At 36.9% G+C, this 115,343-nt stretch carries 105 protein-coding genes (2 of these 105 only partly in view); 85 read left to right on the top strand and 20 right to left on the bottom strand.

Annotated elements, in window-relative coordinates; genetic code table 11:
- A protein-coding gene (locus LEP1GSC199_RS12315; RefSeq protein ID WP_002982493.1) for a methyl-accepting chemotaxis protein crosses the window boundary here: on the bottom strand, window positions 1-1,642 show its 5' portion. It extends 854 nt beyond the left edge of the window; the window shows 1,642 of its 2,496 coding nt (coding positions 1-1,642); it begins with the start codon at window positions 1,640-1,642; its stop codon lies beyond the left edge, outside the window.
- A 74-nt stretch (window positions 1,643-1,716) separates the two neighbouring features.
- Between LEP1GSC199_RS12315 and uvrC the strand changes: the two genes are divergently transcribed.
- Genes uvrC through LEP1GSC199_RS12295 form a run of 4 tightly spaced genes read left to right on the top strand, consistent with a single transcriptional unit; the run spans window position 1,717 to window position 9,469 of the window.
- Window positions 1,717-3,558 (top strand): excinuclease ABC subunit UvrC, encoded by a 1,842-nt coding sequence (gene uvrC / locus LEP1GSC199_RS12310; protein ID WP_002983297.1) that lies wholly within the window; start codon window positions 1,717-1,719, stop codon window positions 3,556-3,558.
- A gap of 36 nt (window positions 3,559-3,594) precedes the next feature.
- Window positions 3,595-6,426: an LIC11755 family lipoprotein gene (locus tag LEP1GSC199_RS12305; RefSeq protein WP_002982480.1), complete on the top strand. Its 2,832-nt coding sequence runs from the start codon at window positions 3,595-3,597 to the stop codon at window positions 6,424-6,426.
- 20 nt (window positions 6,427-6,446) lie between these two features.
- Entirely contained in the window at window positions 6,447-7,850 is a 1,404-nt protein-coding gene (locus tag LEP1GSC199_RS12300) for an LA_2168 family protein (protein WP_415857908.1), read from the top strand.
- A complete protein-coding gene (locus LEP1GSC199_RS12295; protein WP_002982813.1) occupies window positions 7,847-9,469 on the top strand; it encodes a phospholipase D-like domain-containing protein in 1,623 nt (540 codons plus the stop codon). Before LEP1GSC199_RS12300 ends, LEP1GSC199_RS12295 begins: the two co-directional genes overlap by 4 nt.
- A 4-nt stretch (window positions 9,470-9,473) precedes the next feature.
- Here the strand turns inward: LEP1GSC199_RS12295 and LEP1GSC199_RS12290 are convergent, their stop codons facing one another.
- The 5 genes from LEP1GSC199_RS12290 to LEP1GSC199_RS12270 all read right to left on the bottom strand — a co-directional run bounded on the left by LEP1GSC199_RS12290 (window position 9,474) and on the right by LEP1GSC199_RS12270 (window position 13,483).
- Window positions 9,474-9,659 carry a hypothetical protein gene (locus tag LEP1GSC199_RS12290; protein ID WP_002983123.1) on the bottom strand — a complete coding sequence of 62 codons (186 nt, stop codon included), beginning with the start codon at window positions 9,657-9,659 and terminating at the stop codon, window positions 9,474-9,476.
- Between the two features lie 43 nt (window positions 9,660-9,702).
- Complete coding sequence (locus tag LEP1GSC199_RS12285; RefSeq protein ID WP_002982537.1) at window positions 9,703-10,944, bottom strand: MFS transporter; 1,242 nt, start codon at window positions 10,942-10,944, stop codon at window positions 9,703-9,705.
- Window positions 10,945-11,003: 59 nt separating this feature from the next.
- Window positions 11,004-11,987, bottom strand: coding sequence for an LBF_2017 N-terminal domain-containing protein (locus LEP1GSC199_RS12280; RefSeq protein WP_002982860.1), 984 nt, complete (start codon window positions 11,985-11,987; stop codon window positions 11,004-11,006).
- Window positions 11,988-11,994: 7 nt separating this feature from the next.
- Complete coding sequence (locus tag LEP1GSC199_RS12275; RefSeq protein ID WP_002983157.1) at window positions 11,995-12,783, bottom strand: FecR family protein; 789 nt, start codon at window positions 12,781-12,783, stop codon at window positions 11,995-11,997.
- Between the two features lie 157 nt (window positions 12,784-12,940).
- Window positions 12,941-13,483, bottom strand: a complete 543-nt coding sequence (locus LEP1GSC199_RS12270) for an NUDIX hydrolase (RefSeq protein WP_002982685.1) — start codon at window positions 13,481-13,483, stop codon at window positions 12,941-12,943.
- Window positions 13,484-13,603: 120 nt separating this feature from the next.
- Between LEP1GSC199_RS12270 and LEP1GSC199_RS12265 the strand changes: the two genes are divergently transcribed.
- The 5 genes from LEP1GSC199_RS12265 to LEP1GSC199_RS12245 all read left to right on the top strand — a co-directional run bounded on the left by LEP1GSC199_RS12265 (window position 13,604) and on the right by LEP1GSC199_RS12245 (window position 19,519).
- Entirely contained in the window at window positions 13,604-14,203 is a 600-nt protein-coding gene (locus tag LEP1GSC199_RS12265; protein ID WP_002983210.1) for a glutathione S-transferase family protein, read from the top strand.
- Between the two features lie 65 nt (window positions 14,204-14,268).
- A complete protein-coding gene (locus tag LEP1GSC199_RS12260) occupies window positions 14,269-16,284 on the top strand; it encodes an ATP-dependent helicase (RefSeq protein ID WP_039926766.1) in 2,016 nt (671 codons plus the stop codon).
- Complete coding sequence (locus tag LEP1GSC199_RS12255) at window positions 16,284-16,976, top strand: LIC12587 family lipoprotein (RefSeq protein ID WP_002982636.1); 693 nt, start codon at window positions 16,284-16,286, stop codon at window positions 16,974-16,976. Before LEP1GSC199_RS12260 ends, LEP1GSC199_RS12255 begins: the two co-directional genes overlap by 1 nt.
- A 63-nt stretch (window positions 16,977-17,039) precedes the next feature.
- Window positions 17,040-19,166: an LIC_12586 family protein gene (locus tag LEP1GSC199_RS12250; RefSeq protein WP_002982796.1), complete on the top strand. Its 2,127-nt coding sequence runs from the start codon at window positions 17,040-17,042 to the stop codon at window positions 19,164-19,166.
- Window positions 19,151-19,519 carry a hypothetical protein gene (locus tag LEP1GSC199_RS12245; protein ID WP_002983306.1) on the top strand — a complete coding sequence of 123 codons (369 nt, stop codon included), beginning with the start codon at window positions 19,151-19,153 and terminating at the stop codon, window positions 19,517-19,519. The genes LEP1GSC199_RS12250 and LEP1GSC199_RS12245 overlap by 16 nt, the downstream gene beginning before the upstream one ends.
- Here the strand turns inward: LEP1GSC199_RS12245 and lpxB are convergent.
- From lpxB to LEP1GSC199_RS12190, 11 genes are all read right to left on the bottom strand, one after another.
- Window positions 19,493-20,704, bottom strand: a complete 1,212-nt coding sequence (gene lpxB / locus LEP1GSC199_RS12240) for a lipid-A-disaccharide synthase (protein WP_002982842.1) — start codon at window positions 20,702-20,704, stop codon at window positions 19,493-19,495. The two genes, LEP1GSC199_RS12245 and lpxB, sit on opposite strands and share 27 nt — an antisense overlap.
- Window positions 20,673-21,539, bottom strand: coding sequence for an LpxI family protein (locus LEP1GSC199_RS12235; RefSeq protein ID WP_002982975.1), 867 nt, complete (start codon window positions 21,537-21,539; stop codon window positions 20,673-20,675). Before LEP1GSC199_RS12235 ends, lpxB begins: the two co-directional genes overlap by 32 nt.
- A gap of 9 nt (window positions 21,540-21,548) precedes the next feature.
- Window positions 21,549-21,788, bottom strand: coding sequence for an FmdB family zinc ribbon protein (locus LEP1GSC199_RS12230; RefSeq protein WP_039926764.1), 240 nt, complete (start codon window positions 21,786-21,788; stop codon window positions 21,549-21,551).
- Window positions 21,789-21,798: 10 nt separating this feature from the next.
- Window positions 21,799-23,253, bottom strand: a complete 1,455-nt coding sequence (locus tag LEP1GSC199_RS12225) for an SH3 domain-containing protein (RefSeq protein ID WP_039926701.1) — start codon at window positions 23,251-23,253, stop codon at window positions 21,799-21,801.
- Window positions 23,254-23,274: 21 nt separating this feature from the next.
- A complete protein-coding gene (locus tag LEP1GSC199_RS12220) occupies window positions 23,275-24,816 on the bottom strand; it encodes a TolC family protein (protein WP_039926698.1) in 1,542 nt (513 codons plus the stop codon).
- Between the two features lie 57 nt (window positions 24,817-24,873).
- The gene (gene sucD / locus LEP1GSC199_RS12215; protein ID WP_002983098.1) at window positions 24,874-25,764 is read right to left on the bottom strand and encodes a succinate--CoA ligase subunit alpha; all 891 of its coding nucleotides are present in this window, start codon (window positions 25,762-25,764) and stop codon (window positions 24,874-24,876) included.
- A 12-nt stretch (window positions 25,765-25,776) separates the two neighbouring features.
- A complete protein-coding gene (gene sucC, locus LEP1GSC199_RS12210) occupies window positions 25,777-26,946 on the bottom strand; it encodes an ADP-forming succinate--CoA ligase subunit beta (RefSeq protein ID WP_002983312.1) in 1,170 nt (389 codons plus the stop codon).
- 164 nt (window positions 26,947-27,110) lie between these two features.
- Window positions 27,111-29,024: a PAS domain-containing sensor histidine kinase gene (locus LEP1GSC199_RS12205; RefSeq protein ID WP_002982391.1), complete on the bottom strand. Its 1,914-nt coding sequence runs from the start codon at window positions 29,022-29,024 to the stop codon at window positions 27,111-27,113.
- 79 nt (window positions 29,025-29,103) lie between these two features.
- The gene (locus LEP1GSC199_RS12200) at window positions 29,104-30,372 is read right to left on the bottom strand and encodes an NHL repeat-containing protein (RefSeq protein ID WP_039926696.1); all 1,269 of its coding nucleotides are present in this window, start codon (window positions 30,370-30,372) and stop codon (window positions 29,104-29,106) included.
- A gap of 146 nt (window positions 30,373-30,518) precedes the next feature.
- Window positions 30,519-31,214, bottom strand: coding sequence for a hypothetical protein (locus tag LEP1GSC199_RS12195; protein WP_002983057.1), 696 nt, complete (start codon window positions 31,212-31,214; stop codon window positions 30,519-30,521).
- A 49-nt stretch (window positions 31,215-31,263) separates the two neighbouring features.
- The gene (locus LEP1GSC199_RS12190) at window positions 31,264-32,697 is read right to left on the bottom strand and encodes an Lcl C-terminal domain-containing protein (RefSeq protein ID WP_002982345.1); all 1,434 of its coding nucleotides are present in this window, start codon (window positions 32,695-32,697) and stop codon (window positions 31,264-31,266) included.
- A 527-nt stretch (window positions 32,698-33,224) separates the two neighbouring features.
- Between LEP1GSC199_RS12190 and LEP1GSC199_RS12180 the strand changes: the two genes are divergently transcribed.
- Together LEP1GSC199_RS12180 and LEP1GSC199_RS12175 are read left to right on the top strand one after the other, a co-directional pair.
- A complete protein-coding gene (locus tag LEP1GSC199_RS12180) occupies window positions 33,225-33,983 on the top strand; it encodes an SDR family NAD(P)-dependent oxidoreductase (RefSeq protein WP_002982889.1) in 759 nt (252 codons plus the stop codon).
- A gap of 117 nt (window positions 33,984-34,100) precedes the next feature.
- The gene (locus LEP1GSC199_RS12175) at window positions 34,101-36,680 is read left to right on the top strand and encodes a PAS domain S-box protein (protein ID WP_002982377.1); all 2,580 of its coding nucleotides are present in this window, start codon (window positions 34,101-34,103) and stop codon (window positions 36,678-36,680) included.
- Here the strand turns inward: LEP1GSC199_RS12175 and LEP1GSC199_RS12170 are convergent.
- A complete protein-coding gene (locus LEP1GSC199_RS12170; protein ID WP_002982712.1) occupies window positions 36,677-37,093 on the bottom strand; it encodes a response regulator in 417 nt (138 codons plus the stop codon). The two genes, LEP1GSC199_RS12175 and LEP1GSC199_RS12170, sit on opposite strands and share 4 nt — an antisense overlap.
- A gap of 79 nt (window positions 37,094-37,172) precedes the next feature.
- Between LEP1GSC199_RS12170 and LEP1GSC199_RS12165 the strand changes: the two genes are divergently transcribed.
- Entirely contained in the window at window positions 37,173-39,188 is a 2,016-nt protein-coding gene (locus LEP1GSC199_RS12165) for an oxidoreductase (RefSeq protein ID WP_039926691.1), read from the top strand.
- 8 nt (window positions 39,189-39,196) lie between these two features.
- Entirely contained in the window at window positions 39,197-40,036 is an 840-nt protein-coding gene (locus tag LEP1GSC199_RS12160) for a TrmH family RNA methyltransferase (protein ID WP_002982863.1), read from the top strand.
- 15 nt (window positions 40,037-40,051) lie between these two features.
- On the opposite strand, the gene LEP1GSC199_RS12155 is transcribed toward LEP1GSC199_RS12160, so the two are convergent.
- Window positions 40,052-40,246: a hypothetical protein gene (locus LEP1GSC199_RS12155; RefSeq protein WP_002982545.1), complete on the bottom strand. Its 195-nt coding sequence runs from the start codon at window positions 40,244-40,246 to the stop codon at window positions 40,052-40,054.
- Window positions 40,233-41,357 carry a 1-acyl-sn-glycerol-3-phosphate acyltransferase gene (locus LEP1GSC199_RS12150; RefSeq protein WP_002983116.1) on the bottom strand — a complete coding sequence of 375 codons (1,125 nt, stop codon included), beginning with the start codon at window positions 41,355-41,357 and terminating at the stop codon, window positions 40,233-40,235. Before LEP1GSC199_RS12150 ends, LEP1GSC199_RS12155 begins: the two co-directional genes overlap by 14 nt.
- A gap of 207 nt (window positions 41,358-41,564) precedes the next feature.
- Between LEP1GSC199_RS12150 and LEP1GSC199_RS12145 the strand changes: the two genes are divergently transcribed.
- The 72 genes from LEP1GSC199_RS12145 to LEP1GSC199_RS11790 all read left to right on the top strand — a co-directional run.
- Window positions 41,565-41,906: a MarR family EPS-associated transcriptional regulator gene (locus LEP1GSC199_RS12145; RefSeq protein ID WP_002983174.1), complete on the top strand. Its 342-nt coding sequence runs from the start codon at window positions 41,565-41,567 to the stop codon at window positions 41,904-41,906.
- A gap of 39 nt (window positions 41,907-41,945) precedes the next feature.
- Entirely contained in the window at window positions 41,946-42,896 is a 951-nt protein-coding gene (gene fcl / locus LEP1GSC199_RS12140; protein WP_002982922.1) for a GDP-L-fucose synthase, read from the top strand.
- A gap of 2 nt (window positions 42,897-42,898) precedes the next feature.
- On the top strand, window positions 42,899-43,906 hold the full coding sequence (locus LEP1GSC199_RS12135) for a phosphoglycerate dehydrogenase (protein ID WP_002983100.1): 1,008 nt from the start codon (window positions 42,899-42,901) through the stop codon (window positions 43,904-43,906).
- 35 nt (window positions 43,907-43,941) lie between these two features.
- A complete protein-coding gene (locus LEP1GSC199_RS12130; RefSeq protein ID WP_002982565.1) occupies window positions 43,942-45,687 on the top strand; it encodes an ABC transporter ATP-binding protein in 1,746 nt (581 codons plus the stop codon).
- Window positions 45,680-46,504, top strand: a complete 825-nt coding sequence (locus LEP1GSC199_RS12125) for a hypothetical protein (protein ID WP_002982873.1) — start codon at window positions 45,680-45,682, stop codon at window positions 46,502-46,504. The genes LEP1GSC199_RS12130 and LEP1GSC199_RS12125 overlap by 8 nt, the downstream gene beginning before the upstream one ends.
- Before the next feature lie 13 nt (window positions 46,505-46,517).
- A complete protein-coding gene (pseC, locus tag LEP1GSC199_RS12120; protein ID WP_002983212.1) occupies window positions 46,518-47,690 on the top strand; it encodes a UDP-4-amino-4,6-dideoxy-N-acetyl-beta-L-altrosamine transaminase in 1,173 nt (390 codons plus the stop codon).
- A 268-nt stretch (window positions 47,691-47,958) separates the two neighbouring features.
- Window positions 47,959-48,669 (top strand): pseudaminic acid cytidylyltransferase, encoded by a 711-nt coding sequence (pseF, locus tag LEP1GSC199_RS12115; RefSeq protein ID WP_002982502.1) that lies wholly within the window; start codon window positions 47,959-47,961, stop codon window positions 48,667-48,669.
- Window positions 48,670-49,293, top strand: a complete 624-nt coding sequence (locus tag LEP1GSC199_RS12110; RefSeq protein WP_002982793.1) for a pseudaminic acid biosynthesis-associated methylase — start codon at window positions 48,670-48,672, stop codon at window positions 49,291-49,293. It abuts the gene before it with no gap.
- Window positions 49,293-50,441, top strand: a complete 1,149-nt coding sequence (locus LEP1GSC199_RS12105) for an N-acetyl sugar amidotransferase (RefSeq protein ID WP_083901950.1) — start codon at window positions 49,293-49,295, stop codon at window positions 50,439-50,441. The genes LEP1GSC199_RS12110 and LEP1GSC199_RS12105 overlap by 1 nt, the downstream gene beginning before the upstream one ends.
- Window positions 50,438-51,067, top strand: a complete 630-nt coding sequence (hisH, locus tag LEP1GSC199_RS12100; protein WP_002982330.1) for an imidazole glycerol phosphate synthase subunit HisH — start codon at window positions 50,438-50,440, stop codon at window positions 51,065-51,067. Before LEP1GSC199_RS12105 ends, hisH begins: the two co-directional genes overlap by 4 nt.
- Window positions 51,055-51,831, top strand: a complete 777-nt coding sequence (gene hisF, locus LEP1GSC199_RS12095; RefSeq protein ID WP_002982693.1) for an imidazole glycerol phosphate synthase subunit HisF — start codon at window positions 51,055-51,057, stop codon at window positions 51,829-51,831. The genes hisH and hisF overlap by 13 nt, the downstream gene beginning before the upstream one ends.
- 5 nt (window positions 51,832-51,836) lie before the next feature.
- Entirely contained in the window at window positions 51,837-52,721 is an 885-nt protein-coding gene (locus LEP1GSC199_RS12090) for a hypothetical protein (RefSeq protein WP_002982851.1), read from the top strand.
- On the top strand, window positions 52,706-53,173 hold the full coding sequence (locus tag LEP1GSC199_RS12085) for a GNAT family N-acetyltransferase (RefSeq protein ID WP_232420767.1): 468 nt from the start codon (window positions 52,706-52,708) through the stop codon (window positions 53,171-53,173). Before LEP1GSC199_RS12090 ends, LEP1GSC199_RS12085 begins: the two co-directional genes overlap by 16 nt.
- A 37-nt stretch (window positions 53,174-53,210) precedes the next feature.
- The gene (gene pseI, locus LEP1GSC199_RS12080; protein WP_002982737.1) at window positions 53,211-54,278 is read left to right on the top strand and encodes a pseudaminic acid synthase; all 1,068 of its coding nucleotides are present in this window, start codon (window positions 53,211-53,213) and stop codon (window positions 54,276-54,278) included.
- A gap of 133 nt (window positions 54,279-54,411) precedes the next feature.
- Window positions 54,412-54,951 carry a D-glycero-alpha-D-manno-heptose-1,7-bisphosphate 7-phosphatase gene (locus LEP1GSC199_RS12075; RefSeq protein ID WP_002982868.1) on the top strand — a complete coding sequence of 180 codons (540 nt, stop codon included), beginning with the start codon at window positions 54,412-54,414 and terminating at the stop codon, window positions 54,949-54,951.
- A 22-nt stretch (window positions 54,952-54,973) separates the two neighbouring features.
- Window positions 54,974-55,684, top strand: a complete 711-nt coding sequence (locus LEP1GSC199_RS12070; RefSeq protein WP_157356625.1) for a sugar phosphate nucleotidyltransferase — start codon at window positions 54,974-54,976, stop codon at window positions 55,682-55,684.
- The gene (locus tag LEP1GSC199_RS12065) at window positions 55,681-57,057 is read left to right on the top strand and encodes a GHMP family kinase ATP-binding protein (protein WP_002982217.1); all 1,377 of its coding nucleotides are present in this window, start codon (window positions 55,681-55,683) and stop codon (window positions 57,055-57,057) included. Before LEP1GSC199_RS12070 ends, LEP1GSC199_RS12065 begins: the two co-directional genes overlap by 4 nt.
- A gap of 11 nt (window positions 57,058-57,068) precedes the next feature.
- A complete protein-coding gene (locus LEP1GSC199_RS12060) occupies window positions 57,069-58,958 on the top strand; it encodes an N-acetylneuraminate synthase family protein (RefSeq protein WP_002982292.1) in 1,890 nt (629 codons plus the stop codon).
- Window positions 58,958-59,536, top strand: coding sequence for a D-sedoheptulose-7-phosphate isomerase (locus LEP1GSC199_RS12055; protein ID WP_002982621.1), 579 nt, complete (start codon window positions 58,958-58,960; stop codon window positions 59,534-59,536). The genes LEP1GSC199_RS12060 and LEP1GSC199_RS12055 overlap by 1 nt, the downstream gene beginning before the upstream one ends.
- Window positions 59,533-60,411 (top strand): class I SAM-dependent methyltransferase, encoded by an 879-nt coding sequence (locus LEP1GSC199_RS12050; RefSeq protein WP_039926688.1) that lies wholly within the window; start codon window positions 59,533-59,535, stop codon window positions 60,409-60,411. Before LEP1GSC199_RS12055 ends, LEP1GSC199_RS12050 begins: the two co-directional genes overlap by 4 nt.
- A gap of 1 nt (window position 60,412) precedes the next feature.
- The gene (locus tag LEP1GSC199_RS12045; protein WP_002983033.1) at window positions 60,413-61,249 is read left to right on the top strand and encodes a sugar phosphate isomerase/epimerase family protein; all 837 of its coding nucleotides are present in this window, start codon (window positions 60,413-60,415) and stop codon (window positions 61,247-61,249) included.
- On the top strand, window positions 61,246-61,989 hold the full coding sequence (locus tag LEP1GSC199_RS12040) for an acylneuraminate cytidylyltransferase family protein (protein ID WP_002983084.1): 744 nt from the start codon (window positions 61,246-61,248) through the stop codon (window positions 61,987-61,989). Before LEP1GSC199_RS12045 ends, LEP1GSC199_RS12040 begins: the two co-directional genes overlap by 4 nt.
- Window positions 61,990-63,375 carry an aspartate aminotransferase family protein gene (locus tag LEP1GSC199_RS12035; RefSeq protein WP_002982223.1) on the top strand — a complete coding sequence of 462 codons (1,386 nt, stop codon included), beginning with the start codon at window positions 61,990-61,992 and terminating at the stop codon, window positions 63,373-63,375.
- Entirely contained in the window at window positions 63,372-63,809 is a 438-nt protein-coding gene (locus tag LEP1GSC199_RS12030; protein ID WP_002983137.1) for a VOC family protein, read from the top strand. Before LEP1GSC199_RS12035 ends, LEP1GSC199_RS12030 begins: the two co-directional genes overlap by 4 nt.
- Complete coding sequence (locus LEP1GSC199_RS12025) at window positions 63,806-64,477, top strand: class I SAM-dependent methyltransferase (RefSeq protein ID WP_002982517.1); 672 nt, start codon at window positions 63,806-63,808, stop codon at window positions 64,475-64,477. Before LEP1GSC199_RS12030 ends, LEP1GSC199_RS12025 begins: the two co-directional genes overlap by 4 nt.
- Window positions 64,478-64,498: 21 nt before the next feature.
- On the top strand, window positions 64,499-65,272 hold the full coding sequence (locus tag LEP1GSC199_RS12020) for an SDR family NAD(P)-dependent oxidoreductase (protein ID WP_002982604.1): 774 nt from the start codon (window positions 64,499-64,501) through the stop codon (window positions 65,270-65,272).
- A gap of 9 nt (window positions 65,273-65,281) precedes the next feature.
- Window positions 65,282-66,106, top strand: a complete 825-nt coding sequence (locus tag LEP1GSC199_RS12015) for an SDR family oxidoreductase (RefSeq protein ID WP_002982848.1) — start codon at window positions 65,282-65,284, stop codon at window positions 66,104-66,106.
- Window positions 66,103-67,860, top strand: a complete 1,758-nt coding sequence (locus LEP1GSC199_RS12010) for an LIC12162 family transferase (protein ID WP_002982401.1) — start codon at window positions 66,103-66,105, stop codon at window positions 67,858-67,860. Before LEP1GSC199_RS12015 ends, LEP1GSC199_RS12010 begins: the two co-directional genes overlap by 4 nt.
- Before the next feature lie 51 nt (window positions 67,861-67,911).
- The gene (gene pgl, locus LEP1GSC199_RS12005; protein WP_332307937.1) at window positions 67,912-68,604 is read left to right on the top strand and encodes a 6-phosphogluconolactonase; all 693 of its coding nucleotides are present in this window, start codon (window positions 67,912-67,914) and stop codon (window positions 68,602-68,604) included.
- A complete protein-coding gene (locus LEP1GSC199_RS12000; RefSeq protein WP_002982626.1) occupies window positions 68,601-69,485 on the top strand; it encodes an NAD-dependent epimerase/dehydratase family protein in 885 nt (294 codons plus the stop codon). Before pgl ends, LEP1GSC199_RS12000 begins: the two co-directional genes overlap by 4 nt.
- Window positions 69,469-70,170, top strand: a complete 702-nt coding sequence (locus tag LEP1GSC199_RS11995; RefSeq protein WP_232420766.1) for an HAD family hydrolase — start codon at window positions 69,469-69,471, stop codon at window positions 70,168-70,170. The genes LEP1GSC199_RS12000 and LEP1GSC199_RS11995 overlap by 17 nt, the downstream gene beginning before the upstream one ends.
- Entirely contained in the window at window positions 70,167-70,901 is a 735-nt protein-coding gene (locus LEP1GSC199_RS11990; protein ID WP_002982403.1) for an acylneuraminate cytidylyltransferase family protein, read from the top strand. Before LEP1GSC199_RS11995 ends, LEP1GSC199_RS11990 begins: the two co-directional genes overlap by 4 nt.
- 5 nt (window positions 70,902-70,906) lie before the next feature.
- Window positions 70,907-72,082 (top strand): radical SAM/SPASM domain-containing protein, encoded by a 1,176-nt coding sequence (locus LEP1GSC199_RS11985; protein WP_002982798.1) that lies wholly within the window; start codon window positions 70,907-70,909, stop codon window positions 72,080-72,082.
- Between the two features lie 12 nt (window positions 72,083-72,094).
- Window positions 72,095-72,904: a sugar phosphate isomerase/epimerase family protein gene (locus LEP1GSC199_RS11980; RefSeq protein WP_002983194.1), complete on the top strand. Its 810-nt coding sequence runs from the start codon at window positions 72,095-72,097 to the stop codon at window positions 72,902-72,904.
- Entirely contained in the window at window positions 72,897-73,616 is a 720-nt protein-coding gene (locus LEP1GSC199_RS20550; protein ID WP_051999759.1) for an SDR family NAD(P)-dependent oxidoreductase, read from the top strand. Before LEP1GSC199_RS11980 ends, LEP1GSC199_RS20550 begins: the two co-directional genes overlap by 8 nt.
- Window positions 73,617-73,627: 11 nt before the next feature.
- Window positions 73,628-74,455 (top strand): class I SAM-dependent methyltransferase, encoded by an 828-nt coding sequence (locus LEP1GSC199_RS11970; protein WP_002982542.1) that lies wholly within the window; start codon window positions 73,628-73,630, stop codon window positions 74,453-74,455.
- Window positions 74,456-74,886: 431 nt separating this feature from the next.
- Entirely contained in the window at window positions 74,887-76,554 is a 1,668-nt protein-coding gene (locus LEP1GSC199_RS11965) for a hypothetical protein (RefSeq protein ID WP_002982245.1), read from the top strand.
- Between the two features lie 4 nt (window positions 76,555-76,558).
- Window positions 76,559-77,872 (top strand): DegT/DnrJ/EryC1/StrS family aminotransferase, encoded by a 1,314-nt coding sequence (locus tag LEP1GSC199_RS11960; protein ID WP_002982954.1) that lies wholly within the window; start codon window positions 76,559-76,561, stop codon window positions 77,870-77,872.
- 164 nt (window positions 77,873-78,036) lie between these two features.
- A complete protein-coding gene (locus tag LEP1GSC199_RS11955; protein ID WP_157356622.1) occupies window positions 78,037-78,612 on the top strand; it encodes a hypothetical protein in 576 nt (191 codons plus the stop codon).
- A gap of 33 nt (window positions 78,613-78,645) precedes the next feature.
- Window positions 78,646-79,743: a CDP-glucose 4,6-dehydratase gene (gene rfbG / locus LEP1GSC199_RS11950; RefSeq protein ID WP_002982783.1), complete on the top strand. Its 1,098-nt coding sequence runs from the start codon at window positions 78,646-78,648 to the stop codon at window positions 79,741-79,743.
- Between the two features lie 54 nt (window positions 79,744-79,797).
- Window positions 79,798-80,238, top strand: a complete 441-nt coding sequence (locus tag LEP1GSC199_RS11945) for a dTDP-4-dehydrorhamnose 3,5-epimerase family protein (RefSeq protein ID WP_002982523.1) — start codon at window positions 79,798-79,800, stop codon at window positions 80,236-80,238.
- 31 nt (window positions 80,239-80,269) lie between these two features.
- A complete protein-coding gene (rfbF, locus tag LEP1GSC199_RS11940; protein WP_002982350.1) occupies window positions 80,270-81,040 on the top strand; it encodes a glucose-1-phosphate cytidylyltransferase in 771 nt (256 codons plus the stop codon).
- A gap of 82 nt (window positions 81,041-81,122) precedes the next feature.
- A complete protein-coding gene (locus LEP1GSC199_RS11935; RefSeq protein WP_002983201.1) occupies window positions 81,123-82,247 on the top strand; it encodes a DegT/DnrJ/EryC1/StrS family aminotransferase in 1,125 nt (374 codons plus the stop codon).
- Between the two features lie 74 nt (window positions 82,248-82,321).
- Window positions 82,322-83,188 (top strand): glycosyltransferase family 2 protein, encoded by an 867-nt coding sequence (locus tag LEP1GSC199_RS11930; protein ID WP_002982444.1) that lies wholly within the window; start codon window positions 82,322-82,324, stop codon window positions 83,186-83,188.
- A gap of 84 nt (window positions 83,189-83,272) precedes the next feature.
- Window positions 83,273-84,304 (top strand): NAD-dependent epimerase/dehydratase family protein, encoded by a 1,032-nt coding sequence (locus tag LEP1GSC199_RS11925; protein WP_002983227.1) that lies wholly within the window; start codon window positions 83,273-83,275, stop codon window positions 84,302-84,304.
- A 6-nt stretch (window positions 84,305-84,310) separates the two neighbouring features.
- Window positions 84,311-86,179, top strand: coding sequence for an asparagine synthase (glutamine-hydrolyzing) (gene asnB / locus LEP1GSC199_RS11920; protein WP_002982358.1), 1,869 nt, complete (start codon window positions 84,311-84,313; stop codon window positions 86,177-86,179).
- Window positions 86,180-86,206: 27 nt separating this feature from the next.
- The gene (tviB, locus tag LEP1GSC199_RS11915) at window positions 86,207-87,493 is read left to right on the top strand and encodes a Vi polysaccharide biosynthesis UDP-N-acetylglucosamine C-6 dehydrogenase TviB (protein ID WP_002982629.1); all 1,287 of its coding nucleotides are present in this window, start codon (window positions 86,207-86,209) and stop codon (window positions 87,491-87,493) included.
- A complete protein-coding gene (locus LEP1GSC199_RS11910) occupies window positions 87,490-88,479 on the top strand; it encodes a class I SAM-dependent methyltransferase (protein WP_002982607.1) in 990 nt (329 codons plus the stop codon). The genes tviB and LEP1GSC199_RS11910 overlap by 4 nt, the downstream gene beginning before the upstream one ends.
- Before the next feature lie 45 nt (window positions 88,480-88,524).
- Complete coding sequence (locus LEP1GSC199_RS11905) at window positions 88,525-89,685, top strand: glycosyltransferase family 4 protein (RefSeq protein ID WP_002982912.1); 1,161 nt, start codon at window positions 88,525-88,527, stop codon at window positions 89,683-89,685.
- A gap of 17 nt (window positions 89,686-89,702) precedes the next feature.
- Window positions 89,703-90,737, top strand: coding sequence for a polysaccharide biosynthesis protein (locus tag LEP1GSC199_RS11900; protein ID WP_002982416.1), 1,035 nt, complete (start codon window positions 89,703-89,705; stop codon window positions 90,735-90,737).
- A gap of 63 nt (window positions 90,738-90,800) precedes the next feature.
- Complete coding sequence (gene wbjC, locus LEP1GSC199_RS11895) at window positions 90,801-91,910, top strand: UDP-2-acetamido-2,6-beta-L-arabino-hexul-4-ose reductase (protein ID WP_002982668.1); 1,110 nt, start codon at window positions 90,801-90,803, stop codon at window positions 91,908-91,910.
- The gene (wecB, locus tag LEP1GSC199_RS11890; protein ID WP_002982706.1) at window positions 91,907-93,037 is read left to right on the top strand and encodes a non-hydrolyzing UDP-N-acetylglucosamine 2-epimerase; all 1,131 of its coding nucleotides are present in this window, start codon (window positions 91,907-91,909) and stop codon (window positions 93,035-93,037) included. Before wbjC ends, wecB begins: the two co-directional genes overlap by 4 nt.
- 22 nt (window positions 93,038-93,059) lie before the next feature.
- Window positions 93,060-94,280 (top strand): glycosyltransferase family 4 protein, encoded by a 1,221-nt coding sequence (locus LEP1GSC199_RS11885; protein WP_039926682.1) that lies wholly within the window; start codon window positions 93,060-93,062, stop codon window positions 94,278-94,280.
- On the top strand, window positions 94,277-95,548 hold the full coding sequence (locus LEP1GSC199_RS11880; RefSeq protein ID WP_002982719.1) for a sugar transferase: 1,272 nt from the start codon (window positions 94,277-94,279) through the stop codon (window positions 95,546-95,548). The genes LEP1GSC199_RS11885 and LEP1GSC199_RS11880 overlap by 4 nt, the downstream gene beginning before the upstream one ends.
- Before the next feature lie 311 nt (window positions 95,549-95,859).
- Complete coding sequence (locus LEP1GSC199_RS11875; protein ID WP_198288779.1) at window positions 95,860-96,747, top strand: DUF1229 domain-containing protein; 888 nt, start codon at window positions 95,860-95,862, stop codon at window positions 96,745-96,747.
- 33 nt (window positions 96,748-96,780) lie between these two features.
- Complete coding sequence (locus tag LEP1GSC199_RS11870; RefSeq protein ID WP_002983128.1) at window positions 96,781-98,094, top strand: flippase; 1,314 nt, start codon at window positions 96,781-96,783, stop codon at window positions 98,092-98,094.
- Between the two features lie 2 nt (window positions 98,095-98,096).
- Window positions 98,097-99,260: a glycosyltransferase family 4 protein gene (locus LEP1GSC199_RS11865; protein ID WP_002982319.1), complete on the top strand. Its 1,164-nt coding sequence runs from the start codon at window positions 98,097-98,099 to the stop codon at window positions 99,258-99,260.
- The gene (locus tag LEP1GSC199_RS11860; protein ID WP_002983273.1) at window positions 99,257-100,186 is read left to right on the top strand and encodes a hypothetical protein; all 930 of its coding nucleotides are present in this window, start codon (window positions 99,257-99,259) and stop codon (window positions 100,184-100,186) included. Before LEP1GSC199_RS11865 ends, LEP1GSC199_RS11860 begins: the two co-directional genes overlap by 4 nt.
- Window positions 100,183-101,109, top strand: a complete 927-nt coding sequence (locus LEP1GSC199_RS11855; RefSeq protein WP_002982861.1) for a glycosyltransferase family 2 protein — start codon at window positions 100,183-100,185, stop codon at window positions 101,107-101,109. The genes LEP1GSC199_RS11860 and LEP1GSC199_RS11855 overlap by 4 nt, the downstream gene beginning before the upstream one ends.
- A 537-nt stretch (window positions 101,110-101,646) precedes the next feature.
- Window positions 101,647-102,747 (top strand): hypothetical protein, encoded by a 1,101-nt coding sequence (locus LEP1GSC199_RS11850; protein WP_232420765.1) that lies wholly within the window; start codon window positions 101,647-101,649, stop codon window positions 102,745-102,747.
- 3 nt (window positions 102,748-102,750) lie between these two features.
- Window positions 102,751-103,608: a class I SAM-dependent methyltransferase gene (locus LEP1GSC199_RS11845; protein ID WP_002982268.1), complete on the top strand. Its 858-nt coding sequence runs from the start codon at window positions 102,751-102,753 to the stop codon at window positions 103,606-103,608.
- Between the two features lie 737 nt (window positions 103,609-104,345).
- Window positions 104,346-105,785, top strand: coding sequence for a glycosyltransferase family 39 protein (locus tag LEP1GSC199_RS11840; RefSeq protein ID WP_002982768.1), 1,440 nt, complete (start codon window positions 104,346-104,348; stop codon window positions 105,783-105,785).
- A gap of 58 nt (window positions 105,786-105,843) precedes the next feature.
- Window positions 105,844-106,755, top strand: a complete 912-nt coding sequence (locus LEP1GSC199_RS11835) for a glycosyltransferase family 2 protein (protein WP_002982483.1) — start codon at window positions 105,844-105,846, stop codon at window positions 106,753-106,755.
- Window positions 106,755-106,988 carry a hypothetical protein gene (locus LEP1GSC199_RS11830; RefSeq protein ID WP_039926678.1) on the top strand — a complete coding sequence of 78 codons (234 nt, stop codon included), beginning with the start codon at window positions 106,755-106,757 and terminating at the stop codon, window positions 106,986-106,988. Before LEP1GSC199_RS11835 ends, LEP1GSC199_RS11830 begins: the two co-directional genes overlap by 1 nt.
- Window positions 106,972-108,267: a glycosyltransferase family 4 protein gene (locus LEP1GSC199_RS11825; protein WP_039926677.1), complete on the top strand. Its 1,296-nt coding sequence runs from the start codon at window positions 106,972-106,974 to the stop codon at window positions 108,265-108,267. The genes LEP1GSC199_RS11830 and LEP1GSC199_RS11825 overlap by 17 nt, the downstream gene beginning before the upstream one ends.
- Entirely contained in the window at window positions 108,264-109,469 is a 1,206-nt protein-coding gene (locus tag LEP1GSC199_RS11820) for a glycosyltransferase family 4 protein (RefSeq protein WP_002982839.1), read from the top strand. Before LEP1GSC199_RS11825 ends, LEP1GSC199_RS11820 begins: the two co-directional genes overlap by 4 nt.
- Complete coding sequence (locus tag LEP1GSC199_RS11815) at window positions 109,470-110,396, top strand: glycosyltransferase family 2 protein (RefSeq protein ID WP_002982582.1); 927 nt, start codon at window positions 109,470-109,472, stop codon at window positions 110,394-110,396.
- Window positions 110,393-111,517: a UDP-galactopyranose mutase gene (gene glf / locus LEP1GSC199_RS11810; RefSeq protein ID WP_002983075.1), complete on the top strand. Its 1,125-nt coding sequence runs from the start codon at window positions 110,393-110,395 to the stop codon at window positions 111,515-111,517. The genes LEP1GSC199_RS11815 and glf overlap by 4 nt, the downstream gene beginning before the upstream one ends.
- 80 nt (window positions 111,518-111,597) lie before the next feature.
- The gene (locus LEP1GSC199_RS11805) at window positions 111,598-112,371 is read left to right on the top strand and encodes a glycosyltransferase family 2 protein (RefSeq protein WP_039926675.1); all 774 of its coding nucleotides are present in this window, start codon (window positions 111,598-111,600) and stop codon (window positions 112,369-112,371) included.
- A gap of 54 nt (window positions 112,372-112,425) precedes the next feature.
- Entirely contained in the window at window positions 112,426-113,220 is a 795-nt protein-coding gene (locus LEP1GSC199_RS11800; protein WP_002982240.1) for a glycosyltransferase family 2 protein, read from the top strand.
- A gap of 6 nt (window positions 113,221-113,226) precedes the next feature.
- On the top strand, window positions 113,227-115,161 hold the full coding sequence (locus tag LEP1GSC199_RS11795) for an O-antigen ligase family protein (protein ID WP_002982772.1): 1,935 nt from the start codon (window positions 113,227-113,229) through the stop codon (window positions 115,159-115,161).
- Window positions 115,158-115,343: the 5' end (the start) of a glycosyltransferase family 2 protein gene (locus LEP1GSC199_RS11790; RefSeq protein WP_002982468.1), read on the top strand. The gene runs 954 nt beyond the window's last position; the window shows 186 of its 1,140 coding nt (coding positions 1-186); the start codon lies at window positions 115,158-115,160; the stop codon falls past the right edge of the window. Before LEP1GSC199_RS11795 ends, LEP1GSC199_RS11790 begins: the two co-directional genes overlap by 4 nt.

Raw genomic sequence — 115,343 nt, 5'->3', positions numbered from 1 at the left:
ATAACATAGACTCATAAATATCTGAACTTGTATTTGTGAGTTCATTGGAAACAGTTTGTGTTTGGTTTACAATTTGGCGTAATTTGGTTTGGAAATCAAACATGGCATTTGCCATACTACCTATTTCATCTCGGCTAGAATCATAAAAATCGGATTGTAAGTTTCCCTTTACCATTTCTGAGATTCTAACTTTGATTCGCTCCAATGGTTTTAGTTTGGACTCAATCACAAGAACTGTGATGATTCCAATGAGCAAAACGACAACAATCGAGATTCCAAGGGTTGTGAATAAACTTGTGAGTGTTTTTTCATACAACTCTGCATTTTCGAAAATACAATAGATAATATAATTGAACTCAGGGTTTTTGACATAGAAAATTCTTTTTAAGGTTCCATCTTCCGTCGAATCGGCAAAACCGAGTGCTTCATTTTTTTGGAAGGGAATATCAAAAACTAACTTTGTTTTTGCGTTACTACCAATTTCTTTTTTATTTGTATAATAAACAATGGTTCCATCTCCATCAAAAAATCCAACCTTCCCAGATGTTCCTATTCTAATATTTCCTAATATAAAACTAGAGAGTTTGCCAATATTTAAAAATCCGCCAACATAACCTAAAAATTGATCATTTTGGTACACCGGTAGTGTGTAAGGCGATACAATGTCGCCGGAAATACGAGAACGAATGCTTGTATGTCGAAGAGGACCTTGTTTTGCGAGCCCCACATCTTCTATAAAAAATATGGATCCTGTTTGGGAACGGTCGTATTCATTTGTGGATACAAAGATTCCTTCTTCTGGTTTGTAGTAGAAAAGAGCCTCCACTGCATGATTTGTACTTTTAAGTTGGATTTCGTTTAGAACCGCACGGATCCCTTGCAGGTCTTTTTTTACAATTTGGTCTTTTAATTTATTTTCTGCAAAGATAGAAAGAGTGAGCCTATCCCGAAAGTCGACCAGTGTCACTCGCATCAGTGTTTCTGAATCCATCGCTGCTTGTTCCATACTGGAATGAACTAAGTCTAACTCTTGTTTGAAATTAAGTCGGTAGTTAACGATAAACAAAACTAGGATTGCTGCAAAAAAGGCAAGTACAGTTTGAAATCCCAAATCTCTAGCGAGGTTTCTTGTATTGATTCGTTTTGTATGGTCGTTTCTGATGGAAAGCAGGATTCCTTTAATATTAAATTTGTTTTCTACATAATTGATAAAGATGGATTGGAAAATAACAGTAAAGGCAAGGGTAAGAAAAAGACCGATTGCCATTTCACTCATGAGGACAAAGTTTTTGGATTTTGAGTAGAAGAGTAGAGCTCCGATCACGAACAAAAATCCAATCGCATACCGAATGAGCATATCGATGATTGCTACTTTTTCTAAATGGTCCAACCAGAAATAGGCCAGTTTATGATCTCGTTTTGTGACTTCTGGCCTTCCGATCCGAGAGACCGGTGCAAATCGAATCCAATAAAATGTAATACAAAACCCGAGTATAAAGAAAACTGAAATAGAAGTGGAAATTAGAATAGTTTGAAATTCTTCTCCTGACCATTCGGTGAAAAAGTAAATATAGCCGAGGAGAGTGGGGACACCGATTCCGTAATTAAAACCTTCTAGACCAAAAATTATAAATTTGATCATTTTACGCATATCCATACCCTAGGGATACAGATCGTCTAAGAATTGTAAACGTAAAATTCCCACTGAAAGCCAATATGAAAGACTCACTAGTTCTAAAAACGATCCAGGAAAAGATTAAAAACTTGGGCAGTCTTCCCGGTTGTTATCTTTGGAAAAATGAAAGTGGGGAAGTCATTTATGTAGGGAAAGCTCTGAAATTACAGTCAAGAGTCAGGTCCTATCTGAATCCCAACCAAAAGGATCGGAAAACAAGAGCTTTATATGTTGAATTGTTCGACTTGGATTGGATTGCAACAATTACAGAAAAGGAAGCCTTACTCCTCGAAGCTACACTCATAAAAAAATACAACCCAAAGTTCAACGTTAGGTTAAAGGATGACAAAAAATATCCCTTTCTCTGTGTCTCGACAAGTGAAGACTATCCCATGGTATTTTTGACAAGAAAGATCAAAGACAATGGAGATCGTTATTTTGGCCCCTTTACGGACGTCAAAGCAGCCCGCGATACCTTGGAATTGATACATAGAATCTTTCCAATTCGTAAAACCAAACTCAAACTTCCTCTCGCAAAACCACAAAGGCCTTGCCTCAACTTTCATATGGGGCGTTGCCTTGGACCTTGTCAGGGAAATGTTACAAAAGAAACCTACGCCGAGTTAGTTGGTGAGATTTTAAGTTTTCTTGAAGGAAAAAAAGAGCGATTGGTTTCTGGTTTGAAATCGGCTATGGTTCAGGCATCTGAAAAAATGGAATATGAAAGAGCTGGATTTTTAAAAACCAGAATCGATAAAATCATCCAAGTTAGAGAAAAACAAACTGTCGTTAGTATGGATGGAGGAGATGAAGATATTCTTGGGATCAGTAAACGTGACGATGAGGGACAGATGATCATTCTGGAAGTTAGAGGAGGGAGACTCGAAGGTAAAAAATCCTTTCCACTAACAGGCCTTTCTTTTTCAGATGATGAAGAAGTTTTCACCTCTTTTCTTCGTGATTATTATTTGAATGTGACTCTCCTTCCGAGTATTGTTTTTTTACCTCCGTCGGCCAAAGGGAATTACGATGTTTTTTTGGAAGCCATCACAGAAAAATTTGGAACTTCCATTAAACTGAAATTCCCAGAAATGGGACCAAAAAAATCTCTCCTTCGTTTGGCAGAAAAAAATGCAGATTTAAGTTTAACGGAACGAATTCTTGCCACAAAACTCCGAGACCAATCGGTGGCAATGAAGGAACTCCAAGAAAAATTGAATTTGCCTGTGTTGCCAAGAACCATCGAGTGTTATGATATCTCTCACTTCCAAGGTTCCTCTCCTGTGGCAAGCGGGGTGATGTTTGTGGATGGAAAACCGTATAAGGCCGGTTATAGGCATTATAAAATGCGTGGGTATGAGGGGATCAACGATCCTGGGATGATCCATGAAGTGATTGCAAGAAGACTCAGTCATTTAGTGAATGAAGAAGAACCACTGCCTGATCTCATTGTGATTGATGGTGGCCTGACACAACTATCACGAGCGGCAGAAGCTGCCAATGCTTTGGAGCTTGGCCACATTCCTATGGTGGGTCTTGCCAAAAAAAGAGAGGAAATTTATTTTCCTGGAGAAAAACACCCTTATAGTTTTGACATCCATTCTCCTATGATGCGCCTTCTTCGGAATTTGCGAGATGAAGCTCACCGTTTTGGTGTTACCTTCCAACGTGTCCAAAGGAAGAAAAAAGCTCTAAAATCTATCTTGGATGGTATGGAAGACGTTGGAGCCAGTAGACGAAAAAGTATCCTTTCCTATTTCCAATCCAAAAAAAAGGTAACCGATGCAACGAAAGAAGAGTTAATGGAAGTATCAGGAATTGGGCCTGTGCTTGCGGAAAAAATTTATTCAGGCATCCAAAAACTCAAAAAAATAGAACCATAAATTTGGATTTCCCACCCAGAGCCATAGAGGTGGGAGATGCGAAAACAAACCCTTGTCTTTCTTTTATTTTTCTTTGGTTCCTGCCAAAACAAAGACAAAGCCCCCTTTTTATTGTTTGGTGATAGTTTTACAGAAACACCAAAACTTGAATTCCAATATGGAAGTTTGGAAGAAACCGGGAACTTAATTGAAAATACAAGTTATACAAGTTTTGAATCTGGTATTCTTTGTCTCCATTCGCTGCCTATTTCTTTATATTGGCGTGAGTTAGGTGGAAAGTTTCGGATTTGTTGGAAAACGAATGATACTTTGTCTGAAAAATGGAAAGAGGGGTTTTCTCTCTTAGATACAGAAAGTACCGAATACCCCTCCTGGAATCTAAAAGGAAAAAATTGGGCCGCAACTCTCACGGAATATGGAAAGTGGAAAAAGGAATCGGAGAGGGAAGGTGCGCTCTTAGAATGGGATTCCCAGATTTGGTCCAGTGGCCTTGTCACATATCAGAAGTTTGCTGTACAACATCCTATATTTTTACAGAGAACAAATGAACTTTGTGAAGTGGTTTTTCCCACGAAGAGACTCTCAGGTTCCCTAAACAAACGCACCTTAATTTCTTTGGAACTTCCTTGTCCCAACTTAAGTGAAATCGCCGAAAAAATCGAAACTCAAAATGAAGAGTGGTTAAGACATTGTGAACCAGCAGAGCCAGTCGTATCGGAGGTTTTTCGGCATTCTGAGTCTTCTTACCAAAGATTTATAGAATGGGAAAATCCGAAAGATTCCGTGATTTGTCCGACCACCCATTCTTTGGAATGGGAGAAAGAGGGGACAAAAAACTATTTCCAGTCGGATCTTTTTTTTAAACGGACCAAGTTACTATTGCCAGGAGGAATTGCCATTCTCTCGGATGATCCTGGATTCAGTGGTATTCCTATTCCTAAAGAATTCCTAGCTAATTTAGGAACAGAAATAGTTGTTCGGTGGGGAAATTCAGAGTATCACGATTCGGATTTTTTCTTTCGTCAGGGAAATGAGTTTTTTTCCAACCAAAGGAATTCGGTCTCTTGCCGTGACCAATTTCAGTTTTGGAATTCAAAGGATTTGTTTTGTGGAAATCCGGGCCTACCGAACCAGTTGGAAAGGAAGTTAAGAGTAGGCAGTCCCCCCAGCTGCCAATCCAATCAAATTCAAATCACAGAATTCTATCCGGGGAACCACTTCGATTCTAGGATGCCAATCCCAGCCTACTTCGAATTTCAAAATACCGGAGATACTTGTGATGGTTCCGCCCTCCATTGGATTTTTGATCATACCATTTATCCACTGTCAGCGGAGGAATGGGTTTTGCCATCAGGGGCCACATTTCTAATGACAAGGAAACTTTGGTTAGGTTGGGATCTGTTTGAAAAAGAAAAACCTTTTCCCATTCCCAAAGTTGTCTTTCAAATACCTGACTTTATTTGGGAGGAAAGAAAGGGCAAAAAGAAAACCGAATTTCAATCGGATCCATCACTTCACCATTTACTTCGTTTGAGAGAACAAAATCGATTTTCGATTGTAGTTGGTCCTGGAGGGGAACACCCGCATGGCCGAATGGAGGCCTCACCCCATTTTTTGCAGTATGGATTTCAAATTAGTCCAGGATCAGTAAACAATGATTTGGTGGAAAAACTTTCTACCGATCTTTTGGAATACAACCCGAACCAATCTCCTTTTTTGGATTTTGGATTTAGCGGGCCTGAGGAGGGAGTTGTTTCTTTTGAAAGGGAAAATGGAAATCGGTATTTGTTCTGGAAACCAAACGGGTCTCAATTTCAAACTTTGTCAACTTTTCCTTCCCTTTGTAATGGAGAGAACTTCTACCAATTGCCGGACGGATTTTTTTCAGAAACTTTCCGTTCGCTTCGTTACTTGGGAAGAGAAAGTGGGGGGCCAGTTCTTTTTTCCTGGGACACAAAGATCATAAGGGAACGAACCTTGGAGGGAACTCGTTCCCTCCATCCAGAACCTAATCCTTTTGTTTTTTCTCGCTCCCTATTTCCATCGAATCATTGTATCTCTGACTTTCGCAGTCCTGGAACCAGTAAACATCGCAGTTTGGAAGTAGAGCGATTAACACCTGCATTCACTTATCTCACCAATCTTCCTTTCGGAAACCAAATAGAAGTAAAGTTAGGGAATGGCAACGGTACCATACCTCTAACGATAGAAACTTCAGGAGTAAATACTTATTCGCTGAGTTTTGGAACTCCACTTCCTTTTTTTCAAGAAGAACAACTCTATTCTTATTTTTCAGATCCTTCCCTCATCCAACCAAAAAGTTTTCTGGAACGTAGGGGCCCCATACAACTAGAGGCCATATATCCAAATCCAAAGGAGTCTCAAAATGAATGGATCTATCTCTGCAATCGATCAGAGAGTGCCGAAGACTTAAGTTTGTATTTGGTGGAAGACGAAGTGAGCACCGATGATCTCGTTTCCTACCAAACGCGGTTTGCCAATTTATCACCTTTAGGTCTGGGTGGCCAGAGTTTTGTATACAATACAACAATTCTAAACCCGGGCCATTGTGCATGGATTGTTGATCCCGATGGTAAGGATTGGTTTTTTCCGATCTTTCATTCGGAATCGGACTTACTCCTTACGGTCAAGTCAACCCAAACCATTGGAAACGGAATTTCATCGGGGGAATTCGTCCAAATCCGAAAAAAACTAGGGCAAACATACAAACTCATTTCCTCCTTCGGGCACAAAGAAAGCCATTCTCCTTTTCGCATCCCTGTAGTAACTGGTGAGTACCTATGGCTGAAGTCTGGAGTTATTGGAATGTCCCCTGACGATTTTGAAATTTTTCGTGAGGAATTTTGAATCGTTCCCAAGTCCTCTCCATTTTCATATTATCTTTGTTATTCGGTAGTAGTCCTGGATACGGAGTGGGATTAGAAGTTGGGATTTTGGGATATGAATTGTTTTTAAAAGAGACAAATGTTAAAAAAAATCAAACTCCTGGTTGGGATTTTCAAATGGACCAGATAGGTTCTGATTTCCAGAGCGTTTCTTATCTCAATAGAACGTCCAGCAAATCTATGTTTGTTGGCCTAAAAGATAAAAATAAGCGGAATCGGATCATTTGGGATATCGACATTCAACTAACTACTGGGAAAGAAACGGGACTAAAACCCTATTATCTGGGAAAAAATAACTATTTAGGGTATGAGACATCGAAGTTTCTTTTGGGGGTAGGTCGTCGCGAACATAAGTTTCGACCTATGAGTTTTCAAACTAGTTATGATGGGGGCGAGGGTCTTTTTTTAGAATTCTTGCCGCAATCCAATTTAACCTTACAGTTCTTCCTTTGGGATCAGTATTCAGGAGCTTTATTATTCAATAAAGACCGGTTCCATTCCTTATTACCTCATTCACAAAATGGAAAAACGAATTTCTCAGCAGAATCAGAACCAAACGAAAGCAGACGAAGTCACCATCGTAGACATTCCTTTGGTCTTCTTTATGGGGATGATTACTTCAAACTTCGTATGGGAATCCAGTATATAGAACTTGGAACTTGGGGTCGGCATGTAAAAGACAGTCCCAGGGAAACTAAAACTTCCGGTGCCGATGGAGATTCTCTGGTTAACGGTAATTTGGGTTTAGGATTTGATGCTGATTTATTGGAAGTACAATTTGATTTTCTTTGGGCCAAAGGAAATGATCGCACAAGTTCCAAGATCGCAAACACACCTGGTTCGATTCCAATTTCAGGTGAGGCAATCCAATGGGGAGCAGAACTCAAGTTTGGTGATTTTTTACTTCGTAGTTCTCACTTTCTTTCTGACAGAGAAGAAAAAAATGAAAAAAACCAAATCATTAAAGAAGGTTACATTTCATTAGGAGTCCATCCGGGCCAAACCCCATACATTTCCCAAATCTTTCAAATTTTTCCCTCCGCCGCAGTGACCGAATCTGGATATGAAAAAAACTTTGCCTTAAGAAATGGAAGATGTTTTGGCTATTTAAGTGAACTTGTCCTACAATTCACCTATCATCAGTTTGTTGCAAAGATGGTAGGTTCCTACTTTTTACCTTACAAGTTGGGTGGTGCTTCTGATGGAAGGATTAGTTTTCAAAAAAGAGATTTTGAAGTTTTTTCTATAGGAGAAGGTCTTTTGGAACTTTCCTTAAAAGAAGATTCTTATTTCGAACTTGGAATTGGATTCTCGCAGTTATTCCTACCTGAATCCATCCCCATCAAATCAAACTTTGGATATATATTTGGGAGATTGGAGATATGAAGAATTTTTCACGGATTCTTTTTTTGGTATTTTCTATATTGGTTCTGTTTTGTCAGAAGCCAAAACAAAAAGATGATCTTTCTTGGCTTCTTGTTTCTACTTCTCCAGTTTCAGAATTATACTTTTCCTATCCAGGTAGGGACGTGGCAGAAGAGAAAAAAAGAATTGTAAAGGAGGTCCTACTTTCTGAGATTCGAAAAGCAAAAATTTCCATTCGGGCTTATTTGTATTCGATAGACGATTATGAAATCCTTACCGAACTTTATTTAAAAAAACGAATGGGAGTTCAAATTCAGTTGTTTGGTGATAAGGAAGAAGATTATAGTGAACTGGAGTCACTTGGTCTGGAGATACAAAGATGGTCTGGATCCGGTATTCATCATACAAAAATTTGGATCTTTGATGGGATTCGTTTTTTTGCAGGGACCGGAAATTTCACCACCCATGGTCTTTATACGGATCACAATGTCTTTTGGACCCAGAACATTTCTCCTAATGAGGCAGAAGGTATCATTTCCACTCTTGAGGGTAGAAATCCGCGAGGATTTTTTAGAATTGGTTCCTTGCAGTATTGGGTTTCCCCAGAAGCCGGTCTTGAAATTCAGCAACAACTATTGGATGCTGTGGACTCTGCCAAACATTCCATTAAATATTTAATCTATTCTCATTATGATCCCGTTTTCAGTTTAAAACTTCTAGAGGCTAACCGAAGGGGAGTCCGGGTTGAAGGAATTTATAACGCACCTATGAGTTCTAACCCAGAAGGAATCTATCTAAGTCAACATCTAGAATTTCCATCACAGATTTGGGAAGATGGAAATCTAGACTTTGTCTATAAAAATGATCGATATTTGGGCGGATTGTTACACCACAAAACTATGTTAGTTGATGATCACATTATTTATACGGGTTCTTATAATTATTCGGTCTCTGCAAGAGATAAAAATAAAGAGGTCTTTGTAAAAATGGACCATCCATCCATCACAGAAGAATTCCTTAAGGAATGGAAACGAATTTTGTGGGTTGCCCTTCCTGTTACAAATTCTTCCGTGAGTTCAGGAGGATCGAATACAAATACAGAAAACCAGCTCCGTATGTATTCTCTCGAACGCTTCCAGAACTCACTTTTCCAAACCAATGTTCTATTCAATAACGAAGGTTTTTTTGATTCTAACTCCAATGCTCTCTCTAGTGCCTATCGCCAGACCTTGGGACTCTCAGGTCTGGTCAGGCCAAAGGTCGGTGAAAGGTTTGAATTTAAGTTTCATGGAGTTGATCCTATTTGGGAGGAAAGTAATGGATCAAGTCTGCACCTGCATTTACAAAATTATTTTTTAGGAACTAAGGTGAGTCTTTCGAATGGAGAAAAAATTTTGTCTCTCTCTCTTTGGGACGGGTCACATCCAAAAGAGAAATTTGTTTTAGATTCAAATTCTACAATAGTGGGACAGACGGATTTTTGGAAGGGAAAGAACTTATGGATTTGGGCTCAGACAGAAAATGGAAATCTTTCTTTTTGTCACACCAAAGAAAAAACGAATCCACCAGAATGGATGATTTTCTTAAAAAACAGGCTCGAAGTTATGGGTAAAATCTCGCCAGTTTGTTCAAATGATTGATTCGTCATTCCATTTTATCTTCGATAACTGGAACAAGGATCTTTGCAATTTCATCCTGGAGTTTCATATAGTTATTGATTCCTAAATGAGTGATTTGTTTGTTCACGTCGTTTAACATCGTTTGTATGAGGAGCACTAAGGTGTGTTTTTTATCAGCAGGAAGTTTGGAATCATGGATCAAATCTGACATGGCTTGTCCAGTATTCCCTAGAAAAGAGATTTTCCAAGCACTTTTAAACCCAGTCTTTCAGTTCTAACTCTTTCAACTTAGGAGATAACCGGAAGGTAAAAAATACAATGAGTATCGTCATCGTCGCCCCAAAAACGACGGAACCCACAGGCCCTAGGATTTTTGCGGAAACTCCTGATTCAAAGGCGCCAATTTCATTGGAGGAACCAATAAATACTTTATTGATCGCACTGACACGGCCCCGCATCTCTTCGGGTGTCATAGTTTGCATAATGGTGGAGCGAACCACAACGGAAACACTATCAAATACTCCCGAAAGAAATAAGGCAAATAAGGACAAAAGAAAGGATTCCGAAAGTCCAAACACGAGCATACAAACCCCAAAACCAAACACGCAGAATAACAAAACTCGCCCTGATTTTTCGAGAGGTGGTTTGTATGTGAGGTAATAGGCCATAAGGAGTGCTCCGAGTGATGGTGCGGCACGGAGGTATCCAAGCCCTTCGGATCCAACAAATAAAATATCTTTTGCATAGACAGGAAGAAGAGCCACGGCTCCTCCAAAAAGAACAGCAAACATATCGAGAGCCATGGCACCTAACATGATTTCATTTTTCAATACAAACCGAAGCCCTTTGAGAAGACTATCCTTCAAAGCTTCCTTTTCTTTTCGTTCAGGAAGGCTACGTTTGTTTATCCAGAAGAAAAGTAAAAAGGGGAGGCCAATACAAACTGAGTCAAGCCCATAAGCCATTTGCATTCCGAAACTTCCATATACAATTCCGCCAAGGGCCGGACCAATTACGGCACCGGCTTGGAAAGATGTTCCCATCCATGCTGCAGAATGAGGGTAGTGTTCTCTGGGAACCAATTGTGTCACAAAACTAAAGATAGCAGGGGAGATAAACCCCCTTGCAATCCCTGAAACTAAAATGACTAAAAATATAGGATAGGCTTTGTAAGTAACAAGTAAAAACGAAAGAGGGCCGGTAAAAGCAAATAAAGTAAGGGAACAAACGAGTAAAAAGAATAAACAAATAACAATGATATTGCGACGATCTCTAAGATCTGCTAGGTGTCCGGCATATAGAGAAACCACAATAGAAGGTATTGCTTCAAAAAGACCAACAAGACCTAAGTCTAAGACACTTCCCGTGAGTTCATAAACTTGCCAACCGACAATGGTTGCTTGGATGTTGATCGCAAGAACCATAAAGAATCTTGCTACGATAAAAAAACGAAAATCGCGGTGTTTAAAAATGGCCAAAGAAAGGTTTTTCTTCATCTCTTAAGCCAATCTTTATTATCGAAAAATTGGGGCAATCGACAATCTAGTTTTATATTTCAATTGGATTCGCTACCCAATTGAAAATTTAAAGTTTTGACTGGCTCTTCATTTCCTACTTGGTCCACGGCGTAGTAAAAAAGCTGAAAGGAACCTTTACAAACTGATTTTAAATCGTAAATAGAAATTTCAGAACTATAAGGTTTAAACTCAGTTTGCGTACCCGACTGACAAGTGTAAGCAATAAGAATGTCTTTTGGCCCACTCAGATGATCCTTTGCAGTCAGTCTGATCTTTGTCTCAGGGGAAATAAATTTGGTTTTTCCTTTCCCAAGAGAATTTGGTCCTACCCATTCCATTTTAGTTTCAGGAGCTGTTGTATCCTTAATAAATTCCAAAACTTGCATGGGTTCTTTATTACCTACTAAGTCCAGAGAGAAGTATAATAATTTATAACTTCCTTCCTCTTTGATGGGAACAGGTGTAATGGTTTTGGCCGAATTCCATTGTCCATTACCAAGTTTGTAACGCACTTCGGCAACACCAGAAGCATCGTCAGAGGGATTTAGAGTCAACTGATCTCTTGTTAGATAACGAATCGACTCGTTTTTCTCTTTGATGATAATAAAACTATCCGTTGAAATTACTGAGGTGATTTTTTTTGGTTCTTGTTTGGGGACAAAAACTTTTTTAGCAACATATTCTTTAGGAACAGATAGTGGAGAACCTGGATCCACATTAGTAGAATACACTTGTGTCCAAAATCCTTTTGCACCATATTCGCCTAACCTACGAACACGGAAATACTCAAAATCATCTTTTGGTGTTACCGTAATTCGATTTCCTTTAAACTGTATGGATTCAGGAGGTTTGGGTGCAATTGTATCCCCACTTTCGTTTGGTTTTTCTTGCCAAAGTTCTAGTTCAAAATTGGCATCTGCTTCTGCATCAATTGCGATTCGAAGTTCTCTTTTGGGTTTGGAAACAAGAGAACTAAATGTTAGAAAAACAATTCCAAGGATTAGTAAAAATTTTCGATTCATATTCCTTCTATTCTTCTTTAAGACGTGGTGCTTCTGGGATTTTATAAGGTTGTACGGGAGTTTTTCCTTTCTCTACAAAAGTTGCCATCCCTTGAGTGAGTTCCACAGTTTTTCCCTGGGCGCCAACATCCACCACTCCTTCAAAACAGGAAATGGTTGAACTTAGTTTTTCATCCAACTCTACTCGGAATTCGGTTCCTCGAACTCCAGCCGTAGAAGATGGACTCACAATGCTGAACTTGTGTTCGGTGGTAGGTGGATTGGATTTATTGACTTTTGCATCTAAACTTCCTTTGAAGAGAGCAACCGTCACAGGACCGCCTTTTTTGCCCTCACCCTTCACTTCAAAATGACTATTGGTTAAAATTCGTATCATACCCACATTGTTGATCTGAACATCTGTTTTGCCTTTGCCACTAGTTTTGATTTGGTCATTCGGATGGAGTTCTTGCCCTAACTTCAAAGGAACCCAAGGTCCTTTGCCGGCAGTTCCGTTCCATTCAACTTGTCCCATCACAAACTCAGTGACACCAACCACCGCTTTACGAAGGAAAACGGGAACCACAAGAGAAAGACCTGGTTTGATTAAATCAGGATTTGGAATTTTGTTATGTTTGAGAAGTTCCGGCCAACGTTTGGGATCAGACAAATGCCTTTCTGAGATCAGAGAGAGTGTTTCTCCCTTTTGGACTGTGATGGTAATTGGCTCTAATGCTTCGCCACCTTCCGCAAAGAGCGAAAACTGACTGAATATTATGATAAGTACTAAGATTGACTGTGTGATGGACTTTCTCATTTCTATACAGTATCAAACTAATGTTTAAATTTCCAGCGATTTCGAAAATCTTGGGGATTTTTCTAAACATACGTCCTTCTATTTTTTAGAATTCACTAAAGATTGAATGTGATTCTCCGAGGGTCCTTTAGTAAAAAACTCTACAATCGTTAGGTTATTACGGAGATTGTAAAAAATAAATCCCAAGAGCTGCCGCCATTTGTGGGTGGTGAATCGTTCCATCGAGTAACAGACGTTTCACTTCCTCTGGTTTCTTTAATACAATTTCGATATCTTCCCCTTCATCAAATTCTACTTCGTAAATTGGTTCTACGTCATAAGCTACATAGGAATAAGACCAATTGGTAAACATGGCTGGGTTACCTGAAAATTTAGAGAGTAGTTTGTATTTGGAATTGTCTGTGGCGTATCCTGTTTCTTCTCGGAGTTCACGAATCGCCGATTCCAATTCAGAGCCCGTACCTTCTTCATCCACAATCCCTCCTGGAATTTCCAAACTATCCTCTCCAATCCCATGTCTGTATTGTTTGATGAGGAGAATCTCGCCTGCCTTTGTCACAGGTACCACATTCACCCAATTTTTGGATTTTAGAACATAGTATGTTTTTTCCTCTATAGAACGAGGGAGTTGGATATCAAAACTAGCAAGGGTATAAATCGGAGTGGGGTAAAGATCTTTCCAGTTCTTTCGTTCTTTCACTTTGGTTTCCTTCTTTCAAAGGATTTCTGATTCCAAGAATTGTATAGAGATTTTCCTCTTTTTTGAAATTATAAAAAACTCAATCTTGAAGGATGGAAGCACAAAGAAAACTATCTACTTATGAAATTATATGGTAGCATCACTTCTCCTTTTGTAAGAAGAATTCGTTTTCTCTGTTTGGAATTGGGAATTCCCTTTACTATGGTGGATACAATGACCGAGGCCGGTCAAAAGGAATTACGTGAAAAAAATCCCCTTTGGAAAGTTCCTTATGCCGAGATAAACGATGTGAAAATTTGGGACAGCCACACCATCATCGACTATCTTTTTGAAACCAAAGGATTTGGAAATTTTAGACCCAAAGCAGGTCCTCATCACTACCGGGAAGCAAATTTACAAACAGCAATTGACCAGGCCCTCGACAACGCCATTCTCATCTTTTACTTAAACAAAGAAGGGATTAAACCCGATGCGGCACCTTATTTAACCAAAAATGCGCTAAGAATCAGCTCCATTTTGGATTATATCAAACGCGAGTTAAACGGTCATTTTTTCTTTACCGATGGGAAAGTGGGTCTCTCTGAAATTGCTTTATATACCACTCTCGATTGGATTCGGTTTCGATCGGTTTTGCCAGTGGAAGAAGACCCGGTTTTCGCTGGGTTTTTAAACTTCCATGGTCAGAACAAATCCTGGAAGGAAACTGCTCCTAAGCAATAAAGAACAGTCGTTTTTCACTCGACCGGATCAGATTTCTTTGGATTATGTCCCTTACCGGTCTCCTTATGAAATTAAATGCGGCGCAAATGGAAGCAGTTTCCACCATCCAAGGTCCCCTTCTTGTTTTCGCAGGCGCGGGATCAGGGAAAACGCGGGTCATCACCAACCGCATCGCCCATATGGTCGAAGGGGTTAAAATCCCTGCCAGTAAAATTGTGGCCCTTTCCTTCACAAACAAAAGCGCCAAAGAAATGGCTGAAAGGCTTCGTAAGATGGTTCCAAGAGAAAAACTCAAAGGAATCACTCTTTCCACCTTTCATTCGTTAGGTTTAAAAATCCTAAAAGAACATATTACTAAACTTGGATATAACGAAACCTTTTTACTTTTTAATGGAACCGACCAGGAAGCCTTTGTTTCCGACCTTTTAAAATCCAAACGGCTGGATCCAAAAAAAGTTCCTCCCAAAGAAATCCTTAGGCGTATCTCTTATGCAAAAAACACACAAGTCCATCCGGCAGACAATGGCCAAACAGGTGAATTTGATTTAGTGGCAGCAGAAGTTTTTTCTATGTATGAAGAGGGCCTAAAAGAAAAAAATGCCATTGACTTTGATGATTTAATTTTACTCCCCAAGCGCCTGCTCGCTGAGTTTCCAGAAATCGCAGCTTTTTACCAAAGAAAACATGAATACTTTCTTGTGGATGAATTCCAAGATACAAACCAACTCCAATATGAGTTTTTGTCTTTATTTCGTGGAAAAAGTGACAATCTTTGTGTGGTAGGCGACGACGACCAAAGTATCTATGCCTTTCGCGGTTCGAATGTACAACTCATTCTCAACTTCGAAAGGGAATTCCCTCACGCGAAAGTGGTGAGGCTTCTCGAAAACTATCGTTCGACTTCACTTATCATCCAAGCGGCAAACTCTCTCATCCAACACAACATTGGCCGAAAGGAAAAAACTCTCTATAGCCGGATCCCTTCCGCCGAACGAGTGGAATACTATGAAACCGCCGATGAAAGAGAAGAAGCCATTTTTGTTGCAGGAAGGATACAAACCTTACTCATTAAAAATGAATTTAAGGGAAAAGAAATCGCCATCCTATTTCGGACAAACTTCCAATCTCGTCCCTTTGAAGAAGAACTTCGGAACCGCAGCATTCCTTACAAAGTAGTCGGTGGTTATAACTTCTTTGACCGAAAAGAGATCCGAGATTGTATCTCTTACTTACGTTATGTGGCAAATCCTAAGGATGATTATTCACTTCTTCGAATCATCAACTACCCCAAACGAGGGATTGGCCCGGGCACGATGCAAAAACTCCAAGAGGAAGCCTTTACCCATAAACTTTCTTTATACGAAATCTTTCATAAAATGATTGAGAGCCCCGACTATTTGTCCGAAGTGAAAGCTAAGGTCAGGCAAGAAATTTACCAATTTGTGGAACTTGTGGATGCCTTTAAAAAGAAGTTTTCTATGTCACCTAAGATGGCGCCAGTACTTCGGGAGATGATCACCCAAATCGGATTCGAGAGGGAAATCTCCATGGAAGAAACCGAGGAGAAGGTGGTCAAAGCTCGGATCTACAATTTGAGTGAACTTGTGAATATGTTGTCCTTTTTTGAAGAAGAAGAGGGCCGAGAGGGCAAAGCCACCATCTTTGACTTCCTCCAAAGGCTTGTCCTCCTGATGGAAGACGAACCGAAAGAGGATGAGGAAGACCGCCGGGTCCAACTTCTCACCATGCACCAGTCGAAGGGACTCGAATACGATTTAGTTTTTTTAGTGGGCCTAGAAGAGGGAATTTTACCGAACTCACGTGTTATAGAAGAAGAAGGGGAAGTGGTCGATGAAGAAAGACGCCTTCTCTACGTGGGTATGACTCGCCCAAGGCGAAAATTGTACTTGACTTCGGCTCGTACAAGACGCAAATTTGGGGAGCAAATCGAGAGTGCCCCCTCTCGGTTTTTAAATGAGCTGTCTCAGGACGCTGTTCTTTTTTTCCCAATGGAAACGAAGGATAGAGACACAGAAACTAAGAATTTCTTAGAGGAATTAGACAAACTAAAGGTAGGCTAATGAAATCGATTCTCCCACTAACCCTCATTTTGGCGTTGGTAGTGGCATTTGAAAATTGTGCATCAAATCAAGGAACCCTTCGTACCGGAGTTTCCAAAGTAAATACCGGGTCTCATTTGGCCCAAATCGAATCTATCGATGCTGATCTCAAATCCTCTTCTCTATCTGACGAATCCCGAGACAAACTAGTCATCCGAAAAGGAAAACTTTTACTTGATCTTGGAAAATATGATGAATCTATCTCTACACTCAACCAAGTGAATCAGGCTAAGTCCAACCCGGTTCAACTTTCTGAGTGGAATCTCACTATGGGAAAAGCCTATGTGGGAAAAAACGAATATTCTAAAGCCATTCAGTTTCTAAACCAATCAGAAAGATTGGACAAAAACACTAACCTGATGGAACGAAAAAAACTAGTGGTTCAATCCCTTGTGGCAGAGCGTGAATATTATCCTGCACTTGCTACCCTAACTAAGACCTATACCAAAGGGAACCAAAAGAAAGACGAATTTTATTATGAAACCGCAGCGAAGACCTATTTAAAAATGGGTTTTGAATATAAGAATACAGGATTTTACCAAAAAGGTTTGCAAGTTGCCAATTTAGGATTGGAAGAATTTCCCAATAACGAAACTCTGAAGTCCATTCAGAAAGAGTGTTTGGAAGTGTTGCAGCCGGAGGGCAAACTCTAAGTTCTTTTGGAACGGATCTTTTCTCTAAAGCGCCTATTTGCCTATAGGTCATTTTTTTCTCAAATGTTCGATAGAATCTGCGAAAACAAGCGGATTCTATTTTCCTTTTTGGCCCTTAGTCTCATCTTTTTCTGCTTTCTCCTTTGTTATTATGGATTGGAATTCTATCTTCGGAACTACCGTATCCCCTTAGTACAACTTAGAAAAGTGGTCTCCTATACAATCAACAAAGAACTCGGAAAAGCGGTCGACATCGGTGTCCTTGACTTCTCGCTCCGAGAAGGTCTTATCATTGAAGACTTGGTGGTTTCCAATGAAGAGGACTTCTCTTTTAACGACCATATGTTGAAGGTAAAAAAAGTCACCTTCCGACTCTCCAGTTATTTTAAAGATTCCCCAACAGTGGAACAAATCGATTTTTATAGTCCACATTTGGTATTGAACGAAAATGTTAGTTTACGAGACCAACTCATTCAATATGCACAAAAGAGTAAATTAAAAGACATTCGATTTCATGATGCAAGACTCACCGTCAAACAAAACGATTCTACTTTAGTAGATTGGAAAGAGGGCTGGGATATTGTTTTAAAACGCAAAAGTAAAAAATTATATCTCTCGTATAACAACGGTTGGTATTGGATTCCCAATACAACCCGGATCAAAGGTGAGGGAGAATTCTCCGAAACGAATTTGGAAGAGTTCCAGTTTGAGTTTAAATGGAAAAACTACCCATCGGAAGAAGCAATCATTCTTACCAATTATCTATTCGGTTCTAATGTACATTCTGCGGTTCTTTCGGGAGAAGGGAAGGTAGTTCGTGATTCGGTCTCTGGATTTACAGCGAGAGGTGATGTTGAGTTTGAAAATTCATTCATTCCTATCCCGTTTTTTGAGAATTATATTCTAGATGGATTTAGGTTCCGAGAAGTATTTCTTTTTACTCCGAAAAAGGAGGAAAGAGAATTTTTGGGAACTGACTTTCGAATCAAAACTTTGGTAAAAACGGAAACCATTAAAGAACCTCTTCTGGAAAGAAATTTTGAATTTCAAATTGAATCCTTAGAGAACATTGCAGAACGGATTTCCGATCTCTCGGGTAATTTTAATCTTCCTTTGTCTGGTTCGTTAAAAGGGAATATTGCCCTTTCCGAAACTGGCGATAGAAACAAATGGTTCCAACTTCACGGTGAACTTGTCGGGACAGAAATCCAATGGGATTCGAGCCTCATCCAATTGGAAAAGGGGAATCTTTCCTTAAAACTTTTGGAAGGGAATGAATGGAGTCTCAATATTGACTCTATGCTTTTTGGAAAACCTTCCCATATCTTAGGATCTGGGGCAAGTGTTTGGGGGCGGTCGAAAAAAGCAGATGGTTCTTATTATTATCCAATGAGTTCCAAAACCAAACTCAATTTCCAAACACCAGACTTAAATGGAAGTGATTGGAAACCTTTGTATGAGGATTGGAAAAAGGAAACTTTAGAAGAAATTCGGGAACGCCAAGAGAAATTAATTCCAGAAGAATATTTTTACCAAACTAAAATTTATAAATACTTTTTAGAATCTATGAATCTGGATCTCGGAATTCAAATTGCCAATTATTACCCTTTTAGTGGATCCAAATCTCTTGGGGAGTCAAAGGGAAACTTTTTAGTCAAAGAGGGGCGGATGAATCTAAATTTGAATTTAGGAACATCCAATTCCAAAATTTCAATGATTTCCTATTTTGCTAGTAAAACACCTAACTTTGGTTTTAGCCTTATTTTAAATGAATATCCCTGGTCAGATCCCTGGATGAATTTTTGTGGCTCAGATTTAAAACCTACTCATGTCAGTTTGGATTATAGTTTCAATAGCATTGGGAGTGATTATTATAGCCTTCATAAAGATGCCCGTACATCGTATTCACTCAAACTATTTGGAGTGAACTTTAAGGAGGCCGATCTGGTTTCTAAATTAGAAATGGATTTGGGACCATTAAGAAAACCTTTTCAATTGGAATTTGATTTGAGTCGTTATTCAGATATGGATTATATTTCTAATTTAGTAGTTTCTAGTGAGTCTTTAGACTTAAAGGGTTATGGAAATAACAAAAATGGGAACTATGCCTTTACGACTTATGGGCTCGTTGGGGAATCCAGAGGAAGTTTTAGTTTTACTGAAGAGGAAAATAAATGCGTCATCAAATAGTTTCTGTTAGTTTCCTTGTTTTACTTTTTGTTTTTTCCCTTTGCAAAGAATCCAAAAATCCTGCAGATATAGCACCAGAAATTTCCAAATTACCTGCTTTTGGTGGAGAGTGGATTTTAGAATGGGAGAACAAAACTCATTCCCTCAATATACAACCAGAAGAAAATAAAGTAATTTGGAATGGAGCTGGAGATCTCAGTTTGGAATTGGACTCTGTGGGAATTCGTTTACGCCCGAACGATGAAGAAACCATAAAAGGTTATTTTTTATACTCAGATCTAAAACCCAAGTCCTGGATTGGAACTTGGGAAAATCGTGTGGTACGTTTAATTAGAAAGGGATCGAAGGAGTGATTGGATTTCCTTAGCAGCCTTTTTGGATGCATTCATTGTTCCCAGTTCCCTTTCTTTGGCATCCCTGAGAATCCCTTTGATTTTATTCTTTAGTTTTGTATTGGATAGAATCTTCCATGCTTCTTGAAAAATATACTTTGGTTGGCATTCGTTTTGTGTGATTTCACGGCAGACTTCCTCACCCGAAAGGATATTGGCAAGACCTATAAATTTAGACCTCATCAGTAAGGATCCCAAAAGATAAGTAAACAAACTCACCTTATAAAGAATCACCATCGGTGTTTCAAAATACAATCCTTCCAAAGTGGCGGTTCCCGATGCAATGAGAAGCAGGTCACTTGTTTCCATCACTCGTAGCGATGCATTCCAGTGGTAATGGATTTGAATGTCTGGATGGATTTGTTTGAGGGTTTCAATTTTTTCTAACAAAAAACTTTCTTCTTTTGCATTGATATTCGGAAGGAGGAAAACAATTTTCTTTTTCTCTAATTTACATTTCTCATGGAGAAGGGCCGCCGTTCCAAGAATGGGGTCAATTAGCCTACGTATCTCTCCTTTTCTTGAGCCAGGAAGCAGACCTACCGTATACCCATGGTGGGAATCAGGAAGTTTTTCTGCGATCACAGGTTCTTTTTTTAGTTTTTCTGGAATTCTTTTAGTGATGGGATGGCCCACAAATTTTGCATTCACACCATATTCGGTATAAATTTCTTCTTCGAATCGAAAGAGGGTTAGCATTAGGGCAATCTGTTCTTTGATAAAATAGATGCGGTTGAATTTCCAAGCCCAGATTTGTGGTGATACATAAAAAACGGTTGGGATGCCTCTTGATTTTAATTCTTTCGCCAAACGTAAGTTAAATCCAGGGTAATCAATTAAAATCGCAAGTTTAGTCGGTCTATGTGTGGTTTCTTCTAAAACCCGATAGAAGATCTTTTTTAGAAAACTGTATTTTTTTAAGGCTTCCGAAAATCCAATCACACTGAGCTGTTCCAACTCTTCCATGGAATCAAGTCCGTGTTCAATCATTCCTTCCCCACCAATTCCATAGAACTTATATTCTGGTTCCAGAATTGTGAGCTCCTGTAAAAGGTCGGCTCCGAGTAAATCGCCGGAATGTTCCCCGGCAATGACTAGGATATTTTTGTCTGACTCATGTAGATGGGATTTTTTTTTGGTTACCATTGAGAACCTTACTTCCGCTTTTTCCTACGACACAAAAATTTAACTTGTGTTTGGTTGCAAATTCAATCACTGCTTTTGGATCCACTACTAAAGTTTCTCCTTCTCGAATGCAAAGTGTTTTGCAACCACTTTCGAGCATGACTTGGAAAGTGTGTATTCCTATGGTCGGAAGGTCAAATCGATTGTCTTGTTTTGCTTTGGGGCTTTTACAAACAACGGCACCACCTTTCTTTTTGGTATACACTCCACCTCGTTTGATAGTTTCATCTGTCCCTTCCACCGCTTCCACGGCAATGACGGATTCGTCACAAACCACAACCATTTGGCCAATATCTAAATCGGCCATTTTTTCGGCATAGAACATCCCAAATTCGACATCCTTAAGTTCCTGGGAGCTAAACTTTTTAGGGGTATAACGACCTTCAGGAAGAAGTAAGGATTGTAAGTAGATCTTTTGAGAGATGACTTTGACACCCATAGCTTCAAACTCATCAGCGATGGCAAGAAAGATGGGATAATCATTTCGGTTGATGGTGCGAGCAAGGATGGCGAGAGCCTTTAGGTCAAATTTTAGTTTTTGAAAGAGTAGGTCTTTTCGAACTTTTCCTAACATCAAAATGCGGGTGATTTTTTCTTTTTGGATGGTTTTTAGAATTTTACCAACTTGAGTGATATGTACAGGAATTGTACGTGCACTATGTTCTCTCGGTGTGAAATCAGATTCAATCAGTCCAAGAAATAAAGGATCCTCACCCGCAAGAAGGGCTTCTTTCATTCCAATGTGGGGAAGTTCCCCACCACCAGCGATAATGGCTAATCGGCCTTTGGGTGCCAAAGAGAAACCTTAAGGAGTTCCTGAATCGCTGCTGCCAGAAGGCGGAGGAGAGGAGTCAGAACCGGCTTTTTTATAATCAGTTACATAAAATCCAGATCCTTTGAAGATGATTCCTGCACTGGCTGAAATGCGGCGTTCGACAGTTCCATTTTTTCCGCAAAGACACTCTGTGAGAGCATCATCTTTCATTGACTGGACGTGTTCAAAATCTTTTCCGCATGTATTACAATGGTAATCGTAGGTAGCCATAGTTCCCCCTCTAATGGATTCCTGTTCTAATGTCAAAGAGTATCACTTTTTCTCTGTTTGGTTCTTTTGCCAATGGGAGACAAATTTCCCAGGAATATCGACCTGCTTGGAGCGCAGATTCATCCATCGGTAAGGAACGAATGGACTGAATGAGTCCCGTGTTTCTCCGCCATAGGCTTGCATTCCATTTGTCCCCTTTGCGAGATCCAATGTGTAAGGACAGGTTTTCTCTTCTTTTTTCACCGTCGAGGACATATCGATTTTTATTTACCCAAATGGATTCTTTATCCAGAGAAATGGAGTAGGCTAGGTGATCCAGGTTGTCGTAGTTTAGGTGGAGTTCTAAAAACAAGATGGGTAGATCGGAGTCTGTGGGTTGAAAGGAAAACTCAAAGTAGTTTTTGTCGCCCGAAAGTTTTTTACAAATTCTCTGTAACCCTTTTGACTCTTTTGTTAGACCATAGATTGGAAATCCAGTTTCTCCTGAGATACGAATCGAATCTCTCGGAATGTAATCGCCGAAGAAGGTAGCGGGGATTTGGTTTCCATTCCAACCTTCAAAATCGATACGAATTTCATTGTCTACAGACTTAAATCGTTTTTCAAATTCTGCGATAAGAGTAGGGTTTGGTGGAACTTCGGTTAAAAATCCAGAAAAAAGCCATGCAGATTTCTGTAAGTTAGGAAAGTAACATCGCCTCCAATGTCCCAAACTACCGGCAATGGTTTCAGTGCCCGCATCTTCTTCTAAGCAGATTGTTTGTTCTGGTTCACTGATTTTTCCTAATTCTGAATTCTCACGACCCGGCCCACTGCGGAGGTTGACATTTTTCCCTCGTACAATCGCTGTTTGGTGGGAGAGGTTGGCATTTGCGGTATTGGCTAAAAAATGTAAACTTTGTAACAAAAATTCTGATTCAATTTCTCCAATGGGTTCAAAAGGAAAACTGAGTAAGTTTGTCAGGGCCCGGCTAAACCGATCTTCCATTCCACGCGGATCTTCCAAGATGAGTTTCAGAAGTAAGTTTGTGACTTCTGATTTGGGAATTGGTTTGGTAACTGTGACAATCTTTGTGATGAGAGCTCTTTTGTAACCATCTCCATGTTTTTTTAAATTGGATAGGTAAGGATCTTCAATATGGTAATAGGTGCCGCGAGTGGTTTCCCATTCGACAAGTTTGGTTCCGGGACGTGTTTGGAAAAAAGATTGTAGCTCTTTGGTAGTTTCCTTCTCATTCAATTTTTTTTCCAATTGAGAAATGGTTTCGGAAAGGATGGTGAGCTCTAATTCACTTGAGGGAATTTCTTTCTCTTGATAAAGACCGAGGATTTTGAGATAGGATTCCGATTGGTAGAGTTCATAGGCTTTGTCTTCTCTCTCGCGAAAGTCAACAAAGGTATAGGTAATAAAGGTTATAAAAAGAAAAAGAAAACTAACAGCAAAAAACACACGGGAGCGTATCAAAAGGATCCTCCCGTTTTTGTGTTAAAGATTTTCAGGTAGGAGTTTGGATCTTTCCACTCCGTATTCTTCAAATAAAGCATTTTTGGCAACATAGTATCTGTGTAAATTGATGTTGTAATCTACTTTTGCACGAACGAGTGACAATTGGTCTTGGACATGAGTGTCTAATGCATTTTTGACTGCCAGTGCATTGAACCTTCCTTGTTGGAAGGAACGTAACACACCATTATAATACTTCTTAGATTCATCTTCTGTGCGTTTTGCATTTTCCAAAACTTGAAAAGAAGCCTTTAAGATATCAATTCGAGTTTTTACATCATCGGAAACCGCTTTGACAAGATCTGCTTCTTCTAACGAAACTTGGCGTTTTTGAATTTCAGCATCACGGATTCCAGCCTTCACTCCCTTATCCATAATGGGATAAGATAGGTCTAGGGAACCTTGCATCACAGGGTATTGGTAAGAAAAAACTCCCGTACGGTTATCGGAATAATTGTTCTGTGGACTAATAGTATTTTGTGCTTGGTATCCGTAAGTGCCTGAAGCTTTCAAGGAAGGAAGGGCTTCGTTTTTAGCAGTTCTCATAGAAAGTTCTGCATTTTCTTTTTTACGAACAATGGCTCGGAAGTCAGCTCTATGTTTGTATGCGTAATCGATATCGGCGGCATAGTCCAATTTTGTAGGAAGAGCTTCCGAAAGAGGAGTTGTTTTTTGGAAAATCGTGTCTTCTGGAAGGTTCAGAGAACGAATGAGTTTACGACGAGCTTCTTCTCTTTCTGCAATGGCTTGTGCCATTTGTCCTTCCACTTGGGAGAGAAGGGCATTCCACTGGTTCACTTCAAAACTTTCAGAAAGTCCAAGGCCCTGTTTGCGGATGGTAAGATCTCGAACATTCTTTGTATTTTTTAAAAGTTGTTCGAAGGTTTGGTATCCAGATTCTTTCACAGAGTAGTTCCAATAGTCAACAAGAGTGGCTACCGCTTTACTTGCGACTTGGTCTTCCATTTGCTCTCGCAAAATCTCTGTTTGGTTTTCTAGGATTTTTTCCATATTCCTTTCATTGGCACCAAAGGCATTTTTTAGTAAATCTTGGGCAATGGTTACAGAAAGTGTATCAGTATACAAAGGAGGAGGACCGAGAGAAGTGAAACCCGCAGGAGTTTTATTCGGATCTTCAAATGCGTTGGAGTCAAAACGTTGTGACTTTGCTTCTAGTTTGAAGTAAGTTCCCGTTGTGAAGAGTTTTTCTAATCCAGCACTATAAGTATTGGTTTGGGTTTTTGTTCCCGTAAAGATATTGTTTTGGTTGAAAGGAAATTGTTTTTGATCCAATTCCGCTTTGGAAAGGGCACGCCAAGAATATTTTCCCTCATATTTCATAAGAGAAGAGTCAGCTTTTGCTAACTCTAAACGGGCCTGCATGACCTCGCGGTTGTTTTCAATGGCATACTTGACTGCGTCTTGTAAGCTAAGTGTAAATTCCTTATCTCCAGATTCCGCAGCCAATAGGCCTACGGAAACGAGGAGAATCAATGTGCTTGAAACCCATGAACGTTGTTCCATACTGTTAATTCAGACTCCTCATTCCCTTTGAATAGCTGTTTTTTTTAAGACAAACCCTTATTTTTTAAGGGCTTGTTTCATTTTATCGCCAACTTCTCCAATGTGCGCACAGATACTGACTCCAGCATCTTGCATTGCAGCAATTTTAGAAGTGGCAGTTCCCATTCCGCCGGAAATGATCGCACCGGCATGGCCCATACGTTTTCCTGGAGGCGCCGTTTGGCCTGCGATAAAACCAACTACCGGTTTTTTCACATGCGCTTTGATGTAAGCCGCTGCTTCTTCTTCCGAAGTTCCCCCGATCTCACCAATCATTACGATTCCCTCAGTGTCTGGGTCTTCGTTGAGTAAGCGAACCGCTTCAACGTGGTTCATCCCGGGAACTGGGTCTCCTCCGATTCCAATACAAGTGGACTGGCCAAGGCCTGCCGCAGTAAGGGAAGCAACGGATTCATAAGTCAAGGTTCCTGAACGAGAAACAATACCAATGTTTCCTGGAGTGTGGATAAAACCTGGCATAATTCCCATTTTCACATTGTAACGAGGGTTGATCACACCTGGGCAGTTTGGTCCTACCAGTTTCGTTTTAGAATTACGAAGCACACTGTATACTTTTAGCATATCGTGAGTAGGAATTCCTTCCGTGATACAAACTACGAGTGGGATTTCAGCAAAGATTCCTTCCAAAATTGCGTCAGCAGCGAAGGGAGGCGGAACAAAGATCACGGCAGCGTTGGCACCGTCTTGGATCATTGCATCTTTGATGGTGTTCCGAACCGGAGCAGTTTTTCCTGTTTCGGAAGTCCAGATCTGGCCACCTTTGCCTGGAGTGACTCCGGCAACTACTTTTGTACCATATTCCAACATTTGAGTCGCATGAAAGGATCCTTCCTTACCGGTGATCCCTTGGACGACTACTCTTGTGTTTTCATCAACTAATACAGCCATGTTTTATAGTTCCTATTTTTTGATTAGGGAGACAATTTTGTCTGCCGCGTCACGGAGTCCTTCCACTCCAACAATATTCATTCCAGATTCGTTCAGGATTTTTTTCCCTTCTTCCGCATTGGTTCCTTTCAATCGAACCACTACTGGAACCGATACATTTACCTTTTTAGTAGCTTCGATAATTCCGACAGCCACTCGGTCACAACGAACGATACCACCAAATACGTTTACAAAAATTCCTTTTACGTTTGGATCAGAAAGGATGAGTCTAAAACCATTTTCTACAGTAGTAGGGTTTGCTCCACCTCCGACATCCAAGAAGTTTGCAGGTTCTGCACCAGCGAGCTTTACGATGTCCATGGTTGCCATCGCAAGACCGGCACCATTTACCATACAACCAATGTTACCATCTAACTTCACGTAGTTGAGGTTGTATTCTTTTGCTTTTACTTCAAACGGGTCTTCTTCGGTGATATCACGAAGAGCTTCGTTTTCAGGATGGCGATACAGTGCGTTTTCATCCAAGTCCATCTTGCAGTCACCTGCGATGATTTCGTTTTGTTTTGTGAGGATGAGAGGATTGATCTCAAGTAGGGCTGCATCTTCTTTGATGTAAGCATTATAAACTGAGTTTACGAGAGCCGTGAAGGATTTTTGTGCCTCAGCGGGAATTCCTAAAGCAAATGCGAGTTCACGCACTTGAGAACCTTGGATTCCGATCCCTGGATCAATCTGGATTTTGATGATTTTTTCTGGATGAGTTTCTGCAACTTCTTCGATTTCCATTCCACCTTCGGTAGAAGCCATGATGATGGTTTTGCGAAAAGCTCGATCGAGTAGGATGGAGAGGTAGTATTCCTTTGCGATTTCAAGGCCTTGTTCCAAATACACTTTCAGAACTTTTTTTCCTTCCTCACCGGTTTGAGGGGTGATGAGTTGCATTCCGAGAATTCTCTCAGTAGCCGCTTTGGCGTCATCTTTTGTCTTTGCGACTTTAACTCCGCCACCTTTTCCTCGTCCACCTGCGTGGATTTGGGCTTTCACCACCACTACGGGTGATTTTTGGACAACTTCGCTATATGCCTTTTCGAAATCACCGACTGTGTCGATGACCTTTCCGAAGGGAACGTTGGCATTGTGTCTACGTAGGATTTCTTTGGCCTGGTATTCGTGGACTTTCATGGATTTCCTTATGTCATTGGTACGTCCGTAGGGTTAACTTACGGATCACTAAGGTAAGCCTCGGGGGTTGGGGGAGATTGTCAAGACCGAATGGGTGGTTCTACTGATGCAAAGTGTGGGAACCGAAAATTCTTGGATGTTGAAGTTTTAAGCAAATGATAGAGCTAAATGGGAGCAGATTCGTTTGGATTTTCAGGGAGGAAAACCGTAAACGTGGAGCCTAACCCTGCCTTGCTCTGGACCGAGATGGTTCCTCCGAGTACCTCCACTTGAGATTTAGTGATAAAGAGTCCGATCCCACGAGCATCTTCGTTTTTATGAAAGGTCTTAAACATACCAAAGATTTTGTTACCGTGTTTTTCTAAATCAATTCCAAGACCGTTGTCTTCTACTGTGAGTTGCACTTGGCCTGGTTTCTTTTTTGCGCTGATTCGGATAAACGCTCCGTTCTTTAAACGTACATACTTGATCGCATTGGAAACTAAGTTTAAAAGGATACTTTCTAAATATACAGGAATGATTTTGAGTTCTAAATGATTTTCGATTTCCAAAAATACTTCGATATTTCGCGATTCAATGGATCCTTTTAAAATGTTTAAAGTTTTTTGAACTTCGCTATTGATCGAACAAATCTCCATTGGTTTGTTTAACATCTGGTTGATGGAAATGATATCATTCAGATGAGTGATGGTTTCGTTCAGTTTTTCCGCTGAGGCATGTAACATGTTTACAATGTTTTTTCTTTCTTCTTCGGAAGGATTCTCTTCTAGTAAGGTAATGAGAGAGGTGAAATTCGAAGAGTGTTGGCGAATGTTATGTGAGACAATATAGGCAAAGTTTTGTAAACGGCTGTTTTGGATTCCTGTAAAGTGAAGCATCCGATTGGTGTTTTCTAATGCTTCTACTTCTTCGGTGATATCAAACCGAATGGATAAAAACGATTCTATGGAATCATTTTTATCATATAGAGGATGAATGAATGTTTGTAACCAAAAGAAATTTCCTTGTTTGGATTGGTTACGAATGATTCCTTCCCATGGGTGCCCCGATAGAATGTCTTTCCACATCTTTTCCCAAAACTCTTTCGGATGGAATTTTGAGTTTATTTTTCTATGATCAGAATCTAAAAGTTCTTTTTCCGAATAACCCGATATTTGGATAAACTTTTGGTTTACTCTTTGGATGATACCTTTGGTATCTGTGACACTCACTATGGCTGATCGTTCAATGGCATCAAGGATTGCTTTTAGTTTTCTGTTTTTTAATTGGATTGTGTTTTGCGTGTTTTTGAATTCTGTAATGTCAAGAAAACTTGCAGTAGCACCTTCAAGTTTTCCTTCTGCGTTGTAAAGTGGGGAGGCATTGACACTGAGCCATTTGACTTTTTCACCATCAGCTATAATTCCATGTTCGCAGTTATAGACTGTTTTTTGTTCACCAAGGGCTAGGGTTAAGGGAAGTTCTTCTGCGGGGAAAGGATTCCCGTCCTCACGAATTTGTCGCCAATCTTTGGAGGCAAAGTATTTGTTTTCGATTTTGTCGATACTCAAGGAAAGGATTTTGGCAGCACTATCATTTGCATAAATAATTTGTCCCTTTAAATTAACAACTACCACTCCATTGATCATTGTTTTTAAAACACGATCTAACTGTGATTCGTTTTCGCGGAACGTTTTTTCAGCAAAGGATAGTTCTGTGACATCTTCGAAAAGGAAGAAAAAAAAGTTATCTGTTAGTTGTTTTGCCAATAACGAGTAGACCTTTCGACAATTAGATTTTTGATCTGATAAAAGGTCTGCATTCAAATAAATGGGAGAACCATTTTTTTTTGTTATATCTGAGAGGATATGGGATAGTAATCCTTCTTTCTGTAAGTTGGGAAGTAATTCTTTTACTGTAAGTTGGCTTTCTATTTCCGATTGAAATTCGATAAAGGATTTTGCTAGTGGGTTTGCATAAACCAATCTGCTTTCTAAAGATAATTCTTGTGTAGGGGACTCGAAGACAAATACTCCGAACGGAAGTTTGTCTGCAAAGAGAACAAAGGATGAATTGCTATTTTGATTGAAAGATTCCATCGATTGTTTTTTTTAAGTAGGTGGGAAACCTACATCCATCGGACGAATGGAACCTAAAAATTATGGGACTAGATTTGGGTTATAGTTTATTCCAATAGGGGGAGAGCCTTAGGGAAGGGCAGAACTTTCCCAGCGAATTGGTTTGGATCACATCAAAACGATCTGCTAAATGGGACGCTAAATAAATTTCTCCATCAGGCCCTAGGGCTCCCCCGCGATAGGAACCAGCGGGTTTAGGGAAGAGGGTCGTTATCGTATGGTCTTTTGTATCTATGGAGATAAAGTTCGCATAGTCTTCTGGAATAGGATAAATTTTTCCATTGGGGGCAAGGACTGCACCGTTAAACATAGCGGTCCCAGCAGAGGGAATGTTGGTTACGGTAACAATTTCATTTGTGCCTGTGTCAAGGTAAAGAAGCGTTGCGACTGAATGGGGAATCATATAGATTCGACCATTAGGTGTGAGAATTCCTGAAATATAGTAAGCATGAGCTCCAGGGAATACATAAGGATGGATGGAAATGGAATCATCCCTTGTATCCAAGATATACATAATTGTGCCCATAAATGGAATAAAATAAATTTTCCCTTCCGGGGTGAGGACTGCTGAAGAAAAACCTCCACTTGTTGGAGTCGAAACCATACCAATTGTTTTTGTATTGGTATCATAATAGCGAATGAATGTTTCTCCGCTAGGAACAAAGTATATTTTACCATTGGGAGCATACATCGCTCCGCTATAGGCAGCACTTGCCATTGTTTCGGTCCCAACGATTGAAAGTGAACTCTGATTCGAATCTAATGCATAAAAATCAGAAATTAAGTGTGGTGCAAAATAAATGATACCATTAGGGCCGAGGGATCCGCCGATAAAATCAACCGATACCGATTTAGTTCCCATTGTCGAATACATTTTAGAACTTGGGTTGACTGCTAAAATTGTTGGAGAATAATAAGGGACAAAGTATACATTGCCGTTAGGTGCATTTAAAGCACCTTGGAAACCAGGATAGGCTGCACTTATACCTATCACAGAAGCAACTGATTCTGGTCTATATTGAATGAGTGATTCTGCTGTACTGGATCCCAAAGCAAACTGAGTTTCCATCTCCTTTTTTACCGCTGGCCAATTAGCATCCAAATGAGTTTCTTCGTAACTTAGTTCGCAAGCAGGAGGATTGGAATTTAAGCGATAACCACACTGGTTACTTTTGTCTTTTGAAATGAATCTAAATAATAAATTAGAAATAAATTGCGAACTTTCTGTATCGCAAAAGTTTTCTGATTTTGGTGTAGAACAAGAGAACAAGAAAAAAAATGCAAAAAATAAAATTAAAAAATGATTCATAAATCTTTCTTTATGGATGCTACAAAAAACTCGATGGCAAAAGCAAGTCGAATCCAATTAGAAATGATACGGGAATGTCTGTAGCGAAAAGTCGGCGGTTTATTATTTTTAGATCAAAAATTTTTCCAAACCTTATGAACCCGAATTTAATCTTTGTTAAAGTATATTAAAGTTTCTTCTCGGGTAAGGATTTTTTTTCCAGTAGTGGTAATGACAGGAAAAAAGTTTGGATCTCTACTTGGATCAGTGAGTAGAAGTTTTACATCCCGAATTTTTTCGTAACATTCTTTCATAAAAAGTTGGTGGCCGCATCCGAGTAGGTGGTATCCTTCATGGATGAGGGTAGATTTTGGACTAGTAAATAAGATTTGTATTGTGGAAATGTATTTTGCTTTGATATACCCCCTCGTATTGGTTTGGCCTTCGACAGCACCTTGGACTTCGAGTTTCAAACCCACTCCCACAAAAAGGCCCAGGGTCAAAACTTCAAAGGTTATATCCCCCCAAGTTCGGCCTTTTAAATACACCAACCTATCGCAATCTTTTGTTAGGGGGAGAGACATTAAGTAACCTAGAATGTCTGTTCCCCAAAATCCTGGCCTTTCTATGACATCTAGTAAAATCGGCTCTGCTTTTAGATTGTAGAGCGAAAGTTCTGCGTTCCAAGCCGAAAATAATTCTTCGGTTTCTTTTGTTGTGATGTCTGGTTCTCTAAGAACACAGACGCGGAAATTTGTATTCTCTCCAAACGAAATTCCTTCACGAAATTTTGTTTCATGAAAGCCAATGGTCGTACATTGGAAAAGGATGAGGACAATAAGATACGGAAAAATTTTCAACATTTTCAATGGGAAGATCTACTTTTCGATTTTTTTCATTTTTTGCCAAACCTTAAAAATCGGAAACACAACGTATGCGGTTATCGGTATTATTTGATTTTAAATCGGGTCCACCGCTTGAATATTGGAAATTGACGACAAATGCATTTTCTGGAGAAACAATGCTTGTCGTTGAGGTCCAGTAGTTAATGACAGCTGGAGATACTGCGACTGCTGTATTCGGAAAGTAAATGGGATCAAACCCAGGATATCCATTGGAATGATAAAAATCAAGTAAACTTCTCAGTTCACTCGCATTGGGAAGTCGCCATGTTTTTCCTGCTAAGTTCAAACTTTGGCAATAACTGATTGCACCAGACCAAATCGAGATCAGGTCTGTCCCACCTGTACAAGTGCTGAGATTCGTTTGCCCCGCAGTGCACCTTTGCCAAACAAGAGCTGTGTCTAGATCCAGAATGGTTCCATCATTGTTGTTTATCAGACGTTTGTTCTTTGCGGGAGTTCCATTGGACAAACAACGCAAACGATGAGCATCGGTATAGTTTCCCACTCCAATGGAGGATTCTATAAATGTGGGATAATAAGCACTTGCACCTAACGTATGATTTGTGTTGGACTTAAAGTTAAAAGCGTCTGTTGCAGGAAAATAAACCTGGTTGATGGAAGGACTTACAATAGAATAATCAAAAGTACTAATATATTCATCAATTTCAGGAACCCTCCAATCCGTGCGGTTGGCAAATCCAGAACCAACATTGAGTCCCGCACATTCCGTTTGTGCTGGTACAAATTGGAAGTTGGTTGTGCCAACTGTTGTACAGCCAATTCCCGTTTTTCCCCTTTGGCAACTAGTCCAAACAAGGCCAGTATTTATGTCCTTTGTGATTTCTTCACCTGCCACAAGGGAGGGACCAGTAAAACTTTGAGGTGTTCCTCTCTGCAATTGTCCATCTTGACCGGGAATCACAGAGCAACTTGGATCAGGAACTGGGGTAGGAGCGGTTGCATCATAACAAGTGGTTTGATTGGTTTTGAAAGGAAGTTTTCCCATCCAAGCAGGAAAATAAGAACAGCTGGCACTTCCTTTAGGGTTACTGGCGGTAATGCTGTAAGATTGTCGGTTTGCCTTCCATCCCGAATAACGCCCCTCTAACGATAGCGAAAATGGAGAAAAAGTGATCCCTTCGGGGAGTGGGGGATTTGCGGACAAACTCAAACGATCACCATCGGATTCAAAATTTTCTAGAAAGAAATTTCCATTCCTCTGTGGTTTCAAAGGAGGGCAGTTTAAATAACTCGGAGGGTTTACTTTTAAGACCAGTCCGCAGTGAGGAGTTTCATCAAAATTTATGTAACGGACAAGTAGGCTTTCTAAGTAGGCATTCGATTTGGGATCGCAAAGCTGATTGAAATCAGATCTCTGACAAAAAAATGACACAAAAAGAACCCAGAAAAAACATACAGTGCTGAAGGTTCTTGGAAACATAGATTCTGATTCTCAATTATGATGATCCTTCCTCTGATCCCTTAGGGATTTTAGCAAGAATTTTCTTCGGTATGTCCTCAATTTGCATTTTTTAGTTATCCAATGGGTTCTCTTTGCCTTTTGTATTGGACCTTGTCCTTTTCACCGGTCCATACGATTCTTTTCGAATCCATGGCGGTGGCAGCGTTTCAGTGTTCTTTAACAGAAATCCGCATCAATCTCAAATCATCCGTCAATTCTCCTGTTTCTAAAAAACGTCACCAGATTGCAGTTGTAAGGTGGATATTCGCAGGATGTTTTTTTTTGAACCACTTGGAGATGGTTTTTGATGGCAAATTCGGGGATTAGGACAGATCCGCAGAATTATGCGTAAAAAAGCTCCCCAAATGGCTCAAAGAAGTGAGAAGAAGACGATGGCAATACAATAGGAAATGTATTTATAGAAGAATTTGAAAATACGATCAAAAAAGTTAGATGTCTTATTAAAAAGAACTTTATTCGGAATCTCTCCTAATTAGGTTTCATCTATGGAACTAAAAAACAAAAGAATCGTGATTACCGGCGCAGGCTCCGGAATCGGTAAAGAAACCGTTTTACAAGCGTTAAAGCATGATGGAGTAAAGATTCTTGCCTGTGATCTAAATGAAGAGAATATACTAGTTCATCCGAACGTAATTCCTTACAAATGCGATGTCTCCAATAAAGAGAGTTTGGATAAACTATTGAAAGATGCAGATAAAAAATTGGGTGGTATCGACATTTTTTATGCCAATGCAGGTTTTGCCTATTACGAGGTCATACCTAATGCCGATTGGGATCGAATTGATCGAATCTATCGGACCAATGTTTATTCACCTTTGTACTGTTTGATTGCCCTCAATCATACAAGAAAAGAACCGTTTTTATTCATCGTGACGGCTTCTGCTATGAGTCATTTGTCATTGCCTGGGTATGCTCAATACTCTTCGACAAAAGCTGCGGTTCGTTCTTTTATTGATGCCTACAAGTATGAATTGAAACCAGGGAACCGGGTGATGGTCGTTTATCCCATTGCGACAAGAACACAGTTCTTTGATGCAGCAGGGAAAAAAGTTCCTGTTCCTTTTCCAAGCCAATCAGCCGAGACAGTGGCAAAACAAGTGGTAAAGGGAATTTTATCGAACGCAAAAGAAGTGTATCCATCCTTATTATTTCGTTGTATGCAAGTAGTGAATAGGTTCCTGTTTTTCCCTTTCCCAATTTATCAAAAAATTGAAGCAGGTAAATTGGAATCATTGAAGAAATAAGTCTACTTAAAGGTGGATTCAAATTTTTCAAAGGATAAGGATTTAAAAGGAGAAAAGTCGGTTTCCGGCCTTTCTCCAGACGAAAAGTTTGTCGAGGCGGAGTTATTGACAACTATAATGAATGTTAGCTCCACGGCCATGATGGTTCTCAATCCATTGGGGCAAGTTCGTTATGCCAATCCAGCCTCGGAGTCTGTTCTTGGTGTTAAACTGAACGATATCCTCTCCAGAACTTATGATGCTCCCGAATGGAAAAATACCTCACTTGATGGAGGGCCTTGGAGAGAAGAAGACCAACCTTTCAATATCCTCTTAAAGACTAAAAAACCAGTTACGGACATTCGACATGCTATCAAAGATTCGTTTGGAAATAAAAAATACCTGTCCATCAATGGCTCTCCGGTATTCGACAAACAAGGAGAGTTGTCCTTTCTTGTATTTCTTATCACTGACATCACAGAAAATGTGCTAAAACAAAAGGCGTTAGAATATAACGAAGTCAAATACAGAACCATCACAGAACTTTCCTTAAGTATGGTTTACGATTTGGATATTAAATCCGGCGAAAATTTTTGGGGAGGAGCCATCCAGGAGATTACCGGATATACACCGAGTGAATACCAAAAATTTGGATATAAAGAATGGTCGAATGATATCCACCCAGATGATAAAAAAAACACCTTACAATTGTTTGATGAGGCCTATATAAATCATAAAAAGTTCAACGCCGAATATCGTTATAAAACAAAATCAGGTGATTATGTTTATATCGAAGACAACGGTGTATTTTTATACAATGATGATGGTGAGGCCTATCGGATGTTTGGTGCCATGATCAACCGAACCAAACAAAGGGAAGCAAGCCTTGCACTTCAAGAATCAGAGTCACGGCTCGTAATGGCATTGGATGCAGCCAAGATGGGGATTTGGAGTTGGGACATTGAATCAAGAACTATCTATTGGTCTCCTCAAACCTATGAAATTTATGGATTTCCTGGTGCAAACTTTGAAGTTACGGAAGAAAAATTCATCGAATTAACATACCAAGAGGACTGGGAATTGTTATCGAATGAAACAAATCTTTTGATGGGTGATTTAAATCGTTCGGAATATCGGATTCGGAATCGAATCAATCATTCCGATGCTAAATTGCATTGGGTTGAAGCACGTGGAAAACTCACTCGCTCCAAGGAGGGAAAACCTTTGGTGCTTATGGGTACGGTTTTGGATATCACCGAAATTAAGTTAGGTGAAGAGGCGCTTCGTAAATCAGATGAACGATTTGAGGCGTTTTATCAGTTCTCCACAGAAGCATTCCTTATTTTTGATGAAAATGGGTTAACAGTAAAAGATTCCAATTTTGCCTTCCAGAAGCTCTTTGGATATGAATTAGTTGATATTCCGAGGTTGAAAATTCGTAACCTTTTGACTGCAGAAACTCTTCGTAAAATCCGTAAGTCAATTAGCGAGAATGCAAATGACTCTTTAGAAATTGTTTGTAAAAAGAAAAATGGGGATTTGTTTCCGGCCCTCGTTTCTGTGAAACGATTTTTGTACAAAGATACCAATTCCATTGGTTATAGTATTTTTGATTTAACTCCTTTAAAAGAAGTAGAAGAATTACGTCTGATCAATTCAGAGATCCGAGATAAGAACAAACTAATTGAAAAACAAAAACTAGAATTAGAAGCGGCCTTTGAAAATCTAAAACGAACCCAAGACCAACTCATCCAATCAGAAAAACTTGCCGCCTTGGGTCAGTTGATTGCCGGGATTGCTCATGAGATAAACAACCCAATTGGTGCCGTAAAAGCATCTAACCAGAATATGTTGGATTGGCAAAAGCGGTATGGGCTTGCCTCTCAACTATTTCGAGAAGCAATTCTTTCTGTGCCTATCCTGGAACAGAAAATTGTAAAAACAATACTTTCCAATATGGACCAACCGATAGAATTTTATACCGGAAAGGAAGAACGACTTCGCAAAAAACGAAACAAAGAAGTTTTTTTGGGATATGGATTTGAACCGAACTTAGCAGAGGATTTTGCGGAAGCATGGGTGGAACTGGGGATTGGGGAAATTGATCCGATTTATTTACCTTTATTTCAATCGCATTATATAAAAGTTTTTTTGGACTATTTAGCTTTGGAGATCCAATTTCGAAGGAATACAAGATCCATCCAACTGGCTGTGGATCGAATTTCCAAAATTATGTATGCGTTGAAAAATTTTTCTCGTTTTGATGCGACCGGCAAAAAAAACAAAGCCTTGATTCAGGATACAATTGAAACTGTACTTACCATTTACCAAAACCAATTAAAACGTGGCATCAATTTGGTAAAAGATTTTGATGATGTGGCACCTATCGAATGTTATCCTGATGATTTGTTGCATGTATGGACAAACTTAATCTATAATTCTTTACAAGCAATGGCATTTGTTGGTGATTTGGAAATTGCTGTTAAGGATTGCGGAGGGGAGATTCTAGTGTCTTTAAAGGATTCTGGTCCTGGGATTCCGAAAGATATTCAATCAAAAATTTTCGAACCTTTTTTTACAACGAAACCCCCTGGGGAAGGAAGTGGACTTGGCCTCGACATTGTGAATAAAATTGTCAAACGCCATGGTGGTAGAATCGAAATGACTTCTGTTCCTGGTGAAACAATTTTTTACATTTATCTTCCTAAACAAAGTTAATTGTGCATGGCATGGGAAATTGTGGAGATCAGTTCTTCTTCGTCCCAGGGTTTTTTCAAACAAGAGATGGGACCAATTTCTGAATTTAGATCTTCGATGGACTTTTGGTCCGCAAATCCTGTGATGATTACTTTTTCAATCTTGGGATAGGATTTATGAACCTTTCTTAAAAACTCATCTCCATTCATCCCAGGCATGGACCAATCGGAGATGATGATGGAAACAGAGTTCCCTTCCTCTTCCAGTTCTTGGATTAGCTCCCATGCTTCTTTTGCGTTGTCTGCGGTAAGGTATTTGTACTGTTCGCCGAAATGTTGTCTGACTTGTGACTTCATACTCATTAAGATAATGGATTCATCATCGACAAAAAGAATCGCATTTTTCTTATTTTTATTTTTGGTCAGAATTTCCACAGGGCATTGTTATACCGGTTCTTCACTTAAATTGCAAGTAAATCTTGCCAAAATCTTCCATCTTCTATTCTTGTAGGATATGACATCCTATCCAAATCTTCTGTCCCCTTTATCTCTCGGATTCACTACGTTAAGAAATAGAACCATTATGGGCTCCATGCATACCGGCTTAGAAGAAGCTCCTAATGGCTATGAACGTATGGCGGCTTTTTATGGAGAAAGAGCGAAAGGGGGAGTGGCTCTGATTGTAACTGGTGGGATTGCCCCAAACGAAGCGGGTCGTGTGTCCCGAGGTGGTGGTGTGATGGATACTGAAGAGGAAGCCAAACACCACCGTGTTGTCACTGAAGCTGTGCACAAAGAAGGTGGAAAAATCGCCATGCAAATCCTTCATACCGGACGGTATGGATACCATGATAAAATTGTTGGGGCATCGAATCTTCGAGCTCCTATCAATATGTTCAAACCACATCCTCTCACTGAAGAAGAAATTTTAAAAACCATCGAAGATTTTGCACGTTGTTCCGAATTGGCGAAGTTAGCTGGTTATGATGGTGTTGAGATTATGGGAAGTGAAGGATATCTCATCAACCAATTCATCGCAAAACGAACTAATAACCGAACCGATGGTTGGGGGGGAAGTTTTGAAAATCGGATCAAGTTTCCGATCGAAATCATAAGAGCCGTTCGCAAACGTGTGGGGACTGATTTTATCATCATCTATCGTTTGTCTATGTTGGATCTTGTGGAAGATGGTGGAAATATCGACGAAGTCCTTATCTTAGCCAAAGAAATTGAAAAAGCAGGGGCCACTATTATCAATACAGGAATTGGTTGGCATGAAGCTCGGATTCCAACCATTGCCATGATGGTTCCAAGAGCTGCCTTTACTTGGGTCACCGCCAAGGTAAAAGGCCATGTAAATATCCCTCTTGTGACATCAAATCGAATTAATACTCCAGAAATTGCTGAATCAGTCCTTGCCTCGGGAGATGCAGATTTGGTTTCTATGGCAAGGCCCTTCCTTGCGGATCCTTTTTTTGTCAATAAGGCTGCTGCGGGAAAAGCAGAGGAGATCAATACTTGTATTGCTTGTAACCAGGCTTGTCTTGATCATATCTTTCAAGGAAAAATATGCAGTTGTTTGGTGAATCCAAGAGCTTGCCATGAAACCGATTTAATCATAGAAAAAACATCAAAACCAAAAAAGGTAGCCGTTGTAGGTGCGGGTCCCGGTGGGATGTCTTGTTCTACAACTCTTGCAGAACGTGGACATTCTGTAACTTTGTTTGATGCAGGGGCGGAACTTGGAGGACAGTTAAACATTGCTCGCCGTATCCCCGGAAAAGAAGAATTTAAAGAAACCATTCGTTATTTTGGAGAAATGGTAAAAAAACATGGAGTCCAGTTAAAACTAAACACTTTTGTATCGGCTGAAGATCTCATCAAACAAGGGTTTGATGAAGTGGTTTTAGCTACAGGTGTTACTCCAAGAATTCCAGAGATTCCTGGAATTCTTGGAGCGAATGTTCTTAGTTATGTGGATGTGGTTCTAAAAGGTAAACCTGTGGGAAAAAGAGCCGTTGTCATGGGTGCTGGTGGAATCGGTTATGATGTAAGTTTATTACTGACGGATGCTGGCCATTCCTTTACCAAAGAAAATTATCTAAAAGAGTGGGGAATTAGCACAGAGATCGCTAAGAATGGAGGGCTTGGAACCAAAGACACTCCACTGTCGGACCGAGAAGTGACAATGCTCAAACGTTCCAATAGTAAGTTTGGTGCTACCCTTGGTAAAACAACTGGTTGGATTCATAAAACCACACTCGAAGATCGTAAGGTAACACAAATATCTGGTGTGACTTACAAAGCCATCGAAGCCGATGGAATTGTAATCGAAGTAAAGGGAGAAACAAAAAAGATTCCTTGTGATACTGTTGTGGTATGTGCAGGACAAGATCCCAACCGGACCCTACTTGAACCTTTGCAAAAAGCCAATATTCCGGTGCATTTAATTGGTGGGGCAGATCTTGCATCCGAACTTGATGCCAAAAGGGCCATTGATCAAGGAACGAGGTTAGCTGTTACCATCTAGTCTTTGTTATGGGATCCAAACGGCCTCTTAAAATCAGTGTTAAAAATGCAGAGTTTCAGGTTTTATTGGCTCTTCGAACAAACCGTTCCAAACGAAGTCAAGAAAAGGAAGTTTTTGTAGAGGGAACAGAAGGCATTAAACAACTGATAGATGCCGGTTGGGAAGTCACACGTATCCTGTATCGGGATGGTGTGCCTTTGTCCCACTGGGCGGTTTCAGTCTTAACAAAATTTAGCGAAGCAAAACAATTTGAGATTGCACCTGCTTTGTATGCGGAACTTTCAGAAAAAGAAAATCCTTCTGAGTTAATTGTCACAGCAAAAATTCGCACTCATTTACTGACGGCACTCAATTCCTTAAAGAAACCGAAGCCGTTTTATGTACTTTTTGACAGACCTAGTGATTTAGGAAATTTTGGGTCCCTTTTGCGCTCAGCCGATGCCTTTCAAGTGGATGCGGTCTTTGTTTTGGGGCACTCGATTGATGTTTATGATCCGAAAGTGATCCGAGCAAGTCTCGGAAGTGTATTTCATACAAAATTGATTTTTCTAGAGTCACTTTCTCAATTGGAAATTTTCTTAAAAAATGAAAAAGAAAGGTGTGGTCTACGGGTGATAGGAACTGATTCGTCAGGGAAAGAATCCTTGAGAGATAAAAATCTGCAAACTCCCATTTTGATTATTCTCGGAAATGAAGCCAAAGGGATGAGTGTTCATTTACAATCCCTTTGTGATTTTATAGTCAACATTCCCATGTTAGGTGTTGTGAATTCGCTAAACGTATCCTGTGCTGGTTCTATCCTACTTTGGGAAGTGGCAAAAAATTTAAATACAGAACGAACAGTCTAACCTAGTATTCTTTTTTTAACGGCAAGTGGCAATCGTTCCATCGGGATTGTATTTTACACTAGCTCCTGATGTGAACTGGATGTATCTGACCCCATCCACACAAACCTCGTCATAACCAAAATATTTGGCGCAACCACGAGATATGGTTCCACATCCCACAAAAAATAAACTAACAAACAAAAAAATACGAATGGGTTTAAGTGGATTCATTTGGCACTCCTTGGTTTGTGAAGATTCCATTCCAAACTTCCTCTAAATGAGTTAGATGAGCAGTGAGTTGGTTTCTATGGTACATGACAATATTCGATTTTTTTAAATTATGAATGGATTTTGGGATATGATAAAGGATTTCTTTTGTGTGGACAGTCTCTTCTTCCCAATCGATGAGTTTGAATTGTTTTAGTTTTTCAAAGATGGATTCGAGTTGGGTGTGAAAACTTTCTTTGCGTAGTTCCGAGGCAACGGTGATTTCAGGAAAAGTGGATTCGATTTGTTTTTTCAGTTTTAATAGAAGGTCTACCAACTGTTGTTTTTTGATCTTAGTTTCTTTTCCAAATTTTAATAACACATAAGAAGTTAGATTCCCTAGTGTGACCGTGTAGTTTTTACCAAGTTTATCTCCCACGAGACGAATGACTTGATCTGCAGTTTGGTGTGTATCAATTTGAAAAGGTTTTCCATATTTTATGTATAGTTTTGTTTTTTGATAAGAAAGATGGTCATATGTTAGCGTAAAACTGTTAAAATGGAGGTTATCAATTTTGGATTTGATATAATAAGCTCCACGTTTGATTTGGTTTAGAAAACCGTCGTGACTATAAGTTCCTTCCGGAAACATAAATAAATTGCGACCTCTTTTGATATTGGCCACAAGTTCAGTCCACTCACTATCTACTTTGTCTCTTAGTTCGCCTGATTTGATCAGTTCTCTTGCGTTATCCCGAAAAGGTCGTTTGATGGGAACTGCCCCAATGTAACGTAACAAAAAGGGAATGATTTTTATAGCATCAATGAATTGGAATATCCATTTGATAATTCCTTTGGCCCGAAATTCTTTTTGCAGAAATCCTGATTTTAACATGTCTTCCCTCGCAGGAATGATCATTTTGATTTTTGGATTGAGTCTGCGATAGACCATGGAAAGTGACACAACATCTGCTTCGGATACATGATTGCATAATAAGGCTGAAGGATAGGGGGTTTCAAAATGGTCCACGTTGCCTGAAAAGTTTTCTTCTATGGAATGGAAAACCACTCCTTTGCCCAAACTGACCAATTTGATTAGAAAATCATAGGGAACCGTATGCTTTTTTGGTTTCATTGCGAATGGTATGTTCCTTGGAACCGCCGGAGTCAATTGGAAAAACGGTCATACCTACGGACTCGGCTCTGACAAAACGAAAAAACCTGCGATTCTGACTTGACCTTGTTCAAATACTGAACACATTTTGTAAAATATATGGGACTCAGGGGGCGAAGCTATGCCTAGTGAGTCGAACCGCCGCCCGATTTGGGATTTTTGTCTCCTATGAAAGAAAATTATCAATACAATGACCACCACTTGAAGCTATTGCAGTTGCTTCAAGAAAACCCTCATTTATCACAACGGGATGCATCCGATGTAATGGGTTTGAGTCTTGGTAAGGTAAATTATATTCTAAAAGCATTTTTAGATAAGGGCCTCATCAAAATGAACAATTTTCGAAATAATAAAAATAAACTTTCTTATACCTACTTACTGACACCTAGGGGCATTGAAGAAAAGGCTCGTATGACTCTCCATTTTTATGAAGTAAAAAAAAGAGAGTATGAGGCACTTCGTGCTGAAGTAGAAAAATTAGGTGATAGTTTGGAAAGTTTGGAAGCTTAGACACCGGTTGTGGTTACTTTTCTTTAAGGCAGGAATCAATTGAATCAAGATTCAAAAATTTATATAGCAGGCCACAAGGGATTGGTTGGATCTGCATTAGTTCGCCTCCTAAATCGATCAGGATTTAAAAATGTAATTGGAAGGACCCGTGCGGAAATGGATCTCGCGGATCAAACCAAAGTTTATGATTTTTTTGCGAAAGAAAAACCTGATTACGTCTTTTTAGCGGCAGCCAAAGTAGGTGGGATTTTTGCGAACAATACCTATCCTGCTGAATTTATTTTTTCTAACTTACAAATTCAAAATAATATCATTGATGCTGCTTACAGAAACGGTGTTAAAAAATTATGTTTTTTGGGTTCTTCCTGTATTTACCCAAAATTTGCTAAACAACCGATGGATGAGGGGCAATTGTTGGACGGAAAACTAGAGCCAACGAACGAACCTTATGCGGTAGCAAAAATTGCCGGCATTGTAATGTGCCAATCCTACAATCGTCAGTATGGCACAAATTATATTTCTGTAATGCCTACTAATTTATATGGACCGGGTGACAACTATCATCCGGAAAATTCCCATGTTTTACCTGCTCTCCTTCGGCGTTTCCATGAAGCCAAAATACAAAATTTACCTGAAGTTGTGATTTGGGGAACAGGTAAACCATTACGCGAATTTTTGTATTCCGAGGATATGGCTCGGGCCTGCATTTTTCTCATGCAAAATTACGATGTTAACACTGATCCGAAAGGTGGAGAACATGTAAATGTTGGATCGGGAATTGAAGTGAGTATTAAAGAATTAGCTGAAACCATTAAGAATGTCGTGGGATATGAGGGTAATTTAACTTTTGATCTTACGAAACCTGATGGAACTCCGAGAAAACTTCTAGATGTTTCGAAACTCCATAAAATGGGATGGAAACACGAGGTTGAATTAAGAGACGGAGTACGAGCGGCTTATACTGATTTTTTGGAAAGTGGGAAACTCTAACATTGGCTAAGGTTTTTGTTTCGACATTCCCTTTTTGTAGAACTAGTAAAACGGCCCTAAAGGTTTTGGAATCTAGCGGGCATAAGGTGGAAATTAATCCTTTGGGTCGTAAATTAAAACCCACCGAGGTTTCCGAATTTGCCCGTAACTTCGATGCCTTAATTGCGGGGACAGAAGATCTTACTGACCTTGTAACAGAATCAAAATCACTGAAACTTATCTCTCGAGTAGGTGTTGGGTTGGATAGTGTTCCCTTGGATCTTTGCAGGGAAAAAGGGATTTCTGTCGCTTATACACCAGATGCTGTTTCTCCTGCTGTCTCCGAACTTGCCGTTTGTCTGATTGTGGATGGAATGCGAAAGGTATCCTTTGCCGATAGAGAAATCAGATCAGGTCAGTGGACAAGACCTTATGGGGAAAGAATTGGTGGGTCAACGATAGGAATTTTGGGTTTCGGCAGAATCGGTAAACGAGTGGCCTCTCATTTACTCGGATATCTTCCAAAAGAAATTTTAGTTTGTGATTTGATAGATCAAAAAGATTCAATCATAAAGTTTCGTGAAGTATCCACTAATATCCGTAAGATGAATGAAACACTAGGAAAAAACTGGATATCAACTACAATTCAACAAGTTGATTTAGAAACCTTGTTAAAAACTTCCGATGCCATTACCATCCATGTTCCTCTAACGAATGAGACTAAAAATTTACTAAATTTTGAAAATCTCTCACATATGAAGCGGAATGCCGTTTTAATTAATACGGCGAGAGGTGGAATCGTGAATGAAAATGATTTATACAAAGTATTAAAAGAAAACTTAATTTCCTCTGCGGGCATGGATGTTTTTGAGGAAGAGCCATACAACGGACCTTTACGTGATTTGGAAAATGTGATTTTGACGGAGCATATGGGTTCTTGTTCCAATGATTGCAGAGAGGATATGGAAAGAGAAGCCGCGGAAAATGTGGTTGGGTTTTTTAGTGGCGGGCGTTGGGAGAAGGTGGTTTAGGTGGTTGTTTTTCGATCGGGAGATTTTATTTTAATATGTTATCTACCTTTATAAAGATACTCAATTACCTGCATCCGAGAAGGAAGATTCAATTTATCGGTTTGGGTGTACTGATTTTAATCTCATCACTTTCGGAAATCATTAGCATCGGTGCCATTGTCCCATTTTTAGGTGTTGTTACAAATCCGCAGTCAGCGATTGAATATTTTAATAAGTTTAGTTTTGTTCCGAATTTATTCCAAAGGCTTACGCCAAATGATTTGGTCTTATTTTTCACAATTGCTTTTGGTGCTGCTGCTCTTATTTCAGGTGTGATCCGTTTGGTTCTTCTTTACGCAACGATTCGGTTATCAAATTCAACTGGGGCCGAACTCAGTGTTGATTTGTATAAAAAAACTTTATACCAACCTTACAAAGTGCATATATCGAGAAATACAAGTGAAATCATATCTGGCATCACTCAAAAAGTAGCTTCTGCCAGTGGGGTTTTGATTTCTCTTGTTACGGTTGCATCTTCTTTTTTTATATTTATATCCATCATTGTATCGTTAGTTTACATCGATCCAGTTTTGACTATTATGTCTGGGATTGTATTCTCAGGTTTTTACTTAGTGATAGCTAAAGTGACCAAATCCAAAGTTTCTATAAACGGTCAAATTATAGCTAAAGAACAGACTGGTATTGTTCGGTCGTTACAAGAAGGGTTAGGTGGAATTCGAGATATTATTTTGGATAATAGCCATGAATTGTATTGTCATATTTACCGAACTTCCTTGTTTCGATTGACTAAGTCCAATTCGGAAAATACATTTTTGAACCAGTCACCGAGATTTGCATTAGAAGCAATTGGATTGGTTTTGATTTCCTTTTTAGCATATTGGGCAACTTTAGAAAATGGAAGTTTGCAATCGGCAATACCAGCTCTTGGGGCACTGGGGATGGGAGCACAGAGGCTCCTTCCTTTATTACAACAGTGGTATGGAAACTGGAGTAACTATGTTTCCCTAAAACCTGCCCTATCGGAAGTTTTTTTACTATTGGATCAAAAAATTCCAGAGGAATACGAATCAACAATTCCCGTCGAACCGCTTAAATTTGAGAAGGAAATCAAGATAGTTGGTCTTAGTTTTTCTTATCCTGGAACCAGTAAGAAGGTTCTGGATTCGGTAGATTTATCGATCCCTGTTGGTTCAAGAATTGGAATTATCGGAGAAACGGGGAGTGGAAAATCTACCCTTATGGATCTTCTTATGGGTTTAGTGGAACCTACTTCTGGGAAGATATTCATCGATAACAATGAATTAAATTCTAACAATTATTTGCGATGGCGAAAAACTATCGCCCACGTACCACAAGCGATCTTTCTTGCTGATACTACTATTGCTGAGAACATTGCGTTTGGTGAAAGTCAGGAAAAAATAAATTTTGCCCAACTCGAAAAGGCCATCGAAGTTTCTCAGCTAACTACCTTTATAAAATCTTTACCCGACGGAATTAATACCAGTGTCGGAGAGAGGGGAGTTCGATTGTCCGGTGGTCAAAGGCAACGGATAGGAATTGCTCGTGCTATCTATAAGAATGCAAAGGTTATTTTTTTTGATGAGGCGACAAGTGCGTTAGATGGGGATACAGAGCAGTCGGTGATGGATTCGATCTACAAGCTTTCTAAAGATCTGACTATTTTTATTATAGCGCATCGTATGAATACAATCTCGAAATGCGAAATTTTACTATCAGTGAAAAAGGGTGATTTATTAGTAGATAGAGGTAAGAATGCTTAAGAATTGGGTTAACGAAAGACTAATACCAAAATTCTTTCATTGGAAACTAAGGGAGATAGAACGATATCGCAATCTTCATATAGGTGAAGAATGTTATATTTGGGGTGATGGGATATCTGTAAAATATTTTGATTTGGGTTTGTTCTCAGATAAGATTTCAATTCCTTGTTCACATCTGCCGTTCCATAAAGATTTTCATAAACTCAATGTTCCTTATGCGTTCTACATTGAAAATTTATGGTTTTATCCATTCACAAAAAATACCTCTCCACCATTTAATTATCTTAGAAATTACATACAAAAAGAATATCGATCAATTATTGAGTCAAGAAAAGATATTACGTTTTTCCTTAGCTGGACAAATTCTCCAACAATTAGGGAAAATAATGTGTTATATATTCATAAGAGATATAATTACTTGGGATTAAATTCTGATTTATTGCCGTCAGTGTCCGCTTTTGAGTATTTTCTCGGAAGTATTCGTGGTGCTATTTTCCTCGCATATTTTATGGGATTTAAAAAGATATACTTATTAGGATTTGACTATACTCATAAAAATTCAAGCATTTTACATTGGTATGAAAAGGGAGAAGGTTTATCAAAGAAAATTATAAATTATAATTCAGATTTCTTTAACATAATGAAGGATGTAATTGAAATCATTACGGTTACTCTTGAAGGAAAAGCTGAATTGTTACCTTCAATTACTTACGAAGAGTTAACTAGCTGTGTACCTCACTTCAGGGAAAATACTGAGTTATTATCGGAAGAAAGAATGAAGATACTTTCAACTTGGCCTGGATATACAATCTTTTAAGTATGAGACAAAAATGATACCTTACGGAAAACAAGAAATATTGCAAAGCGATTTAGATCTCGTAAATGAAGTTTTGAAATCTGATTTTCTGACCCAGGGACCAATGGTGCCTAGGTTTGAAACTGCGGTGGCAAATAAATGTAATGTTAAGTATGCAACAGCAGTAAACAGTGCCACTTCTGCGCTTCATATAGCATGTTTGGCATTAGGTGTCAGCGAGGGTGATATTGTTTGGACAACTCCTATTACTTTTGTTGCGAGCGCAAATTGCGCGCGTTATTGTGGTGCAACGATTGATTTTGTTGATATTGATCCATTAACTTATAATATATCTGTATCTCGGCTTGAAGAGAAACTAATTCAGGCAGAGAATAATGGAATATTACCGAAGGTTGTCATTGTGGTTCACCTCGCAGGCCAACCTTGCGAAATGGAAAAAATTCATGAATTATCCAAAAAATATGGATTTAAGATTATCGAGGATGCATCGCACGCCATTGGGGGAAAATACAAAGGGGAGCCGATCGGTAACTGTAAGTACAGCAATATTACAGTTTTCAGTTTCCACCCAGTAAAAATTATCACTACAGGCGAAGGTGGTATGGCCGTAACGAATGATCCTGAATTCAAGGCACGAATGGACAGGTTGCGGAGCCATGGGATCACAAGGTCGGTTGAAGAAATGACTCAAGCACCGGATGGGCCTTGGTATTATCAGCAATTAGAGTTGGGATATAATTACCGAATGACAGATATTCAAGCTGCATTGGGTGTAAGTCAGTTGGATCGGCTGGAAAAATATGTGGAAAGGCGACATCAAATAGCAAAAAGTTATGATGAGTTGCTTTCCGATAAACCTGTTACTGTTCCATGGCAACATCCTGATAGTTATTCGGGAATGCATTTGTATATCATTCGATTGAAACTTGGTGAGATGCAACTTGGACATAGGCAAGTTTTCGAACAATTCCGCAGCGCCGGTATTTTAGTGAATTTACATTACATTCCAGTCTATAGACATCCGTATTATCAGAAAATGGGTTTTAATCCAAAAGATTTTCCTGAGTCAGAAAAGTATTATTCTGAAGCAATTAGCATACCTATGTATCCAGGATTATCAGAATCGGAAATTCAAGAAGTAGTTTTAAGATTAATTACACCTATTGGTCATCAGACTATTTTTTAAATAATAGCTATTGATATCAGAAAGAATAACTAGCAAGCCAAGTGCTTTAATACACACGTCGAGTGGGTTAAATTTTTTATTCAAGTTTATTCGATATACAGCCTTATACATTATTTTTAATTCTTACTAATCTCCCGTAAATTTAAGTGATTGATTATTTATGAACAAAAATCCTTAGAATTTAGTTTCATTAACAAAATAATCTAAAACTAGTGTGATTTGGATATTGTCCCAAAATAAGCTTATGTGATTAAAAAGGTTGAGTATTGTGCAAAAAGACAACGGAATATTGTGCATCATTCCTGCTAGGGGAGGATCTAAGAGGATTCCTCAAAAAAATATAAAAAATTTTCTCGGACAACCTATGATAACCTATCCTATTAGGAGTGCAATAGACTCGGGAATTTTCGAGGAAGTAATGGTTTCAACGGATGACCTTGAGATAAAAGCCATCGCAGAAAAAGCAGGGGCAATCGTTCCATTTCTCCGTAGTGCAAGAAACTCGGATGATAATGCTTCAACAATGGATGTTCTCAGAGAAGTTGTTGAGGTTTACAAGGAAAGAGCAAGAGAATTTAAATATGTTTGCTGTATTTATCCTTGTTCGCCACTTCTTACTCCTTCAAAGTTAATTGAGGCAAACAACCTAATGTTGCTGGATGCGACTGAAGCAGTGATTCCTGTCCTACGATACGGACATCCGATTCAACGAGCCTTAAAAATCCAATGTACTGGTGGTTTGGAGATGCTATTGAGACAGAATGCAAATACTAAGAGTCAAGACCTTGATGCTTTTTATCACGATTCAGGTCAGTTTTATTTTATGAAAACAATGATCATTCTTGAGAGCAATTCGATATGGGAGTGTAAAGCTGTACCTTTAGTCCTTTCCGAGTTGGAAGCGCAAGATATTGATAATGAAGACGATTGGGCACTAGCAGAATTGAAATATTTACGATTAAAGGAAAGGTATGAATAGATGACTAAATTTCAGACTTCACAAGAAGAATTTTGGGCAGGGGAATTCGGGAAAGACTATATTGAAAGAAATCAAAGTGATCAATTACTTGCGTCAAATCTCTGTTTTTTTTCTAAAATATTAGAGAATACTGCAGCATTGGCAAGCTGCATTGAATTTGGAGCCAATATAGGCATGAACTTGAGAGCATTAAAACTGTTGCAGCCGAGTATTCAACAATACGGGATAGAAATCAATTCAGTTGCTACGGGAATACTTCGCAAATTGATTGGAAGTGAAAACGTATTTGAAGGCTCCATATTTGATTATTCTCCAAAGGAAAAATATGATTTAGCATTTATTAAAGGTGTATTGATCCATATTAATCCAGAAATGCTTCCTTCTGTTTATCAAAAAATCTATGATTCATCTAATCGATATATTTTGATTGCAGAATACTATAACCCATCTCCGGTTTCTATTCCATATCGCGGTCATGAAGATAGATTGTTTAAGAGAGATTTCGCTGGCGAAATGCTAAGTAAATTTGATAATCTTGAACTAAGGGATTATGGATTTGCATATAAAAAGGATCCGTTGTTTCCCCAAGATGATATTACTTGGTTTTTGATGGAGAAAAGGTAATGCTGAAATATTGCAAACGATGTGTAATGCCTCATACAAAGCCCGATCTTCATATTGATGAAGATGGTATTTGTAATGCATGCAGATCTTACGAAAAAAGAAAAGAAATCGATTGGGATAAACGCAAAGAAGAATTATTAGTATTATTAGACAAATATCGCAACAAAGGTTCAAACTGGGATTGTATTGTACCTGTAAGCGGTGGAAAGGATAGTACATACCAAGTGATTCGAATGTTGCAGTTGGGGTTGAATCCGCTTTGTGTGACATCAACTACTTGTGACTTATCAGAGATTGGAAGAAAAAATATTGAGAATATAAAGAGGTTAGGTGTTGACTATGTAGAGTTTTCACCAAATCCCATTGTACGAGCAAAACTAAATAAAATTGGTTTAGTTGAGGTTGGAGATATTTCATGGCCCGAACATGTCGGGATATTTACGATTCCAGTAAGGGCTGCGGTACAGTATAATATCCCACTTATCGTTTGGGGGGAAAACTCTCAAAATGAATACGGTGGACCCGCTGCTGCATCCGATAATAATATATTAACCCGATCTTGGTTAGAGGAGTTTGGAGGCCTTTTGGGACTTCGTGTTTCCGATTTATCTTCTACTTACGGAATCCATGAAAGAAACTTAATTCCTTATCAATATCCGACAGATGAGGAACTCCGAAGAGTTGGAGTCACGGGATTGTTTTTGGGTCATTATATCCCTTGGGATGGATTATCGAACGCATTGATTGCCCAAGCAAATGGATTTCATTCTCTATCGGAAACAGTGGAAGGTTCGATGGTAAATTATGAAAACTTGGACAACCATCAAACTGGAATACATGATTATTTTAAATTTTTAAAATTCGGTTTTTCTCGAGCTTCTGATCTTGCTTGTTTGCATATTCGAAGAGGGAGGATTAGTCGATTAGATGGAATGGAAATAGTTAGAAAAAGAGACGGTTTATTTCCTTGGACATATTTAGGCAAAGACCTACAAGAAATTTTGGATCCACTAGAGATGTCTGTAGATGAATTTGTAAAAATCTGCGATAAATATACCAACCGCAAAATATTCCAGAAAGATAATGATGGAAAATTGCTTAAAGATAGAAAGGGCAACCTAACAAAAGTAAACTACGATAATCTATGAAAGTTGGTGTGATTAACTACGGAATGGGGAATCTAGGTTCCGTAGCAAAAGCAGTCGAAGATATTGGATTCGATTGTAAAATTCTAAATCATCCTAATGATGTTTGGGACTGCTCAAGAGTGATTCTTCCTGGTGTTGGTTCCTTCTTTGATGGAATGGCACGGTTAAAAGAAGAAGGATGGGATTTGGAACTCCATCGTTATATTTTAGAAGATAAAAATGCCTTACTCGGAATTTGTCTCGGTATGCAGATGTTGGCTACTTATGGGGATGAGGGTGGTGGCCACGAAGGACTTGGTTTCATCTCCGGTCGGGTAGAGCATTTTGATAAAGTAGGATGTAATGAAAGAATTCCCCATGTCGGCTGGAATGAAATAGAAGAGAAGGATTCTGATCCTCTATTTGCGAAGATACCTAACAAAACGGACTTCTACTTTGTACATAGTTTTATTTTTAACTGTGAGAAACCAGAAAACATTACATCAACATGTTTGTATGGAATCAATTTTCCTTCCTCTGTCCGAAATGGGAATGTAATGGGTGTTCAGTTCCATCCAGAAAAAAGTTCCAAAGCGGGCAGACAACTACTGCGTAATTTTTTAGAGCAAAGTGAATGGTCAAAGTAAGAATTATCCCAACACTACTTTGGAAAGATTTGGGTTTAGTTAAGGGTATTGGATTTAATAGTTGGAGAAGAATTGGCTCTTTACTTCCAGCTATTAAAGTTTTTAATGCAAGAGATGTGGATGAATTAATTCTGAATGATATCTCTGCCAGCGTATTTGAACAACCACCTGATTTTGATACACTAGAGGGAGTTTCCAATGAATCTTACGTACCATTTACTGTCGGTGGTGGGATCCAATCAGTCGACGATATAACAAAGATTTTGCGTTATGGCGCCGACAAAGTTAGTATCAATTCTTCTGCATATACGAATCCAACCATCATCGAAGAATCTGCAAAAAAATTTGGCTCCCAATGTGTAGTTGCATCTGTTGATGTAAAACGTAGTCCAGAAGGTGAATATTTTTGTTACAGTCATTCTGGATCGAAAAATACCAATCGAAAGGTCCTTAACTGGGTTAAGGAATTGGAATCCCGAGGTGCTGGTGAGATTCTTTTGACCTCAATTGATCGAGATGGAACTATGGAAGGGTATGATTTAGATTTAATCAGTTCGGTTACTTCTAGTGTAAAAATTCCTGTGATCGCATCAGGTGGCGCCGGTAATTACCAAGATATGGTAGATGCAATTCTTATTGGTAAAGCATCTGCGGTAGCGGCGGCGAGTATATTCCAATTCACAGACCAAACACCAGCAGAAGCAAAGAAATACTTACACAAAGCAGGAGTTCCTGTTCGAAAAAACTTTGAAGTCGGAAATTAGTTGGTTTGATCACAATATTTACGGAAAGTTTACTCACTACTGGACTCGGTCATTTGGGTCGGTGCACTGCACTCGCAGAAAAGCTGGTAGAGAATGGTGAGGAAGTTGTATTAGTTGTTCATACTGATGAAAGTTTTCCGAATTGGGATTTTCCCTGTGAAATTTTAAAGAAGGTTTGGACTAATGAAACAGATCTGAATGGTTTTCTTCAAAGCCTTCCTGACAAACTTCAGACTTTTTATGTGGATTCCTATTTAGCTCCTTTAGGTATTTATAATATTCTTAAATCTTATTGTTTAGAGTTGATTTGTATTGATGATGACAACCGGCTTAAGTATCCTGCTGGATCTACAATATTGAATCCAGGTTACCCTGGACTTTATTTAGGATATGATAAAGATAAATACAAAATAGTTACCGGTAAGGACCAAGTCCTTTTGCGAAAACCATTCCGGAAAGTCCGATCCATTCCACAGAAAAAGAAACCGCCTGAAAAAATTTTAATCACTCTTGGTGGTTCGGATCCAAACAATCTTTCTTCGAAAATTTTAGAAATATTGGTTAACCAGTTTCCAAAAATGGAAAAACATCTAGTGATGGGACCTGGTTTTACGAATGTTCATGAATTAGAAAAATTGGCAGACCATAAAACTTTTTTTTACAAAAACTTAAATGCGGAAGAAATGTGTGAGTTAATGTTGAAAGTTGATTTTGCCATCACAGCAGGTGGGCAAACAATGTATGAATTGGATGTTTGCGATGTTCCGATGTTGGTTGTAGAAACAGCAGAAAATCAAAGAAATAACATTCGAGGGTTTGTTGAATTTCAAGGTATTCGTGAGATTCAAAAAGATAATTTAGATACGATTGGAGAATGTCTTTGCATCTGAGTGTTCGAAAAGCAACAGAAGATGATTGTAAACTTTTATTTGATTGGGCCAATGAACCAGAAGTAAGAAAGGCCTCCTTTAGCACCGAAAAAATCGAATGGTCAGGACATACAAATTGGTTTTTCCAAAAATTAAAGAATCCTAATTCGTTGATTTTAATTTTTGAAGCCGATGGTTCTCCTGCTGGATTAATTCGTTTTGATAAAGATACGGAGCAAAATTATTTTTTAATTAGTTTTCTCTTGGATGAAAAGTTTCGCGGAATGTCGCTTGGAACGACTCTGATTTCAGAAGGTTTAGCTTATTTGTCATCAGGACAGCAAGGACCAATTGTTTGTGTCGGTTTTGTGAAGAAAGAGAATGTTGCTTCGCAACGTGCATTTTATAAAAATGAATTTCTTTTAGAGTCAGAGTCTGATGATAATTTGAAATTTATAAAAACGATAGAGTAAATCACTCCGCATCATTGTTCCTTTAAGGATAAAAAATATGAATACTATATCAATCGCTAACCGAGAAATTGGTAGCAACCGACCTCCATACATCATTGCGGAGTTATCTGCAAATCACAATGGCAAAATAGAACGAGCGTTAGAGACAATTCGGCTCGCAAAGGAATCAGGGGCCGATGCCATTAAGATTCAAACTTATACTGCGGACACAATGACCATTGATTGTGATTTGGAGGATTTTCAGATTCATGGTGGTTTATGGGATGGGTATAAATTGTATGATCTTTATAAATGGGCAGAAACTCCTTTTGAATGGCACAAAGAAATTTTTGATTACGCAAAAAAAATTGGGATCACTTTATTTTCTACACCCTTTGATGAAACAGCTGTAGATTTACTAGAGGATTTAAATACTCCTGCGTATAAGGTGGCTTCCTTTGAAGCGACAGACCTTCCTCTCATTCGATACATTGCTTCCACAAAGAAACCGATGATCATGTCCACAGGAATGGCGAACTTGACTGAGATTGAAGAAATGGTGGATGCAGCCAAGACTGCTGGTTGTAAGGATTTGATATTGTTACATTGTATCAGTAGTTATCCGGCACCGGTGGACCAATCAAATCTTCTTACAATTCCGGATATGCGAAATAAGTTTGGAGTGCAGGTAGGTTTGTCAGACCATACACTTACGAATACTGCATCCATTGTTTCCGTTGTTTTAGGTGCTACGGTAATCGAGAAACACTTTATTTTAGATCGTTCTCTGAAAGGCCCTGATTCTGAGTTTTCCATTACACCCGAAGAACTAAAATTTCTTTGTCGTGATACAAAAGATGCATGGCTTTCGTTAGGCACAGCTGGTTATGAGAGAAAACCTGCCGAAGAAGCCAATGCCAAATTCCGAAGGTCTTTATATTTTGTGGAAGATCTAAAAGCAGGGCAAGTGATCGAGAAACATCACATTCGAAGGATCCGGCCTGGGTTTGGATTGCCTCCCAAATTTGAAATGGATGTAGTTGGGAAGAAGGTTACTGTTGATATTTCCAGGGGAACACCGGTTAGCTGGGATTTATTTCAAAAGATCGAAATTCCAAAAGATTAAAGAGATCCAATGTGAAGAGAAATTATTCAATATCCAATTCGCAATAATATGTTTTTAAATTCTCCACAAACCGATGAGTTTGTTGTTTAACTATTCGCTTCACACTTCTTTTTGATAGTTTATACTTATATTTATGAAAGCTCTTTTTCTTGATCGAGATGGTGTAATTAATGAAGATTTCAAATATGTTCACAAAATTAATAACTTTAAGTTCAAAAGTGGAATTTTTGACCTGTGTAGAGTCGCGAATGTAAGAGGATATTTGGTATTCATAATTACAAATCAAGCTGGAATTGCTCGAGGATATTATACTGAGCGTGATTTCATTAAAATAACTAAATGGATGTTAAATGAATTTTGGAGGAAAGAGTGTAATATTTCTAGAGTATATTACTGTCCTTATCATCCTGACATTGGAAATAGCATCTATAAACGTAACTCAAGTTTCAGGAAACCGAATCCCGGTATGATTCTAAAAGCGGCAAAAAGGTTCTCTATCGATCTAGAAAATTCTATTTTAGTCGGTGATCAGAATTCTGATGTGCAAGCTGGTTTGAATGCAGGGATAAGGAAAAATTTCCTTTTATTGGATCGAAATAGAACAAATCTGAAGCCCCATCCACTAGCAACTATTATTAGAGATTTGAAGGAGGTCATACCTTTTTTAGTGTGATTATATTTATATGAAGGATTTTGTGAATATCCCTATTTTCATTTTAGCCGGCGGTAAGGGAACACGTTTGGCTTCTGTTGTGAGCGATGTACCAAAACCGTTAGCTCCTGTGAATGGAAAACCTTTCCTTCAGTATCTATTAGAAATTTACGTGAACCAGGGGTTTAAGAATTTTTATTTTTTACTTCATCATAAATCTGATTTAATTATAAGCTGTGTTGAAAATCTAAAAGAAAGCATCTTGGAAAAGTGTAAGATCCGTTATTCTGTTGAACCGTCTTTATTAGGAACGGGAGGGTCAGTTGCCTATACTTTACAATCCCTAAATTATTCAGGAGAATTCGTTATCGTTAACGCAGATACTTGGGTGGATGCAAAATCAATGAATCGTATTGCGAGTTCGATAGCACCATCCATTGGAGTGATTCATATTTCTGATGTTTCTCGATATGGTAAGGTAACAACCAGTGGTGATTTGATTATGGCATTTGAAGAGAAAAAGGAAAATGCAGGTCAGGGATGGATCAATGCTGGAATCTATAAATTGCATTCTGATGATTTTATTGGAAAGGAAGGGGAGTTTTCCATGGAAAAAGACATATTCCCGAACTTGGTCAAACAGGGAAGACTAAGGGCAGTTCCTTTGGAGACGGAATTTATAGACATTGGAATTCCTGAGGATTATGAACGGTTCCAGAAATGGATTACATCAGGAAAGGAGACCGGACTTTGAATTTTGATTTATTTTTAGTGACACTCGATAGTTCCATTGAACAGGCATTAGTTAAAATTGAGGGAAATCATCTCGGCTTTATTTTAGTTCAGAACGAAACCAAACAAATCATTGGACTTGTTACCGATGGCGATATTAGACGGAATTTACTGAACGGTAAAAGTCTAAGTTCTCCTATCTCCGATGGAATGAATCGCGAATTCACCTGGTCTTCGAATCAATCTCCTCGAGAACAACTATTAAAGATGTTGGACTCCAGGATACGTTTTATACCAATTTTGGACGAAAACAAACGATTGGTTGGAATCGTAACTAAAGATGAAATCCCCATTTTAGAAGAACGTAAAGTATACGCACGGGCACGATCACCAGTTCGGATTAGTTTTGGCGGTGGTGGTTCGGATCTCACTCATTTTTTTAGTAGTGAAAAAGGTGCTGTGATCAACTCAACGGTTTCCTTATATACTCATGCAACTTTAAGGATTAGGGAAGATTATAAAATAATTCTAAATTCAAGAGACTTAAAAGAATCAATTGAATTTACCGATTTTGATGATTTGATAAAACGTGAGTCAAAGTTTAAGTTATTCCAATCAATTATCAAGGTCGCACGTCCAAATTTCGGATTCGAGTTATTTGTGCATTCAGATTATCCTATGAACTCGGGCCTTGGTGGATCAGCAGTTGTATCCTCTGCCATTCTTGGCTGTTTTAATCAATTCCGAAAAGATAAATGGGACAATCATGAGATTGCTGAATTGGCATTTCAAGCGGAACGTTTAGATATGGGAATTGCTGGTGGGTGGCAGGATCAATATGCCACTGTTTTTGGAGGCTTCAACTTTATGGAGTTTGCAATGGATCAAAATATTGTTCATCCATTGAGACTTTCTAAAGACACTATGATCGAGTTGGAAGAAAGTTTGATTTTATGTGACACTGCAACAACGCATGATTCAGGTAATATACATGATGATCAGCGTGAATCAATGAAACAATCTGATATTAAACAAAAAGTCCAATCTACTGTAGAGCTTACTTATGAAATGAGGAATCATCTTTTAAGAGGTCGCCTTTTGCAGTTTGGTCTCTGTTTGCACAAAGCTTGGGAGATTAAACGAGGTTTGAGTTCAAAAATTTCCAATCAATTCCTAGATAAAATTTATAACGATGCGATTGCAAATGGGGCCATTGGTGGGAAATTGTTAGGAGCTGGGGGTGGCGGTTTTTTTCTATTTTATGTTCCCCCTTTTGTTAGGCATAAGATTTTGAATTGGATGGACTCCGTTGGTTTGAATTATCGTCCCTTTCGATTTGATTCGGAGGGCCTACAAGCCTGGACGGTTCGAGAAGAATTAATTAAAGAGGATTGAGCGGTATTTTAATGAAAATTGGTAATTTTGAAATTGGATCGGGACGGACTTTTATCATTGCTGAGATTGGTAACAATCACAACGGAAATTTGCAGAATGCATACGAACTTGTAGATGTAGCAGTTTCCGTTGGGGCAGATTGTGCGAAATTCCAAATGAGGCATTTAGATGAAGTTTATCGTCGAAAAAGTCTCAAAAAATCTGGAGAAGATTTAGGAACAGAATACATACTAGACCTGCTTGAAAAATTTGAACTCGATAAAGAATTCCACCGAAAACTGAATTCATACTGTATAGAGAAAGGAATCCTTTACTTGTGTACGCCATGGGATTATAAGAGTGTTGATATTCTCGAAAGTTTTCCTGTGCCAGCTTATAAAGTGGCCTCTGCTGATTTAACAAATGTTACACTCTTGGATCGATTGATCGAAACCAAGAAACCATTGATATTATCCACTGGAATGAGTAATACGGAAGAAATACTCTTCACTCGAGATTATTTGAATAAATCCAATGTACCGTTTGTTTTTTTACATTGCAACAGTACCTATCCCGCGCCTTTGCACGATATAAATCTAAAATGGATACAACAGTTAAAAGAATTCCACAGTTATGTTGGTTATTCTGGCCATGAAAGAGGGATCAACGTGACCTTGGCTTCGGTTGCAATGGGTACCATGGTTGTAGAGCGTCATTTAACATTGGATCGAAATATGGAAGGTCCCGATCATGCAGCGAGTTTGGAATCTAGCGAATTTGCAAAGTTGGTGCAAGGGATTCGTGAAATTGAAGAAGCTCTTGGATCTACTCAATATGAACGTAAGCTTAGCCAAGGTGAAATGATCAATCGGGAGAATCTTTCTAAAAGTTGTGTTGCGGCAATTCCAATCTCACGGGGAACCATAATTACAAAAGAGATGATCAAGGTATTAAGCCCTGGGCAAGGTCTCTCTCCGCAGAAAATGAATGAACTGATCGGAAAAAAGATTCAACGTGATATGTTAGAAGAGGATTATTTTTTCCCATCGGATCTCAGCGAAAAGAGAATTGAGCCAAAGCAATATAAATTCAGCCGGCCATGGGGAGTTCCTGTTCGCTACCACGACTTTCAAGAATATTATAATCGCGTGAAACCAGATCTATTTGAATTCCATTTGTCTTACTCCGATATGGAATTGGATCCGGGGAAATACCTGAGTGGAACGTATGATTGCGAATTTGTTGTGCATGCACCTGAGTTATTTGAAGGTAGCCATTTGATGGATTTAGCAACTCCTGATGATGCCTATCGCAAAATCTCGCTAAAAGAAACACAGCGAGTCATTGATATTACTCGTTCATTAAAACAATTTTTTCCGAAAACCAAGAAACCGTTTATTGTTGCGAATATAGGTGGAATTTCAATGGACGGAAACCTTCCTAAAGAAGTTCTCCCTTCATATTACAAAAGGTTTGGTGAAAGTTTACAGTTGTTAAATCAAGAGGGAGTAGAATTGATTCCGCAAACGATGGCACCTTTCCCTTGGCATTTTGGCGGGCAACGATACCAGAATATTTTTGTTCATATTGCAGAGATTGAAGAATGGTGTAAAAAATTTAACCTGAGAATGTGTTATGATGTTTCTCATACAATGTTAACATGCAATCACTTCGGATATGATTTTTATGATTTTTCTACTAGGATCGCCCCTTTTACGGCGCATATCCATATGGGTGACGCCAAAGGTCTTAATGGAGAGGGCCTTCAGGTAGGTGATGGAGAAATCGACTTTCCAAGGCTTGGAAAAATATTTGCAGAACATGCTCCGAAAGCTTGGTTCATTCCAGAAATTTGGCAAGGGCATAAAAATGGTGGTGAGGGATTCTGGATTGCACTGGAGAGGTTGGAAGGAATTCTCTAATGTCAATTGATAAGATTAAGGCTGTGGTTCAATCCTCAATAGATGTTAAAAAAGCTATCTACCAATCGGATAGTATTTTGAAGCAAATTGCCGAACTTGCTGACCTATGTTTACAATCGCTTAAGTCTGGAGGGAAAGTTATATTTGCTGGAAACGGCGGAAGTTTTGCCGATTCACAGCATTTAGCGGCGGAATTTATTTCCCGGCTCCGGTTCGATCGGGATCCGTTATCCGCTGTGGCGTTAGGAACTAACAGTTCTTCTACGACTGCAATTGGGAATGATTACGGTTATGATCAAGTTTTTGTCAGAGAGCTTAAAGCAATAGCACAACCTAATGATGTCTATATTCCAATCACTACTAGCGGAAACAGTGCAAATATTTTAGCAACCATCGATACCGCAAAATCAAAAAATTTAAAGATCGTCGGTCTTACCGGTGAGACCGGCGGAAAGTTAAAAGAGTTAGTTGAATGTATTTGTGTTCCATCAAAAAGAACGGAACGAATTCAGGAATCTCATATTATGATTGGACATATTGTCTGTGGCTTAGTAGAGGATGGTTACTTTTTAAAATGAAGGCACATTCTTGTTATCTTTGTGGATCGCATTCTTTTCAAACAAGACCAGGTAAAGTTAGAGATAATGATGCACTCAAAATAAATGAGTGTACCAATTGTGGTTTAGTTTTTTTATCTTCATTTGATCACATTAAGGAAACTCATTATCAAGAGTCGGGAATGCATGGCGAAGCCTTACCGGAGATTCGCGAATGGTTAAAGGAAACGGAGAAAGATGATGAAAGAAGATTCCAGTTTCTGAAAGAAAAAATGGTGAATCGACAGATTTTGGACTTCGGTTGTGGTGTTGGAGGGTTTTTGCTAAAGGCAAAAAATGTTGCCCATACCGCAGAAGGTGTGGAATTAGAAACTCGTTTACAGCCTCATTTTAACAAAAATCAAATTTCTGTTTATGCAAATTTGGAAGAGCTTACTACAAAACAAAAAAACTATGATTTAATTACTGCCTTTCATGTGCTCGAACATATCGCTGATCCCATTTCTATTTTAGAGACCTTATCAAAATTATTGGCAAAAAATGGGGACCTAATCATTGAAGTACCAAGTTCGAATGATGTTCTACTTACTCTTTACGAAAATAAAGAATTCAGTGAATTTACTTATTGGAGCCAACATTTATTTTTGTTCGATGCAAAAACATTTGAAACTTTGGTTCAAAAATCGAACTTACAACTGAATTGGATCAAACATATTCAGAGATACCCTCTATCAAATCACTTATACTGGTTAGCGAAAGGAAAACCGGGTGGGCATAAAATTTGGAATCATTTAAATTCTGAAGCCTTAGAAAAAACTTACGAAGCTGTTTTAGCAGCTAATGGTCTTACCGACACGATCATCGCTTCTGTTTCATTGAAAAAGGAAAATGCATAGTATGAAAAATTTACTCGGAGTTATGCAAGGTAGGTTACTCCCAAAATTCAATGGTCGCTACCAAGCACATCCTGTTGGTTATTGGCAAGATGAGTTTCCCATTGCGCAATCGCTTGGTCTGGACTGTATTGAATTTATTCTTGATTATAACGATTTTGATAAAAACCCGCTCACATCAGAAGTCGGAATTGAAGAGATAAAAAAAACTATCAAGGAAACTGGGGTCAAAGTGGTTTCTATCTGTGCCGATTATTTTATGGAAGCTCCACTACATTCTAGTGATTCTGCAGTCGTTGAAAATAGCCAAAAAGTCCTTTCTTTGCTTTTGAAACATGCCAAAGAAATCGGAGTCAATGATATAGTAATTCCTTGTGTGGACCAATCTTCTTTACGGTCTGAATCGGATAAAAAATCTTTTTACGAGAACCTTTTGCCTTTGGTCAAGGAAGCTGAGGTATCGGACATTCATTTGTCTTTAGAAACAGATTTGGGCCCTAATGATTTTTTACAAGTAGTCAGAATGTTTGCTTCAAAAGCGGTAACGGTAAATTATGATATTGGCAACAGCGCTTCACTCGGATTTGATCCTAGTGAAGAATTTGAAGCCTATGGAAATTATATCACAGATATTCATATAAAAGATAGGAAACTCAATGCGGGTTCTGTTGAGTTAGGCACAGGTAATGCTGAATTCAATAAAGTTTTATCTTTGATTCAAAAGATAAATTACGCAGGTCCTTTCATTATGCAGGCATATCGGGATGATGAAGGCCTTGATATATTTAAGCGGCAGTTAAGCTGGGTTCGTAATGTATTTAGAGTAGGTGGGTTAGTTTGAAAAATACAGTTGCTATTATACCTGCACGCAGTGGGTCAAAAAGTATAAAAGATAAGAACCTCGCTGTAGTTAGTGGGCATCCTTTGATTGCTTATAGTATTGCAGCGGGAGTATTAGCAGAGACTGTGGGCCGTACTATCGTTTCTACTGATTCAAAAGAGTATGCAGAAATTGCGAAGCGGTATGGCGCAGAAGTCCCGTTTCTTCGTCCTCCTGAATTTTCTACTGACACTTCAACAGACAGAGATTTTATGTTGCATGCAATGCAATGGGTGAAAGAAAACGAATCTAATCTACCTGAGTTTTGGGTTCATTTACGACCGACTACACCTCTAAGAGATCCAAAACATATAGATGAAGCTGTGCGGGTATTGGAAGCTGATAGTAAGGCAACCGCGTTACGTTCAGCTCATCCATGCTCAGAATCTCCTTTTAAGTGGTTTCGTAAGAATGATTCCGGTTATCTGACAGCTCTTACTTCGGAGGAAACTTCTTTGGATAGATTTAATCTCCCTAGACAATCCTACCCCGATGTTTATATACCCGATGGTTACGTTGATGTAGTAAGAAGCTCTTTTGTTTTAAATACAGAATTGTTTCATGGAAATAAGGTGATCGGCTATATTTCTCCTGTGTGTACAGAAGTTGATTCACCAGAAGAGTTAGATTTACTTGAATTTCAAATTAAGAAGTATGGTTCACCGTTATTGGATTACTTGAATAAAATGGAGAAAAAATAAATGTCAGGTCACGGATTCAGTCATATTCCGCAGAATGTTGAGTTGGTTAGTTCTAGATATAGAAAAATACAAACTCAGATTCCTGTTCCCGAAAGTATCCCTTTGTTAGAGAAGATGTATGAAAGAGAATCAAGATCTATGCATGGGCAGATGCCAATTATTTGGGATAAGGCCGAAGGATTCCAAGTTTCTGATCCGTGGGGGAATACTTGGATAGATTTTAGTAGTACAATTTTTGTAACAAATTCTGGTCATGGCAACAAGCGAATCATTGAAGCTTTAAGGCGAGTCCTTGATAAGCCATTACTACATACGTATACCTACGGGAACTTAGAAAGAATTGAATATATTGACTACTTGATTACAAATACGCCTAAACAATTCGAGAAAGCTTTTTTATTATCTGCAGGAACAGAAGCCACCGAGTGTGCTTTAAAACTGATGAGACTTTACGGTCAGAAAAAAGGGAAAACGAAAGGTGGTATTATCTGTTTCGAAGGGAATTGGCATGGTCGCACTTTAGGTGCACAGATGATGGGATGGAATCCAGCCCAAAAAGAATGGATTGGTTATCTTGACCCAAATATTCACCACCTACCTTTCCCCTATCCATGGAGAGAAGAGGCAGTAGAGAATCCTGTCGATTTTTTTAAAAAAGGATTAGAGGCATTGTGTAAGGAAAAAAATATCAATCCACTTACTGATATTTCTGGCTTTATGTTGGAAACCTTTCAAGGTTGGGGTGCCATTTTTTATCCAAAGGAATTTGTGCAAGCAGTTGTAGAGTTTGCCCATCAGAATGATATTCTTGTTTCTTTCGATGAAATGCAGGCAGGTTTTGGACGAACAGGAAAATTATTTGGTTATATGCATTACGGTGTGGAACCTGATATCCTGTGTTGTGGGAAAGGTGCAGCATCTAGTTTGCCTTTATCTTTAGTGTTAGGTTCTTCTGAGGTAATGGATTTACCTGACATAGGTTCTATGAGTTCAACGCATTCTGCCAATCCAATGATTTGTGCAGCAGGGAAGGCGAATTTAGAATCACTTCTTGAAGACGGTTATATAAAAAATTCGGAAGAATTAGGTAAAAAATTTCACGTAGAGTTAAAGAAGATCCAATCGAAATATTCTGACTACATAAGTTCTGTTCAAGGAATTGGCTTATTGGCTGCCGTTATCTTCAATGATAAACAAGGCAAACCACTTTCATCCTTGTGTGATCTGATTTCAGAGTATTGTTTGCAGAGAGGTCTAATCGTGGTTCATACTGGGCGTGAATCCATAAAACTTGCACCTCCACTTTGTATCCATGAAGAAGGCTTATTAGAAGGGTTAAGCGTTTTTTCTGGAGCGATAGCTGACGCAATAAAGAAATCTGTATGATTAAAAAAACGCGACATACTGGGTTAGTAGTAAGAAAACTATCGGAATCGCTGAAATTTTACGAAGCATTAGGTTTTGTTCTTTGGAAACGAGAAATCGAAGAAGGTAGGTTCATCGAGACAGTTGTTGGTATTGGATCTGTGAAATTAGAAACAGCTAAAATGCATGCAAGCGATGGATCAATGATTGAATTACTTGAATATCATTCGCATCCTCTAAAGAAGGAGAAAGTAAACTCTCCATCGAATACATTGGGTTGCTCTCATATTGCTTTTACTGTAGATGATATTGAACGTACTTGTGAATTAATCAAAACTTTAGGTGGAAACATTGTTAACGATCCAGCGTTGTCGCCGTCTGGAACGGTTAAAGTTGCTTACTGTCATGACATTGATGGTATTTTGTTGGAATTGGTAGAGGAGGTCGCATCGTGACAGATTATTTAAAAGTGGTATATGATGAAGGCTCACATCCGTATACCGATTACCCAGGCAAATTAGTTTCTTATCTCTATCAGTCTTTTGGTTTAAAACCTGGATTAAAAATCCTCGAACCGGGATGCGGTAGAGGAGAGTTTTTGCTTAATTTTAAAAAACTGGGTTTGCACTGCACTGGAGTTGATCTTTCTAAAGAGGCCAAAACTTACTTGGCAACTCATCAAATTCCTGTCCACCTTTGTAACGCTGATAAAGATAAGTTGCCATTTAAGGACAACACATTCGATGTCATTTATAATAAGAGTTTTCTTGAGCATTTGCGTAACCCCGACTTTTTTCTTAAAGAAGCTTATCGAGTTTTAAAACCAGGTGGAATAATTATCTGCTTAGTTCCCGATTGGGAATCGAATTATAAAATTTATTTTGATGACTTTACCCATCGAACTCCATTTACCAAAATCTCACTTTTGGATATTTTTAAAATATGTGATTATTCAAATAGCAATGTCTACATCTTTCGACAACTTCCAGTGGTTTGGAAATATCCGGTACTGAATTATTTATGTGCATTGCTAAGTCCGTTTATACCTGTTAGAACGCAGAATAAATTTTTACGTTGGTCTCGAGAGCTGATGTTAGTTGGCTCTGCTTATAAAAAATCCTAATAAACCGATTTAGGGACTTAAGTGAATTTAAATCTAAAAGATAAAAAAGTCTTTATTTCGGGTGGAAGTCGTGGGATTGGCTTAGCACTTGTTCGCAGTTTTTTGGTTGAAGGTGCACATGTTGCTTTCTGCTCTCGAAATCAAGAAATGGTTGATTCCGTGCTGACAGAGCTAAAACGGGAATTCCCAAGCAGCACTATTTTAGCATTTGCCTCAGATGCAACTGATCCTATAAGTATAAAGGGCGTTTTTTCTGCTATTTCTGATAGATGGAATACTTTGGATATTGTTGTTTCCAATGTTGGTGATGGGAGGAGTACCCCAGATCCTCTTCAACTAGAGAGCCAATTTAATAAAACATGGCAGATGAATTTTACCTCAGCAGAAAATGTTGCTAGAGAATTTCTGCAGATGAGTCACCAAGAACAAGGAACTCTTATTTTTATTTCTTCTATTGCAGGTTTAGAGGCCTTTGGGGCACCTACTGATTATTCTGTTGCAAAAGCGGCGCTTTTCGCACTTTCTAAAAACTTAGCTCGAAAACTAGCTCCTAACATTCGAGTCAACTGTGTTGCTCCTGGGAATGTATACTTTCCTGGTGGTAGTTGGGATGAGAAGATACAGAAAGATCCGGACCGAATTCAAAAGCTTATTGAATCGACAGTCCCAATGAAGCGATTTGGATCCCCTGAGGAGATCGCAGATTTAGTGTTGTTTTTATCTTCGGAAAGAGCTTCGTTTATTACTGGTTCTTGTGTAGTCATTGATGGGGGTCAAACCGTCGGGTTTCATTAAGAGATTTCTATGATAGATTTATTTTCTTTAAAAGACAAAGTTATTATTATTACCGGTGCTACGGGGTTACTCGGAAGCCAACATGCAGAAGTTGTTGCCGAAGCCGGTGGCATTCCTGTTCTATTGGATTTAGATCAAGATCGGTGCAATCAATTAGCCGATAAGTTAAAACAAAAATATTCTGTTGATGCCATTGGGTATAAAGTTGATATTACGAAAGAAGAAGAAATCATCGATAACCTTTCTATAATCAAAATAAAATACAAGTATATACATGCCCTCATCAACAATGCTGCAAATAATCCTAAAGTTGAGGATTCGACAGAGAAGGCTTTCTCTCGTTTAGAAAATTTTCCAACCGCTGTTTGGAATTCAGATCTTGCTGTAGGATTATCGGGTTCTTTTCTTTGCGCAAAACATTATGGTTTCTTAATCTCTCAAAATCCAGCGGGTGGGACTATATTAAATATATCTTCTGATCTTGGTTTGATTGCACCTGACCAAAGGCTCTACAGAAAAGCAGGGCTTCCCGAAGAGTTACAACCAGTAAAACCTGTAACCTACTCAGTGGTTAAAGCGGGACTCATCGGTTTGACTCGGTATCTTGCAACCTATTGGGCTGACAAAAACGTTCGGTGTAATGCCATTTGCCCAGGTGGAATAGAGAACAATCAAAATGAATATTTCCTCAAAGAAGTAATATCAAGGATCCCTTTAGGACGTTTGGCAAAAAAAGATGAATACAAAGGGCTAGTTCTACTCTTATTAAGTGAAAGTGCAAGTTACTTAAATGGATCTATAATTTCTGCAGATGGTGGGAGAAGTGTTTGGTGAATCCAAAGCATTTAATATTGACTGCTCTTGAAGAAACTTGGCCGTCGGAGGACATACCTGTCGTATTTCTAGGTGAGTGGTGTAAGATTTACGATCGGAAAGAAAAATGGTCAAAATATAATGGGGAAACTTTCCCATATCACTGGGACGATAGGGCTAAGTTATATAGAGATTATTTGTACATTCAGGATTTGTATGAAGATGTCTTAAGTAATCTGTCAGAAAAGCTCAATGAAATCCATAATGTAAATCATTCGTTAAGATATTGGCGAATTTTAATTGGACCTTGGTTGGGATATTTTATGCAAATGGTGTTCGATCGGTTTGAGATGCTAAGGATTTTAATCGAACGAAATATAGAGCTTTATTGTAAGATAGATGAGAGTTTAGTGAAAATACTTGTCCCAAATGATATGGAGGATTTTGGAAAAAAATACCTTGGGGATGATTGGAATTTTGCAATTTATAGTTATCTATTACAGAATATGAAATCAGATAATATATATAAGCAAAAAATAAATTTAAAAACTGAGTCATTAAAGATTCGTAAAATAAGTATCAAAACACAATTGTCAAAGGTCGGAAAAGGGATATTGTTGTCTATCTTAAATTTTTGGCCATCCAGTAACGGTCCTCTGATTATTTCTAGTTATCTGCCAATCCTCAGTTTGTTGCGAATTCAAATTGAATTGGGTGAAGTTCCAAAAATTTGGAAAAGGATCCAATGTTCTTCCTATAGGCTTAATCATCAGCAAAGAAATTGGACGCTAAACCTAGAATTTAAGTCTGAATTTGAAGTGCTGTTAAGCAAATTAATTCCTATTCAAATGCCTACAGGATATTTGGAAGGATATTTAGAACTTTGTAGGAGTGTTTCAAGAGGTCCATGGCCTGAAAATCCTCGGTTTATTTTTACAAGCAATGAGCATAATTCCAGTGATTATTTTAAAGCTTACGTCGGTGAAAAAACAGAGAGAAATGTTAAGTATTTTTTGGGACAACATGGCGGTCATTATGGAATAGGAAAGTGGTCATTCATGGAAGACCATGAAATAGAGTCAAGTGATCGATACTTAACCTGGGGTTGGAAGGATATAAGTAAACCTAATGCTATTAGTTTTGCATCTATAAAAATAATTGGAATCAATGATTACAAATTCGTAAAAGATGGTAAGCTTTTACTAGTTACAATGTCAATACCTAGGTATAGTTACTGGATGTACAGTATTCCTGTTGGAAGTCAATGGATGAATTATTTTAACGATCAAGTTCGTTTTGTACGTTCATTGGATACCGGTATTCAGGTGAATGACTTAGTGGTTAGGTTACCTTCTTCAGATTTTAATTGGAACCAAAACTTAAGGTGGAGAGATATTTTTCCATATATTCGGTTAGATTATGGTAATACAAAAATTGAAAAGTTAATTCAAAATTCACGCATTTATGTTTCAACTTACAACGCAACAACCTTTCTAGAATCAATGGGAAGGAATACTCCTACGATTATTTTCTGGAATCCAAACCATTGGGAAATTCGAGACACTGCTGTCCCCTTTTTTGAAATACTAAAAAATGTGGGTATCTTTCACGAAAGTCCAGAAGAAGCAGCAAAAATGGTTAATAAAATATGGAATCATGTACCAGAATGGTGGTATTCAAAGGAAGTTCAAGATGCTAAAAATGAATTTTGTTATGAATATGTTCGCAAAGTTAAAAATCCTTTAACAATTTTGAATAATTACCTCAAAACATAGTTTTACATAAACTATTTAATCTACAAATAGGAATGTCGGTGAAAGTCTTTGATGGAGTCGATGATGGATATTCGGGCCTTTTCGAGCGAAGAGTTGTGGCGTGATTGCATATTAATACAGATCCAAAATATACTTAATGAGAGATGCAGGAATCTAAATTCATCGGATGATTCGATAAGAATAATTCTTTCTGGCGGGAACACACCGCTCCCAATTTATAGGCGATTTAATGAATTAAATATACCTTGGAGGAAGGTAAATTTATGGTTGGCAGATGAACGCTCTTACCCCAAGGGTCATCCGGATCGAAACGAAACGATGGTTAAAGAAGCTTTGGGAACTGGTATCTTAAAATTGTCAGAATTTCATTCTTTCTCTTCAGACAATCCAGAGGATATGGTCAAAGAATATGAAGTAAAACTAATAGGTGTTTCTATGTTTCAGTTAGCCATACTGGGAATAGGTGAAGATGGACATACGGCCAGCTTATTCCCTGGGAATGAGTTGGGATTGTCACCAGAGGCACCCGATTTATTAGCAGTATATAATTCGCCGAAACCACCTTCTGAAAGAGTATCTCTTTCGATAAAAAAAATCAATCTTTCCAATCATATTTTGTTTCTAGTATCAGGGAAATCAAAACAAGAAATTGTGGATAGAGTTTTAAAGGGAGAGGATCTTCCTGCAACAAAGGTGAAAGGCATTAAAACCACAGAAATGTTTTTTTTAACGGAAAATCAATGAAAGTATTAGTGTTTGGTGGGTCAGGTTTTCTCGGTTCTCATGTTGCTGACGCTTTGACAGATGCAGGACATGAGGTAACTATTTTTGATTTAGTAAAATCTCCTTGGTTACGTTCTAATCAGAAGTTTGTATCTGGTGATCTTTTGGATGAAAAAACCGTATCGGAAATAGTCGATGGGTTTGATGTAGTTTATAATTTTGCTGCACTTGCTGATTTGAACCAGGCCTTGGACAAACCTGTTGATACAATTCGTATCAATGTATTAGGAAATACGTACATTTTAGAAGCCTGCAGAAAACACAATGTAAAACGTTTTATCTATGCAAGTACAGTATATGTATTTAGTCGTGAAGGTGGATTCTATCGCTGCAGTAAACAAGCCTCAGAAAGTTATATCGAGGAATACCAGAAATGTTTTGGATTGGATTTTACCATCCTTAGATATGGTTCTTTGTACGGGCCAAGGTCAGACGATTCAAATGGCCTCTTTCGTATCGTAAAATCAGCTTTAGAAACTGGTCGGATCACTTATGAAGGAAGTGCTGATAGTTTACGAGAATACATTCATGTGGAAGATGCAGCAAAGGCTAGTGTTGTGGCAATGGGAGAGGAGTTTAAAAACCAAAGTGTTGTATTAACAGGTCAGGAACCGATGAGAGTGATTGAACTATTGAAGATGCTCGCAGAAATATTGGGAAGGCCTGATGCTGTAGAATTTTTAGAAGGCGACCAAGTGGGCCACTATGTCCGAACTCCTTATGCTTACCAACCAAAGTTAGGAAGGAAGTATATCCCTCCCATGCATGTAGATCTTGGCCAGGGATTGTTACAGTTGATTGATGAAATAAAAAGTACATCAAAATTTGAAAACTATCTTTGATTTTAATTTAGATTTGCTTTCGACTATCTCGGAATACCGATACTTGAGTATAAAAAGTTTACAGGAATATAAACTCATCTTTTGGGATTTTGATGGAGTCATAAAAGATTCAGTAGATGTAAAAACAGATGCATATCTTTCTTTGTTTCCCAATGCATCCAAGGATGTTTTAAAAAGGATCAAAATTCATCATTTAGAATACGGGGGAATTTCACGATTTGAGAAAATACCAATGTATCTGGAATGGGTTGGTATACAGCCAACAGATCAGGTGATAGGTCAGTATCTAGGTCAGTTTGCTAATCTTGTAGTCCAAAAAGTAATTTCCTCACCTTGGGTTCCTGGAGTAGAACAATTTCTTAAGCAAAAACCGGTCTACCAGAAGTTTGTAATTGTGACAGGCACACCTCAGGAAGAGATCCAAGAAATTTTAATTCCATTGCAGATAAACCAGATTTTTGAACATGTTTTTGGAGCTCCGACCCAGAAATCGGAAGCAATCAACTGGACATTACAAAATTACAACATAAAAAATGAGGAAACAATTTTGATAGGGGATAGTAAAACAGATTGGTTAGCTGCTAAGCAAACAGGAATTCAGTTTCTTCTTCGGGAAACAAAGATTAGTGATTTTTCAATTCATTATTCGGGAAATAAAATAAAGGATTTTATAGGTTTATTATGATAGTAGCACTCCTGCTTGGTAGAAAAGGAAGCATTGGTTTTCCTGGAAAGAATACCTTCCCCATCATGGGAAAGCCGTTAGCATGGTATCCAATGAATATCGCAAAGCGGACAAAAGAGATCGACAAGGTTTATCTATCTACTGACGACCCTGAATTGAAGAATTTGGCAATAGCGGAAGGTGTTGAAGTGATTGATCGTCCTCCACACTTGGCAACCAAAGAAGCATTAGGTGAACATGCTTACCAACATGGTTTTTCTGTGATCCAAGAAAGAAATCCCGATAAAACTATAGAACTGGTAGTTTTACTTTTTTGCAATGCTGCTACTCTTACTTCAGAAACCATCTCTACTGGAATCAAACAATTAAGAGAGAATCCAAAGGCTGATTCTGCGGTTACGGTATCTAAGTATAATATGTGGTCTCCACTGCGTGCACGAAAAAAAGATCCAAATGGTTTTCTCCAACCATTTGTTCCCTTTGAAACATTTGGCGATCCGAAAACTCTAAATTGTGACAGAGACTCCCAAGGTGATGTATTATTTGCTGATATGGGTGTTTCTATCGTTCGACCAAATAATTTATTAAATCTTGAAGAAGGGTTACTTCCGCAAAAGTGGATGGGTCAAAAAATTCTACCTCTTTACCAAGAGGCAGGTTGTGATGTTGACTATGAATGGCAGATTCCAGTGGTTGAATGGTGGTTGAAAAAATACGGTGAGTTTAGGTAACTAGTATGAAAGAGATTGATCCAAAAGTATATAAAAAACATCACAGTTTCCAGGACTTTAAAAGTCACAAAACAGGAATCATTGAATACCAAAAAGGTAGAGCTATTCGTGTTTTAAATGAATGGGTAACTGGGACACTCGTAACCACTCATTCGATTCAACAGAAGGAAAATTTTAAAGAAACATTAAATCAGGTTTTGGTTGATTTAACATCTACCTCAGATGATGTATTATTTAAAATAACGCCTTTTATTGCGGAGGAAATGTATACTTACAATGATGAAGAACTTCTTCGTTTCTTTTATCATCGGTATAGATATGATGTATTTCCACAACTCGAGAAATTGGACAACTTTCCTCCTTATTTGCAAATAGAACCATCGTCCATTTGCAATTATCGTTGTGTGTTCTGTTACCAAACAGACCTTAATTTTTTTAAAAAAACAACTCCAGGTATGGGGCAAATGAGTTTGGAGCTTTTTAAAGAAATTGTTGATCAGGCAACGAACAATATTGAATTCCTTTCTCTTGCCTCTAGGGGAGAACCACTCCTTGCCAAAGAAATAGAAGGAATGTTATTATATGCAAAGGATAAATTTTTAAATCTTAAAGTAAATACGAATGCCTCTTTGTTAACAGAATCAAAAGTTCATGCTCTTCTAGCTGGGGGTGTAAAAACTGTAGTTTTTTCTGCAGATGCGGCAGAAGAACCTCTGTACAGTCAATTACGTGTTAACGGTAAATTAGATAAGGTTCTCAAGAATATTGAAATGTTTCAAAATATAAGGCAGAAAGAATATTCTTCCTTACCGATTATTACTCGGGTATCTGGCGTTAAGGTAACTGAAAAACAGGACATGGATTCGATGGAGAAGGTTTGGGGTAATTTAGTCGACCAAGTAGCATTTGTTAACTATAATCCTTGGGAAAATATATACGAAGCAAAACCTAATGGCCAAACAAAAGTTTGTTCTGATTTGTTTCGTAGAATGTTTATTTGGCAAGATGGTTTAACCAATCCATGTGACAGTGATTACCGTTCAACTTTACAAATGGGAAAGTTTCCAGAAAATTCCATATCGGAATTGTGGCGAATGGAGAGATACGAAGGTTTGCGAGCAGCACATAAATCGGGGAATCGGCAGATTGTAAATCCATGTAAGGGCTGTGCGGTGGTATAAAAGAAATGGAAAATGAAGATAGCGATTTCTAATATAATATGGCCTAAGGGTGAAGAAAATTTTGAAGAGTTTTTGAAAACCTCACAAGAGTTGGGATTCGATGCTGTTGAGTTAGCATTGAATTGTATTTGGGAAGAACCTACCAATGTAGCGAAGGTGAAACTTGATTGGTTGTATGATTTGCTTAAGTTTAATTCCTTGCAAGTTTCCGCCTTGCATTCTCTTACTTTTACGCGGGAAGATTTAGAGTTATTTGGATCAGAAGCCAAAAAAACAGAAATGTTCGATTATCTTAAGAAGTATATGGACTTAGCCGTTAGTTTAGGATGTAAAAATATAGTATTAGGATCTCCCAAAGCGAGAAAAAAAAATGGGAAAAAAACAGAAGACTGCAATAAAATTTTCTTAGAGTTCTTGGGTGAAATTGACTCCTACTCAGATGGAGTAAATATAAATGTAGAACCATTACACCCAAGTTCGTGTGAATATTTAAATTATTTTGCAGAAGTATTATCTCTATTAGGAAAAAACAATTTTGAAAACATAAAAATTCAACTAGATGTTAGAAGTTTTATTGAAAACGATGAGCCTTTGGATCTGATTGAAAAGTATTTTTCATACGTTAGCCATTGCCAAGTGAGTGATCCAGGACTGTCGATACCATCAAATCAATTTGATAAAACTCATAGGAAAGTTTCCGATATATTAAAGCGTAAGAATTATTCTGGTTTTGTTGCAGGTGAAATTGTAAATTCTAAGCAGATTGAGAAAAATAAGTATTTAGCTTCCGCCTTCAAAAGTCTGAGTTCCTACTATGGATAGCTTCAATGTACTCATCACTGGTGCCAATAGTGATTTGGCTCAAGCATTCATTGCAAAAGTTGTAAAAATCCCTAACTTAAAAAAGTTGCATTTATTCACACACTCTGATTACCAAAGTAATAATGAAAAAATAAAAGTTCACTCCTTCGATTTCTCGAGTAATACTAAGGTAAACTTAGTTAAGGAAGCAATTGCTGGTGAGTCAATCACTCATTTCATCCAGTTCCATGGATACGCATACTCAGAAGATAATATTCAGAAAATTTCTTCCAAAGATTTTAATGATACTCTCGAAATAAATTTAACATCTGTGATTTCTATATTAAAGGCAATACTACCAAATATGGAATCTCAAAGTTATGGTCGAATCGTTTTAATGTCGACAGCCTCAGCTGTGCATGGTGGTGGAAAAAATAGTTTTTCTTATGGACTAGCAAAGCATGGGGTTCTTTATTTAGTGAAACATCTTTCGAAGTATTACACTAACAAAAATATACTAACTAATAGTGTTTCACCAGGATTTATTCGGTCAAAGTTTCACACACAGGTACTCAAGAAAACTGAAGCAGAAATGGAAGAACGCGCTAAGTCGGTACGACTTGGACGTATCGGTAATCCTGAGGACGTTGCAAGAGTTATATATAATTTAGCTTTTGAAAACGATTTTGTAACAGGCGAAAACATAAAAATTGACGGTGGAGATTTTATTTAATAGGGGATACTATGTACGACTTTTATTTTGGAGAAAAAGAACAAATTTTCAATGATGAGAAAAACTACCTTTTAACTGTTAAAAGGATGATGCCTCGCTGGTGTAATTCGATTCCGGATTCGGAATTTTTGGCGATCTACGATGATTTAAATTCATCTAATATAGTTAGCCCGGAATCATCAGGGGTAATCGTAGAAACTGGTTGCGGTGCAAGCACGATCGTTTTATCTTATTTTGCATTAAAGTATAATAAGAAGCTTTATACCTGGGATACTAATCAGAATAAACTTTCATATATTCGTTCTATTATATGTGATACGCATCAGCGAATATTCGAGAAGTCGTTACATAGCAACTGGATTTATATAGGATATTTGAGTACTTCAAAGGAGTTGGGGATTCCAATGCTTGCGGAAAAAAAAGAATCAATCGATTTTGGTTTTTTTGATTCTGAACATACTTCGGACGTGCTTATTCCTGAATTGGAATCCGCGTTAAAATTAGTTAATAATAAGGCGATTTTTGCACTGGATGATGCCAATTATCGATATCGTCATAAAAACATTGCATATATCAATGTTTTTCGAAAGAAGCTAGGTTTACCTCCAGTTGAAGAGCCGGCGGAGAACTTAGGCGATTGTTATTATGTTTTGGCTGAATCGATCATTAAGGATCAGTTTCCAAAATCGGTTAAAATAAAAGACTCATATAAGGAGACCTTTAAGGAAGATATTTTTTGGAGTTATTTTTCTAATGATCGCGCTATAATGAATTCATTAGGTATGGAAAAAATGAAGGAGTTGGAACACCGATACGATAGCTTTAAGATTGTAAAATGATTAGTATATTCTGAAGAAAAATAGTTGCTCGTGATAAAAAACGTAAGTTTTAATTATGTAAACTATAGCCTTTTTCAGTCTAGTTCGATTTAATTAATATAAAAACTTTTTTGGATTTAAATGTAGAGAAGTCGAATTTACTACACTCCAAAATCTATAGGAAGTAATAAATAATCTATTTGAATTCATTAAAGTTTTTTACAATCAATATAAAGTGGATTTTTTTTCTGCAGTATATGATCGCAGAAAATTTTGAATCATTTTAACAATAGAAAAGTGCCCGCTGATATGTAGTAAATTTATTCCATGAATATTTTAATTAAAGAAAAGGATTTGTAGGGTTATGTTGGTGATTCTATTGATGTTTCTCTTTAAACTACGCACAATTAGCATTTAAAAATTGCTGTTTTGGTAAGAAATCTCTTTAAAAAATGAAAAAAATAGAATTAATGTTTAAGCCTAGGACTAGCTCAATAAAATCTAGATTTATTGTTTTGAGTTTGTCGTTTAATTTTTTGAGAATCTATCGCGGTAGCAAGTATTACATTGATTCAAGCCGTGTTAAAAATTTGTTATTCAAAAGAAATCGAAAGGAATTTGTTTCATATATTGCCTTACAAAAGTCGAAGCAAAAGAAAATTGAGAATTGGTATGCTACAAGTATCGCTTCTCACAGCAATCTGCAAACTGATTTCTATGATAATTTAATCGGCTTGTTGACAGCAGAATATTATGTAAAGCATGGAATCTGTGATGTTGTGATTGTAGATGACTATAGATTATATAAACTTTTAAATGATAATTTTGACTTTAAAATTTCAGTAAGTAGTTATTTTAATTTTTTATTTACGAGATTTAAAGATTTTATAAAAAATATTTGTATTTTGTTTTTAAGTCGAGGAAGATTTTTTTTTCGAATAGTTGCATCGCAAATACTCATGAATCCTGAAATGAAGGATGTAAAAGATTCGGTGTTCTTGTATACTTGGTTGGAAGAAAGATGTTTTTCCAAGGGAAATTTCCAAGAGCAATATTTAACCGGATTAGAGGGTATTAAATTTTCAAAGGGAACAACTGTCTTTTTGTCCTACTATGCAAACTATTCCTTGGTGAAATATTTTGATCTTATACAGCTGAGTATTACAGGGTTACAAAATTACTTTTCTATCTTCAAATTCATTAAATTATTTTTTAAGTTTCCTTCCTTCGAGAAGATCAATCCAATTTATAAAAATTTGAATATAGATTATTTGTGGAAATTTGAAAAAATTAAAGAGCTGACAAAGTCTAATTTTATTATGAATTTATTGGAGTATGAGGCTTGGATTGATTTTTTCGAGGATGCGAATGGTATTTTGGTATATCCTTTTGAAAACCAACCTTGGGAAAAGCTAATGTTATTGGCGAGACGAAAAGTCAAGAATGCAGATTTCAAATTGTATGGATATCAGCATGGTGCTATTGGTTTAAACTTTCTTTCATACATGTCTTCAGAACTTGAGATGAAGAGTTTAGATTTGCCTGATGCTATAATTGCAAATAGCGATGATAACAAGAACTATTTAAAGAAGCATTTCAAAGGTTTTTGCAATATATTTGATGGAGGCTCTTTGAGATACAAGGAAAATATTCGACACTCAAAGGCAATTGATCTAGAAAATATCGTTATTGGAGTATTTTTGCCTATAGCTAGAAACCAGGCACTCGATCTACTCTTCCATATTATTGATGAATCTGAAAAAACATATTTTAAATTTTTAATTAAAAGTCATCCCAATACTAATATTTCGCATATAAAACTAAATTCTAATTCTTTCCATTACAAGGATACAGCTAAGAATTTATATGATATCTCGGATGGAATTGTTTACTGTTCCAGTAGTTCTGGTTCCGAGGCTTATTCTATGGGTATCCCTATATTTAGATACCAAGGATACCATATTGACTATTTGATGGGAGAGAATTCCTTTCAACCCAAAGTTATTCATTCAATATTAGATATTAAAGTAGAGGATTTGAAAAAAACTGGATATTCAGGAAAGAATAATCTATATTCCAAGGTAGATTGGAAATTCTGGCAAAATCTTTTGAATCAATAGTAGTATGAGAATCATTCAGAAAATTTTCAAAATTGCATTATTGTATTTTAGATCTCCATATTTCGGTTTTATTCAGGGACATGATGATTTAAGGGAATCCGAACTGCTCGAAATTAAGAATAATATAGGAAAAACCAATAGTAACACGATACATACCTATGAGACAGAAATGGGAAGTTTGATAGGTGATGGATATGTTATTTCCTTTGCTGCGGCTAGGATGGGATTTTATTCAATACTCAAATCATTGAATATAGGATCGGGGGATGAAATAATTCTTCTCGGTTCCAATTGTTCGGTTATGGTTAATGCTGTGATTCGAATTGGTGCGAAACCAATGTTCTCGGATATTGATCCAAATACCTTCGGATCTTCATTAAACGAGATTCAGAAAGTGATTTCTCCATATACGAAAGTGATTGTCGCACAACATTCCTTTGGTATTCCATGTGATATCGATCCAATCGTAAACTATGCGAAAAGTAATGGAATTTTTTTAATAGAAGACTGTGCTTTAACCTTAGGCTCAAAAGTTAATGGCATAACAGTCGGAAATTTTGGAGATGCGGCAATTTTTTCTACAGATCATTCAAAACCATTGAATACAATGATAGGTGGTTTTGTTTATACAAAGAATAGAGATCTATATACAAAACTGAAAGAAATTCAATTCTCTGCACGAGACCTTCCTATACGAAAACAAAAAGCAATTTTTAAAAGAATTAAATTAGAAAGAAAGTTTTGTAACTCAAAAAGCTACGGTAAATTTCTAGCTATTGAATCTTGGGAGAGTATAAGGAATAGAATATTTAAATCGGAATCTGCATTTTTAATGGAAGACTATTCTTCGCAAAGAGGTAGCTTTGATTATTATCCTGCTAAATTCCCTCTCATGTTGGCTATACTAGGATTGATAGAAATAGATAGATGGAAAGAGAATCTAAAACTCAGAAATATAATCTTTGAAGAGATTCTGAAAATTGTCCAAAATTCTCCAATGGAGAAAGTTCTTCCCAGTGCGTATTTTAATAAAAATCTAACGATCTATCCATTGAGGTTTGTATGGTCTGAAAAGAATAGGTTTTTGTTTTCTGATCTTCTGTCCAAATTCATTCACACGGATTGGTTTTGGTTTCAAAAACCAATCATTGCATCACAAGAACCCTTGGAAAATTTTGGTTACATTCATGGAAGTTGTAGTATTTCGGAATCAATAGGCAAAGATATAATCAATATCCCGTGCAATATTCGAAAAGATGAAATCGGCACTATGTTGAAACTATTTAAAAAAACCATTAAAGAAGTATACTGTTTATGAAAAAAATGTACCAAAAAGATTGGTTCGGAATCCCATTTCAGAGTTTTGGAAAAATGAGTTCGCATAAGCTCGCTGATTCTGAATTTTATTCAAATTTCTATAAAGAGTTCTTTAAAAACTACTCTTCTTATGATGACTTGAAGGAGGATTGGAAAAAATCCAAGTTGGAATTGGCTGAATGGATAGCAGGTAGAATCTCCAAAGGTAAAGTCTTGTCCATCGGATCCGGTTTAAGTTTCATGGAAAAAGTAATGCATGAAAACTATAAATCCTTGGAAGTTCATGTTCAAGATTATGCTTCGGTTTCATTGAAATGGATTCAAAATGTTCTTCCAAAGAATCAAATACATTTTGTTGGTAATAAAATCCAGATTGATGATTTCAATATAGTCTTTTTATCAAATGTGGATTATTCTATTCCAAAAGAAACTCTTGCTGAAATACTAAATGATATCCAAAATTATATGCACCCTAATTCCGAACTTATCATTATGAACACAACAACGATCTTTTCTGATTTAAAATTGAGCACGATTCAGAAAACTAAAAATATTATTAAGTATATATTGACCATACTGAAATTGTATTCTAAAGGTCAATTTTGGGGTTGGCAAAGAACACCGGAAGAATACAGAGAAATACTTTCAGAATCGAATTTGCAATTTATCGAGGATGGTGTTATTTATCCAGGGGGAGTAAAACATTATTTTATTGTGGGGGAAAAACTAAAAAATATATAAATATATCTATTTTTTAAACTTTAGTAAATTATCATGAAACTAAACACCATCTTTCAAAACAAAAAAGTCATCATCACAGGACACACAGGTTTCAAAGGATCTTGGCTATCTGTATGGTTGCATTCATTAGGTGCAGATGTCTACGGAATTTCTATGGATGTTCCCACTAATCCTTCACATTTTGATTCTCTTGAAATTTCAAAAATTATTAATGATATTCGAATAGATATTAGGGATTTAATTTCATTAAAGGATAAAATACATTCTATCAAGCCAGATTTTCTTTTTCATTTAGCTGCTCAACCTTTGGTTCGGTTTTCCTACCAAGATCCTTTATTGACCTATTCTACTAATGTAATGGGAACTATTAATGTTTTGGAATGTCTCAGGAACCTAACTCAAGAATGTGTTGCTGTAATCATTACCAGTGATAAATGTTATGACAATGTGGAGTGGGTATGGGGTTATAGAGAAACCGATGCTCTTGGAGGTCCAGACCCTTACAGCTCCTCAAAAGGAATGGCAGAACTTGCGATTAAATCATATATTAAGTCATTTTTTAATAATTCTGATTCGCTAGTAAAAATTGGAATAGGTCGAGCTGGTAATGTGATAGGGGGAGGGGACTGGGCAGATGATCGTATTGTTCCTGATTGTGTGAAGGCATGGTCAAAGAATGAAGTTGTCTCACTTAGGAATCCAATGGCAACAAGACCTTGGCAATTGGTTCTTGAACCATTGAGTGGTTATCTCAATTTGTCAATGGCATTGAAAGAAAATTTTAAGTTGCATGGAGAGGCCTTTAATTTCGGACCTGCCTCAGAAAATAGTCAAACGGTTCTAGAGCTTGTTAAGGAAATGAAAAAGCATTGGGATCAGGTAAAGTTTGAGGATAATTCAAAAGATTATGATGGTCCCTATGAATCTGGTCTCTTGAAACTCAATTGTGATAAAGCTTTATTTTTCTTGAAATGGAAGGCTATTTTGGATTTTGAAACTACTATCAAGATGACTTCTGAATGGTACAAGGAATACTATAAACCCTCTATGAATACTTATGATTTCACGCTGAAGCAAATACAAGATTATACAAAGATTGCCCAATCAAAGAAATTGCTCTGGGCAAAATAAAATTGGAAGGAATTTGGATTAAGATGGTTTCAAACACTATGTCTCAAAATTTGAATGAAGAAAATTGATGAGATAGATGGAGTTTTGCTCACTCCACTCAAAATTATTCCTGTGAATAAAGGGAATGTCTTCCACGCAATGAAAAACAGTGACCCTGGGTTTTCTGGCTTTGCTGAAGCCTATTTTTCTTTAGTCAACCAGGGAGTCATAAAGGGATGGAAAAAACATCTGGAAATGACAATGAATTTGGTAGTGATTAAAGGTGAAATTAAGTTTGTTGCCTATGATGATCGAGAAGGTTCCATTACTATAAATTCATTTGGAGCGATTTCACTTTCAAGAAATAACTACTTCCGTCTGACTATACCACCCAAACTTTGGGTTTCATTTCAGGGTTTGGCAGAAGAGAACGTGCTTTTAAATCTCGCAAATCTAACTCACGAACCAGATGAATCGGTGAATCTTGATTTAAATGCGATTGAAGGTATTTGGTAAAAGAAGTTCTTTATGATTTTAAGGTAATTTTATGAAAACGATAATTCTTGCTGGCGGATTTGGAACAAGACTTGCTGAGTATACTGACGTTATACCGAAGCCGATGGTGACAATAGGTGGAAAGCCTATTTTATGGCATATAATGAATACTTATGCAAGTTTTGGACACAAGGATTTTTACCTTGCTTTGGGATACAAAGCCGAATTTGTTAAAGAATATTTTCTCAATTATAGATCTTTAAATTCCGATTTTATGGTCGATCTTAGCAATGGATCTGTTCAGAATCATTCTGTTACATCAATTGATTGGCTAATTACTTTGGTTGACACGGGGGTCAATTCACTTACTGGAGGACGTGTCAAAAGATTACAGAATTTTATTGGAAATGAACCATTTTTACTGACCTATGGAGATGGAGTATCTGATGTAAACATTAAAACGTTGGTAGAATTTCACAAGTCGCATGGTAAAATGGTAACTGTAACGGCTGTACATCCAGCGGCTAGGTTTGGGGAGTTGGATATTCAGGACGGACTCGTGAAAAGCTTTCAAGAAAAACCACAGACAACCCGGGGTTGGATCAATGGTGGATATTTCGTAATTGAACCTGAATTTTTTGAATTGATCGCAGGCGATTCCACAGTATTGGAAAAAGAACCTTTGGAGCTAGTGGCAAAAATGGGAGAATTAATGGCTTATGAGCATGAAGGTTTCTGGCAATGTATGGATACGAAAAGAGATAAAGATTACTTGGAAGACTTGTGGATCTCGGGGAATGCTCCTTGGAAGGTGCAATATTGACGCAAAGGGAAACGCTTAACTCAAATTACGAATCGCAAATATCTATATATATGCGTTCTGCAATTTTTTGCTTATTTAAATTATGAATAAACTAATACGTCTGTCTAAATCATGCCTGTCTGAATCTGAAAAACAAGCTGTTCTTAAAGTTCTGGATAAAGAATTCCTCGGAATGGGTGCTGAGACCCAGGAATTTGAAAACCTCTTAGGTGAATATTTTGGAAGAGATACAGTTTGTATCAATACGGGAACGGCAGCATTGCAACTTGCGTTGCAAGCTTGTGGAATAGGTCAAGGAGATGAAGTATTAGTTCAATCTTTGACTTATCTAGCCAGTTTTCAAGCTATATCCGCTACGGGTGCAAAACCAATTTCTTGTGATGTGGAAGAAGAATTCTGTTCTATAGATATTAAAGATGCGGAAAGAAGAATTACAAAAAATACAAAAGCAATTATGCCGGTTCACTATGGCGGTCAACCTGGGAATCTTGACGCTATTTATGAATTTGCCAAAAGATACAATCTTCGAATCATTGAAGATGCAGCACATGCATTCGGCACAACCTACAATAGCAAGAAGGTCGGTTCTTTTGGTGATATTGTTTGTTTTAGCTTCGATGGTATCAAAAACATTACATCCGGTGAAGGTGGATGTGTAGTAACGTCTGATAAAAATGTTCTCAATCGTATAAGTGATCTTCGACTATTGGGTGTTGAAAATGATACTAACAAAAGGTATTCAGGTGAAAGAAGCTGGGAATTCGATGTTACGGAACAAGGGTGGCGCTACCATATGAGTAATATTATGGCGGCAATTGGTATCGAACAGTTGAAACGCTTCCCAGAGATGGCTCAAAAGAGACAAAGCCTCGCCAAGCTTTATGATACTCTCTTGAGAGAAGTAAAAAATGTAAAAATTTTTAATCGAAACTACGATGAAATTGTTCCTCATATATATCCGATTCGATTGCAAAATGTAAGAAATCGAGATGAACTACGCAAGAATTTACTCGAAAGAGGAATTCAAACTGGTTTGCATTATCAACCCAACCATTGGCTCTCTTTTTATAAAGCTAATGGAACTCAATATTTGCCTGTAACAGATAAAATTTATAGCGAACTTTTGACACTGCCATTGCATTATGATCTCTCTGAAGAGGATGTTAGGTTTGTGTGCACAGAATTAGGGCAACTAATAGATGTTTAAGATGACTCCATTGAATGACTCTAATGTCAATTTAGTGTTAGTGGATATACTTGAAATAGCTGGATTTTTTAGGCATGAATCAAAAACCGTTAATTAGTATAATTATGAACTGTTACAACAGTGCAACCTACTTAAAGGAAGCTATCGATTCAGTTTTTGCACAGACTTACTCTAATTGGGAAATCATATTTTGGGACAATCAATCCACAGATGAGAGTGCAGAAATCTTTAAAAGCTATAAGGACAAGCGATGTCAATATTTTTATGCACCTGAACATACTACCCTAGGTGAGGCGAGGAATCTAGCCGTAATGAAGGTTAGTGGTGAATGGATTGGTTTCTTGGATTGTGATGATATTTGGTTGCCAGAGAAGTTAGAGAGGCAGATTTGGGTAGCAAATGAATACAACAGCAAAAGTGTTATTTACGGAAAAATGAAATTGATTTCTGAGACCCATACAATTAATATCAAGAGAATGAATAAAAAGTATGAAAAGCAGGTATTGCCTTCAGGGGAAATCTTTCTTGAATTACTGAAAGATAACTTTATCCCTTTGTCGGCAGGATTAATATACAAAGAAACATACTTTTTGGTTGGAGGTATTTCAAATAAATACAAACAAGCTGAAGATTATGAAATATTTATTAAAATAGCTCGGATATTTCCTATATATGCAATTCAGGAAACACTAATTTTTTATCGATTACATGATAGAAATATAACAATCAAACAAGCAGAACTAAATTATATAGAAGCTTTAGATATTATCGAAAATTTGAAGATCGAAGGTGAATATCCTGATGCTAAGTTGAGATGGCATACTTTATATATACTATTTTTATTTCGTAGGCTATTTATAATTCGAGCACTATCATATTTTTTTTCCAAAGGTTCACTGCTGGATTTAATAAAAGTCTTCTATCAAAGTATATTGAAATAATTCAGATTGGAAATAGAAATCTAATCACATAAACCAAAAAGATAACACAAATAACTTTATATCTTTTTGCAGGTCCAAAAATAAATGTATAATAAATACAATGAAACTCTAAACAATTTAATTCACAATCCCCATAAATGGCTTATTACTGGAGTAGCAGGATTCATTGGTTCAAATCTACTTGAAGCTTTATTGAAGTTAAATCAAAATGTATTAGGGATTGATAATTTTGAAACTGGAAATATAAAAAACCTCGAGGAAGTGAAAACATTGGTAACTGACTCTCAATGGAATAACTTCAAATTCATAGAAGGGGATATTCGAAATTTTGATACTTGTAGGAATATTTGTAGTGGAGCTGATTTTATTCTGCATCAAGCAGCACTCGGTTCAGTTCCGCGTTCCATAAATGATCCGATTTCATCAAATAATACAAACATAGGGGGGTTTCTTAACATTCTGGTTGCGGCAAAAGATGCTAATATCAAGAGTTTCACTTATGCAGCATCAAGTTCAACTTATGGAGATCATCCTGGTTTACCAAAAATAGAGGATACAATAGGGAAACCGTTATCACCTTATGCTGTTACGAAATATGTAAATGAACTATATGCGGATGTATTCGCTCGATGTTATGGTTTTAATTCTATCGGTTTGAGATATTTCAATGTGTTTGGAAAAAGGCAAGATCCGGATGGTGTTTATGCGGCCGTCATCCCAAAATGGATTCAGTCCATGATTAAAAATGAAGAAATTTATATTAACGGTGATGGTGAGACAAGTAGGGATTTTTGCTATATAGAGAATGTTATTCAGGCAAATATTCTTGCTGCAACCTCGGATGTGAATAATCAAAATCAAATTTATAACATTGCGCTGTCAGACAGAACTAGTTTAAATCAGCTTTTTAATTTTATCAAAAATGTCTTATCTAGAAATGGTATCGAATATCAAAAAAATCCTATTTACAGGGATTTTAGAAAAGGTGATGTAAAGCATTCCCAAGCAAGTATAGATAAAGCTTCTATTAGATTGGGATACCACCCTACATATAAAGTAGAACAGGGATTAGAAGAGGCCATGCCTTGGTACATTAATATGACGAGGCAAACATAAATCTCTATGTGCGGTATATTAGGCATAGCAGGGGTAAACCCTCTCCAGAATCGCAGTTGGTTTATAAACGCCAGAGACAAGATGTTTCACCGTGGTCCTGATGATGCAGGGGAGTGGTGGTCTCATGATGGTAGGGTGGGTTTGGCTCACCGCCGATTGTCGATCATTGATCTCTCTCCATTGGGCCATCAACCCATGCGATTAGAAGATCGAGGCTTGTCCATCATCTTCAATGGAGAAATATACAACTATGCAGATCTTCGGAATGATCTGATAAAGCTAGGCTATACTTTTCGATCAAACAGTGATACCGAAGTATTGTTATGGGCATATATGGCTTGGGGAGAAGAGTGTTTGGTTCGTCTTAATGGAATGTTTGCCTTTGCCATTTACGATGAACAGAGCCAAAAATTATTTTTGGCACGCGATCGGGCTGGTGAGAAACCTCTGTTTTATCGCTTGGCAAATAGCAGTTTGCAATTTGCCTCAGAGCTAAAAGCATTATTAGCTAACCCAGCAAATCCACGACAGATTCAAACGGAGGCGTTGGATTGTTACCTAGGAATGGGATTTGTGCCGGGGGATATGTGCATATTGAATGGATACAATAAACTTCCTCCTGCACATGCTATGCGCTTTGATTTGCGGAATGCTCAATCAAAGGTATGGCAATATTGGAAATTACCAGAGTTGGATACCGTCCAAGAACATTTTAGTGAAGGTTTACTTCTAGAAGAACTCGAAAGTCTTCTAGAAGATTCCGTTTCCAAGCAACTCATCGCTGATGTTCCCGTTGGGATACTATTAAGTGGTGGAGTGGATTCCAGTCTTGTCACAGCAATGGCGGTTCGCAAAAGCCCAAAAGTAAAAACATTTACGATTCGTTTTCCTGGTTATGGTTCATACGATGAGACAGAACACGCAAGACTAATTGCGAATCATTTTCAAACAGAGCATATAGAATTAACAGCAGAAGAATCAACTGCCGATCTGCTTCCGCTACTAGCAAAACAATTTGATGAACCTATCATTGATTCATCCATGATTCCCAGCTATTTGGTGAGCAAGCTCATTAGAGAGCATTGCACTGTGGCATTAGGAGGGGATGGAGGTGACGAGTTGTTCGGTGGTTATGGTCACCATTCTCGTTTAATCTGGCTTAAGAAAAGATTAGGGCTTCTTCCACGCAATCTTGTAAGACAACCAATTGCAAAATTTGCAGAGAATTTACTACCCTTAGGATTTAAGGGTCGAAATTGGTTGCAAGGATTGGGAACGGATTTCGAACATGGGCTTCCGCAAATTGCATTTTACTTTGACAGAAATGCTCGGCAGAGACTCGTCAGGAGTGATTTTTCTATGCCTTTGGTCTCAGAAAAAATCAGACAAAATCGAGTCCCTAATTCGAATGATATACTCCAACGAGCAACTCGTATGGATTTTCAAAATTTTCTGCCAGAGGATATTTTAGTGAAAGTGGATCGGGCGAGTATGCTTTACTCTCTAGAGGTTCGAGCACCGTTGTTAGATTATCGACTGATCGAATTTGCATTTCAAAAAGTTCCATCTTCTTTCAAAGCGAATGAGTATGGAGAGAAAAAAATTCTATTAAAAAAACTCTGTGCCAAGGTTTTGCCTCCCCAGTTCGACAAAAAGAGAAAACAGGGCTTTAGCATACCTTTAGGAAGTTGGCTACAAAAAGGAAATTGGAAGGATAGTATCCACGACATATTGCTGAGTGGAAATGATTCTTTTTTTGATAAAAAATATGTGCAAAGCCTATTAGATGGTCAAATGAAAGGGCGAGCTAATAGCGAGCGAATCTTTGGATTGGCATTATTTGAACTTTGGCGCAGGGAATATGGAGTTAGTTGAGGTATTTGTGAAAATTGAGATATTCTTATGAACATAAATTTATTTTCTGATTCCACATATATAGCTATTATTGGTCTTGGCTATGTGGGGTTGCCCCTTGCTGTTGAATTTGGAAAGAAATACCATGTAGTTGGGTTTGATATTAACTCAAAGCGGATTGGAGAATTACAATCAGGTATCGATCATACTTTAGAAGTCTCTGAAGAAGAGTTGAAGTTATCGAGCGGATTAAGTTTTACCTGCAATAGAGAAGATCTCCGCAGATGCAATATTTTTATTGTTACTGTTCCAACACCAATAGACAAATACAACAACCCAGACTTAACTCCTTTGATTAAGGCTAGCGAGACACTTGGCAAGATAATCAAAAATGGTGATATTGTCATTTACGAGTCTACTGTCTATCCGGGTGCTACAGAAGAGGAATGTATTCCTGTATTGGAACGTATTTCCGGATTAAAATTCAATCATCACTTTTATGCTGGATATAGTCCAGAGAGAATCAATCCGGGGGATAAAGAACATAGGGTTTCTTCCATTAAGAAGGTGACTTCTGGATCGACTCCTGAGATTGCCGAAAGGGTTGATGAACTTTATCGATCTATCATCACTGCTGGTACTCACAAAGCTAGTTCAATTAAGGTAGCGGAAGCAGCTAAGGTAATCGAAAATACTCAAAGAGATGTAAATATTGCACTCATTAATGAATTGGCATTAATTTTCAATAAGCTAGGAATCGACACTGAGGAAGTTCTGAAAGCAGCAGGAACGAAATGGAACTTCCTTCCATTTCGTCCAGGGCTAGTTGGTGGTCATTGTATAGGAGTCGATCCTTACTATTTAACTCACAAGGCAGAAGAGATTGGATACCATCCAGAAATCATTCTCGCAGGGCGAAGATTGAATGATGGAATGGGAAAATACACTGCAAGCCAACTGATAAAAGCAATGCTTCAAAAAGGCATTCCAGTAAAGGATTCTAAAATTCTCATTTTAGGATTTGCATTCAAAGAGAACTGTCCAGACGTTCGCAACACCAGAGTCATTGATGTTTTCAATGAATTGAAAGATTATGGGGCAGAACCGCATATTCTTGATCCATGGGTTTCCTCTCAAGAAGCTTTCGAAGAGTATGGGGTAGATATCAAGCGGGAATTGATTTTGAATACTTATGATGCAATTCTAGTAGCAGTTGCGCATCGTCAGTTTCGGGAAATGGGAACTAATAAAATTAGAAGCTATGGTAAACAATTGCATATCTTATATGATTTGAAATACGTTTTTGAAAAAGATGAAGTGGATTTGAGACTATGAATCAAGAGTTATTAGAAATTTTAAAATGTCCGAAAACTGGTGAAAATCTCCTCCTTGAAAATCCTTCATATGAAGGAAACCTGATCAAATCTGGGATTTTGGTATCCGAACAATCAAAGAATAAGTATGAAATAAATAATTTTATTCCAAGATTTGTTCCGATTAGTAATTATGCTGATAATTTTGGATTTCAATGGAATCATTTTTCGAATACCCAACTAGATAGTAACTCAGGTCACCCGATTTCCTCGAATCGTTTTTGGAAAGCAACAGAGTGGAAACCGGAGGAAATGAAGGGAAAATGGATATTGGATATTGGATGTGGTTCAGGGAGATTTGCGGAGATAGCTTTGAGTAGCGAATGCAATCTTGTTGCCTTGGACTATTCCAATGCAGTGGATGCTTGCTTAAAAAATCTTAAACATTATCCCAACTTACATGTGGTTCAAGGTAATGTATATGAATTACCATTTAAGAAAGAGGCATTCTCGTTTGTTTACTCTTTGGGAGTTTTGCAACATACACCCGATGTTAAAAAATCATTTTTTTGCTCATTGCCTTATTTGAAGGTTGGTGGTATGATCTCTGTAGATTTTTATGAAAAAACTTGGAAAGCCTTGCTCCTCCCCAAATTTTGGTTAAGACCCATTACGAAAAGGATAAATAAATCTAGCTTATTTAATTTTTTGCAGAAAATTGTACCAATACTACTTTCAATTAGCATTTTTTTGGAAAAAATTCATTTCCTAGGATCCCTCCTGAAACGCACAGTTCCTGTCGCCAATTACCACGGTATTTTACCCTTGTCTAAAGAGCAACTTTATGAGTGGGCACTTCTGGATACCTTTGATTGGCTCTCGCCTGAATATGATAATCCACAAGATGAGAATACTGTGAGAAGCTGGTTCGAAGAAGCTGGTTTGTTGAATATAAAAATCCATAGGGTCAGTCACTTGGTTGCAAATGGAATTAAATCTGATAAATAATGTTACAACTGTAAATTATCTAAAATTGTATTTATTGCATTGGGCATGATATTAGGTATTGACGCATCTAATTTAAGACAAGGAGGTGGCGTTACCCATATTGTTGAGATTTTAAAAGAAGCTCGTCCACAAAATTATGGTTTCAGTAAAGTATGTATATGGAGTAATCAGAAAACCTTAGAAAGAATAACCAATCGAGATTGGTTGGAAAAAATTTACCAACCAGTTTTAGATCAATCTCTTATTAAGAGACAAATCTGGCAGAAAACAACCTTACCAAGACAATTAAAAGAATACAATTGTGATATTTTATATGTGCCTGGAGGTTCAGATGGCTCGGGGTTTCAGCCTATGGTAACTATGTGTAGAAATATGCTCCCATTTGAATGGAAGGAGTTGCTTAGATATAAACTATCATGGATGAGTTTAAAGTTATTATTGGTGAGAATTTCTCAATTAAGAAGTTTTAGGCAAGCCTATGGTTTGATTTTTTTGACGGATTATGCGAGGAAATCTTTAATTCCAATCATTGCCCTTGAGAACTTAAATGAAAAGGTTATACCCCATGGGATTGACGATCGTTTTTTCATCAAGCCTCGAACTTCATATAACATTGAAAGATATACACCCGAAAATCCCTTTAAAATACTCTACGTTTCCATCATTGATGTTTACAAACACCAAGTTAATGTTGTAAAAGCAGTCAAATCCCTTATTGCAAAAGGATATCCAATCCAATTACAATTAGTCGGTCCAGCATACAAACCAGAACTAAAGAGACTACGTCGCGAGTTGATATCGGGTGATCAGAAAATTCAATACCTGGGTGCCATCGACTACAACCAATTGCATGCGATTTATAAAGACTCTCACCTGAATGTATTTGCATCCAGTTGTGAGAATATGCCCAACATACTGTTAGAAGGTATGGCCAGCGGGCTTCCGATTGCTTGTTCCAATTTTGGTCCCATGCCGGAAATACTGGGAGATGCAGGAATTTATTTCCATCCAGAAAAAGTAGAGGAAATACAAAAAAGTATAGAAATACTGATATTAGATCTGAATCTTCGAGAAAGACTATCTCATTCCTCATATGAGAAAGCCAAACAATATTCATGGAAAAAAACAGCTGACCAAACTTTTAAATTTTTACAGTCAGTGGGCAATCATTATTATGAACGTCGAATCTTGAATTCTAACTCTTAACTAACTAAATTAAAAACATGTTCAAAAGCTCAACACTACTCATCACCGGTGGAACAGGCTCCTTTGGAAAAGCTGTTCTCAATCGTTTCCTCCAATCCGACATCAAAGAAATTCGTATTTTTAGTCGAGACGAAAAAAAACAAGATGACCTTCGCAAAAAATACAACAATCCCAAGATTAAGTTTTTTTTAGGAGATGTGCGCGATGCATCATCGCTAACAGGCGCCTTCTCTGGTGTGGATTATATTTTTCATGCTGCTGCATTAAAACAAGTTCCTTCTTGCGAATTTTTTCCAATGGAAGCATTCAAAACAAATGTTATCGGAACGGATAATGTTTTACAGGTAGCTTACGATTTAGGTGTCAAAAAGGTAATTTGTTTAAGCACTGACAAAGCTGTTTACCCTATCAATGCTATGGGAATATCCAAGGCAATGATGGAAAAGGTGATGGTTGCAAAAACGCGGAATTTTGATGAATCGCGTATGATTGTTTGTGGCACTCGTTACGGTAATGTGATGGCATCGCGGGGGTCTGTAATTCCACTTTTTATTGAGCAACTTTTAAAGAAACAAGCATTCACGATCACTGATCCCAATATGACCCGTTTCATGATGACTTTGGATGATGCCGTAGAATTAGTATTATATGCATTTGAGAATGGCAATAACGGTGATATTTTTGTTCAGAAAGCTCCTGCGGCAACAATAGAAATTTTGGCAAAAGCAATTTTAGAACTTTTTAATAAACAAGACCACCAAATTAAAATCATCGGAACAAGACATGGTGAAAAATTGTATGAAACATTATTGAGTAGAGAAGAAATTACTTCTGCGGAAGACCGTGGGGATTATTTCAGAATCCCTCCTGATTTGAGAGATTTGAATTATGATAAATTTGTAGAACAAGGTGAAGGTAAAATCTCTATCACAGAGGATTACAATTCTCATAACACAAACAGATTAAGTTTAGATGAAATGAAAACTCTCCTATTAAAACTCTCGTTTATTCGAGACATTCTGAATGGAAAAGATGCGGAAACTTGGGATTAAGTTCCTTTCCGGTGTGATTTCGAAACGATATTTCGCTAAATGTCCCTAGGATCAGCAATTTAAATGAAAATACTCATTACCGGAGCCGATGGATTTATTGCTTGCAACCTTAAAATCCATATTTCTGAAAACAAAAATCATGAAGTGCTTTTGCATACTAGGAGTTCGACGGACGATGAGTTATCCCGTTTCTTAAAAGATGCTGATTTTATCTTTCATTTGGCGGGAGTGAATCGACCTACCTCAGAGGACCAATTTTTTATTGGCAATGCAGATTTAACCAAACAAATTGTTTCTTTGTTACGAGAGTTCGGTAAAAAAACTCCTATTGTTTTCTCCTCCTCAATTCAAGCATCACTTGAGAATCCTTACGGAATTTCAAAAAAACAAGGTGAAGATTTTATTATAGACTACGGTAAAAACACCGGTGCTCCCATATTTATCTACAGACTACCCAATGTATTTGGAAAATTCTCGAAGCCGAATTATAATTCTGCTATTGCAACATTTTGTTACAATATCTCTAGGTCATTGCCGATTGTTGTCAATGATGCATCTAGAGAGATGAATCTATGTTATGTTGATGATTTGATCGCAAATTTTTTGGATGCCATAAATGGCAAAGTGGAATCGGGTTTTGTAAATATTCAGCCAACCTACAACATATCTTTAGGCGAACTAGCCAATCTAATTACTGGTTTTAGAGAAAATCGAGATAAGTTGTTTATTGAAAATGTTGGCCAAGGTTTAATCAGGGCTCTTTATTCTACTTATATTAGTTTTCTTCCAATTAGTTCCTGTAGTTATTCGATACCGAAATACGAAGATCCTAGGGGATCATTTGTTGAGATGCTGAAAACAAAAGAATCGGGACAAATTTCCTTTTTTACTGCACTTCCTGGTGTGACTCGTGGAAGACATTACCATCATACGAAAACAGAGAAATTTTTGATCATTAGAGGGAAGGCTCAGTTTCGTTTCCAGCACTTAATTACAAAAGATTACTTTGAATTAGTAGTAAATGACGAGGAGCCAACGATAGTGGATACGATTCCAGGTTGGACTCATGATATAACAAATATCGGGGATAACGAATTAATTGTAATGCTTTGGGCCAATGAAGTTTTTAATAGAGAACTACCTGATACTATTTCAGCTGATATAACAAAATGAAAAAATTAAAAGTTTTTACTGTGATAGGAACAAGGCCTGAAATCATCAGACTTTCAAGAGTGCTTCATGCCTTGGACGATGCTTGTGACCACAAAATCGTTCATACGGGACAAAATTACGATTTTGAACTTAATGAGATTTTTTTTCAGGATTTAGGCATTAGAAAACCTGATTATTTTTTGGAAGCAGCGGGTGGCACTGGAGCAGAGACAATTGGAAAAATCATCATTCGTTTTGATGAATTATTGTCCAAAGACATTCCTGATGCAATCCTTGTGTTAGGCGACACAAATAGTTGCCTTTCTGTGATTCCGGCAAAGAGGCGGAAAATTCCAATCTTTCACATGGAAGCCGGGAATAGATGTTTTGATTTACGTGTGCCAGAGGAAATCAACAGAAGGATCGTTGATCATACCTCGGATATTAACCTTACTTACAGTTCCATTGCCAGAGAATACTTGTTACGCGAAGGTTTACCGCCAGATCAAGTAATCAAAACCGGTAGTCCGATGTTTGAAGTTTTGCACCATTATATGTCAGGAATTCAATCGTCGAAGATGTTGGAACAACTTCAGTTAAAAAGCAAAGAATACTTTTTAGTATCTGCTCATAGGGAAGAAAATATTGATTCGGAACAAAACTTTCGTTCACTAACTGATACACTTAATACCATTGCCGCGAATTATGATTTACCGGTAATAGTCTCTACTCATCCGAGAACCCAGAAAAAAATTGATCAATTGAAAATCAATTTCCACAAAAATATTAAACTCCTAAAACCACTAGGTTTTATGGATTATAATAAACTGCAGGTCGAGTCAAAAGTAGTTCTCTCCGATAGTGGAACCATCACAGAAGAATCCTCAATTCTAAAATTTTCAGCTTTAAATATTCGAGAAGCTCATGAAAGACCGGAAGGAATGGAGGAGGCTGCGGTAATGATGGTTGGTCTTAACCCGGACCGAATTCTGCAAGCCCTTACATTGTTAGATCAACAAGGTACTGATTTCTTAAAAAATGCAAGATTAGTTGAAGATTACTCTATGCCGAATGTTTCCGCAAAAGTGGTTCGAATTATTTTTAGTTATACCGATTACATAAATCGAATCGTTTGGAAACGATATTAGTCCATTTCGTTATTTAGTCTAAATGAAAGTTTTAATTATTGTAGATGACTATTTACCAAAGAGCATAAAGGTTGCGGGGAAAATGATGCATGAACTTGCATTAGAGTTTTTGCATTCAGGACACATGGTAACTGTTGTTACCCCTGACCCAGACCAAGAGGAATCATATACTCTAAAGGATTTAGACAGGATTAGTGTTCTTAGATTTAGATCTGGTAGAATTAAGAATGTTCCCAAACCCATTCGACTCATTAATGAAATTCTTTTATCCTTTCGGGCGACTAGCGCTCTTTCCCATTGGTTACAAACAAATCCGCATGATTTAATTGTTTTTTACTCTCCGACAATCTTTTGGTCCGGTTTAGTTTGTTATTTGAAACGCATTTGGAAATCACCTTCCTATCTTATTCTTAGAGATTTTTTTCCCCAATGGGTCATTGACAACGGTATCATTGGGAAACACTCAGTCCTTGCTTATTTGTTTCGTTTTTTTGAAAGGAAACTTTATCAATCGGCAGATGCTATCGGCATTCAATCTCCTGCTAATTTAAAATGGTTCACTAAAACCTTTCCTAAGATATCGAATACTCAGTTATTATATAATTGGGCATCTCCTTTGGATGATTTTTCAAAGGATCATCCTGTTAATATAAGAGAGAAATATAACCTAGGTGATAAAATTATATTTTTTTACGGAGGAAATATTGGACATGCGCAAGATATGAAGAATCTTTTAGTTTTAGCAGAGCGTATGTTATCTTTTCCGAAAGTACAATTTCTGTTTCTTGGAGCTGGAGACGAATTTGAGTTGGTTCAAGATACAATTGCAAATAAAACACTAACCAATTGTCTTTTACTCGGATCTGTGTCTCAAGATATATTTTCATCAATATTGCACCAGATTGATGTTGGTTTATTCACTTTACATCCCGATCACAAAACACATAACTTCCCAGGTAAAATCCTGGGTTATATGCAATCAGGAATCCCGATTTTGGGAGCAGTAAATCAAGGTAATGATCTAAAAAATGTGATCGAAGAAGGGAATGCGGGCTTAGTGTCTTTGGCAGGGGATCACGATACTTTGTATAAAAATGCAGTATCAATGTTAGATCTACAGAACCGAAGAAAAATGGGAACTAATGCACGGATGCTTTTGCAATCCACATTCTCCGTTGCAACCACGGTTGAAAAAATTGTATCCTTAATGAAAAATGAAAACGGTAAGAAAATCTTAAGATGAGTGAGTATACTAGAAGGCATTCTCGTTGGTTTGAGCAGATTCTTCTAAGTTATTTGTTCCAATTTTTTACTGGAGGGATCTTACTTATTATTTCCACTGCGATACCGATTTGGGGATTTCAGTTTTGGAATTCCGGTGACCCCAATATTTTTACATCCTTACTGACTACATTAACAGCCTTTTTTATTTCTACGTTTTCGTTAAGGAAAATCTTCCGCCTTCCGGGTTCCGAAACTGTTTCTTATGTGATTCCTGTCGCAACCCTTTGTTTTTTAATTCCCATCCTTTATATACTTTTAGCACGTAAAACATATTCAATTCAAGTAATGTTGGTTGGATACTTTGTAACATTGGCTTGGTGTTACTTAGGTTTTTTTCTTGGCAGAAGATATCGAATGGTTCGGTATGCATTACTACCATTTGGTGAAGCGAGAGAATTCGGGAATGCTCATGGAGCATTATTTGAAGTGTTAAAAGTTCCTAGTTTAGAAAACCAACGTTTTAATGCCATCGTTGCAGATTTTTCATCGAATGAAATGCCTCCAGAATGGGAGAAGTTTTTGGCGAGATGTACTCTGTCTCGTATTCCTGTATACTCAACGAAAAAAATTAAAGAAGCCTTAACTGGCAGAGTACAAATTAAACATTTATCGGAGAACGAATTTGGTAGTCTTCTTCCTTCCAGTTTTTATGAGTTTGTAAAGCGACTGATAGATTTTTTAACAGCATTAGTTTTCATACCCTTTGCATTTCCATTTTTGGTTTTAATCGCTGCGCTGATAAAAATCGAATCTTCAGGCCCCTCCTTGTTTATACAGACAAGAATGGGATATCAAGGTAGAACATTTAGAATGTTAAAATTTCGAACAATGTTTCATGATAAAAAAGGGAATAGTTTTACTGGGGCCGATGATGATCCAAGAATTACAAAAATTGGGAAATTCCTTCGTAAATATCGCATAGATGAGTTTCCTCAAATTATCAATGTCTTTTGGGGCCAGATGAGTTTTATTGGCCCACGCCCTGAGTCATTCGAATTATCTCAATGGTATGAAAATGATGTACCGTTCTTCGCATACAGACATGTTGTTAGGCCAGGAATTAGTGGTTGGGCGCAAGTAAATCAAGGTTATGCAGCCGAAGTGGACGGAATGAAAGTTAAATTAGAATATGATTTTTATTATATAAAGAATTTTTCATTTTGGTTAGATTTTCTTATTACAATTAAAACTGTGAAAACAATTTTTACTGGGTTTGGAGCGAGGTGAAAATTATTTTAATGGGTGAAATTTTAGACAAAATTCAGGGTCTCAATCGGAAATATCTAAAAAAACTTTTGTTCTCACAATCATCGTATCCAATTCATAAGGTTTGTTTTTATCTATTGGGTATAGGGATATATAGTTTACGCATAACATTGGTTGTCTCTTCCTTATGTTTAATTCATTATATCTATAACTTTAGCTTTAGAAAATTCAGTTTCAATAAATTGATCCTTTTTATTTTTTGGACAGTCTTTATTTGTATATATTACCTGCAATATAAACTGCCTTTTTTTCCTCCAGAATTTGATGGGAGTTTGAGTTTAGTAGTGTACTTAGTGAGGGCAATCCCACTTTTGTTACTGATATTAGTTTCCTTGCAGTTAAAAAACAAGTCCATATATTTCAATCTGGTCTTTCTGTTTTCCTTGGGGATGTTAACTCATGCTATCTTAAATACAGTGAATACTGTCATTATTTCGGATCCACCGTACTATGGACGAGTGTATGAATTTTTTACTGGTGGTAGGGTGAATTCCCCCGGTACTACATTACTTGCTAGTTTCTCGTCTTTGTTACTATTAGGTTTTGTTGGAGATAAAAAAGTTCAGAAAAAGAAGCTGCTATATGTATTTCTTTTCATCACATTTATATTATCAGCAGCAATTTCTCTTACCTTTCTTGCTAGAACTTACTTTTTTGTATTGGCAATTGGGATTATTTTAATAGCGATAAGATATGCTACCGAAACTCGAAAAATATCACTTTTGCTGCTATTTATATTTCTTAGTGTTACTCTTTTAACATTAGTATTTGGATTTCTGTTACCAGCTAACTTGATGGATCGGATCATAAACGGTGTTTACTCCATTAAAATTCAACATAACATTGATTATTTTAATCAAATTGGAGAGAATTTTTTTATATATCCAAAGTCGCATATTACTCTAGACGAATACTGGTTTCACAATTTTTTTTATGATGTTCATCGATCTTCGGGTCCCTATGCGGCTATTTGCGCCTATGGAATTGTCTTAATTACTTCATTTAGTATTGTGGTAAACTGGAAAAAAAGGTATACCAAATCACTTCTAATCATTTTTTCTTTATTTATACCCTATCTGCTAACAACAATTCCTTGGGAATCCTCAGAATACCAAATTATAATTCTTTTTGCCGGTTTTACTATGTTAGTTGCAGATTAGAATTAGATTGGCCATACTTTACTTATAAGATAGATGAAAAAAATCATTCAAAACTCGCTTTGGTTGGTATTTGACAAAATTTTAAAGTCACTTGTTGGTTTGTTTGTTGGCGTTTGGATTGCCCGATATTTTGGCCCAGAAAATTTTGGAAAGTTTAGTTATGCCAATTCGTTAATTGTTCTATTTGCAACAATTGTACCTCTGGGAACAGAGGGATTTCTTGTTAGGGAACTCGTAAAGGATGAAGACAAAACTAAGGAACTTCTTTCTGCCTCTTTTTTTCTCCATTTATTTTCCGGCATTTTTCTCTTTGTTTTTGCATGTTTGATCCTTTACTTTCTGAAATTTGATGATGATCTAACGTTTCATATTGGTTTGGTACTTGCTGTTCCAATTTTGTTTCGTTTTTTATCTGTTCCTAGATATTTTTACGAGGCTCAAACAGAAATCAAATATGTTGTTTATATTGAAAACATATCATTTTTGATTTTTTCAGGAGTTCGCGTTTACCTTCTGATAAACAAATCGCACATTCTTTACTTTATTTTTAGTTTTCTATTTGAATCGCTATTTTCATATTTATCTATTTTTTTGTTCTACATCAGAGGACATCGCAGTTTCACTCGCATTTCTGTAGACCTAAAATCAATATTGGCTGCGCTCAAAGAATCCTTTCCAATACTGATTGCTTCTTTATCTATCATCATCTATATGAAAATTGATCAGCTCATGATTGGATCAATTCTTGGAGATGCACCGATTGGAATTTATAGTGTTGCTGTTCGTTTGAGCGAATTTTGGTATTTTATCCCATTGGGGCTTACTTCCTCCTTTTTTCCAACGTTAATAGCGAAAAAAATTCAATCGCGATCTGAATATTTGGAGTTATTAAAATTCCTTCATGTCGTTCTGATTTTTATCTCACTAGTAATGGCAATTTTGATTCAATTTCTTGGAAAAGATATTATAAGTTGGCTTTATGGATCTCCATACATTGGTGCGTCTGATGTACTGAAGGTTTATATTTGGTCAGGTATTTTTGTTTTTATTGGTGTCGCTGGTGGAAATTATTATCTGATTGAAGAAAAACAATCCTATGTACTTTTAAAAAGTTTAGCAGGTTTAATTGTTAACATTGTCTTGAATTTCATTTGGATTCCTTTATATGGTGTAATAGGAGCTGCTTTTGCAACTTTAGTTTCTCAATTAGTGGCTTCTATGTTCATACCTTTGTTTTTCCGGGAGGTTAGAGAATTGTTTTATATCCAAACCTTCTCATTATTCTTTTGGAATTGGCCATCCATTCTGTTTTCTTTTTTTAAACGTTGGAAAACGGGAACATTATAAATTTGAAAATTTTGTTTGACCACCAAATATTTGCACTCCAGACATATGGTGGTATTTCTAGATATTTTTTTGAGTTAATGACTCATCTTCAGAATTTAAATAATGTAACTGTAAAAAATTCAATTTTATATTCTAGAAATGTTTATTTGGATAATCGATTTCCACATTACAAGTACGTAAATTATGAAAACTGGTTGGTCCCAAAATATTTTAAAGGCAAAAATCGTTTATTAAAAATCTGCCAAGAAATTGGACTAGCTCCTAATCACAATAAGGAGATGGATGAATTTGTTTTTGATGAGTTGGAGAAGGGGAAATATGATATCTTTCATCCTACTTATTATAATCCTTATTTTTTAGAGTCGGTGATTAAATACAAAATTCCTTATGTTTTAACTGTCCATGATTTGATACATGAAAAATTTCCATTTTATTTTGACAATATTGAGCAAACAAAATGCGATAAACAAAGAACAATTTTAAACGCAAGTAGAATTATCGCAATTTCCAAAAGCACCAAAAATGATCTAGTGGCATATTATAATATTCCTGAAGATAAAATTGATGTCGTATATCATGGAAATTCTATGGTTACGCAGGAATCGTTGAGTTATAGTAAAAGCCGAGAAAAATACCTATTGTTTGTTGGGAATCGTTCTTATTATAAGAATTTTTTCTTCTTTGTTGAAAGTATTTTACCTTTGTTTAAAGATTTTCCCGATCTGCAATTATACGCTGCGGGCGGCGGTGAATTTACATTAGATGAATTACGTAACTTTAGAAAGTTAAACATTGATAGTAGAGTGATTCATAAATCATTTGGAGATGATGTTTCCTTAATGGATCTTTATAAAAATGCTGCCCTATTTGTTTTCCCATCTTTATATGAGGGATTCGGTATACCTTTACTTGAAGCAATGGTATCAGGATGCCCTGTTGTATGTAGTAATACATCATCGTTTCCTGAAATTGGGGGGGAATCAGTTCATTATTTTGATCCAACGAATTCTGACTCAATAGAAAAAGCCGTAAGGGAAGTTTTTACTAACCGGGAACTACAAACATATTTACGAGAGTCGGGGTTAAAAAATGTTTCTCGGTTTTCCTGGGCCAAGACGGCAGCAGATTCATACCAAGTATACCAGAAAGGCTTAAAATACTTATGAATTTACCTGTATTAATTATCGCTTTCAATCGACCGGATCTTTTTTCTAAATTATTAGCTAAGGTTCTTTCTATGAATCCTACTAGAATTTATATCTCCATTGATGGTCCGCGTGAAAATAAGGACAACGAAAGAATGAGAGTGGAAGAAGTCATCTCAATAGCGAAACAATATTCGCATTCTAACCAGTTTTTGTTTAAAATTAATGAAAAGAATATGGGTTGTGGAGAAGGAGTTTCTTCTGCTATTAGTTGGTTTTTTCAAAATGAAGAGAAAGGAATCATATTAGAGGATGATTGTTATCCCAATGAGTCATTTTTTAAGTATTGTGAAGTGTTACTCACTAAGTATGAAAATGATGATCGAATTGGGATGATCTCTGGTGATAATTTTTTCCTTTCACAGTATTCTATTCAAGATTCTTATTATTTTTCAACTTATTTTCATATATGGGGATGGGCAAGTTGGCGTAGAGCCTGGGATGGATATCAACTCAGATCCTCCAGTAAAGTGGAGATAGAGGAAACTATCAATAATAACTTTTTAAATCAAGAGGAGCGTAATTTTTGGCTTGACAATATAACTAATGCTTTTTTCGGTTTAGTGGACACATGGGATTACCAATGGGTTTATTTAAATTTCAGAAAAAGACGCTATTCCATCATGCCGAAAGTTAATTTAATATCAAACATTGGGTTTGGCGAGTTAGCAACCCATACAAAAGAAAAGAATTCTAAACTAAGTAGTATGGATATTGTTGAACTTAATTTTCCACTTTTACATCCGCAAAAGATAAAAACCAGTATATTAACTGATTATTTTAGTCGAAGGCTCATGTTCCGGCTACCTTTTTGGGAAAGAATATTTTATTATTTGTTTAGATTATTTTATCTGATGATTACCAAAGTAGGGTTAATAAAGAGATGAAATTAATTGATATTGTTGTTCCTTCTTTTAACGAAGAGGGAAACATTAAGTCTCTGTATGAGCGCATTGTTAAATTAAATATTAGAAAGTATAAACTACGGTTAATATTTATAGATGATGGAAGTAAAGATAATACTCTTTTTGAAATCAAAAAACTTCCCAAAAATAAAATTGGATTGAAAGTCGCTTTTATATCTTTCTCAAGAAATTTCGGCCATCAAGTTGCTTTAAAAGCCGGGCTTGATCATTCGAATGCTGATGCCGTAATCTCTATGGATGCAGATTTGCAACATCCTCCAGAACTTATTCCTAAACTCATTCAAAGATGGGAAGATGGTGCAGAAATTGTTTATACAATTCGTAAAGACAATGAGAAAGTATCTTGGTTTAAGAGAAATACCGCATCTATATTCTATAATTTACTAAATTATTTATCAGGGTTACAAATTTCACATGGTGCGGCTGATTTTCGACTTCTTGATAAAAAAGTGATTCAAGCTTTAAAGATGTATAATGAAAAAAATCTTTTTATCAGAGGCCTTGTTACGGCAATTGGATTTAAGAAGGAATCTATCGAGTATACTCCAGAATTGAGAGTATGGGGTGTAAGTAAATACAGTGTCAAAAGGATGTTTTTGTTTGCGTTAGACGGGATCACTTCATTTTCAGTAAAACCATTACATTTTGCTACCTATTTTGGAATGTTACTTTCTTTTTTTTCTGGTGCCTATGGGATTTATGCGATTATTATTTTTTTTACTTCAGATAGTGTTGTCACTGGGTGGGCCTCTGTACTTACGAGTGTACTGTTTATTGGTGGTGTTCAGCTAATCATATTAGGAATTATAGGTGAATATTTAGGGAAGTTGTTCATTCAATCTAAGGGCAGACCGAACTACCTTATATCTGAGAAGGATGTTTAATCTAATACAAAAATGTACTCCTCTATATTAAAAACAGACCAAATACTTTTCCTTTTATTTTTTACGTTTTTAATGATTATTTGGAAACGAGTAAAGTATGAGAGAATAGTTGTATTAATTTTTAGTTTTCTATTTTCCTATTATATCTTCGGTCCAAATTTTAAGGCAAAATTTTGGCTCATTGATGATCACGAAATCTTCTACTTTTTAGGATCTGCGGTAGATCCCAAAGGTTGGGGTGATTTTTTTAGAGTTCTGATTGACCAGACTGAAGTCGGGTTATTTGGTGTTAGCACGCGTTATAGACCTTCTTACTATTTTTTACGATTGGTTGAAGTATTTCTCTGGAAGGATAATGCTACACTCTGGTATCTGTTCCGTTTTTTGATCCTTGTATCCTTTGTTTATTCTTTAGTTCTATTATTTCGCTATTTTTTATCAACACCTGTTGCACTAGCTTGGACAGTTACTTGTTTTAGTTTTACCTATTGGTCCGACATTTATTCCCGGTTAGGACCAGGTGAAACTTACGTAACATTGGGTGTTGCAATGTTCATACTGGCTACATTCAATTGGGAAAAAAAGGTCAGTCGTAGTTTAGGTGTAACTATCTTACAGGTATTGTCTCTCGTGATTATGATTGGCTCGAAAGAGAATATGTTCTTAGTCGCGATTTTGCCATTTTTGTTTTTATACGATAGATCTGCCGAAACATATAAATTTAAATACTATCACTTACTATACGTTCTTCCTATTTTATTGTCTGTTGTTGTTGTATATGCAGTAATCAAAGCACTTTCACAAAATCCTGTGGATGTAAATGGAAATAGTGCCCAGATTTCAGACCGAATCCGACAAATTTTTGGTTTGATGAACAATCCGTTGATTCTGCAGCCAACAATTCTAGGAGCTGTACTTGTAATAGTAATAATATTCAGAAGAAAAATCGTTCAGTTTTTAGCAACATATCGGCAAATTCTATTTATTTTATTGTTTTTAATGATAAATATAATTCTAAATATTGTATTCTATGGTGGAGATTTACCACAGAACAATCGTTATGATTTCCCGACTTCGATTTTGTACATTCTCTACTTTATTATCATTGTTGGATTCATGATTCGTTTCTTATTTCCAAGAAAAATAATAAAAAAGGGATTGTTCGTTGGCTTTGTTTTTTTGATTTTTTCTTCATTCGGTTTTTCTTCTTATTCAATTAACGAAATACAAAATGCCTCTCGAAAAAACTCGAAGAGGACTTTAGCTTTGAATCAGATGATTGGTAAAATGCAGTTGGAACCAAAAAATTCTACAGGAATTATTTTTGTGCGAAATTTCACTGAATTTGAACCGGCAGATTCGCTGTTGCAATATGCAAAGTATTACAATCTACAATTGAGATTGGCTATAGACGTTGATGAGGTTAAGTATTATTCTAGTTTTCAAGATGGGCTTATGTCGTACCTAAGGAATCTAAGTGTTCATGGGGATAAATCAAAAAATTTGGAACCACTTGGTGACTTAAAAAAAGATAAGGCTGTTAATTGTATTCTTTATCATTTTGGAGAGATTTCTTTTGATCTGAAGAAAAAATATCCTTTTTGCAAAAAAATTAAAGCACAGTTGATCTTGTATTAGTTTATGAAATGTAAAATTTGTAACACTGAAGTTTCGCTCAAACTTAAGGGATTAATATATCTTAGCCGGTTTGATGGGGAAGTGTATCAATGCCCTAACTGTGATTATTTGCAAGTATTTCCTGCGGATTGGTTAGAGGAAGCCTATACTGAAAGTATTGCTATAACAGACACAGGAATTGTTGCCCGAAATTTACTTTTTGTAAAAAGAATTACTATTTTACTTACCGTTATAGATTTCCAACTTCGAATCCCAGCGGTTTTTCTTCGGGTGTTTAAAAGTTTCGTTCGTTATTTCTGCTCAAAAAGATTTAATAAATATCGTCTGAATATTTTAGATTTCGGAGGTGGATATGGTCTTTTAGTTAGAATGTTGAGAGATGTTGGTTTTAACGCGGAATGGAGAGATCTATACACGAAAAATCTTTTCGCACGCGGATTTGAAGGTAAAAGTAAAAACTATGATTGTATTCTAAGTTTCGAAGTCTTAGAACATTTAGAAAATCCTTTGAGAGAATTTGATAATATTTTCCTAGGCTTTCGTCCCAATCTATTTATCTTTTCAACTTTGCTCTACGGTGAAGAAGTTCCCGATAAGAATTGGTGGTATTATTCACCAGAGACTGGTCAGCACATAGGTTTTTATAATGAAAGGACACTGCGCTTTATTGCGGATAAATACGGATATTTTTATACATCTATAGATTCGGGATTCCACATTTTTTCAAAAAAGAGACTACATTCTGATATAATTCGTTTTTTCGTTTTACGATCTGATTATTTTTTTCCAACAGTTGCTAAGGTTTATAGAAGCTTAACATTAACTGACAATGAAAAAATGATAAAAAGTATTTTTGATTAAGGGATTCAAGCATTAAGTGTAACAAAATAGCAGATAGTCTAGATTCTCCAAAATGAAAGAAAATCTAAATTCACAATATCTAGAGAAATAGATCGAAACTCATGTGGAGGGGTTACCGCTGAAAAATGCTCAATTATTTAATCTTTCGAGAATTCATTATTCTAAAAAAGTTCTATTAACAAAAGATTTAGAAAAAGGAATAAAATTAAAGCAAGAAATTAGGTGGAGTCCAAATCTAGTTTGCAATTAAATTTTAGTAAGTAAGTCATTTTGATAACTCATGTGACTATTTATAGAATGGTGAAATTAGATTTACGAGGTATAGCTTTCTTATCGGAGATCTCTTAATCTAAAAATGGACAATGCTTCCCTTTATAAAAGGCAACTCCGTTTCAACTGACATACGTAAAGTAATGAAAGAATAAAAGATAAACTCTAGACTTTACGATTTGACAAAGCAAGAAGTTTACACGCGTCGAAGAAAAATCCAGAAAATTCGATACTAAAGGCTTTAATCAAATCCAAATTCCTATTTGCACGTGCTTTAAATGAAAATAGAGGTGGATTTACCAGGCAATACTTCCTAAGAGAAGTGATTTTACCAAACTTACGCAAAAAGACGTTGATTGATTGGAGAATTAGTTAAATAATAGATCAAGAAAATAAAGGATATAGAACTCCTAGATGAAGTGCTTTGGAATTTAGCAACTTAATATTTACATAATGGTTGAAGCCACTTGATTAATTTTGAAAACCATGGAAGGAAAAAGAATCTTCGATTATTTTTATCGATTTCCTTATTTATAATTTTTATGACAAATTTCTTTTTAATTCATGGGTCACATGACTGGGGAGATGATTTTTCTGCTTATCTAATGCAAGCAAAAGCTATTCATACAGGGGATTTTTCCCAGTTAGATAACTGTGTCAACGACCGTATTCGAAAATCCGAATTTCAAGTTGGTCCTAATTATTATCCTTGGTTGATGCCAGTTTTATTGAGTTTTGGATTTAATTATACTCATGATAATATACTGATTTTTAAAAGATTAGATTTCTTATTATCCTTATTCTTTTATCTTTCTGTTTTCTTGATATTTAGAAATCGGCTTGATCGAAATTATGTTTTATTTTTGATCCTGGCGATGGCTACATCGCCATTTTTTTTGGATTTTAGCCAGTCAATTCTCACTGATGTGTTTTCGTCAGGAATTCTACTTCTATCATTATATTCCTTAAATCTTGCTGCGTTGAAAAAGAAGAATAAAGCTGCCTACTTTCTTGTCTTTTCGATATTATGTGCGTTGGCGGTTAATACTCGGACTTCTTCGGTTGTAATTTATTTAGTGGCATTTGTTTATGGGTTATTAATTCAATTTAGAAGAACTAGTCTAAATAGCTCATTTTTTCTATTGAGTTCGCTATTATTTTCTTTGGTATTGGATGCTGTTTTTAAATCAAAATTTCCAATTTCCGATTATTTGGACAATCATGAAATAGTATCTTGGCAAAGTGTTGCGGTCATATCTCAAAATGCGATCTACTATTGTCGATTATTGATAGAATTTTATTTCCCATTTTCTATTTATGAAAACATAATATTATTAACATTCATTATTTTTCAGTTGTTTAAGGTCAGAAAAAGAATTGTAAACACAGTCAGTTTATTGGAAATAATTTTCTTAGTAGCTTACATTTCATTACATTTGATTTACCCTTATCAGCAGGGAATTAGATTTCTTATCCCAATTATCCCGTATGGTTTTCTTTTCATTATTTTAATCTTTAAGAAAAGTAAAGGATTCTTTAACAGGTTTGCCTTTTGTTATTACGTGGCTTCTTTGTTGTGGGTTAACTTGGGTTCTTATATTAATCCTCCGGTTACTAATAGAGATTTAGATGCGAATTTTGCAAATTCTGTGTATGCTAAAGAAGCATACGATTATTTGAAAAATAATACATTGGTTTCTGACCGTGTTGTATTCTTCAAACCAAGAGCATTGCATTTTTTTACGGATCGATGTTCCGTCTGGATTGAATCTCCGTCTTTCTTAAGTAACAGCGATAAGTATTTTTTATTATATAAAAGTAGACAGTATACTCCCCAGATGATCACGTTCCTAACGAGGAAAGTAAGAGTTTTTGATAATGAGTTCTTTGCTTTATATGCTTTATAAGTTCCAAATGTTATTCGTTATTAGTAATGAATCGAAAAAATCCAAGAGATGATTTTTAATGAGTACAAAAGAAAAAAATAATATTGTCTCAATTGTGACTCCCTCTTATAACCAGGGAGAGTTTATTGAAAGAACGCTGCGATCTGTCATTTCTCAAACAGGCGACTTCTATATCGACTATATCATAATGGATGGAAAATCTAACGATAGAACTGTTGAAATTTTAGAAATTTTTCAGAAGAAATATGATTCAGGAGATATTGTTTTCGAAACTGCTGGCCGCATATTTAGAAAATTTGAGATAGATTCGAATTGTAAAGTAAACTGTCTTGGCATTAGTTACCAGTTTTATTCTGAAAAGGACAGTGGACAAACAAATGCGATCAATAAGGGATGGAAACTCGCAATTGGAAACATCGTTGCTTGGTTGAATTCTGACGATGTTTATCTCCCAAGTGCAGTGAGTAAAATTTTTAATGAATTTGGTAAAAGCGATTTATACGCTTTTTATGCTATAGGAATCCATATCGATAAAAATGATAACTTGATTGAGTTCTATCCGATTGAAACGTACTCTTTCGCAAGGCTCCTTGATTATTGTATCATTTGCCAACCTACTGTTTTCATAAGACGGGATGTATTAGAAAAAGTGGGATTTTTAAATGAATCCCTTGGATTCTGTATGGATTATGAGTATTGGATAAGAGTTGCCAAAGTTTTCGAATTTTCATTTCTTAATGAGCCAATAGCATGTACAAGAATACATGAAAATACCAAAACGAGCCAAAACCTGAATGTTCATCGAGAAATTGTAGAAATGCAAAAAAACTTGGTCGGAAGAGTTTCGAGTCATTGGTTATTTAATTATGCAAAGTATTATTTGATTAAAAAAGAATTGTTCAAAAATGGATTAATTTTGAAATTTTTTACTAGAGTTTATACATTCTTTTTGAGATTAAAATACCAGTAATGCTCCCAGATACATTAGTTTATATAAGAAAGGTTGTTTGGCTTCCGTTTGGGCAAAGAATGTTCCAAGTTTTTGTTTTGGAGAATGGGTCTGTAGTGAAAGCAATTTGTTATAATGAATTTCTTAACAAGAGTTTTGTAATTAATGGCCTAACAGACTTTAAGTTGGCTGACTCAAATGAAAACACTCCTACCAATATTGATGAGTATTTGAAACTTGAAGCTTATCTTTGATATTTCAGTATTAGCCTGGTCTGTCCGTAATAATAAGGCTAAAACGGGAATTTTTCGAGTAATTGAGAACTTCCTTAAGCATCTGGTTCATGATCCGGAAATCGATCTCTATTTGTCTTCTGTACATGGAAATATTTGTGACTTTCATAAATATTTAGCGATTCATAATATACAAATTGAATCAGGTCATTTGCTTGTCCCGCAAAGGTATTCAAAATATAAAGATCGGCTTTTTTTATTTTATCTCCGGTTTTTAGATTTATTTGATTTTAGAAGTAATCTTTTCCGCAAGAATCTATTTCTTCGTGCAATTAAGTGGATCCTAGATCCATTATTTTTTCTCTTGGGATTAAGCGATTATTTAAATCCGATTCGCAATGTTCACCTAACCGAAAATTTCATTTTCCATAGTCCATTTTTACCCTTTCCTGATTTTATAAAAAAATCAAAAGTTAAGAAAGTTATCACTGTCTATGATTTAATCGCGGTATTATATCCAGAATATTTTGAGGGTAATAAAGATAAAGTTGTTTGGAAAATTATCAGAAACATTGACTCTGAAACATCTATAGTTACAATTTCAGAACATAGTAAAAAAGACATTGTTAGATATATTCCTTATTTTGACCAATCTAAGATTGCAGTTATCCCCTTAGCTGCGGAAGATATATTTTACGAAATCAAAGTAATCGAACAGATTGATGAAATCATTTCTCAATTTGGGTTAAAATCTAAAAAATACCTTCTTACTGTTTCTACTCTCGAACCTAGAAAAAACTTAAAATCTTCTCTGCGTGCATTTTTGAGATTAGCCGAAGATGGATTAGATCCAGAAATAAAATTTGTTGTCTTGGGTGGGAACGGATGGGGTGCGGGACTCGCCGATCTAGAAGCTGAATTTCCAAATATTTATCAAAGCCGTGTCCTTTTTTTAGGATTTATTCCCGATGAAAAGATGGCCTATATTTATTCTGGAGCTCTATTTTTCGTCTATCTTTCGTTATATGAAGGATTCGGACTACCGCCCTTGGAAGCAATGAAATGTGGGATTCCTGTATTAGTATCTAATACATCCTCGTTACCTGAAGTAATTGGTATTGCTGGTATATCAGTGAATCCAATGGATGAACTGGAAATCATAAAAAATATGAAGAATCTTATCGAGAATCAAAATTTACGAAGTAAACTTTCGGGGCTTTCTAAACAGCAGGCTGCACTTTTCAGCTGGGAAAAATCAGCAGATAAACTAAAAAAGGTTTATCAAAATATTTCTAAATGAAAATACTTTTTGACCATCAAATTTTTTTCCAGAATAAATATGGTGGTATTTCAAAGATCTTTTTTGAAATTTTTAAAAGGTTAAATGATAAAAAAATCGAATATACATGTTCTGTTGATTTGTCTAGTTATTCGGAAGGAATCATTTTTGAAAAAAATACAAAAAAACAAATCAATCGAGTTAGTTTTTTTTCCCTGTATAGTGTTTATAAAATAGTAATAGCTTTATTGCTAAAATTCAGATTTCCCATTTCTGATTTTATTCTTAATAAAGATAGCGGTGTCCAAAGGTTTAGCCTTTCTAAACAAATCAAGTATTTGAATGAAAAGGTGAATGGTGCCATTTTAAACAATGAATATACTGTATTTCATCCAACTTATTATCATCGTTATTTTCTTCCCTTGCTAAAAAGAAGTAATACCAAATTGGTTTTGACAATTCATGACTGTGTTCATGAAATATTTCCAGAATTCTATGGCTCTAATAATTTTATACTTCGAAATAGGGAAATTCTGAGTGTTGCGGCTGATAAGATTGTCTGTGTTTCCCATTCCACTAAGGCTGATTTTCTTAGATTATATAGTCATATTCCTGAAAAAAAAGTCTCTGTAATCTATAATGCTGGCGATTTATCGAATGAGCCTATTGAAACTCCACCTTTTGCTAATCAGGAGTTTCTTCTGTTTGTAGGTAATAGAGGAGAATACAAAAATTTCTTTTTTTTGCTGAAAGCCTTTAGTTTGATAGTTAAGAAAAAGAATCTTTATTTGGTTTGTGCCGGCGGAAAAAAGTTTAGTTCGCACGAAAAAAAGGAAATAAAAAAAATGAACTTAGAAAAACAAGTAGTTCATGTTTCTTTTTCGTCGGAAACAATTCTTGCGAATCTATATAGAAATGCGAAATTATTCATTTATCCTTCCCTATACGAAGGTTTCGGCATTCCATTATTGGAAGCGATGTCAGTTGGATGTCCTGTATTTTGTAGTCAAATAAATGTATTTAAAGAAGTTGCTGGTGATGCCGCTGCATATTTTGACCCTTTAAATCATTTTGCACTGAGTGAGTTGTTGGTAGAGAGCCTAAATTCTACAGAAAAGCTAAATTCTTTACGCGTTAAAGGATTTGCTCGGGTTCAGAATTTTTCTTGGGAAAAGTGCGCAGACTCATATTTGAAAATTTATGAAGAATTAAGTAAGGTTTAATTGAATACCAATCCGTTAGTTACAGTAATCACAGTCGTTCGAAATGCAGAGAAAACAATTCAAAGGACATTAGTTTCCGCATTGAATCAAAAGAATGTAAATATGGAAGTTATTGTTTGGGATGGTCTTAGTACAGATAACACTCTAAGTGAGATAGGAAAATACAAAGGTCAGTATAAATTAATTTCAAAGAAAGACTCTGGTGTTTATGATGCTATGAACCAGGCATTAAAAATTGCTAGCGGTGAATGGGTCCTTTTTTTGAACGCAGATGATTATTTTTGTTCTGAAAATTCCTTAAGCTCGCTGTTAGGAGCAATTGAAACACCGGATACCGACTATGTTTGCGGATATGCAAAGATGTTGTTCGGTTTGAAAAACTGGAAGCCAAAAACTTTAACGGATGTTGATTATTTTTTGGGTAATCCTGCAAATCACCAATCCTATTTATGTAAAAAAAACATTTATGATAAGTTAGGTGGATTTAATTTGAATTATAAATATGCTGCTGATGTTGAGTTTATGTACCGCGTGATTCAAAATGGTTATAAAGGCCTCCGCGTTTTGAAACCTATTGTTCATTACTCGCTAGGTGGCCTATCGACAAAGAATCTGTCAACAGGAGTCGCTGAGTTAGATAAAATCAGATCTGTTTTTTTGAACTCTGATGTCGATTTCGCAAGAAAATGTCGTTTAATCTTTGTTGATGGGTTAGAATTTACTGAAGATTTTAAGAATGAGATATTAGTCCGAGAATGGTCAAAAACGCAAAGGGAGTTTTTGGAGATTTTTTTTAGAGATAATCAATCTATTGAATCGTCGTCTACTTTTCACCTTTTTAAAAAAAGGCTAATCCTCTTTATTGAAAATTGTTTAAAGAAATTTGTTTTTATTATTTTAAAATTTATTCCTACAAGATATATATGAAAAAAATTTTAGTCGTTGGTGCAGGTTTTTCTGGAGCAGTTGTTGCTAATTCTTTGGCAAAGACCGGTCGTTATTTAGTCGAAGTTATTGATGAACGCAGTCATATCGGTGGAAATTGTCACATGGAGAAAGATCCAAAAACCGGCATTATGATTCATAAATATGGACCTCATATTTTTCATACTAGTAACCAGCTTGTATGGGATTACGTGAATCGATTTGATCGTTTTATTCCCTTTGTGAATAGAGTTAAATCTATTTACAATGGCCAGGTTTATTCTCTTCCAATAAATTTGCACACCATTAACCAGTTTTACGGTAAGGCTTTTTCTCCGGCGGAAGCTATTGATTGGATCAAAGAGAAAGGAGACAATTCGATTCAAGATCCAAAAACTTTTGAGGAACAAGCTAAAAAGTTTGTAGGTGAAGAATTGTATAAGGCATTTTTTTATGGTTATACAAAGAAACAATGGGGCTGCGAACCATCCGATTTACCTGCATCAATCCTCAAGAGGCTTCCCGTTCGTTTCTCGTATGACGACAATTATTACAATGATCGTTTTCAAGGAATTCCAGAGAATGGTTATTCTTATGTAATAGAAAAAATATTAACTCATGAATTCATTACAGTGAAATTAAATGAGAAATTTGCAAAAGAAAGTGAAAGTAATAATAAGTATCATCATATTTTTTATACAGGCCCAATAGATGCATATTTTTCTTTTCGCCATGGGCGATTAGGTTATAGAACTGTTTATTTTAAAGAATATCGGAAAGATGGAGACCATCAAGGAAATCCAGTTATCAATTATGCCGATGAATCTGTGCCATATACTAGAATACATGAGCACAAACATTTTACTCCTTGGCAATCTTTTGATAAAACAGTCTACTTTGAAGAATACAGTAAGGAAACTTCAAAAGATGATATTCCATACTATCCCAAGAGGTTAGAAGGAGATTTACATAAACTTAGATTATATGAGGATGAGGTTAAGCAGATCGCTGAAGTTAGTTTTTTAGGTCGTTTGGCTACTTATCGATATTTAGATATGCATCAAATTATTGAAGAAGCTCTGGATTGTGCAAAAAGTTATTTAGAAAGGGACGTTTCCGTTTAGTCATCCGGTTTAAAAGCCTGATAGATAAATTTCATTTTTTCTTTTAAAAATTAAACAATTTTAGATTCTGTCCATATTCTATGCCTAAAGTATCAGTAATTATGCCCGCTTACAATGCGGTTGGTTTTCTAGAGGATTCAGTTTTATCCTTAACCAACCAAACTTTCAAAGACTGGGAATTATTACTCGTTGACGATTGTTCAAAAGACAAAACGGCTGAGCTGGCTATGCAGTTGGCTAAAAAAGACAAACGTATTATTTTTATTCCAAAAGATAAAAATTCAGGGTCGGCTGATACCCGCAATATTGGGATCAAAAAGGCAAGCGGAGAATATATCGCCTTTTTGGATGCTGATGATTTGTGGGATATAAATTTTTTAGAATCTATGATCTCCCATATAGAGCTTTATAAAGCACCATTTGCCTTCTCATCTTATCGAATCATTGATGAAGCTGGTGTGGAATTCTGCGATCCTTTTCTGGTTCAGAAGAAAAAATATTCCTATAGAGACCTCCTGTTTTATAATCGGGTAGGACTTCTCACTGCCGTATATTCTGTATCTTCTGTTGGTAAGAAATATTTTGATCCTAGTTTAAAAAGTCTTCGAGATGATTATGCTCTTTGGTTGGATATCATGAAAGAGGCAGAATTTGCTATGGGAAATTCTGAAATACTTGCAAGTTATAGAGTGCGAAGAGGTGCTGCTACATCTAACAAAAAGAAAGTGATGATTGCTCATTTTAAAATGCTTAAAAATCGCGAAAAAATTTATCCAATTTTTGCTTTTTTTCTAACTTTGATTCATGGTCTGAGAGGACTTTCTAAATACCGCACTAAAAAACTTCCCACCTAATTCCCCTTTTAACCGTTGACTTCCGCAACTCTTTTGCCATTTTGAATCCTAGATATGGTAGATAAAAAGAGTTCTTTAAAAGCGGGATCGTCCGCAAAAACTTCCCTCATCATCCCCATTTATAATGAGGCAGGCCACCTCCTAGAGTTTCTTGAAAAAGTGGATGCCTTAGCTCTTCCTACCAAAAAGGAGCTCGTTTTTATTGACGATGCCTCCAGGGATAACTCCCTTGAAATTTTACAAAAATATCGTTTTCGTTCTGAACATAAAATTCTAACTCAAGGGAAGAATCAAGGTAAGGGAGCTGCTCTTCACAGAGGTATCTCTGAAGCTAGCGGAAATATTATCATCGTCCAGGATGCGGACTTCGAATACGACATGGATGAAATTCCAATGTTGATTGAACCGATTGCCAAAGGTAAGGCGGATGTAGTGTTTGGATCTCGCTTTAAGAAGGATGGACGTCAAGTGCATCGCACGTTCCACTACCTGATTAATCGGATTCTTACAATTCTTTCTAATATCTTAAGTGGATTGTATCTGACTGATATGGAAACTTGTTACAAGGCATTTCGCGCGGAGATTATCCAGAATATTTCTTTGGAATCAAAACGATTTGGTTTTGAACCAGAGATTACTGCAAAAGTTGCCAGATTAAAAGTCAAAGTCCAAGAGTTTCCAATATCTTACTATCCAAGGAATTATTTGGAAGGGAAGAAGATCACTTGGAAAGATGGAATTGCCGCGCTTAGACATATCATTTTTTTTAACATGTTCGCAAATAAACGGGAGTTCTTTTCTAAATCTCTCCCAGAAAAATACATACCCAAAACTGCAAATTGGCTCTAAATCTCTATGCTTAGATTTCTGCCAATTTTTGGGGACGTAGTTCTTGTATTGGGATTGGGATTTCTTTTCCAGTCTCATACGAACCAAAAAAACTTTCGCATTGATCTCATCGGGGTAGGTTTATTTCTTTTTTCAGTTTATACTGCTATTCATTGGAAATCTTGTCTTCGAGAGAAAAGAAAGTATTGGGATCTCTTTTTAACCATTCTTTTAACATGCTTTGTATTTTTAAAAATAGCCGAATACGACCCGGTTCAAGTGCTTCCGCAAAAAATGGGAATCAAAGTGATTTCTTTTTTATGGATTCTTTTCCTAATATTTGCATTTCGTAAACTGTCTGAAAACAATTTCTCATTGATCGGTCCTTTTTTGGCCATCATACCTGCTATTTCATTTGGCAATTTTATGGCGTATCCGTCTGTACCGATTGCATTTGCAATTATTATGGGAGGCCGCAATTTAAAATTTGATAACACGGCCAACTTTTCCTCTTTCTATTTTCCACTACTTCTAATCCTGCTGTTGATCGGTAAGGATTGGTGGGATGACTTCGCATTACACCGCGGAATCCTTCTTCTCGAAGGATTTATTTTCTTCCGCCTATTTACTATTTGGGATAGGCCGAGGACAATTTTCTTTTTAAAGTCATCTGTTCTTTTTTTTATATTAAATTCCTGTTTCCTTATTTGGAAAATTTTCCAAGATCCAAGTTTTCAAATTACATCCTATCACGAAGATATATTCCTTATTCCAGTTAGTCTTCTCGCCTCCAATGCTCTCCTTATATCCGGTGTTTCCGTAATCATTTGGTTAGAGCCTAAACAGTCAGCGTTACAAAAGTATCTGATCGTCTTGGCAGTAACTATCTCCATTGCTTTTTTGGGAATCACCATTTCGAGAAATTCGATTCTTTCCTTCGTTATTTTCGTAACGATTTACTTTTTGTTTTTGGGTTCCCCGAAACGCAAATTGTTCGGATCCATCTTCGTGATTTTACTTTTTGCTTTAGGCATTTATATTTTATTTAAATCAGAAAAATCTCTTTTCAGTTTGGGAACAACAACAGTAAGATTATCCATTTGGAGCTTTTACATATTCGCTACTATCAAATCGAATCCAATATTTGGTTTCGGTATGTTTCCTGAAAATAAAATTCCCTTTAGTGTAACTGATGTTTCTGATACAAATAGTGCATTTTTCATACGCGATTATATTCTAAATTTTAAAAGTTTTCCGTTGGCACATAATCTTTATGTGCAAGGATTCGGCTCGTTTGGGATTCTGGGTTCTCTTTTGGTTTTGGGTTTGTTTGTTTCTATCGTTTATAAAAAAAGACATTCGTTGGGATGGTTGTGGTCCCACAACTCTGCCATTTGTTGTTTATTATTAGTTTGGGCATTACACGAACTATATGATTTTAATACTTTGGAAATTTCTAATATATTTCTTTTAATAGGTGTTTTTGCATTAATTGAATTTCCAAGAGACAGTGAAAAGTTAGAGAACAAATTTCCTCTATCGAAATATGCGGTTGCTTTGATACTTGTTGCTTTAATAGCGAGTAGCTTTCGATTTTCATTAGTTGAGCATTTTACTTTAAAATATAGTAAATTTGTGATGCCTCATAATTTCGAATTCTTTTTGCCAAAAAATATTAATTCTCAACAAGCAGACATCGCAATTCCAGCTCGGTCTTCTTGGGAATACCAATTTCTCGGAAATAAATTCTTCTTTTTAAATCTTGCAACGAATCCGACTAAAGCGGCTCAAGCAGATTTAATTGAAAAATGTTTTCAATACCAGTTATTGCCCGCTATTTGTTATTCGAAATTAATTAAATATCAAGATCAGTATCAGGTGTTGCCGGAGTTCCGTAATCTGTCGGAATTCCTTTTATCCTTATATGATCCATTTGAAATATATAAACGAGAGTCTCTATGAAGAAACCAAATATTAGTTTTGTGATCCCATGTTTGAACGAGGAAAGAACCCTTCCTTATGTTTTAGAAAAATTGGTGAAGGTGAAGAAAGAAAATTCAAAAAAAATGGATATAGAAATACTGGTTTCTGATAACGGAAGCACCGATCGATCTATATCCATAGCTAAGGAATTTGGTGTTAGG

The sequence above is a fragment of the Leptospira vanthielii serovar Holland str. Waz Holland = ATCC 700522 genome, assembly GCF_000332455.1.
Taxonomy (GTDB): Bacteria; Spirochaetota; Leptospiria; order Leptospirales; family Leptospiraceae; genus Leptospira_A; species Leptospira_A vanthielii.
The sequence above is the reverse complement of the archived record's forward strand: the minus strand, read 5'-3'. Positions and strand labels throughout refer to the sequence as shown.

What these genes read in the sequence shown, in the direction of transcription:
- uvrC (WP_002983297.1), top strand. Translation starts at nt 1,717, where the DNA reads ATGAAAGACTCACTAGTTCTAAAAACGATCCAGGAAAAGATTAAAAAC.
- LEP1GSC199_RS12305 (WP_002982480.1), top strand. Translation starts at nt 3,595, where the DNA reads ATGCGAAAACAAACCCTTGTCTTTCTTTTATTTTTCTTTGGTTCCTGC.
- LEP1GSC199_RS12295 (WP_002982813.1), top strand. Translation starts at nt 7,847, where the DNA reads ATGAAGAATTTTTCACGGATTCTTTTTTTGGTATTTTCTATATTGGTT.
- LEP1GSC199_RS12290 (WP_002983123.1), bottom strand. Translation starts at nt 9,659, where the DNA reads ATGTCAGATTTGATCCATGATTCCAAACTTCCTGCTGATAAAAAACAC.
- LEP1GSC199_RS12285 (WP_002982537.1), bottom strand. Translation starts at nt 10,944, where the DNA reads ATGAAGAAAAACCTTTCTTTGGCCATTTTTAAACACCGCGATTTTCGT.
- LEP1GSC199_RS12280 (WP_002982860.1), bottom strand. Translation starts at nt 11,987, where the DNA reads ATGAATCGAAAATTTTTACTAATCCTTGGAATTGTTTTTCTAACATTT.
- LEP1GSC199_RS12275 (WP_002983157.1), bottom strand. Translation starts at nt 12,783, where the DNA reads ATGAGAAAGTCCATCACACAGTCAATCTTAGTACTTATCATAATATTC.
- LEP1GSC199_RS12265 (WP_002983210.1), top strand. Translation starts at nt 13,604, where the DNA reads ATGAAATTATATGGTAGCATCACTTCTCCTTTTGTAAGAAGAATTCGT.
- LEP1GSC199_RS12260 (WP_039926766.1), top strand. Translation starts at nt 14,269, where the DNA reads ATGAAATTAAATGCGGCGCAAATGGAAGCAGTTTCCACCATCCAAGGT.
- LEP1GSC199_RS12255 (WP_002982636.1), top strand. Translation starts at nt 16,284, where the DNA reads ATGAAATCGATTCTCCCACTAACCCTCATTTTGGCGTTGGTAGTGGCA.
- LEP1GSC199_RS12250 (WP_002982796.1), top strand. Translation starts at nt 17,040, where the DNA reads ATGTTCGATAGAATCTGCGAAAACAAGCGGATTCTATTTTCCTTTTTG.
- LEP1GSC199_RS12245 (WP_002983306.1), top strand. Translation starts at nt 19,151, where the DNA reads ATGCGTCATCAAATAGTTTCTGTTAGTTTCCTTGTTTTACTTTTTGTT.
- lpxB (WP_002982842.1), bottom strand. Translation starts at nt 20,704, where the DNA reads ATGGTAACCAAAAAAAAATCCCATCTACATGAGTCAGACAAAAATATC.
- LEP1GSC199_RS12230 (WP_039926764.1), bottom strand. Translation starts at nt 21,788, where the DNA reads ATGGCTACCTACGATTACCATTGTAATACATGCGGAAAAGATTTTGAA.
- LEP1GSC199_RS12220 (WP_039926698.1), bottom strand. Translation starts at nt 24,816, where the DNA reads ATGGAACAACGTTCATGGGTTTCAAGCACATTGATTCTCCTCGTTTCC.
- sucD (WP_002983098.1), bottom strand. Translation starts at nt 25,764, where the DNA reads ATGGCTGTATTAGTTGATGAAAACACAAGAGTAGTCGTCCAAGGGATC.
- sucC (WP_002983312.1), bottom strand. Translation starts at nt 26,946, where the DNA reads ATGAAAGTCCACGAATACCAGGCCAAAGAAATCCTACGTAGACACAAT.
- LEP1GSC199_RS12205 (WP_002982391.1), bottom strand. Translation starts at nt 29,024, where the DNA reads ATGGAATCTTTCAATCAAAATAGCAATTCATCCTTTGTTCTCTTTGCA.
- LEP1GSC199_RS12200 (WP_039926696.1), bottom strand. Translation starts at nt 30,372, where the DNA reads ATGAATCATTTTTTAATTTTATTTTTTGCATTTTTTTTCTTGTTCTCT.
- LEP1GSC199_RS12195 (WP_002983057.1), bottom strand. Translation starts at nt 31,214, where the DNA reads ATGTTGAAAATTTTTCCGTATCTTATTGTCCTCATCCTTTTCCAATGT.
- LEP1GSC199_RS12190 (WP_002982345.1), bottom strand. Translation starts at nt 32,697, where the DNA reads ATGTTTCCAAGAACCTTCAGCACTGTATGTTTTTTCTGGGTTCTTTTT.
- LEP1GSC199_RS12180 (WP_002982889.1), top strand. Translation starts at nt 33,225, where the DNA reads ATGGAACTAAAAAACAAAAGAATCGTGATTACCGGCGCAGGCTCCGGA.
- LEP1GSC199_RS12175 (WP_002982377.1), top strand. Translation starts at nt 34,101, where the DNA reads ATGAATGTTAGCTCCACGGCCATGATGGTTCTCAATCCATTGGGGCAA.
- LEP1GSC199_RS12165 (WP_039926691.1), top strand. Translation starts at nt 37,173, where the DNA reads ATGACATCCTATCCAAATCTTCTGTCCCCTTTATCTCTCGGATTCACT.
- LEP1GSC199_RS12160 (WP_002982863.1), top strand. Translation starts at nt 39,197, where the DNA reads ATGGGATCCAAACGGCCTCTTAAAATCAGTGTTAAAAATGCAGAGTTT.
- LEP1GSC199_RS12155 (WP_002982545.1), bottom strand. Translation starts at nt 40,246, where the DNA reads ATGAATCCACTTAAACCCATTCGTATTTTTTTGTTTGTTAGTTTATTT.
- LEP1GSC199_RS12150 (WP_002983116.1), bottom strand. Translation starts at nt 41,357, where the DNA reads ATGAAACCAAAAAAGCATACGGTTCCCTATGATTTTCTAATCAAATTG.
- LEP1GSC199_RS12145 (WP_002983174.1), top strand. Translation starts at nt 41,565, where the DNA reads ATGAAAGAAAATTATCAATACAATGACCACCACTTGAAGCTATTGCAG.
- LEP1GSC199_RS12130 (WP_002982565.1), top strand. Translation starts at nt 43,942, where the DNA reads ATGTTATCTACCTTTATAAAGATACTCAATTACCTGCATCCGAGAAGG.
- LEP1GSC199_RS12125 (WP_002982873.1), top strand. Translation starts at nt 45,680, where the DNA reads ATGCTTAAGAATTGGGTTAACGAAAGACTAATACCAAAATTCTTTCAT.
- pseC (WP_002983212.1), top strand. Translation starts at nt 46,518, where the DNA reads ATGATACCTTACGGAAAACAAGAAATATTGCAAAGCGATTTAGATCTC.
- LEP1GSC199_RS12110 (WP_002982793.1), top strand. Translation starts at nt 48,670, where the DNA reads ATGACTAAATTTCAGACTTCACAAGAAGAATTTTGGGCAGGGGAATTC.
- LEP1GSC199_RS12105 (WP_083901950.1), top strand. Translation starts at nt 49,293, where the DNA reads ATGCTGAAATATTGCAAACGATGTGTAATGCCTCATACAAAGCCCGAT.
- hisH (WP_002982330.1), top strand. Translation starts at nt 50,438, where the DNA reads ATGAAAGTTGGTGTGATTAACTACGGAATGGGGAATCTAGGTTCCGTA.
- hisF (WP_002982693.1), top strand. Translation starts at nt 51,055, where the DNA reads ATGGTCAAAGTAAGAATTATCCCAACACTACTTTGGAAAGATTTGGGT.
- LEP1GSC199_RS12085 (WP_232420767.1), top strand. Translation starts at nt 52,706, where the DNA reads ATGTCTTTGCATCTGAGTGTTCGAAAAGCAACAGAAGATGATTGTAAA.
- pseI (WP_002982737.1), top strand. Translation starts at nt 53,211, where the DNA reads ATGAATACTATATCAATCGCTAACCGAGAAATTGGTAGCAACCGACCT.
- LEP1GSC199_RS12075 (WP_002982868.1), top strand. Translation starts at nt 54,412, where the DNA reads ATGAAAGCTCTTTTTCTTGATCGAGATGGTGTAATTAATGAAGATTTC.
- LEP1GSC199_RS12060 (WP_002982292.1), top strand. Translation starts at nt 57,069, where the DNA reads ATGAAAATTGGTAATTTTGAAATTGGATCGGGACGGACTTTTATCATT.
- LEP1GSC199_RS12055 (WP_002982621.1), top strand. Translation starts at nt 58,958, where the DNA reads ATGTCAATTGATAAGATTAAGGCTGTGGTTCAATCCTCAATAGATGTT.
- LEP1GSC199_RS12050 (WP_039926688.1), top strand. Translation starts at nt 59,533, where the DNA reads ATGAAGGCACATTCTTGTTATCTTTGTGGATCGCATTCTTTTCAAACA.
- LEP1GSC199_RS12045 (WP_002983033.1), top strand. Translation starts at nt 60,413, where the DNA reads ATGAAAAATTTACTCGGAGTTATGCAAGGTAGGTTACTCCCAAAATTC.
- LEP1GSC199_RS12035 (WP_002982223.1), top strand. Translation starts at nt 61,990, where the DNA reads ATGTCAGGTCACGGATTCAGTCATATTCCGCAGAATGTTGAGTTGGTT.
- LEP1GSC199_RS12030 (WP_002983137.1), top strand. Translation starts at nt 63,372, where the DNA reads ATGATTAAAAAAACGCGACATACTGGGTTAGTAGTAAGAAAACTATCG.
- LEP1GSC199_RS12015 (WP_002982848.1), top strand. Translation starts at nt 65,282, where the DNA reads ATGATAGATTTATTTTCTTTAAAAGACAAAGTTATTATTATTACCGGT.
- pgl (WP_332307937.1), top strand. Translation starts at nt 67,912, where the DNA reads ATGGAGTCGATGATGGATATTCGGGCCTTTTCGAGCGAAGAGTTGTGG.
- LEP1GSC199_RS12000 (WP_002982626.1), top strand. Translation starts at nt 68,601, where the DNA reads ATGAAAGTATTAGTGTTTGGTGGGTCAGGTTTTCTCGGTTCTCATGTT.
- LEP1GSC199_RS11990 (WP_002982403.1), top strand. Translation starts at nt 70,167, where the DNA reads ATGATAGTAGCACTCCTGCTTGGTAGAAAAGGAAGCATTGGTTTTCCT.
- LEP1GSC199_RS11985 (WP_002982798.1), top strand. Translation starts at nt 70,907, where the DNA reads ATGAAAGAGATTGATCCAAAAGTATATAAAAAACATCACAGTTTCCAG.
- LEP1GSC199_RS11980 (WP_002983194.1), top strand. Translation starts at nt 72,095, where the DNA reads ATGAAGATAGCGATTTCTAATATAATATGGCCTAAGGGTGAAGAAAAT.
- LEP1GSC199_RS20550 (WP_051999759.1), top strand. Translation starts at nt 72,897, where the DNA reads ATGGATAGCTTCAATGTACTCATCACTGGTGCCAATAGTGATTTGGCT.
- LEP1GSC199_RS11970 (WP_002982542.1), top strand. Translation starts at nt 73,628, where the DNA reads ATGTACGACTTTTATTTTGGAGAAAAAGAACAAATTTTCAATGATGAG.
- LEP1GSC199_RS11965 (WP_002982245.1), top strand. Translation starts at nt 74,887, where the DNA reads ATGAAAAAAATAGAATTAATGTTTAAGCCTAGGACTAGCTCAATAAAA.
- LEP1GSC199_RS11960 (WP_002982954.1), top strand. Translation starts at nt 76,559, where the DNA reads ATGAGAATCATTCAGAAAATTTTCAAAATTGCATTATTGTATTTTAGA.
- rfbG (WP_002982783.1), top strand. Translation starts at nt 78,646, where the DNA reads ATGAAACTAAACACCATCTTTCAAAACAAAAAAGTCATCATCACAGGA.
- LEP1GSC199_RS11945 (WP_002982523.1), top strand. Translation starts at nt 79,798, where the DNA reads ATGAAGAAAATTGATGAGATAGATGGAGTTTTGCTCACTCCACTCAAA.
- rfbF (WP_002982350.1), top strand. Translation starts at nt 80,270, where the DNA reads ATGAAAACGATAATTCTTGCTGGCGGATTTGGAACAAGACTTGCTGAG.
- LEP1GSC199_RS11935 (WP_002983201.1), top strand. Translation starts at nt 81,123, where the DNA reads ATGAATAAACTAATACGTCTGTCTAAATCATGCCTGTCTGAATCTGAA.
- LEP1GSC199_RS11930 (WP_002982444.1), top strand. Translation starts at nt 82,322, where the DNA reads ATGAATCAAAAACCGTTAATTAGTATAATTATGAACTGTTACAACAGT.
- LEP1GSC199_RS11925 (WP_002983227.1), top strand. Translation starts at nt 83,273, where the DNA reads ATGTATAATAAATACAATGAAACTCTAAACAATTTAATTCACAATCCC.
- asnB (WP_002982358.1), top strand. Translation starts at nt 84,311, where the DNA reads ATGTGCGGTATATTAGGCATAGCAGGGGTAAACCCTCTCCAGAATCGC.
- tviB (WP_002982629.1), top strand. Translation starts at nt 86,207, where the DNA reads ATGAACATAAATTTATTTTCTGATTCCACATATATAGCTATTATTGGT.
- LEP1GSC199_RS11910 (WP_002982607.1), top strand. Translation starts at nt 87,490, where the DNA reads ATGAATCAAGAGTTATTAGAAATTTTAAAATGTCCGAAAACTGGTGAA.
- LEP1GSC199_RS11905 (WP_002982912.1), top strand. Translation starts at nt 88,525, where the DNA reads ATGATATTAGGTATTGACGCATCTAATTTAAGACAAGGAGGTGGCGTT.
- LEP1GSC199_RS11900 (WP_002982416.1), top strand. Translation starts at nt 89,703, where the DNA reads ATGTTCAAAAGCTCAACACTACTCATCACCGGTGGAACAGGCTCCTTT.
- wbjC (WP_002982668.1), top strand. Translation starts at nt 90,801, where the DNA reads ATGAAAATACTCATTACCGGAGCCGATGGATTTATTGCTTGCAACCTT.
- wecB (WP_002982706.1), top strand. Translation starts at nt 91,907, where the DNA reads ATGAAAAAATTAAAAGTTTTTACTGTGATAGGAACAAGGCCTGAAATC.
- LEP1GSC199_RS11885 (WP_039926682.1), top strand. Translation starts at nt 93,060, where the DNA reads ATGAAAGTTTTAATTATTGTAGATGACTATTTACCAAAGAGCATAAAG.
- LEP1GSC199_RS11880 (WP_002982719.1), top strand. Translation starts at nt 94,277, where the DNA reads ATGAGTGAGTATACTAGAAGGCATTCTCGTTGGTTTGAGCAGATTCTT.
- LEP1GSC199_RS11870 (WP_002983128.1), top strand. Translation starts at nt 96,781, where the DNA reads ATGAAAAAAATCATTCAAAACTCGCTTTGGTTGGTATTTGACAAAATT.
- LEP1GSC199_RS11860 (WP_002983273.1), top strand. Translation starts at nt 99,257, where the DNA reads ATGAATTTACCTGTATTAATTATCGCTTTCAATCGACCGGATCTTTTT.
- LEP1GSC199_RS11855 (WP_002982861.1), top strand. Translation starts at nt 100,183, where the DNA reads ATGAAATTAATTGATATTGTTGTTCCTTCTTTTAACGAAGAGGGAAAC.
- LEP1GSC199_RS11845 (WP_002982268.1), top strand. Translation starts at nt 102,751, where the DNA reads ATGAAATGTAAAATTTGTAACACTGAAGTTTCGCTCAAACTTAAGGGA.
- LEP1GSC199_RS11835 (WP_002982483.1), top strand. Translation starts at nt 105,844, where the DNA reads ATGAGTACAAAAGAAAAAAATAATATTGTCTCAATTGTGACTCCCTCT.
- LEP1GSC199_RS11830 (WP_039926678.1), top strand. Translation starts at nt 106,755, where the DNA reads ATGCTCCCAGATACATTAGTTTATATAAGAAAGGTTGTTTGGCTTCCG.
- LEP1GSC199_RS11820 (WP_002982839.1), top strand. Translation starts at nt 108,264, where the DNA reads ATGAAAATACTTTTTGACCATCAAATTTTTTTCCAGAATAAATATGGT.
- glf (WP_002983075.1), top strand. Translation starts at nt 110,393, where the DNA reads ATGAAAAAAATTTTAGTCGTTGGTGCAGGTTTTTCTGGAGCAGTTGTT.
- LEP1GSC199_RS11805 (WP_039926675.1), top strand. Translation starts at nt 111,598, where the DNA reads ATGCCTAAAGTATCAGTAATTATGCCCGCTTACAATGCGGTTGGTTTT.
- LEP1GSC199_RS11800 (WP_002982240.1), top strand. Translation starts at nt 112,426, where the DNA reads ATGGTAGATAAAAAGAGTTCTTTAAAAGCGGGATCGTCCGCAAAAACT.
- LEP1GSC199_RS11795 (WP_002982772.1), top strand. Translation starts at nt 113,227, where the DNA reads ATGCTTAGATTTCTGCCAATTTTTGGGGACGTAGTTCTTGTATTGGGA.